Genomic DNA, 85,489 nt, shown 5'->3' on the forward strand with positions numbered 1-85,489 from the left:
AAACACTGCCGGGCGAGGCGGAGCATGCCGCTGAAGGGGTGCGCCGGGGCGGCTATGTGGTCTCGGAAGCGGCCGGCGGCCGACCGGAAGGGATTCTGATCGCGACCGGGTCGGAGGTGGCGCTGGCTGCCGAGGCGCAGGCGCTTCTGGAGCGGGCCGGCCATCCGGTGCGGGTGGTCAGCCTGCCGTCGTGGGAGCTGTTCCGGCAGCAGCCGCAGGCGTACCGGGACCGGGTGCTGCCGCCGGACGTCCGGGCGCGGGTCGGCATCGAGATGGCGTCGCCGCTCGGCTGGCGCGAGTTTGTCGGGACGGACGGGGCGCTGGTGACGATCGGCCGCTTCGGCGCGTCGGCGCCGGGCAGCCGTGTGACGGCGGAGTACGGCTTCACGCCGGAACATGTCGCCGAAGTTTTCCGATCATTAATCCGATCGGCTAGTGTTTGATAATTGTTCTTTCCAATGGCTTATATTAGAAATCAGAGATAAATCAGAGACACCTTGCGCGCGACTGTTCAGCCGCGCGGTATTTTTTTGAAAGAGGAACAAAAGAATTAAAAATAAATATATCCTGATTAAGAAGGATGGCAATCTTCCACTAACGAAGAAGGAAACAAATGGTTCCCCGATTCCTCTCTCCGCGTTCCGGCATCCGGCATATGGTAAAATGGGAAATTATAGAAAATATCAATTCCCGATTGACTAGCGCCCATGTTTTATATGTAGATCATTTCATAGGCAACGCGTTAGGATCTTTAACTCAATCTCAATTTAGCTCTATAACAGCAGTAATATGAGACATACCTGAATCATTTTCATGTACACATTTTATATAAAAAATGATATGGATAAACGTGTCTGTTCCCGAGAGAGAAACAAAATCGGATTTCCTGCATAGGTTAATCTATTAACAATGAGAGTAAAGGAGGATGGATGTTCCATGTCAGGTGCAAATATCGGCCTGCTTCTAAAATCCTTGCTTGAGAAACGCGGGCTGTCGATGCGCAAGTTAAGCAGACTGTCGGGAATCGACCCGGCGACGATTTCCCGAATTATCAATGGGAAACAGCAGGCAAAGCTGAGCCACCTAAAACAGTTTTCCCGGCATCTGCACGTTCCGTTGGAAGAACTGGTGAACGCCAGTGTCGGCGATGTTCCGAAAGCGGTTCGGCATTCCAGCGATATGTATCATTCACTTGATTCCATTCAGGATATCCTTGAATCGTCCGACCTGTTTGATCAACAATTTACGGCCGACCGCGTTCGCCGGGAGCTGGAAAAATATGAAAAATATGCGCTGACGGCTGAAGGAAATCGGATCATTCATGACGGTTTTCGCTCGAAAGTGGAGCAGGTCAATGGCACCGGTCCCTTTATAGAACAACTGAAACAGATGTTTGATAAATTTTGCGATGAAAATACTTCTTTGGATGAGCATGCCATACTTGGAAGTGTCCTCTTATACTTTATTTTATCGGCAGACATCATACCCGATTATGCGTTTCCAATCGGTTATTTGGACGATGCAATCGCTGTGAAAATTGTGCTGGACCGTCTTTCTTCAGCCGACCGGCCCGCGGATGCCGGTCTTTAGCGAACGGTTTTATGGCTGAGAAGATGTTGAAAACTGTTTCTTTTTTCTCAACATCTATTGACGATTATTCACATTCTTCAACACCCCGGAATAGACTGTTCAAAAGCTTATAAAGTCCTGGGGATGTGAAATTAATGAATAAAGTCAAAGCGGCGGCCGCCTTACCGGATGCCGGCCGGCCTAAATTTCATGAAATGGTTTCCGGCCGCAAGAAGGGATGGAGACGATCTCTATGGCTGCTCTGGGCGCTTATGGGCCCGGGTTTAATTTCCGCCATGGCAGATAACGATGCAGGCGGAGTGATTTCCTACACGGTTACCGGAGCAGTCTTCGGAGTCGGGCTGTTTGTCCCTCTTGTACTCTGCCTCGCTCCCCTGACCTTTACGATTCAAGAGATGAGCATGCGTCTCGGAGCTGTCACGCGAGTGGGATTTTCAAGACTGGTTCTGCAGCATTACGGCCGGTTCTGGGGCTACTATCTCATTTCAACCCTCGCCTTTGAAAATCTGCTGATATTGATTACGGAATTTATCGGAATGACTGCAGGACTGGTATTATTGGGTCTGCCTCTGTGGCTGGGCTCCGCCCTGTGTTTGCTGCTTGTCGTCGTTTTTGTACTTTTTACCGGATATTGGACGAAAGAACGAGTGGTTCTGTTTGTGGCCGCGCTTAATGTTGTTTTCTTAGTGGTTGCGGTTATGACGCATCCGGACCCGGCTGCCATAGGCCACGCCTTTGCTGCTTGGGATATCCCGGCATCGCTGCATGCCGCAGTAGTTTGGTATATGATCGCAACCGTCGGAAACGCAGTTGCTCCCTGGATGATTTTTTTCCAGGGGAGCGGAACGATTGATAAAGGGGTTACATCGGAGGAACTGCATCTTGGAAGGCTGGATTCCGCTTTAGGGACGGTTCTTCAGGCTGTCGTTGCGGCCGGTGCTATTATTGCGGGTGCAGCGCTCTTCGGCCACATTCAGAATATCGGCGCTGCCGGTCCGGCAGATCTGATCAGAGCGTTCGATGATCGTATAGGGCGCTGGCCGGCTGTTCTGTTCGGCATAGGGCTTTTTAACGCCGGTTTTCTTGCCTCAATAACGGTTTCCCTCTCATCTTCCTGGAGTATTGCGGAATTATTCGGCTGGTCTAAAAGTCTTAATGACAAAATCTCGGAAGCGCCGAAATTTTACGCGGTTTATATCGGCAGTCTTGTTTTTGCCGCCTTCGCCATTTTAGTTCCTCATTTGCCTTTGAATTATTTTTCGATCGTCGCACAGGTTATCGGCGGTATTCTGATGCTGCCCCTGCTCATATTCATGGTCTTAATGACGAATGATCAAACGCTCATGGGGGAGTACAAAACCGGAACATTCGGCAGAATCTGGGGCTGGTCCATGGTCGCTTTATTGATTGCCCTGACTTTGGCCGGCCTTGTGCAGATGCTTTTTCATTAATCTAAAAAAGGCTTCTGGCAGCCGTTCCAGTGCTTGACGGCAGGCTTCTGCTTTAAAACCGATTTTCATCGGGATGTTTTGAGAGGCGTCAGTAAAAAAAGTTGTGTCTAAGGATACAGTGATTTTTCATGGCTGAACGGACCGGAAGACTGGACGGCCGGTTCTTTTTTGATTTCTTCGGGAAGATGGGATGAAGCATCGGGAATTTTTCGCGGCTCGGTATTAATCACGTCGGAAGAGTAGAGGGCGACGGCTATACTCCCCCCGTATTGTTTTGCGCGGATCAGGATCGGCTGATTATATTTATTTTGAAAACGCAGATCCGGCCCGTACCAGCTGACTGTTGCATCACGTCCGGGGGGGACATAAGGCACACTCCTGCTGTGGGAATATCGTTCCACAATGCTGAGACCCGCGTTGTCGGCGGCATTAAACAAGGTTGATGAGACCTGGCAGATGCCTCCCCCGATATCTTCGGAAAACTCGCCTTTGACAATGATCGGAGCGCTCATGTATCCTTTGCCGGCAGTTCTTTTTCCGACCACTTTATTGAATGAAAAGGTTTCACCCGGGAAAATAACGTGATTGTCAATGGCTTTTGCCGCGAGTGAAATATTGTGCGTTCGATTTTCATTACCTGCATTAAAATAGGTCGCATACCGGCCGATTTTTTTTACCCGGATGTTAGCCAGCAGTTCGCCGTCTACTTTCGGATAAGTATCCAGCAGGGGCGTTTCTATTGTAGAAGGCCCGTACCCGTAAAAATAAGCATTAAACTGATCTTCAAACGTCTGTCTGTATAATTTGTGACCGGTCTTTCCCTGGATAATATCTCCTTGCTCGCTGAGTGTTGCGTTCACAGGATTCTGGCGGACTTGCTGATCAATTTTACTGATAAATTGGTTGAACTTTCGGCTGTCAATGATCGGCGTGCCGGGAATGGACGACGCAAAATCAGTACGATTGACAAAAGCAACGGTTTTTCCCTGTCTGGTGATGGTTAAGCCGTCTTGAGGCTGGGCGGTTTGAGCAGAGAACAAGAGGAAAAGAACGGACATCCATAGATTCATCATGAATTCGGCACACCTCCAGACGTTAGTATGAGCAGGATTTCTTCCTTTAATCTTGATTTCTGCACGTTTCCCCGATTCGGTAAATGGAGGCGGGCCGGCCGGAAGGGCGCCCGAATCGGCCGGAAGAGCACTGAATTCGGCCGGAAGAGCACTGAATTCGGCCGGAAGAGCACTGAATTCGGCCGGAAGAGCACTGAATTCGGCCGGAAGAGCACTGAATTCGGCCGGAAGAGCACTGAATTCGGCGGGAAGAGCACTGAATACGGCCGGAAGCGCACTGAATTCGGCCGGGAGAGCACTGAATTCGGCGGGAAGAGCACTGAATACGGCCGGAAGCGCACTGAATTCGGCCGGAAGAGCACTGAATTCGGCCGGAAGAGCACTGAATTCGGCCGGAAGAGCACTGAATTCGGCCGGAAGAGCACTGAATTCGGCCGGAAGAGCACTGAATTCGGCCGGAAGAGCACTGAATTTGGCCGGAAGAAGGCCCGAATCGGCCGATAGCTCGCTCAGCCCGAATCGGCCGGCCAACGTGCAGCAGCAGAAAAATGACAAGTATTTGCAATATTGACTGATCCGGTCAATAACTATATACTTTAGTTGACCAAGATGGTCAATAACCTGGCAATGAGAAGGTGATCGGTTGATTCAAAAATTTCTGAGCCTGGAGCCTGAGAAACAGACGCGCATTATTAATGCTGCGCTGGCGGAGTTCTCGGAAAGGGGGTATAAGAACGCTTCGACAAACGAGATCGTGAAAAGAGCGAACATCTCCAAGGGACTGCTCTTCCATTATTTCGGCAGTAAGAAAAAGCTGTTTCTGTTCCTTTATGATTATTCGATGAATCTTTTCTTGAATGATTTTTACAGCAAAATCGATTTCAGTGAGACCGATCTGATCAAAAAGCTTAGACAGGCCGCACTGCTGAAAATCGAGCTGATTCAGAAACATCCGGATTTGTACAATTTTATCCTTACTTCGATGGTAGACGACAGCTTTGAGATCAAGCCGGAGCTTGAAGATAAGTTCAAAGCTATTGCTCGGGAGGGCTACAGCAGGCTGTTTGCCAATATTGACGTCTCAAAATTGAAAGAAGGACTGGATGTACGCCATGTGACGGAAATCATCATGTGGGTCGGCCAGGGCTTTGGCAACCGTGTACTCGAACAGATGAAGCGGGATCCGGATTATAAACGTAACCTTGATATTCAGAAGTTCATAACTGAGTACGATACGTATATCGCTATTCTGAAAAATGCTTTCTATAAATGATTGTCCGGGAGGAAGGAACATGAGCGCTATCGAGTTCAAAAACCTGACCAAGAACTACGGCAAGTCGAGAGGGATTATTGATGTTAACTTTAAAGTTGAGGAAGGGGACATTTTCGGATTTATCGGGCCGAACGGAGCGGGTAAATCGACATCGATCCGGACGCTGCTCGGGCTGATTCATCCGACAAGCGGCAGTGCGGCGATTTTCGGAAAGAGCTGTATCGAGCATCCCGAAGTGAAAAAGGACGTCGGTTATCTGCCGTCCGAAGTGTTTTACTACGATCATATGCGGGTTATCGATCTGCTCAACTATTCAGCAAGCTTTTATAAGAAGGATTGTAAAAAAAGGATCCGCGAGCTTGCCGAAATCATGGATCTTGATTTGAAAAAAAAGATCGACGACCTTTCGTTCGGCAACAGAAAGAAGGTCGGTATTGTACAGGGATTGCTTCACGATCCCAAACTGATTATACTCGATGAACCGACAAGCGGGCTCGATCCGCTGATGCAGCAGAAATTCTTTGAACTGATCAGGGACGAAAATAAAAAAGGCGCGACGATATTCTTTTCCTCGCATATTCTCGGAGAGGTGCAGCGCCTGTGCAATCGCGTTGCGCTCATTAAAGAGGGCAGGATTATCCGGCTTGAAAAAATGAGCAATCTGAGGAAGAACAACTACAAAAAGATCCGGATTGAAACGCCTGAGGCCGTTGACCGATCGTTTTTTGAGATCCCGGGCGTCAGCAAACTGGAATTTAAAGATCATGCAGTGAATTTTTTATTCAAGGGCGATGTCAACACAATCGTCAGAAAGCTTTCGCAGACCGACATTACCGACCTGTCGATCGAAGAGCCCGATCTGGAGGAGATCTTCCTTCATTATTATGAAAAGGAGGGCGGAACGGTATGAATATGTATCTGCATGAGCTGAAATCAATGAGAAGATCAACGCTGATCTGGACATGCGCCATGATCGCGCTGGCCGCACTCTATTTTTCAGTATACCGCGGCATTGTGAGCGATGCAGCGGGATTTAAAAGGCTGCTGGGCGGCTATCCCGAGCCGGTGCGGGCGGCGCTCGGGATCTCGATTGACAACATTACCTCGCTTCTCGGCTTTTATTCGATGATTTTTTCATTTGTCACACTGTGCGGGGCCATTCAAGCGATGAATCTAGGCGCTTCCGTCCTCTCAAAAGAAGTGCGGGAACGGACGGCAGACTTTCTTCTGGTTAAACCCGTCTCGCGCGCGGCCATCGTCAACGCCAAACTGCTGGCTGCACTGACGATGGTTGCGGCGACCGATCTCGTCTACTATCTTGCCGTGTCTCTGATGGCGTCGATTGTGAAAACGGCGGATTACAGCGGCCAGGTCTTTTTCCTGATCAATCTGACCCTGTTTTTCATTCAGCTTATATTCCTGGCAATCGGAGTCGCTGTCTCGGTTTTTTTTGCCAAGCTGAAATCTGTACTTCCGCTTTCGCTCGGCGTCGTTTTCGGACTTTATATGATCGGTGCGATTATAGCTGTCGGCAAGGATAATACGGCGGCCCGTTTTATTTCTCCTTTTAAATATTTTGATATGACCTACATTATCAAGCACGCCGGCTATGAGCCGTCTTATCTGATTACCGGTGCGGCTATCGTTGCTGCGGCGATAGCGATCAGCTATTTCATTTACGTGAAGAAAGATGTTCACGCCGTGAGCTGAACGGTTCGCGGGGCATAAGAGGAGGTCTGATGATGAATATTTTTTTGAGAGAACTGAAGGCGAACAGAAAAGCCTTGATTATATGGAGCATCTGCATGGTTTTAGGTGTTTTAAGCGGCATGAGCAAATATACCGCCTATTCTTCAAACGGACAGAATAATGCACTCTTCAATAGTATGCCGTATTCACTTAAGGCACTGATCGGGATCGGTTCATTTGATGTGACGAAAATGAGCGGATACTTTGCGATGCTGTTCCTTTATATTGAGCTCACGGTCGCCATCCACGCCATTCTGCTCGGTGCCGGCATCATCGCCAAAGAAGAGCGTGACAAGACGACCGAGTTTTTGATTGTCAAGCCGCTGTCACGAACAAGTATCGTCACCGCCAAACTGTTTGCCGCCCTGGTCAACATATTCGTATTGAATATCGTTACATTGGTCTCATCCGTTTTCATGGTCGCCGCTTATAATAAGGGGGCGGACATTTCCGGCGAAATTGTCCGCTTCATGGTCAGCATGTTTATCGTCCAGCTGATTTTTCTGTCACTCGGCGCAGCGCTGGCGGCATTCATCAGGAATCCGAAGGCATCAGGTTCGCTTTCCGCCGCCGTACTGCTGGTATCGTTCGTGGTTTCGAAAATAACCGATCTGACCGACAGGCTGAACTTTCTCAACCTGCTGTCGCCCTTTAAATATTTCAGCTATAAAGATCTGGCGGCGGGCAGCGGTCTCGGCATCGGCATCATCATTCCGTCGCTTTTGCTTGTGGCCGTCTTTTCCGCATTGACCTATTTCTTTTACCGAAAGCGGGACCTCAGCGTTTAATCCGGCAGCCGGATTTCGGCATTTTTTCAGAAAATATATATGTTTGTGAAGACCCGGCGCCATGATCGCCGGCTTTTTTTATAACTTGGAAAAGAATCTGTCTTTTTCCCGGGCTCAGATCGTTTGCCGGGACCGGCCGATGCATATAGAATATAGATATCATTTGATTGCGGCGAATGGATCGTTGATCGAGCCGCCGCTTCCGGCTCGCGGTCCGTCACGAAACCGCGCAAACTGCAGAGGATAAGGTGTCGGTACGGCATGGGCATTGATTCAGACAGGCATGTCAGCAAAGGCCGGCATTTTATCGACAGATTTAAATAAAAAAAGGAAGCTGATTGCGGAAAATGGAGCGTCCTGTGCAAACGACAGAGCAAACGATCTTTTCGCTGGCGCCGATCATCGATCCGGATTCGCGGGTACTGATTCTCGGATCGATTCCGGGCCGGATTTCATTAATGAAGCAACAATACTATGCTAATCAGAGAAATCATTTCTGGGCGATACTCTTCGTGCTTTTTGGAGAGGCGCAAAAAAATAATTACGTGGATAAACTGGCATTTCTGAAAAAGCATCGGATCGCTCTCTGGGATTCGATCAGACAGTGCATGCGAAAGGGAAGCCTGGATTCAGCGATAAAGGCAGAAGAGCCCAACGATATAGCCGGTTTATTAAAAATGCATCCGGGCATCAGGCTTATCGCATTTAACGGCGGCAAGTCCCGTTCGGTATTTAAAAAATATATCGGTTTTACTTCGATTCAGGATGTCGATTATATTCAGCTCCCTTCGTCAAGTCCCGTACCCGGGCGCTACACGAAATCGTTTGAAGAAAAGGTCGAAACCTGGAGAGTGATCAGGGATTACCTGAAATAGAAAACGGCCGCAGCGCACTTTTGCGACGAAATACCTATTCAGGATAAAAAAAGCTGAAATGGTAATGAATGCCTATATACTGAAATTTGCGAAAAACAGCTTGATTCACTTTTTGCGTTCAACTAATATAAAAAGGAGAAAGGCCTGCGTCATTTTAGCGGAAACTGACGTGTGATGATTGATGATTGATGATTGTGCGCACAAATGATCAATTAATGACGGAAATGTCCGGACTGCCCGAAAGCGTTCCGCAAAGATGGCTGTGCCTAGTTTTTTGCTGCAATCTCAGCCTTTGACGGGGGAAAAGGTTTTACCATGCAAGGTTGGGAAGTAGAGAGAGATTGCCTGTTATCTTAATGCTATGATCACGAAGAGGAGCCATTATGGAAAATTCAACAAACAGTATGCTGAAAGTCGATTTGGGGAATACGGACATTGAATCGGGAGTCACATTCGATCTGCAGGTAGCGCCTGAGAATCTGATCCGCAAGCTGAGACGCCATCGCAATATCAACATTCAATTGTATCAGGAACCGAACGGTGTCCCTCTGGCCGTTCAGTCCGGTCCGGAGAGCAGTACGTATAAGAACGTAGACGGAGAATTTGATTATTCTTTTTCGGTGCGCCATGACCGGATGCAGGTCTCCATTCCTTATGCCGTTTTGCCGCTCTTTCACTACGGCGATTTGGTTTCGGCAAGGATCAGCCTGGAAAATTCCGTTACGGGTGAGGTTCTCAGCCATGAAACACTGTCGCTGTTCGTGACGAAAGAAGAATTGCTGACGCTGCTGACACCCGGTGCGCTAGAAGCGTATATCAGAAGCGGAATTTCTCTGGAAGAACAGTGGGAAAAAACGTCTTACTGGCTGGAGATATTTTCCGAAGACGACGAAGTGCTGAGTGCCGGAATCGATTTGTTGAAGGAGCTGGCTGTCGGCGGTTTGCCGGAAGCAGAAAAGAAATTGTATGAATTGTACAGCGATAAAACTCTTTCCGTCTATGATGAAGGCGAAGCCAAGAAATGGCAGGAACGGGTCGAGCAGAAGGATCAGGACGCTTCTGCAGCAGCCGGAGAAGGAAAATCCGCGGATTCAAAAGACCTGCCGGAAAAAATTACAGATGAGGCAGCTCTCAGGACAAGTGAACAGCTTGCTGAGGAAGGCAATCTTGAGGCGATGTGGATGATTTTTTCATTCAGCCTTTCGCCTCAGGGAGCTGCCTTCAGCAAGGAACAAGCATTTTCATACTTGAAAACGGCTGCCGCCGGCGGTTACGAACAGGCGGTAAGTGTGCTGGCGGATGCCTTTGAAAAAAATTATGTATTTATTTCCAAAGAAAATGCCGAGGATTATCTGACTGTTCTTGAATCCGCAGCGGAGAAAAAGCTGTCTCTTGCCGAATATCTTCTTTTTCAGGTCTATTACGATGGCGTTTGCCTCGGTCAGCCTGTATCCGGGGATAAGAAGAAGGCGTATACGATGCTGCATGCGGCTGCTGAAGACGGCAGCATTGAGGCGGCTTACAGATTGTGGGATTTCTATGAAAATGGAAATGAATTTCTCATGGAGCAGGCCGATGCGCTTAAATGGCTGAGTGCGGCTGCAGAACAAGGGTACGCGGCTGCTGAGGCGCGTCTGGGGGATCTTTACATAGACGGAGAATGTCTGAAGAAAGACAATGAGAAGGGGCTTTATTATCTTGGAGAAGCGGCCGAGAAGAATAACTGGGACGCACAGATGAAACAGTTCCAAAGTTATTATGAAGGACGCTATAAAGATATTCTGCTTCAGAAGGATACTAAAAAGGCTTTTGCCTTGCTCAGAAAATTTGCGGATGCCGGCAATCCGAAAGCACGGATGCTCATTATGGAGAAATATGAGAACGGCAATGAAATGATGATGGAGCACAGAGAAGCGGCCGGTTATCTGAAGGAGGCCGCAGACGCCGGATTTGTTCCTGCCATGTACAAGATGGCCAATGTTCTGCTTGACGGCCTTTATTTCCGGCAGGATACGGGGGCTGCGAAAAAATTATTAAATAAAGCGGCTGCGGCCGGCTATCCGGACGCTCAGTTTGCCCTTTATCAATACTACTTCTCCGGATATAAAACGCTCAAAAACGGGCAGGTCAATAAGGAGCGTGCTTACAGATGGCTTCTGAAAGCCGCCCGGACTTTGCCGCGGGCTCAGTACGAGATATGGCTGCTGGCCGGCGATAAGAAAAATTCCGATCTCGATATAACCATGCAGAGCGCGATCGAATACCTGTTCCGCAGTGCTGCTCAAAAGTACAGCCCGGCGCTCTATCACGTAGGTATGGCCTTTGGAGAAGGCGGTCAGGTAAAGAAAAACACAAAGCGGGGCATCACCCTGATTGAGGAGGCAGTCTCTCTGCGCAATCCGGAAGCAATGTATACCCTCTCAGAAATACGGACGAAAGGCGAATTCGGAGGCGAATCCGTAAAGCAGGACACGGAAGACGGTCTGCGTCTGCTGCTGCTGTCCGCCGAATTGGGTTATCCGCCCGCATGCAATCGCGTCTGGCAGCTGTATTCGGAAGGAAATCTGGCAAAGGAATCGGAAAACTGGATCCAGGCTATCCGCAATACCGCGGTAGAGGCGGGGTATGAAATCAAGGAGAAAAATCTGGACGGAGCCAAACAGGAAATTGCCGGCTCTAAAGAATCCGAATAAGGGCATGCGCCCGGAATCGGATTGATTGGCTGATGATACAGATGCTTCAGGCACAACTGCGATCCGCGCGAATCGATCGCGGTTTACAACGATACGGTCTCTGCCTGGCATTATTTATTATTTAACGGAGCCATGGTCGAATCGAATACAGGGAACGGCACAAGTGAAATCTATCGGATCATTTTCACTTTTTGGGAGGCAGATCACATCGCGTGGGCTGCTTTCTTTTTATTTTCGGACAACATAAATTTTTTCGGAGACATAAATTGAAAATCCGGATGAGGTTGGACATATCGAAAGGGCCAGGAAAGGGACTTATGAACGGCGGCAAACATCATGACCGCATATACTCATCTAGTCAAATCGGCCTGTTCATTACAGCTGATGTTCACAAATTAAGGCGTACACTTGGCATGGCATGGATCAGCAGTTTTTTATTAAAATAAGCGGCCATTCAAAGAGGTTGTTCACTCAGATAGCTGTTCGCACCGAATCGAGGGAAAGCCGCACCGAATCTGGGGAGTCGCACCGAAACAGGCCAAAGTCGCACCGAATCTGGGGAAAGTCGCACCGAATTATGAGGAGTCGCACCGAATCGAAGGAAAGTCGCACCGAATCAGGAGAAAGCCGCACCGAATTGTCAGGAGGTCGCACCAAATTTGGGGAGTCGCACCGAATCTGGGGAAAGTCGCACCGAATCGATCGGAACTCGCACCGAAACTCCAGAATATCGCACCGAATCGAGGGGAAGCCGCACCGAATTGTCAGGAGGTCGCACCAAATTTGGGGAGTCGCATCGAAACAGGCCAAAGTCGCACCGAATCTGGGGAAAGTCGCACCGAATTGTCAGGAGGTCGCACCGAATTTGAGGAGTCGCACCGAATCGGGGGAAAGTCGCACCGAATTGTCAGGAGGTCGCACCGAATTTGAGGAGTCGCACCGAATCGGGGGAAAGTCGCACCGAATCGATCGGAACTCGCACCGAAACGCCAGAATATCGCACCAAATCAGGCCGAAGCCGCACCAAAATTGAATTTAAAATTGGACCCGGCTGAATCAACACGGCTGAAAAATTTTTCTATCCAGATCTTTCTCCATTGCATAGCTTTATTTTATTTCTGTCGATTTTACTTACAATCCGGTGCTGCTGCATGGCATCATTCGTTCTCAATAAAGGATTTTCTTGTAAATAAAGAGCGGCGCTCGTTTTGATTGTTTCCACTGTTGCGCCGCTGATTTTATGATAACATAAGAGAATGATTAAAAAATGTCCTAGTGAGGTATTCAATGAATCCGATCGATCTGCACTTCAGAATGCCGGCTGAATGGGAGACTCATGAACGCACATTCATCTCGTGGCCGGTTCGGGAATCCATGTGTTTTCCGGAAAATTACGAATCTGTCTGCCGGGGCTACGCGGCGTTTATTCAGGCAATTTCCGAATTCGAACCGGTGACGGTGATCGTCAATCCGGCGGAATGGAATCGGGTAAAAGTTTTTTTGAACGGATTGAAGGCCGAAATATTGGCGATTGATCATAATGACTCATGGATTCGCGACAACGGACCGACTTTTCTCATTAACGGGAAGGGGCAGCGGGCCGGTGTCAACTGGGTGTTCAATGCATGGGGAGAAAAGTACGCATCATGGGAGCTGGATGACCGGGTCGCTCCGGCTGTACTGGATCATTTCCGTGTCCGGCGTTTTGATGCGCCGCTGGTGCTTGAAGGAGGATCGATTCATGTGGACGGGGAAGGAACGCTGCTGACGACGGAAGAGTGTCTGCTCCACCCTAACCGGAATCCGGACCGGACCCGCAGCGGAATTGAGGCGGCACTCGGGCAGTTTCTCAATATCAGGAAGGTGATCTGGCTGAAACGGGGACTGAGCGGCGACGAGACCGACGGACACGTTGATAATGTTGCCTGTTTCGCCGCGCCGGGCAGGATATTGATGCAGGTTTGCGACGATCCGCAGGACGAAAATTACGGAATCGTCCGGGAGAATCTCGACATATTGGGCCGTGCTACGGATGCAAAGGGAAGAAAGCTTGAAGTTGTTGCTGTTCGTCAGCCTCCAAAAAGAGAGTATAAAGGGGCACGGCTGACATTGAGCTATCTGAATTTTTACTTCGTGAACCATGGGATCATCCTGCCGGTTTTCGGCAGTGATGCCGAAGAAACGGACCGGATGGCGGAAAAAGTTCTGAAAGATCAGTTTCCCGACCGTGTAATACGGAAAGTAGACGGCACGGCGATCATCAAAGAAGGCGGCAACGTGCACTGTGCAACCCAGCAGATGCCCCTGCCGTGACAAAAGAGAGGCGAAAAATTCTTGAGAAAGGTCAAAGTGGCAGCAACGCAGATGAGCTGTTCATGGGCAATCGAAGAAAATCTGGCGAAAGCGGAGGCACTGGTCAGAAAAGCTGCGAAAAAAGGCGCACAGATTATTCTACTGCAGGAATTGTTTGAAACGCCGTACTTCTGCCAGAAGGAAAAAGCGGATTATTATGCACTGGCAGAGGAACTGAACCGGAACCGCGCTGTGAACCGCTTCAGAAAAGTGGCCGGTGAATTGCAGGTGGTGCTGCCGATCAGTTTCTATGAAAAGAAAAACAATGCCCTTTATAATTCGCTGGCTGTGATCGATGCGGACGGATCGGTTCTCGGAACGTATCGGAAAAGCCACATCCCGGACGGACCGGGCTATGAAGAAAAGTTTTATTTCAATCCGGGAGACACGGGATTCAAAGTGTGGAAAACCCGCTATGGGACGATCGGCGCCGGCGTCTGCTGGGACCAATGGTTTCCGGAGGCGGCCCGCTGCATGGCGCTGCTGGGCGCCGAGCTGCTTTTTTATCCGACGGCAATCGGTTCCGAACCCTATGATTCATCCGTTGATTCAAAAGAACACTGGCAGGCCTGCATGCTTGGGCATGCGGCGGCGAACCTGATTCCGGTGATTGCATCGAACCGAATCGGAACTGAGAAAGACGGGGACTCGCAAATTACGTTTTACGGATCTTCGTTCATCGCCGGACCCCGCGGGAATAAAGTTGCTGAGGCCGACAGGGAAACAGAGGCGGTGCTGGTCGCCGAGTTCGATCTTGATCGGCTCCAGGCTCAGCGCCTCGACTGGGGCCTGTTCCGGGACCGGCGACCGGATCTGTACGGGGCGATCACTACCTATGACGGGGAACAACAGACCCGCCGCTGATTTTCCGATAGGATGCTGCAGACTGTTATAACCTGAAGAAGGATATTGTTCCGGGAAAATGAAAAGGGCACCTGTGCGTCGGGGTGCCCATAAGGAATGAAATGAACGGCTGCCGATAATCAAGGAGCTCAGGAAGCAGATTAGTAAACGAAGGCAGCACCGACAATGATCAGCAGAATAAACAGAACGACAATTAAGGCAAAATTGTTTCCGTACCCGTAGCCGCCGCTATAGCTCGGATAACAGCCGCAGCCATAACCGTAACCCATATGCCTCAACACCTCCCCCGGACTTGATACTGCATTCTATGTAGGCTGCGGCGTTTGAGGAAGGGACAAATGGATAAGGTGAAAAGCCTGTTTCGTTCTAACTGCGCTCGGATAAACGGATTCTTGGGGGAAATATTTTTGGAGATCCCCGGGGATGATAGCGATTGTTCACAGATTCTGGACCGGGTTCTTTCCAAAAGTCAGACATTGAGCAGCCCTTTCTTAATCCCGTTGACGACGGCGCCCACCCTGGAATCGGCGTCCAGCTTACGCATAATAGAAGCAATGTGATATTCGACCGTCCGCTTGCTGATCGACAGTTCTTCGCTGATTTCGGCGTTGGTCTTGTCGGCGGCAATCTGCCCCAGGATTTCCCGTTCCTTGGCGGTCAGTGCCTCCCCTGCCTGCTCCCGATGCTGATAAGGGAAAGTCCGCTGTCCGCGGCAGGCCTGTCTGATCGCGGTGATCAGTTCCGTATTTGATTTCTCTTTAGTGACATAGGCATCTGCTCCCGCCTGTTTGGCGGCGTCAATATATTCATCGTAATTGTAGCCCGACAGGATGACGATTTTTAAAGCGGGAAATTCTTTCCTGACAATTTTGGCCAGTTCAATCCCGTTTTCTGTTTTCATCCGGACATCGAGCACGATCACGTCGGGATTCCGCAGCCTGATTGCGCTTTCAAGAGCCGACGGATCGGACAGCGTAGCGACGACGTGCAGGTCGGGTTCCTTCTCCAGAATTTCTTTCAGTCCCATCAGCATTAATACGTGGTCATCGACCAGCAGTACGTTGATACTCAAATTCATCACTCCGTTCCAGCGGAAGAGTAATGGTAACTGAAGTGCCCTTGCCCTCCTCTGATGCAATGTCAAACCGGCCGCCCAGCTGATCCACCCTTTTTTGCACAGTGATTAACCCAATGTGGTTCTCCTGGGTCAGGCTGGACAGGCCCGCCGGTAATTTAAATCCCTTCCCCTTATCTTTAACGTTTACAATTAAAGTGTGATCCAGACTCTTCAGCGACAGAGAAACAAAAGGGGAGGATGAATGCTTGATCGCATTATATAAGAGTTCTTTAATCATCCGATAAACCTGGACGGCCAGTCGTTTCGATATAACCTTTAGGCTGAGATCATATGCCGTCTGAATGACGACATTATAGTTATTCTGCAGTTTGCGCTTCAATGCCTGCAAGCTCTGCTCCAATCCCAGATCTTCAACCATGAACGGATGCAGTTCACGGGACATCTCCCTGATCTCGTAAATGCCGTTCATAAAAATTTCTTTCATTTCAAAGTACGCCTTATCTTCGATCATCTGCTCATCATGCATGGCTTCGACCTTATTGGCCATCAGGATCACATTCTGAAGCACTTCATCATGCAAATAAATCGATAGTTTCCGTTTTTCTTCTTCGCTGTTGATCAGCAGCGCACGATTAAACTGTTCCTGCGACAGAGAACGGTTTTGCGTCTCTCTTAATTCCCTGTCTAATCCGGAAAGGGCTTCCGTACTCGTCAGCAATTCTATCGCATCGGACTGTATTTTCTCAAGCAGCAGGCGCTCGTTTCGATCCAGCCGCGTCGCATTAGTCTTTTGTCCGATGATCATCCATCCCTTATTGCCCTGATCGCCGTCCAGAGGAAAAACATGGCAGTTCATCGTTTCGGAGCGATGCTCATTTCTTTTATGATCCAGATACTGCATGCATTCATCGGCGAGAGAGCCGTCCGCAAAGATCCCGCTTTTATAAATGATCCGCGGTGTTTGATTGTTCTTCCAGATCAGGCAGGCGCCGTTGATATCAACCGTCTGATGAATCAGGCGGATAATCAGCCGCCCGCAGGAAGTCAGATGCTGGCCGTTCAGAATCTGCTGCAGGATGATCTTTTTTTCTCTCTCGATATCGTGCTCTTTGCTGGTCCATTCCTTTTTGACCAACGGCTTGATGATTTTCTTGATGAGATTATAGACCGCAAGAACGGCCAGCATTAATCCGTTTAACCGATAAAAGGATCCGGGAGTCCGGGGATAGATCAGGAAGAATATACCATTAACGGAAATCAAAGAAAACAGCACAGCCAGTATTTCGAAAACAATCGGTTTCAGGCTCATCTTTATGTCGATGATTTCCTGCTTGGTTAACAGGTAAGCCAGGGTTATCGGAAACAGGACGATGCTCAGCAGGCTGAAGAAAAAAGGAACGCTTGCAAGATGGAGAATTTCTGGAATCAGGCTTAAAAAGATAAGCGGTAAAAAAGATATGATCAGACTGGCAATCAAAATAGACAGCTGATTTTTTATTTTGGAAGAGTTTTTCTTCAGATGCAGATAGGTCAGGCAGATGCAGGCGATCAAAGAAATACAGACATTGGCAATGACGACGGTTCGGATGAATTGGAGCAGCTCGGGACTCCTACTTAAACGGTCGGGATAAGTGTCAAAAAATACGATATTGATCATCGTTGCCAGCAGCCAGGCGACCTTCCGGATATATTGAAAGAACCGCGGCTTCGTAGACGATGGAAAAAATTCAAAGAAGCGCATCAGAAAATAAGGCGCAAAGCTCGAGGCGATCACTTCAATTTCTTTAGCGGGCGATACATCGATGCTCGAAGCAATTGAAACAGAAATAGCAAGTCCTGAAGTGTACATAAGGTAAAAAAAATGGCGGGTAACGACTGAATCCGGTTTGATTAAGAAGCAGACGAGGCCAGTGCCGACAAACACAAGTCCGAGAAACAGCAGCGAATAGTAGTAGCCAATTGAAGAAACTTGTGATAAGAGACGGAGCAGCGTGTAATCGGTTAACACGCGGCCCAGACAGTAGAGATTGACGATGACGAAGATAAATAAAAGAAGAATCGGGACCGTTTTTTTCATCATTCACGGTCACCCCTCCAGGTAGTCTATTAATTGCTGGATCCGTGTCTTATCGCGCTGTGTTTCGCCACAATTCTTAATCAATTGAACGGCCCTGTTCAGATAGACCTTCGAAAGGATCAGACAATAATCAATGGCGCCTGTTTTTTTTATATAGTCTCTGATATCCTGCCGCAGCCGGCTGCCGTCCCGGGAGGTGCCGAGAAGCTTCAGCTGATCGAATAGCCATCCATTATCCTTTTGCTTGCTGAATTCGACGGCCTTGATCAGCGGCAGCGTCGCCTTGCGGTTGGTCAAATCGCTTTTCGCATCGCGCAGAATATCGGCGGCATCGTTTCTTAACTGGCCGGAGAATCCGATGTACCTCGCGATGTTCTCCCAGGCCGGCACGTTCTCAATCGCATTCACTTCGAAAACAAGCCGTAATAAGGAGACCGATTTTTGTTCAATCAAGGAAAAATAATCGCGTTCCGAAGGTACGTTTTCGGTGATTCTGAAAGACAGATCTCTCCATTGGCCGATGGAAGCCGTCCTCAGATTCCGGATCACACAGCTTAACTTTCCGAGCCGATCCGCTGCCGAGTATTTTAAGATCAAGTAAAGGGACTCCATTAAAAGCATGCTTGATAAAGTCAGCGTTCGCTGCGGCGTCAGCTTGGACAGCACCGGACTTTCCATGTCGCCATCCGCCAGTTCATCAATGATATCTGTGGCAAGGATCAGCAGCTCAACGGTAGCCGCACAGGCGGCCTGTTCGTCATGAACCGCGGCGTCCTCGCAAAAAACGGAGGAGATATAGAAAGAGAATTCACCCCAGGTAAAAAGCGCCGGCTCATGAAAAATCTTCCCTTCACCGTGCAAAAGGGAAGAAATCAGATTGCATGTTTCACTGTCCCATTCACTGTTTTTCAAATAATCGAGAAGAAACCGTCGTATTTCTTTTTTGATATCCATTTTACATACTCATATCCAAGTAAGAGTCTTCGTAATGATTCCCTTCTCAACCTGTTCCTTAAAGACTTGAAATACATCGGCATCCAGACTTTGTCTCGCAAGGGCCATTTCGTTCGCTCCGATGACTTCCTTTCCCGAAAACAGTTGAATCATGTCCCAAAGCTTCTGATTCATACAACATTACCTCCAATTTGTAATATTAAGTACATTTCAAAATTCAACATCATTTGCTGTTTTTCCTTTTTTTCTACCAAAAAAAATAATATTTTTGACGATTTTAAAATCAAAGGCATCCGGGCTCTGCAATGAGAAGAACCCAGGATGCCGTTTTGGCAGCTATTTTGATTAAGCCTTAAGACGGATTGCCTGAATCAGAGAAACTATTGGGTTAGATGGATACTGGAATCCGCGAGCTGGTTCGGATGGATAATTTTTGCGAGTATTTCTTCGACGTATCTGCCAAATTTCGGATTGAATCTTTTCCGCGGACGGATCAGATCAATAGGAATATCAAGACTGATTCGGCCTTTTTCCAGTAAAATTACACGGTCCGCCAGTCTGACCGCTTCCTCAACGTCATGAGTGACGAGTATCGCCGTCAGGCGCTGCGCTTCCCATATGGATTCGACAAGGTCCTGCATATCCAGTCTGGTCAGTGCATCCAGAGCACTCAGCGGTTCATCGAGAAGCAAAAGATCCGGCTGATGAACCAGGGCCCTGACGAGGGCCACTCGCTGCTTCTGCCCTCCCGACAGTTTGGCCGGATATTGGTCCGACCATTCTTCAAGGCCGACGTGACGCAACATTTTCCGGGCTGCGTCCTTCCATTCTCCTTTTAATCCGACGCCGACATTATCAATGACCTTTTTCCATGGGAGCAGCCGGCCGTTTTGAAACATGACGCGAGCGGATCGATTGATCCCCTGTAGAGGGACATCGTCCTGAATGATCGATCCTCCTGTGGCAGTTTCCAGACCGGCGATCAGTCTGAGAAGGGTGGTTTTCCCACATCCGCTTTTCCCGATAATAGCAATGAATTCCCCCCTTTTTACCCGGAGTGTCACGTCTTCCAGAACTTTCAGATCCTGATATGATTTTGCGATATGATTTAATTGTAAAAAGTTTTCGCTTTTTTTCATGTTTGCTCTCCTCAATTTTCCTGCATCATACTTTTTTCTATACGATTGGAGCAATCAGGACTTTTAGGACCGGTTCCAGCGCAGCCATCTATTTTCAAAAAATTTGGCAATAAGATCGGATGCCTTGCCTAAAAGAGCATAGATCAGAATGCACAAAACGATGACGTCCAGCTGCATAAATTCTCTGGCATTCATCGAAAGATAGCCGATGCCTGAATTCGAGGCAATCGTTTCGGCAACAATCAATGTCGTCCACATAACACCGAGCGCATAGCGTACCCCCACGAGGATGGAGGACAGGGCGCCCGGGAAGACCACGTTAAAGAAAAGGGAGGCGCCGCTTAATCCGTAACTTTTTCCCATTTCGATCAGATCTTTGTCCACAGATCGAATGCCATGGTACGTGTTGATATAAATGGGAAATAACGCACCCAGCGCAACGAGAAACACCTTGGAAGTCTCACCGATGCCGAACCAAAGAATCACAAGCGGAATCAGTGCCAGGTGAGGAATGTTTCTTAACATCTGGACGGATGTATCGAGAAAAAGATCGGACAGCTTGAAAAATCCGTTCAGAACGCCCAACAGGAAACCGATGGAGCCGCCGATTAGAAATCCGGCAACGGCGCGGTACAGACTGATTAGAAGACTGCCGGTCAGTTCGCCTGTTCCGATCATTACGATGCCTGTTTTCACCACATCCGTCGGTGCGGGTAATGTCGTCGGCGAGATGATCCCTCCGATGCTCAGAAATTCCCATAAAAGGAGTACAAATACCGGCAGGACGCCGGGCAGGAGACGCCTGATCCATTTTTTCTCAATGAACTCCATATTTGTCACCCCCTTTATTTCAGAATCGCCTGATGCACATCTATTTTTTTCGGAATCAGTTTTAACTGGTAAAATTGGTCGGCAATCGACTGCTGCTCGTCAAGAATCTGATTCGTTATTTTGCCGACACCGTAAACGCGTCTGTTGACAGCGAGAGTGATTGAAGCACGATCCATTTTCAAAGTGCTTGCCAGTTTTGAAATCAGTGCATCGTGGTGTTTGTTTGCCCACACCATGGACTGTTCCACTTCATTCAGAATGAGCGCCGTCACTGCCTGATGGCTTTTTGCAAAACTGCGCTTAGCGATAAAGAAATCACGGTCCGTCGTGAGTCCCTGTCCGTCTACCAGCAGTTTTGCGTTTTCATTGGTCTGTGCTGAAGCCGTGAACGGATCCCACACAACCCAGGCATCGACATTTCCTTTTCCAAAAGCGACACTTGCATCAGCCGGCTGCATATACACCGGAGTGACGTCTTTCATCGACAGCCCAACTTTTTCGAGGCCTTTAACCAGCAAATACTGTGAACTGGATCCCTTTGAAAAGGCAATCTTTTTGCCCTTTAAATCGCTTAAAGATTTTATTGAAGAATTCTTTTTGACTAAGATGCCGCTTCCCTCATATTTTGACGCCCCTGCTCCGACATAAACGATATTTGCCCCCGAAGCCTGTTCAACAACCGGTGGGGTGTTTCCTGTTCTTCCATAGTCAATGCTTCCGGCATTAAGAGCTTCCAGCAGCGACGTCCCGTCCTGAAACTCGGTCCATTGAACTGTATATCCTTTTTGTTTCAGAGCTTTTGCCAATGATCCGTTAATTTTGGCAATGTTAAACTCGTCGCCTTTCTGGTAACCGATCCGGATGACCCCCTGATTTGTCTTCTGCTGAGCCGAGCTGCATCCGGCCAGCAGCAAAGCAACCGACAGAAGAAGAACAAACATGCGTTTGAATTTTGCGTGCTTTATCATCAATAATCATCTCCGTAGTTAAGGTAGCTGAATTTTAGAGACTTTTTTCTTGAATGATTTCTCTGCCTGCGATTATTTGTTTCTTAAGCAGGCTTCTCTGGATCTTTCCTGTCGGACCGGTCGGAATCCGATCGACGATTTCAACGCCGGCCGGGCATTTGTAATCGGACAATGTCTGCCGGCAATGATCGAGTATCTTCTCAGCGAGATGCTCCGTCGCACGTCCCGGACCGGGGACTGCATAAGCGACCACTTTTTCTCCGTACAGCGGGTCCTGAAGGCCGATCACCGCCACTTGCTTCACTTCAGGCAGCTGCCGGATAGCTTCTTCCACTTCGTAAGGGCTGATCTTCTCACCGCCGCGATTGATTAATTCTTTTTTCCGGCCGATGATAAAAACATAACCTTCTTCATTTACATAACCGATATCGCCCGTATGGAACCAGCCATTTCGAAAGTCGTCCTGATTATCCGCCTCGACGTAATGCGTGATAACATTTTTCCCGCGGATCACGATTTCTCCCGTTTCCCGGGACGGCAGGACGTGATCTTGTTCGTCGACAATTTGCAAAGAGAGTCCGACCGGCAGGCCGACCGAACCGAGTACCCTTTTTTCAGGAGGAAGGGGGTTGACACAGATCTGACTGGCGGCTTCAGTCATCCCGTAGGACTCGATCACCGGCACGCCGAATTTCTTTTCAAACTGTTGAGCGTGGAGCAGCGGCAATGGTGCCGATGCCGAGCGCACGAATCTTAAACCGGAGGAGATGTGATCGGGTGCGCCGGTGTGCAGCAGTATCGAAAGGACCGCCGGAACTGCCGATACCCACGTGACATGCTGCCCGTTGACAACGTTCCAGAATCTGGAGGCGCTGAATTTAGGAGCGATAATCAGTTTTCCGCCTGAAAGGCAAGGGGAAATCAGTCCGACAACCTGTGCGTTAATGTGAAAAAGCGGCAGAAAACTATAAACAATATCCTTGCTGGTCAGTCGGTGCGCCCAAATGATATTTTGGGCTGCTGCATAGATCTGGCCGTGCGATAATCCCACGGCTTTTGGACGTCCCGTTGTTCCTGAAGTATAAAGAAGAACGGCCGGATCATTTTCCAGCGGTTCCGGGCTTTCAGTCAAAAGTCTCTGTTCAGTCCGATCTCTATGTTTCCATTTCAAATAGTTCAGTTTTGATTCTTTTAATATCAGTCGTGCAGTTAAAACCTTCTGAGATGTGTACGGTTCAATCAATCCGGCCGACTGTTTCTCAGTCAGGAATCCGCCGGCCGGACAGCAGCGTCTCAGAAATGTCTGCAATTCGGAAACAGGCATCCGCGGATTGATCGGGACAGCAACTGCTCCGGCCGACAGGATTGCAAAATAAATCGCTATAAAGCGATAAGAATTCGGCAGTCCCAGCAGCACCCTATCGCCCTTTCGGATGCCGGCCTGCTGCAGAATCAGTCTGACATGCTCTATGTCGGATTGCAGATCCTCCGTCGAGTTCCAGCATTCGTTTTCCTGGATCAGAGGCCGGTCCAGTGACTGAAGAACCTGTTTTAAGTGATCGATTAGTTCGGACAAAAAATCAACTCCCTGAAAGTTAAGATTGCGGATTTTCCGTGGCTTCTATCTTTTTGAGCTTTTTAAACCGTTGGAATAATTTTGAACGCACCCCGATGCAATAGGAAAGAACCGGGGTTTTTAGGAAACAGACGGCGAGCAGCATGGACGAAAAATAAACGAACAAAACAGCCATCGGCAACGACAGGTAAAACAGCCACGGATGCCCTGTCAGACGGGGCACAATAAGCTGACTGACGACATAAATCGGGATTGGTTGAATAAGAAATGTGCCGAATGACGCCTTCGAAGCGATTTGGATGAAGCGATTAAACAATCCCTCGCCCCTTTTCTTTCGATGCCTGTCCCATATGCGTCCCAGAAACATGACCAGCCCGATATACAGCATCGCATAAGGAAGATAAATGGGCTGCTGAACGGAAATTGCCATTGAATAGCTGTATTGAAGAAACGTGCGCACCAGGATATAGTGGCCGGACATGATGAAAAAACCGGCCGCGAACAAAATGACCATTAATCGGATATGCCTGTCTATAAATTCACCGATCGCCTGATAGTGGCAGGCCGCAACGCCCCCCGCAGCAAAATAGCATACATAGGGCAGCATCAGTGATCCGCTGTGAACGAGAAGATAAGGCCAATCGGCTGTGTCCAGCTTCGGGACTGCAAAAGTAATCAGCGACATGATAAGCAGCTGCAGGAGGGCGCTCCAAACAAAAATCTGAGGATGACGTTTCTCAAATTTACGGAGAACGAAAAGCATAATCGGGAAGACCAAGTAAAATTGAAGCGTCACTAATACATAATAGATATAAAATAAATTACCGCGGCTCAGCGATTCCCAGAGGAGAGTCATAAACGTTTTGAAAGAAGAAAAGAGTCCGGGCGAATAAACATCTTTAATGAAAAAAAGGTAAAAGAGATTCCAAAATAAATACGGAATACCAACCAATGTGAAACGTTTCTTCCAGAAATTAAGAACATGAAAATCACGTCTGTAGTACACAAAGAACAGAACGAATCCGGTAATGAACATGAAGGCCATCCGCGTGACCTCAATGGATGCGTGAAAGGCGGAGAACAGCACGGATCCCATACGTCCATCTGACAAATAGCCGTTATATGTCGAAACGGTATGTACCGAAATGACTCCAAACATGATAAACGTCCGCATAAAGTCAATTTCATATAAATGCTTTTTCTTCAAGAAGAGAGAAGGCCTCCTTAAATTCCCAGTGTTTCTGACATTTGTAATCCGTTTACAATCTCCATACTATGTGATGAATCTTAATTTTAAATTAAAGAATGCAGCGGAAGGATGTTCCGATTCCGGTGCCCGCTCCAAAAATGAATAATTTTTTGCCTTTTTTGCGGTAAATACGGATTTAATCTAAGTAAAATTCTAGTATATTGATATTTAACAAAGAGGGGAATTTTAGAGGGCGGATTCGGTGAACGCTGCTTGAGCATTTTAAAAACATGCCGTCCGGAAATCCTGTGCCGATGCTGTAAAAGGAAAAAACTTCATAAATAGAGGTGAAAGTTCATGACGTTGTCGTCTTATGACAGTTTTTCAGTCAAATATCTCACGGCCTTATATTTTTTTATAAAAACAAATATCGAAAAAGGGCTCTTGTCTCGTGCGATGTGTCAGGAACTGGTGCTGATCAGAGAAGCAGCGAAAAGGCAGGGAGTCCTCATCATGTGCAAAAGCGGCGCCTGGACGTCTCAGCCCAGACATTTCAGAGGCGAGATTTAATCCGGAGCCGCTAAAGACCGATCTCCCTGTCGTCTCAATGATGCTTCACTTGACCGTATCCTCGCCAGCCGGCAGGTGAAGCCTGTTCCTATCCGCCTTGAACTCAAAGATTAGCGCTTTAAATGCGAAAAATCACCCCTGACTCGAGGAATATCTCCCCAACATCCTTCAATTTATCGTGTTTGAAAACTCATATCCGGATGAACCAAAGAGATCGTCATTGAAAATAAAAGAATGAAAAGGCGGTGTTTTGTGCTGCCGCTTTTTTGTATTATAGACAAACATAAAACATGAAGGTATCACGGGCTTGAAAACGTGATACCTTTTCTTTATGGGAAAAAAGCAAAGGAAATAATTACCGCGACGAAAGTATCTTTTACCAATCTGCTGTGACTATTGGCTTAAGCAGATTGAAAATGGATCTGTGTACAGGACTTGAGGGCTTTCCGGATGGACCGGGTGCTCCTATTGGCAGAAATTGCGAGTATATCGTCATAAATAAGTATTTTATTCGCGTAAATTGATGCTTTTACGGATAAATCGGCTGTTTGCGCTTTCTTCCGGCAGTCAGTAGCGAAAATGGAAATAAACCTGTCTTTCTTCTAACATTTCTCGTATAATAGAATAGAAATTTTCGCTTTTTCATGCATTTTTTGTGAGCAAAAAGTCCCGCTTTACGGTGATGACAACACATGTTTCTTTCACCTGGTAAAATAACAGAAAACGATAAACGCACCACAGGAAATCTGTCCGGAAGCGATTGCAGCCGGACGTCAGTACATAGCCTTGTAAATCGTTGCGGTGGATATCAAGTTTTATGGAATGTGCCGGCAGTTGCGGAAGGGGAGAGGATGAGGGATGACAAAAATATTGATTGTTGATGATTCCAGATTTTCACAAAGAATAACGTCATCTTTAATTAAACAATTTCTCGATGATGCGGAGTTTGAATTTGCCGGCAACGGCGAAGAAGGTTTGGAAAAATTCAGAGAGGGATCCCCGGATTATACCATTGTCGATTTGCTGATGCCGAAACTTCGCGGTGGAGATTTAATTGAAAAAATCAAACAGCTGGATATTGATGCCAGGATTTTCGTCATCTCGGCGGACGTACAGAAACGCGTACGGGATGTTGTTGAAAAAATGGGTGTCCTGTCTTTTATCAACAAACCTTTGGATGAAGAGAAGGCGAAAAAGATATGCGACATCATAAGGAATGATGCCCGGTGAGCGATCAAGTGAGCAAGGAAGACATTCTGAAAGAATTGTTCAATGTCGGCGTCGGGCATGCAGCGGCAACGCTGTCCGATATTATTGACAAGAAAATTGTCTTGAATGTTCCTGATGTCAAGATCCTCGATATTGAGCAGGGGAAAAGTGAGCTGGACCGGTTTCTTCACAATGTCGCCGAAGGAGCGGTCATGGTTTCTTCCATTACTTTCGACGACCAGCTCGAAGGAAAAATCAGTCTGATTTTTCCTGCCGATAAAATGCATTGTTTCATCAGCCTGTGCCTTCATGAGGAGTACGAAGAAGCCGGGGATATGGAATTTACGGATATAGATTTTGACACGATTAAAGAAATCGGAAATATTGTTCTGAATGCGATCATTGGCGAGCTGAGCAATACGGTTAATATTCCTGTGCGGTACTCGCTGCCCGAAGTAAAAGTCCTTAATGGAGCGAGTGCGGAACTTTTTGTCGGCGGATGCGATTATCATCTCGTTTTAATGCTGTACATAACTTTTAATATTGAAGGTACGGAGATCGAGGGTGCCATTGTGATCAATATGACATTAAAATCTCTGGAGGACATCGTACAAACCATTGATAGACTGTTTAACGGAAGATGATTGAAATGGATTCTTTTTTGCCGAGCATATTGAGCTGTATAAACGAGGGCATCGTGATCATGACCACGGATCGGACCATTGCCTATTGGAACCCGTTCATGGAGGAACTGACCGGCAGGAAACAGGAGGATGCCCTCGGGTTGAATGTGGATAACGTGCTTCCCAATCTGGATAAACCCTTCTTTCATCAGGCTGTGGACAGGGTCCTCGGGGGCGGCAGTCCGGCGTTCTTCTCGGCCGCGATGCATCGACGGATGATCAGTGACACGCATAAGGTGAATATGAAAATGAATCGGGTCATCGACGGAGAGCAGACTGCCCTTTTACTTGAATTCATTGATGTAACGAATCAGTTTCACCGGATCAGCCAGCTGCGGGATTTTGTCAGGCAGCTCTCACGGCTGAACAGTGAGCTGAAACAAAAAGAGAAGGTCATTGAAAAACTGGCCTATTATGATACATTGACCGGGGTGGCAAACCGTGCCCTTTTTGAAAAATTTGCCGACAAGTACCTGAACCTGGCAAAGAGAACGAAAAGCATGCTGGGTCTGATGTTTGTGGATGTCAATGAATTCAAGCTCATCAATGATACGTACGGCCACCACATGGGCGATAAAATCATGATGCGGGTCGCGGCTTTCCTGACGGAATCGACGAGAAAGAGCGATATCGTCTGCCGATACGGAGGCGACGAATTCCTGATTCTTCTCCCCGATCTTCAGAGTTTTGAAGATTATCGGCAGATTGCCGGGCGGATCGACGCACTTAAAAAAAAGAAAATTATTCAGGACGGACATACAATCGGCCTGTCTCTGAGTATCGGAGCAAGTTTTTATCCGAACGACGGAACTACGATCGAGGAACTGGTTGCAAAAGCCGATGGGCTCATGTACATACAGAAACACAGATCGAGAATGGAAATGAAGAAACATCTGTAAGGCCGGAAAAAAATGCACGGCCGGATAATCTTTGTCCGCCCAATCAATGACAGCTTTGACTGATTTAAAATTGAATTTCTAAAAAAGATCGGCCCGTTATAAAAGATGCCGATCTTTTTTTATGGAATCCGGTGGTTTTAAGGGCTTCGCCAAGTTGACAGAAAGACGCTGTCATGGCATTAATAATAAATGCGGATACCGCTTTGAGTGAAAAGATTAAGTACGTGATTGAAAGAAGTGTCGGATTGATGACAGAGGATTTGAAATGAATAAAATGAAGGTATATCAGGATCTTATGCGAATCGTTCAGGATGGAGGCCGTGTGAAACATGATGATATGCTCAGTGCATATACGTTTACGAAGACGGGCGGGGAAGCCGATGTCCTTGTTCTTCCGGAAAGCTACGCAGAAGTTCAGAGAATAGTCAGATACACGGCCGCTGAAGGAATCCCCATGACTGTTCTCGGAAACGGATCGAATGTCATTGTTCGTGACGGCGGCATACGGGGGGTAGTGATTAATCTGACCCGATTGAACGCGATCCGTCTCGACGGGCATCATATTATCGCTCAAAGCGGTGCGGCGATCATCGATGTTTCACGCTTTGCGCTGAAGCACGGCCTGACCGGGATGGAATTCGCCTGCGGCATACCTGGGTCGGTCGGAGGCGCTCTTTATATGAACGCCGGTGCATACGGAGGAGAAACGGCCGACGTGCTCGATCATGCCGTGGCGGTCGACAGCTCAGGGCAGCTGCTTCAGCTGAATCACAGCGATCTGCGGCTCGGCTATCGCAACAGCGCCATTTCAAGGAACGGCTATATTGCTCTGGAAGGGACCTTTGCCCTCACCCCGGGGCACATGCCTGAAATTAAAGCGGAAATGGATCGTCTGACCCGCCTCCGCCGGATGAAGCAGCCGCTTGAATTTCCTTCCTGCGGCAGCGTATTCAAACGTCCGCCCGGATATTTTGCCGGGAAGCTGATACAGGACTGCGGCCTTCAGGGGACACGGATCGGCGGCGTGGAAGTTTCGAGAAAGCATGCAGGGTTCATGGTCAATGTCGATCACGGGACAGCGACGGACTATATCAACTTGATACGCCATGTGCAGAAAACGGTAAAAGCAAAATTCAATGTAGACCTTGAGACTGAAGTCAAAATCATCGGCGAAAGCGGAGAAGTGCAGGACCGGTGAAATACGGACCAGGAAAAGATCCGTAAATTGAAAAGGGCGGCTCAAAACCGAAAAGCCGGTTTTGAGTGCGCCCTTTTTGACCCTTGTCGTCAAACCTGTCCGTATGCCTTTTTTCATTTGAACCCTACTTCCCGTGCCGGATAACGGAGCGGTTATTTCAACAAATTCGTTATGGATGCCGTTTAAGGCGACTCCGGCATGGCTTTTCGAACGGGTTATTCGGCCACCCTTCTGCCCAGAATCAACAGGTCTCTTTCCATACCGTCCAGCTCGGCCACTTTCGGGAGGCGGCCCCATTTCTCAAATTCAAAATGCCGGAATAAACGGAGACTTGGCGTATTCTGTTCAAAGATAAAAGCGAGCAGCGTCCTGACCCCCCAATTTTTACACTGGCCGATGACTTGATGCATCAGGAATGAACCGATTCCTTTGCCGCGGCATTCCGAATCAAGATAAACGCTGATTTCCGCCGTCGCCTGATATGCCGGGCGGCCGTAGAAAGTTTCGAGACTCAGCCATCCGCAGACTTTTCCGTTAAATTCCGCGACCCAAAGAGGGCGGTTTTTGTCTGCAAGATGTGTTTCAAGCCACGGCTTTCTGTCGTCGACACTGATTTCCGTTGTATCGGCGGTGACCATCCTCCCCGCGATCGTCGAGTTATAAATGGCCACGATAGCCGGTAAATCTCCTTCAGAGGCATCACGTATTGTAATATTCTCCAGCATAGAACTCACCTGTACTTTCCTGTAGTATGAATGAACGGATCCGATATAATTGTTCCGATACCGTGTATGAAGTAACCGGGAGCCGAATGTGTCCCCGTTTGTCCGCCGCCATGATCGTCATTCTGTACCCTGACTGCAGTCAAAGCCTTTTTTGCATTTTTGTGCCAAGCTTTCAGAAAGATCCCTGATAGGGATTTCCTGAACCGGGGTGATCTGTATCATTATATCAATAAAGAGATTCGTTAAGCGGAAAAATCTTCAACGATACTGATTTTCAGTCATTCTGCGGTAAATCCCCGGAATTTTAAATTCACTCGGATAAGAGATTGATGACGGCATGTGCATCTGCCGAGAGTGTATGTGGTGCATTCTGTGCTCTCGCCCCGCCGAGCGCATTGAGCTGCCGGACATAGTCTTGGAGGCAGTAGACGGCCGTCGAAATTTTATCTTGCCTGTAAGCAGTCTGCGCCTGATTCAGCGTATAGGACAGCGCAGCGGTATCCGGTTCCGACAGATTTTTTGCTTCAAATTCGGAAATCAGCTGCCGGCGCATCGTGTCAAAGCTGCTGCCGATGTCCGAATAGCCGAGCAGCTGATATTCACTGATGGCAAGCGGTAATTGACTGCTCTTTTCTGTAATCTCCAGCTTATAAAATCGATAGGCCTTCGCGTTTTTTATTGAAAAGGAGCGGGTCATTGAACGTGAGCCGAATGTTTCATTGGTGCGGCTGTCAAGCATCGTCCAATTGCTTCCGTCGTCGGAACCGAACATGATCCAGCTCTTCGGATCGCTTGTTGCCAGACTGCTCGCGGAAGAAGTCAGCGTGTACATCTTCACCTTAGGGTCCTCCTCCTTGAAGCGGGTCATAACCGATGGCTGACTGCCTGAGAAGACAACCGCCGTGTCGGACTGATTATCAAGCAGCGGGTCAAGAGAACTGTTGTCGCTTGAGGTTGTTTCAGCCCGGCTGTCGGATGCCGATTTTCCGGTCAGATCGGTCAAGGGCATCGGATAGATAGATGATCCGTCGGTCGACAGCGGCGTCAAGGATTTCGGCAGTTCGCTTTCGGAGCTCCCCCAATTCGAAGGCTTCGGCCCCATGCGAAAGGACAGCGTGCCTCCGCCAGCAAGCAGCTGATGGGAGATGGAAGTCGCAGATAAAGGCCGGCCGTTGAATGTGACACTCTGGACAAAGCGATTCGTGTTGCTGACATTAGGCGCGCTGATGACAAGATCATGTCCATTGTCGAGGTGAATCGTCATTTGTTTGAAATAGGGCGCGCCAAGCACATAATCCGGAGTACCCTTCTCAAGCGGGTAAAAACCCGCCGCACTGAAGAAATAGAAACCGGACAGCATGGCGCCAGTGTCGTCTCCGAGATAACCCTGGCCGATGCTCGCGCCCGAATAGAAATGGTTCATGATATTTCGGACCGTCTCCTGAGTTTTCCACGGCGCTCCCGCAAATGTATACATATAGGGAATGGAAGGCGATGAAGGGCTGTCCAGGGTAAACATGCCGCTGTGGCCGGCAGCGGCTTCCCGGGCCGCAGAATATTTTTCGGCTGAAGCAGAGCCGGGGACGGCCGAAAAATATTTGTCAAGCTGATTCAATAGCCCGCTCCGGCCGCCGTAGAGATTGGCCAGCCCCTGACCGTCCTGAGGCACGTTAAAATCAAGATTCAGGATATTCGGGACGGCCTGATCATTGCTCCAGGATTGCGGATCGGATGCGTTCCCGCTTTTTTGCCACTGTCCGTCCGCAGTCTTTCCGTTAAAGGAACCGGTACTGCGGTCGAAGAGGTTCAGGTAGTTCTGCGCCCGGCTCAGGTAATAAGCGCTATCGTCCGCATAGGACCCGCCTGCGGACTGCTGCGCTAGATAGGAAGCCAGACTGCCGAGTGCGAAATCGTTGATGCTGTCGGATAATGTCCAATTGATGCTTTGCTTCTGATCCGTGTTCGTGTATCCGGTAAAGGGCGCGCTGCTTTGCTGCGGACGGTTCTGAATGCCTGACACGCCGGCAGCGGCTTCCGTCAGCAGGGTCCGGTAGAGCTGATCCGGATTGACACCCGGAACGCCTTTGACGTATGCGTCACTGAAAGCACTATCGGCAAAGGAAGCGGAGGACGATTGGGAAATTGTGCCGCCGTTGTTCTCATACTGCAGAAATCCGTTGATCAGCCGGCCGGCCAGCTGCGGATCAAGCAGTACGTAAGCCGGCCAGACGGTCTGGGCACTGTATGCAAAATTGCTGTTCACATAGATTTGGCCCTCCTTGATCGGGGCTCCGGTTTTATTTGCCGTATTTTTGCCTGCGAGGCTCGCAGACAGATCCGCATAGCGATAGTCGGGATCCTGGTTCGTCCCCGTATTTTCGAAGCCCGCGTTCGGATAGAGGAAAAGGCGGTACAGGCTGGAGTATAAGGTCGTCTTTTGTTCGCTGTCCGCGCCCTGAACGGAAACTTTTCCAAGCAGGCTGTTCCAGGCGTTCTTCGCGTTTTGCCTGACCTGGTCGAACGACATGCTGCCGATCTCCAGATTCAGATTCGTTTTTGCCTGGTCGACACTGATCAGTGAATACCCCGTGCGCATGGTGACCGTTTTAGTGCCCGACGTATTAAATTTATAGAAAGCCGTAACATGATCCCGCCCCTGCCCGGACAACTGATTGGAATCAATCACCGGTTGGTCGAAGGACGCGTAGAAGAAGAGGCGGTCCGTATTTCCGGTTGTACTGTCCTTGACATCGGAATAGCCTTCTATCGATTTCCGGTCGGCACTGAGCGTCAGTCCGCCCTGATTATCGAGATTATCGAAAATCAGATTTCCCGTCTTTCCTTTGAAAGTAAAACGCAAAACGGCGGAGTGGCTGGCGGGTGCTATCTCCGCCTTGATACCGTTCAGGAAAGTGACGCTATAATCATAAGGCTTTGCCGTCTCCTGAGAACGCTGGAACGCGAGTCCGCGGTTCAGCCTGCTCGCACTCGGCGTTCCCGAAAAATCAGAGGGCATGACCTGGAGAGACTGTCTGTCGCCGCTTTGGAGATTGGGAGAATGGCTGAGCGAAAAGGACTGAATCTCAGGGAGATTCTGCAGGTCGTTATTCTCGCTGTACGGATAGGGCCGGTCTGAAGAACTGCTGTCGGTAGCGGGAGACCAAAAGGCGAAGCTGTTCGGCACGGCAACGGCCGGGACCGTATTTCCTCTGGAAAAATCAGAGTTTGAGGCCGTCCCTCTTAGAATATTTACCTCGTCCGCCGGGGACGAAGAAGCGGTATTTTTAGGTGCACTTCCGATCCGGATATCGTCGACGGCTCCCTGAAAAGAGATGCCTGATTTTGGGGCGGAGTAGGCGATCAATACACGGGTAATCGTTTTTCCTGCGGCCACTTTTCCAATGTAGGCAATTTTTTGATTCCATTGATTAGCGATCAGCGTTCCGGACTGCCCCTGGGCCGACGGTGTCATTCTGACGCCGTCCTGGTCCGCAGCCCGACTGATCTGGTGGAGATAAGTGCCGTCGGAAAAGGCCAGATCAATGGAAACATAACTGGATGCCGCGGAAGCGGGATTGTTTTTGGGCGCGACAGGCGCGATAAAATAGGAAAGCTGCGTATCTGCCTTAACCGGAATATTGAGCATGTACAATTTATTAATAGCCAGACTGCCTTTTTTCCCGACGACTTTACCGGAATAAGTGAGTGTATGGGTGCCTGTCCATCCGCCGTTGTCAGAAGAGGCGTAAAGACCGGCAGGTCCGTTTCCGACAGAGGTACGCATTGTTTTCACGGTTTTTCCGTTGACCGAAGCAACGATGCCTGAAGAGAGCACCTTTCCGTTTTTCCCCGTTTCTGCCGTATTTGTCCAGGAGGGCACAGGATCACCCTTTTCGAAGGATGTGAAAAAGGGGGACGAAGCCGTCTGTGCTCTAGCTATCCGGCTGAAAGGTGCCGGAAGTGGCGGAACGGTCAGGCCGAGGCAAAGCAGGCTTGCAACCGTTATCGTGAAAATTTTTGTTCTCATAGAACGGGACACCTCTCCATTACATTAAATGACACTTATCCGTCAGCTGTCCTGAAGACAAACAGCAGCCCGGCCGTCAGATCTTTAAACGGATCATTTACCGATGTTTTTCTATAATCATTATAGTGAAAACACAGCGGCCTGAAAACAGCCGGCCGTCAGTCAGCCTGATCGTCTTCATTGAAATCGTTCAAAAGGCGCCGAAAAAGCAAAAAAAATATGCGGTGGAAATGCTTGCCGGCATTCCATCGCAAACGAGTAAATGATGGTTTCCTAAATTAAGATCGGACATCTTAACTTAAGGGTTAACTGCAACAGAAGGTGTGTTAAAGCTTACTCATTTATCATAGACGCCCCGATGCAAGCATTCAACATTCATGTCATAAAATCTAACACAATTTCTTTTCAATCAGGAAAAATAATAAAAATGTCTCTGCTGTCACATCTTCCGACAGCTGTTACTTGGAAAAAGGCCTGCTCATCTCGCCGGCACGGGCAATGGCCTGATGCACGCATTCGATGATCGCTTCCCGGGTCTGATATCTATTCAGAGTGTCGATACCTGCCTGCGTCGTTCCCCCCGGTGTAGCCACGGCCTTGAGCAGATCGCCCGCCGTTTTTCCGGAACGGTTCAGCAGGGCAACGGCACCGTTCAAAGTCTGCAGAACGAGCTGAGCGGAGGCTTCGGCGGAAATTCCCTCACGGATACCGGCCTCTTTCATCGCTTCGGCAAGATAATAAAGATAAGCGGGTCCGCTTCCCGATAAGCCCGCGATTACATCAATATCCGATTCTCTGACGACGGTTGCCGTACCGACCGTTTCAAACAATTTTACCGCAAGATCCATCTGTTCGCGGGAAACGAATTCACCGGCAGCCATACCGGTAGCCGAGAGCCCTATCGAAGCGGATGTATTCGGCATGACACGGACGATCGGCAGATTCTTTCCAGCAACGGAAACGATATAAGCAGAAGGAACCCCGACCATCAGCGAAAGGACCAGCTGATCCGTCTGAAGGAAATCCTTCATTGAGATCAGAGCTTCCTTTGTATCGCCCGGGCGGAATGCAAGAATAACCACTTCGGCCTGCTCCAGTGCAGCAGGCTTGTCCTGAGTCACGTGCACGTGATACACGCGTTCGAGATAGTTAAGACGATCTATGCTGGAATGGTTATTGATCCAGACACGATCGGCACGGATAAGATTCTTGTTCAGAAAGCCCTTTAACAGGGATTCCGCCAATTCACCTGCGCCGATAAATGTAATTTTGTTAAGCATCGGTCGATCCCCCAATAAGGTCAATTACATCTATTATAGCTTGGAAATACCCGGTTGATAAGAGCGATCATCGTTATTTATAACTTTTATGTGAAAACCGGCTCTGAAACCGGGGAAGCGCAACCGTTTCTTATGGGCGGTCGGTCAGTGAATGAATCAGATCGGCTTCTCTTTTCTGCTGCTGTTGATCGATCTGCACTCCGGAATAATGTATAGAGGCCACCTTTCGATCGGCGCTGCGAAAATTTGTGAACGCACGCATCTGCGACGTGTAGCGGCTCCAGCCGGCGACCAGTGCCAGCACAATAAGCATAACCTGCGGCGATGAAAGTGTAAAATCCATAATTCCGTAAGCGATAATCGTCGGAAGTGAAAAGAGAAACAGATTGACCGCATATCGATTTTTTTTATCGCTTCTCAGACATTGAAACAACAGGTATCCGCTGAATAACATAATGGCAGTAAAGAACAGGCCGACAAACACGCCTGAAGAGTCAAAAATGGAGAGAAAAAGATCGTGCGCGTGCGATACCATGCGTCCCGTCAGATTGAAATATTGAATGGGAAATCCCAGGGGTGTTGTGCCGAAAAGCGGCTGTTCAAAAAAAATATGAAGACTGTTCTTCCAGATAGTCAGGCGATCGCCGAGTGACGAGCTCGTGTTCTCCGAACGGGGCATAAACCTGAAAATGAGCGGAGACAGTAGGACGATGCCCCCTGATGCGGCAAAAAACAGGCGCTTATCCAGCTTGGCCAGAAAAAGCAGCAGCAGCAGCAGCATAATGATAAAGCCGGCCCGCGATCCCGTGTCATAAACTGCCAGGCCGAGTATTGGGAGCAGAACCAGGCAGAGTGCCCCCGTCCTGTAATTGTTCCGCCCGATGGCACGTAGCAGTTCAACGAGAAGGAACGCCAGCGCGAGAATGAGCAAATAACACGCATAATTAGGATTATAAGCCGATCCGTAAAGCCGGTTTTCTCTGGTGAAACCTAACAGCAGATGTCCGGTCATCAGGGCGACTCCCTGTCCAACCAGCGAATGGTCGGAGAAAAGGTGGAAAAATTTATCAGATAGGTAAAGATAAACCCCGCCGAAAATCGTAATCCAGACATACTGCCTTATCTGCAGAAATTCGTGATGATGCAAGTAATAAAGATAGACGCCCATGTAGCCCAGGATCATCAGTGTCGACAGCAGATAGAAAATCCGGAGAGTGCTGAGAGCGGCGCCGACGGAAGCCAATGCTATCAGCATAAACAAAATGCTGATGGCATCCTTCGGCAGAGGGCGCCTTTTTCTGACCCTATCCGTCCACTCCACGGCGCCGAGAGCGGCGAGCCAGGCTATTCCCAGAGGCGGAAGAATATATAGCAATATAAAGCCGATCATAAGAGGCTGATTTCTGATGATTTTAATCCCGTTCATCTTGTAAATTCCCCCGAAAATGGCATGATACACTCAAGTCCATTCCTTATATTCTATACAGTAATCTGCGGATAAAGGAGATTTGTGTGTAAATTTATACATCTGTAAATTATTTGTAAAGACGGATGCGGTTGCCGAGAAGCTGCTTCAAGCTAATAAAGGATATCATGGAAAGCCCGGATTGCCAAACCCTTGGCACAGCCTGCGGAGGTCGGGACGGCCTCGTGGCGGACAGCGGCTGCTTATCCGATAAAATTTTGTACTTCCCTATATAATATAAAAAGAACGGTCAAGAATCATCAATCGGAATTTTTTATGAGAACGGCATGCAGCGAAAAAACTGCCGGCATCACAAATAACGGCTATAATAAAAAGGACAAGGTTTGCACTATGTTGGAGGCGATCATGATGAAACTGGCAACGATCGGAACGAGCAAAATTACCGATTCATTTCTCAATGCCGTTGAGAAAAGCGGAAGGCTGACCTTTGAGGGCGCCTATTCGCGGACAGAGGAAAAAGCACAGACATTTACTGAAACACATCATGGGAAAAAATGGTTTACATCAATTGAAAAACTGGCGGAAAGCAGCGATATCGATGTCGTTTATGTGGCTTCGCCGAACAGTCTGCATTTTGAACAGGTGAAAGTGCTGCTCGGCGCAGGCAAGCACGTGATCTGTGAAAAACCGATCTTTGCGACTGGGAAAGAGTTTGCCGAGGCATTTGAATTGGCGGAAAAAAATCATGTTTTCCTGTTTGAAGCAATCCGCAACATTCAGACACCGGTGTTTGCCCGGCTGAAGGAGGAGCTGCCGAGAGCGGGCAAAATCCGTTCTGCGGTCCTGCAGCTGATCCAGTATTCTTCCCGATACGATCAGTTTCTCGAGGGAAAAATCACAAATGTTTTCTCTCCTCAATTTGCCGGCGGCGCGCTGGAGGATCTGGGCGTTTATCCGCTGTATGTTGCTGTTGCGCTATTTGGCGCTCCGGAAGACGCGGCTTATTACCCGGTCAAGCTGTCAAGCGGCATCGACGGCAGCGGCACACTCGTTTTGCGGTATGAGGGGTTTGTCTGCACGATTCTTTGCTCAAAGATCGCCCACTCGGGTGTGCCTTCGCAGATTCACGGCGAAAAAGGGACATTCAGCATCAACAGTTCGTCCGACATTTCCCGGCTGGAATGGCAGGATGCGCATACGAAAGAAACGGAAACCGTCGCTTCAAATCCGTCGGACAACGACAAATTTTATGAAATCAACCGTTTTGCCGATATCATCGAAAACGGACGCACATCGGATTATCTGCATTTGAAAAACCTGAGCCGTGAAGTGCTTCGCGTGATGGAAACCGTCCGCAAGCAAAACGGAATCATTTTCCCAAACGACCGGTGAGCCGATTCAGTTATGGAGCGCCGGGGTGTCAAAGGCTGAAGAAAAAATTATGCTCATATTACAAAAAAGGCATCAATTACGATGCCTTTTTTGTATTGCTTCAGACTGAAACAGCCGATCAGGCAAAAATAAAAACGCTCGGCGGCTGCATTGGAAACGGGAGAAAATGAGCGGTCCCTCCTGTTCCCTTTTTTAATACATGGAGGGGCGCTCCCTTTTCAAAACAATGGTTCAAATTAAAATGGCATTTTTGTTTGCGTTATATATAACATTGTCTTAATATAATTATATTGTTATATAAACAATGATGAATATATGAATAAGGAGACCGGGATTGAAGAAATTTCTTCACCATTGGAGGTTATTGGCGACAGGAGACGGCTTACGATACTCGCCTGTTCAGTCGGGAGAGATATGTATCTGCGAATTTTTCGATTTATCACAGTCGGCCATTAACCGCACCTGAAAAAATGAGTTGGACCGGCGTCATCCAGAGAATGTGGGTCTACTTTCGCTTGAAGGAGGATCCGCCCGCCTGCTTGACGGCGATCATTCGGGTACCTCCCCGGCAGATTTCGGAAAACGGCGACCTGTCGGAAAGATCGAAATCAGGTTGCCATAAAAGGGCAATACGAAAAAGGGCACAGGCAGTTTTTCAAAATTCGGCATTGCGCGGTTTATCAGCCTGTCGCAAGTCAAATTAAAAATTTTGGTAAAGGGGTTTGCATGTATGAACACTGTTTCAAATGATCAAATCAGACAAAACGTCCGAAACCGATACAGACAGATCGCTCTCCAGGATATCTCGGCCGCAGCTGGCTGCTGTTCACAGGGCGCCGGCTGCGGCAGCACTCCGGCCGATCATGACGGCGTGTCGGAAAAACTGGCTATTCGGCTGCTGAACTGTCTTCGGTTCCGGCGGGCGCCAATTTAGGATTGGGCTGCGGAAACCCGCAGGCGATTGCTTCGCTGAAGCCGGGGGAACATGTACTCGATCTTGGGAGCGGTGCCGGGTTCGATTGCTTTCTGGCGGCACGTCAGGTCGGCGCAAAGGGCCGTGTGATCGGCGTCGATATGACCCCGGAAATGATCAGCAAGGCGCGCCGGAACGCTTCTGCAGGCGATTTTCCCCATGTGGAATTCCGGCTCGGGGAAATTGAATATCTGCCGGTTGCAGACCGCTCCATTGATGTCATTCTTTCCAATTGCGTGATTAACCTGTCTCCGGACAAGCAGCAGGTGTTCCGTGAAGCTTTCCGCGTACTGAAGAAGGGCGGCCGCCTGGCCGTCTCCGACATTGTCCTGACTGCGGAATTACCGCCGGATATTAAAAACGATCTGGATGTTTCTTATTCAGGATGTATTTCCGGTGCCTCTTCAATCAAAGATCTGCAGTCCATGCTGGAACAAAGCGGGTTTTCGCAGATCGAGATTAAACCGAAAGACGAATCTAAATCATTTATTAAAGAATGGATGCCGGGAGCGGGCATTGAAAAGTATATTGTCTCTTCGACGATTCAGGCGCTGAAACAATAAATGTCATTATCAGCAGATATTTTAAAAACAGCAAATCGGGCAGAAGATCATTTCCGTTCATCATAGCAGTTATTTCCGGCTGCCTGCGAGTCCCGCATACCCTTCGCTGAATTGGAGAAAATGAAAAAAAATCAATCATAGCGAAGGACTGAACATCATGGATCAAAAAAAGGTTTCTTTTTCTGAAGAAACTCGTTCGGTATGGCGGGACTCGGTACATTTTCCCACATTCAAGCCTCTGGAAGAGGACATTCAGACCGAGACGGCGATCGTCGGCGGCGGAATTTCCGGAATTGCAGCGGCCTATTTACTGGCGAAAGAGGGGATGAAAGTCGCCCTGATCGAAGCAGCGCAGCTCTGCAGCGGAACAACCGGATATACGACGGCGAAGGTGACGGCTCAGCATGGTTTGATTTACAATGAACTGATCGGGCATTTTGGCGTGGAAAAAGCGAAACTTTATTATCAGGCTAACCGGGAGGCGCTCGATTGGATCGGCCGGATCGTCCGGGAACAGGATGTTCGCTGCGGCTTTCAAAAACGGCCGGCCCTCGTTTATGCAACGTCCGCCCGGAAAGCTGAAGAGATTGAAAAAGAGGCTGAAGCCTATCGGAAACTGGGCATTCCGGGAAGCCTTTCCGATTCGATCGGGCTGCCGCTCCAAGTTAAAAGAGCCCTGACCATGCCGGAGCAGGCGCAGTTCCATCCGCTGATGTTTCTTCATTTTTTGATCTCGGAACTCGTTAAAATGGATGTCCCGATCTATGAACAGACACTGGCGGTGAATATTGAGGAAGAGCCGTCCTGTGTCGTCCATACCGAAAAAGGGCCGCGGATTCATTGCCGGGAAGTATTAATCTGTTCCCATTTTCCCTTTTATGATAAGGCCTTCTACTTTTCGAGAATGTATCCTGAGCGTTCTTATCTGATGGCTGTCGAGACAGATCAGTCACCTGAAGGCATGTACCTCAGCGCAGAAGAGCCGAAACGTTCGATCAGGAGCCTGACTCTGGACGGGCGTTCGCTCGTGCTCGTCGGCGGCGAGAATCACCGAACCGGCCGCGGTGAGAACACGGCCGCTCACTTTCAGAATCTGGCCGCGTTTGCCGAACAGGTTTTCGGGACGGACTCAATCGTTTGCCGCTGGTCGGCTCAGGACTACACGACTCTTGACAAGGTACCGTATATCGGAAGACTGTCGGCTGGAAAGCCTCATATTTATGTAGCGGCAGGTTTCAGAAAATGGGGGATGACGACGGGAATACTTGCCGCGAGGCTGCTTGCAGATCAGCTTCTGGAGCGCACCAATCCATACGGCGCAGTTTTCAGCCCGTCGCGCTTTGCCGCCGATCCGATGATCAAGCGCTTTTTCATTGAAAATAGTCAAGTAGCTGGCCACCTGATCAGCGGAAAGCTGGCCAAAGCATCGACGTCGATTGAAGATCTGGACGCTGACGAAGGCGCCGTCATCTCTTTAAACGGGAAACGTGCCGGTGCCTATAAAGATAAGAACGGTCGGCTGACGGTCGTTGATACGACTTGCCCGCACATGGGGTGTGAGGTAAACTGGAACCAAGGTGAGCGGACATGGGACTGCCCATGCCACGGATCGCGCTTCAAGGCAACCGGGGAACTGATTGACGGTCCGGCGAAGAAGCCCCTGAAGCAGCTTTACGCGGAGAAGCGGACCGACGGCGACACGAGACAGGTGTAAAAGAGGTGTTGTTCACTTGAGTATTATTGATATTCTGGCGGAAGAGAAGATTCAGGAAGGGCTGAAGTCGGGAGCTTTCGACAACCTGGAGGGGCAGGGCCGGCCGCTTAAGTACGAAGATTTATCGGCGGTTCCGGAAGATTTGCGTGTCGGCTATAAAATGTTGAAAAATGCCGGTTATCTGCCTGAGGAACTGCAGTTGAGAAAAGAGATCGTTACGTTGAACGAACTGATCCGCTGCTGCGGGGACGAACCGGAACGGCGGCGCCTCAGCGGCGAGCTGCGGATCAAGAGACTGAAATTCAATCAGCTGATGGAAAAGAGATCCGTCCGCACATCGCAAACGTTCCGCAATTATCGGAATAGAATGTTCAGCCGGCTGCATATGTAAAGAAAACGTGCCGATTGGTAGCCTTTAGGTTCAGCCGGCTCCTAGCGCGGCGTGAAAGTGACGTGAACTCTTCTTCTTCTGAAAAGCGATCACTTGGCACGGACGCCGGTCTGTTTCTCTGAATGTTCATACGAATGGCGATTTTGTTTCTCTGAAAAAGATCGGTATCATGCGCGGACAGGCGTTGCATGGCGAAAACAGCCGATCTTTTTCGGCCGGCTGCCTGCGTATTTCGGTAAATTGTGGTGGAAATCGCCGGGAAATGCGGTATAAAAGCAGAATAGCGACAGCAACGTGCGGAAAATCAACAGTAACGGCCAAAGAATCGGCAATAAACGGACCGTAAGCAATAAGTGCGGATAATCAGAACAGAAAATCGTCTCTGATGGATGGATCAGCCCGCGGCCGGAATTTTATCGGTCGACGGAGTGGGTTTAACGACGGCGCCCAGGCTTTCGGTCAATGTCGGGAGTTTATCGGTCTGCGTGTCCGATTTATCGGTCAATGCCGCGATTTTATCGGTCGCCGAATCCGTTTTATCGGTCAGCGCCGTGGATTTAACGATCGGCGCTTGGGCTTTCGGTCATGGTCAGGAGTTTATCGGTCAGTGTGCCCGATTTATCGGTCAATACCGCGATTTTATCGGTCGCCGAATCCGGTTTATCGGTCGACGGAGTGGATTTAACGATCGACGCCCGGGCTTTCGGTCAATGCCGTGAGTTTATCGGTCGGCGTGTCCGATTTATCGGTCAATACCGCGATTTTATCGGTCGCCGAATCCGGTTTATCGGTCAATACCGCGATTTTATCGGTCGTCGAATCCGGTTTATCGGTCAGCGCCGTGGATTTAACGATCGGCACAGGGCTTTCGGTCATTGCACCCGGTTTATCAGTCGCCGCGGAATTTTATGGATTGCGGAAACGTTTTTCGTCTTTCGAGAGATTGACGGTCTCAGGAAAAATCGATCATTATTGGACGGCTCAGCAGGAAAATGAGTTAAGGTGATACTCATATTATTTTATAATACCAAAAAAGAGCGGATGAACCCCGCTCTTTTTAATCCGCATTCGGTTTCGCTCGATATAAGAACAATAAGCATTGGAACAAGCGTGAATCGCCGCAACGGGATCGCTTCCGCACGGAACCTTTTGACGGCCGCACATGCTTTAATCCGGCAGAACGGAAAACAGGCAGGGACGGCATCCGCGTTTCCTGCCTGTTTTCCGTTTATTTAAGTCCCGTATAAATGAGAACCGCGTCGCGCAGCATTTTTGCCCCGCCCTTGCCGAGCCGGCTGTCATAGTGTTCTGTAAAGCGCGGATCATCGACGTACATCCGGACAAGTCCCGCGTGAGCTTCTTTGGTATAGGAAGTCCAGAAGTAGCCGAGCCATTGCTTGTGCAGAGCCGCTGCGCGCTGGGCCGCTGCGCCGTGCGGATCAGCGGCTTTCATGGCTGCCTCCAGTTCGGTAAACATCTCCTCCTGAATCCTGACGGTCCGATCATAGTCCTCTTTGCTCAGACTGCCGAACTTTTTGTAGGATTCCTCGACCGTCTCAGCCCCATATTTTTCCCGGATTTCTCTTCCAAATTGTTCTTCGTTCCGATCGATCAGATCTTTCTTAAATCCTTCAAATTTCTCCCGGTCGGTCATTGTGATCTCTCCTTTTTTAGCGGACAACGTTTTTTCGACTGTCGCGATCAGCCTATTCAAACGTTCTCTTTCTTTCAATAATTTGTGATACTGTTCCGCCAGAGCAGAATCGATATCAAAATCGGGTGCGGAAAGAATATGACGGATATCTTTCAGGCTGAAACCAAGCTCACGATAGAAAAGTATCTGCTGGAGAAGGTCGACCTGTTCGCGGCTGTAGATACGGTATCCCGAATCGTTGATTTTTCCCGGTTTCAACAGATCGATCTGATCATAGAAACGCAGTGTCCGTGCACTGACACCGGCCAGATCGCCAAGCTGTTTGACAGTGTAGTTCATGCAATCGCCCCCGACGTTTTTTATGCTACACCATGACGTTGCGTCAAGCTCAAGACTTTTTCATTAAATAAATTTCTGCCGTTTAAGCCGGCAATGCGGATCGTGCATTTTCCCGCTGCGAGTGCATGTCCAAACGTGCGGCAATCCTTTTGTCTTCCGATTTTTTCCGGCACGGACAAAAGCTGTCTGCGCCACGTCCGGTTTAAGGCGGGATGTTTGCTATTTTTCGGCTCGTTCCATAAAATAAAGATGGAGTCAGAAAGGCAAATTCGCTTCATTGGGCGGGAGGACCTGCCTGCGGTAGCCGGCGGAACATATTGGCCGGCAACGGGCGAGTCCGCATTCCAGCTACAATTAAGGAGGATTTCTCTATGGCAAAAAAAGTTGCTGCAGTACTTGCAAATGACTTTGAAGATGTGGAATTCACCGCTCCGGCCGATGCTTATAAGAAAGCCGGACATACTGTCACGGTCATCGGAACGGAAAAAGGTGCGACGATCATCGGAAAACATGGGACGAAGGTGACGGCGGATGCGTCGATCGACGACGTCAGGCCGGAAGATTTCGACGCATTGCTGATCGCCGGCGGCTACTCGCCGGACAATCTGAGAGGCGACAGCCGTTTTGTTGCTTTTGCGAAGGCGTTTATGGATGCCGACAAGAGCGTCTTTGCAATCTGCCACGGGCCGCAGCTGCTGATCACCGCGGAAACGCTGAAGGACCGCAATGTGACCGGCTACAAATCGATTGCCGTGGATCTGAAAAACGCCGGTGCCAAGTATCATGACGAAGAAGTCGTTGTTTGTCACAATCTGGTGACAAGCCGTACACCTGATGATATTCCGGCCTTTAATCGTGAAAGTCTGAAAGCTCTCGCCTGAAGATCCGGATCGATAGCAGGCCGAAGCCGCTGTTCGCGAAGAACGGCGGTTTTTTTTAGAAAAAATCCGGTCTGAAACTTTTGCAGCTGTATCGATATCGAAACTGTGCCCGTCCGCCGAAGAGACGTCCTTTCCGCAGTCTGTCGTTTCCCGGCTTCAGCCATCGGAATGGGTACGCAATGCCTCTGTCCGATTTTGCGGATGGCTGTTCAATGACTGAAGAAAAATCCGGGCTATGTCCAGATTGCATTGTTCATTTATCTGCAGCCGCCGCAGGGTTGTCCGATTGAGATGCTCATGCGGTTTTATCGGCCATTCACCGCAGACGTCGATCTCTTCGACTTCTTTTATTGATAAGAGCTCTTTAATAGATTGACAAAGTTGGCCAATGGAAAGCTTTCCCTGGTCCCAGTTTGTTTTTACAAAGCGGGGAGAAAGAATATCTTTGTCGATGCTGATCTGAATGGCTTTCGTCGGAATAACGGAAGCGATCCGCTCTCCCGGCGGAATCCGATTTTCGGGGAAAACAATCACTTTCCGCCTGATCATTGAAGAAGCGGATCGGACGGAAAGCGGATCGGGGCCGATTATAATGACTTTTTTCAGGCGGGGAACAGCGGCCAGAGCATGATAAACCCATGAACTGCAGGAAAGAAGCGGCCCGATCTGTCCCTTGCTGAGATCGGTATGGTGATCAAAGAGCACCAGAGTAAACGGATGGACGATTTCCCGCATCAGAGCCAGTGCGGCATAATGATAGTTGCCGCTGCCGAGAAACGCGAGCCCCTTATCAGGGATGAGTGCGAGCCTGTCGCAGATGATCCGGAAGGCGCGCGGGGAACAATAAAGGCTTGTTTCGCGCAGATTGCTGAAATCGATCCACTGATGATGAATAGATGCTGTCAGTTCTTTCTGATGCTCGTAAGATCCGTCAAAGTTGAGAAATACGACTTGATCGTGCAGCATGACCATCCTGTTCACCTCCTGCCCGGTTCAGTCCCGCAGGTTTCTGTCATGGGGAATGAATTCGTTTACACTGAATATTTTAACGCTTTTCAAAATAAAGAAAAAGCGGATTCAGCAATCTCTCCTGCCGGCGCTCTGCACAGACAGGCCAGGGAAAGAATCCGCGGCAAAAAAATAGATCATTTTATCAGCATAGATTATGATGAAAACGTTAACAAAAAAAGGAGGGGTAAGATGTATCCTTACGGCAAACAATTTCCGAAAATTGCTCCCGATGTCTTTATAGCGCCCGGAGCGCAGGTTATCGGGCAGGTTGAGCTGGCGGCCGGTTCATCGGTCTGGTTCAATGCGGTCCTGCGGGGCGACGTGGCGGGGATCTTCATCGGCGAAGGATCAAACATCCAGGACGGTACGATTGTCCATACTGACACACACCACCCGGTGAAAGTAGGCCGGAATGTGACAATCGGCCACAATGTCACGCTGCACGGCTGCACGGTTGAGGACGGGGCGCTGATCGGCATGGGCTCGACCATCCTTAACGGCGCTGTCATCAAAAAAGGGGCCCTGGTCGCCGCCGGATCTCTTGTTCTGCAAAACCAGGTTGTTGAAGCCGGCGTGCTGGTCACCGGGGTTCCCGCTCAAAAGCGGCGCAAACTGACGGATGCCAATGTCGCCTATCTGAAGTATGATGCGGCCCATTATATAGAGCAGGCGAAACGTTATATGGACCTGGGGATCAATCAGAACCGCACCGGCGAATAAAAAAGATTTCCCGGCGTCCCATAGGTCGGCACGTGATCCGGCCTCCGCTCACTGCGGATGACGGTTACTTTGCATCCGGCACTTGATTTCTTTCACAATGGCGTCAATATAATCCTTGATCGGCACGTCCGCAGTACACGGGATGCTGATGTTCGGATGATGCAGAGGGAGCAGAAATTTTTTGCACGTAAGATTTGAAAAAGAACGCACCATATTTCCTGTAATTTCCCCCTGGATAGAGCCCGGCTGAATGATTCCGATCGGAGCGATAATGCAATCAATCGATTCGCGCCTGCAAAAGGAGCAGAAGCCTCTTTCGCCGCTGATGCCGATATCGGAACCGGCCCGGACCATTTTCGTTGTGGCGAAAGTATTTGTTCCCAATGCGACAATGTACAGACCATGGGGGAAGGCCTGACGCAATTTTTTTACGACGGTTTGTCCGAGCCCTGCGCCCTGACCGTCGAATACAGCTATTTTCATGTCTCGATGCTCGCCTACCTGTGCAAAAAAGCGTCATAATTTTTTAAGCTGCCGACAGCTAATTATTATATAATTAGATTATATAATAGGAAACAATTTATTTCCTAAAGGAAGTATTCTTAATAAAAAATCCATTAAGGAGTACCGGGGGTATGGAAAAATGAACACGATCAAAGTGGTTAAGCAATTGTTGGAATGGAATGAAGACTGCAGCAATGAGGTCAAAGATATCCTGAGCGGGAAAAAGATATTTGCGATTAATATCATGTCGGCTCCCGGTGCCGGAAAAACGAGCCTGATCATTAAGCTGATTGAAAAATTGCAGCCCAATTACCATGTGGCCGTGATCGAAGGCGATATTGCCGGTCAGATCGATGCCGAGAAACTGGATAGTTTGGGCGTTCCCGTTGTTCAGCTGAATACCAACGGCGCTTGCCACATCGAGGCGATGTCGATGAAGAAAATGCTCGGCTATTTTGATCTTGACGACATCGATGTGCTTTTTATTGAAAACGTCGGCAATCTGGTGTGCCCGGCTGAGTTTGAGGTCGGCGAGGACGCCAAACTGGCAATGGTCAGTATTCCTGAAGGGGATGATAAAGTCGTAAAATATCCCCTGCTTTTCTCTAAAGCCGATATCGTCGTCTTGAATAAGTTCGATATGAAGCGCTTTTTCGATTTTAATGATCGGGAGCTGGAAGGGGATGTCCGCGCTCTGAACGGCGAAGCGAAAGTTTACCGGACGTCCTGCGAAGCAAATGAAGGTATCGATGCCCTCTACAAGGACATTGAAAAAAGAATTGTCGGAAAACTGGGTGAAAAAAACGCTCAGGCACGATAATCTGCTCCTAATAACAAAGCCGCGAAGACGGTTTTTATCTTTGATAAAAATCGGTTTTCGCGGCTTTGTACGTTTCCACGGCAGCCTCATTCATAATGAAATCATTTTGCCGATCGGCAGGCAGCGTGCATCTTCACCGTGGCCAAGCTGTTCCGTTTTGGCTACCGGCAGCCCGTATTTTTCCGTGATGCCGAGAACAAGCCGCTCGATAGCCGGCGTTTGTTTCCCGGCTTCCATAGCGGTAAATGTTCCGAGCAGAACTCCGGCGCATGAACGAAAGACGGAAAGCTGATCTAACTGAGCGAGCAGCGAAGCAATGCGCGCGGGTCCGCCGCCCAGCGCCTCGAGAAAAATGATCTTGCCCGCGGGATCGGGAAAATAGTCCGTACCGGCCAGTTTCAGAAAGCAACGGATATTGCCGCCAATTGTTACGCCGGCCATTCCACTGCCGCGCAGCCAGTGATAATCAAAAGCGGGTGAAGGAGCGGATGCTAAGAATGTTTCGCGGAAAATCCGTTTTTGCTGCTCGGCAAAAGGCCCGGCCAGATTCTTGATCCGGTAATGCCAGGCGGCCGCTCCGCTGCATGCGAAAACAGCGTTATTAATAACGGACAGGTCGCTGATGCCGACAAACGGCGTATCCGCCCGGCGGATTCTGGCAAAATCGAGATAGGGCAGAATCTGATTGGCACTGTCGCCGCCGGAGACGTCGAAGATCGCTCGAATTGCATTATCGGAAAAAAGACGCATAAGTTCCGAAGCACGTTCTTCGGGTGTGCCGCTGAAGGGCGTTCCTGTCCTTCGGAAAAGGGTATGCGCTCTTCTTGTCTGCAGCCCGGCAGCGCCGAGCACCCGTTCAATCTTTTCAATCTTCGCCCTCTCTTCAGGAAAAAGCCCGTCCGAGCAGGAGATCAGACCGACCGAATCTCCTTTCTGCAACAACGTCATCAATGGTCGCTCCTTATCTGTTTTCATGATTCAGCGCTCTCTGCCGCAATCCTTTCGGATAATAATTTTTTAGCAGCCCGCCTGCGGCTTTGACCCAGCCCAACGGAAAGCCGTCGATCAGTACGGCCGCCCAGCCTTTGAACCCGGCCGGGGCAGGCAATGTTTCTCCGCGCAGGTAGGCTTCCCAATCTCCATTTTTCGAAGTCATGGCAATTGTCGATCGAAAAGCCTGAGCCGGCAGAGCCAGCGCGAGCGCGTGGTTCGGTTCAAACCGCTTCTTCTTCTGCTCGCCGAGATGCAATCCCGCGCGGATTACGTTCAGCCCGTCCAAATCCGGGCAGCCGCCGGGCAGCAGGAAAAGCTGTTTTCCCGCAAAGAAAAAAATGCCATTCAGCTTTTCGGCAAGCGCTTCGCTCTCGAACAGCCGGTAATCTTTCAGCAACGTTTCTTTGGCGGATTTCGCCGTCCGGCCTTTCTGTACCGTTTGTACGGTTTCATATTTCTGCAGTTTGGCCGCAAAATGGCCTTCTCCGGCCAGGCGATGCGGCCAAAGGCGGGCCGTCCGGCCGATCAGCGAATTCTGAGATTCCGTCCATTCCGGCCTTCCGTTCTCAATCCCGTTCTTTTTCTCGACAGGCAGGAGTTCCAGATCGGGATATTTGGCCAGCAGGCCGTCGATCATTTGTTCATTTTCTTCAGGCGAAAAAGTACAGGTTGAATAAACGAGTATACCGCCTGCTGCCAGCATCCGATACGCATAATCAAGAATCTTTGACTGCAGCGCCGCGCATTTCCGAACATGGGCGGTACTCCAGTAGTGCACAGCCTGCGGGTCTTTCCGGAACATGCCTTCCCCCGAGCAGGGCGCATCAACAAGAATTCTATTGAAATAGCCCGGGAAATAATCGGCCAGCCGTTCAGGTGTTTCGTTTGTGACGAGTGTATTCGTTATCCCCATGCGCTCGATATTTTCCGATAATGCCCGGGCCCTTTTCGGATAAACCTCATTGGCTACAAGCAATCCTTCATTATTCATGGCTGCCGCAATCTGCGCCGACTTGCCCCCCGGAGCAGCGCACAGATCGAGCACCTTTTCTCCGGGTCGCGCGCCGATCTGTTCCGCAACAAACATCGCGCTCGGTTCCTGAATGTAATAGAGACCAGCCTGATGGTACGGATGTTTTCCCGGCTTGTCTGTTTCTTCGTAGTAAAAGCCGGACGGGCAGAAGGGGATGGATTTCAAATGAAAACCGGATTGCTTCGCCAAAGTTTCCGGAGTGATTTTCAGAGAATTGACCCGCAGGCCGAATGCCCGCTGCTGCCTGTAACTCAGGAAAAAGTCGGCGGATTCGCTGCTCCCCATCAGATCGGTCATTTTTTGAATAAAAGCTTCGGGCAATGACAAAAAAGCCCACCTCCTTATCCGTTGCGCCGGTTAATCAGCCGATACGGAAATATGTCTGAACGCACGCACATCAAACAGCCCTGTGTCGGTCAGTTTCAAATCCGGAATGACAGGGAGGCTGAGAAACGATAGGGTCAGAAAAGGATTGAACGAATCCGCTGCGCCCAGCGCCGCCGCTGCCTCGCGCAGTTCTTTCTGCTTCTCTGCGACCTCTGCAGCCGGAGCGTCGGTCATCAGCCCGGCAATCGGCAGGGCCAGCTCTGCGCTCACTTTTCCGCCGTTCACGACGACCATGCCGCCCTGAATGTCCTTGAGCCGCTGCACGGCGGCGATCATGTCCTCGTCGCTGCAGCCGGCAACGACGAGATTATGTGAATCGTGCGCAATCGTCGTGGCGATGGCCCCTGTTTTTAATCCGAATCCGCTGACGATTGCAAGACCGACCGTTCCGAGCCCCTTATGACGCTCAATGACCGCGAGTTTAAGAAAATCCTTCTTTTCCGAGAAGCTGAATGCACCGTTTCGGACCGGAACCTCCTCGACACGGTCTTCAGTGACGAGACTGTTCGGGATGATGCCGATCACATGTGCCTTGCGGGACGGACCGATTTTCAAAGCGAGCCGTTCAGGCGTCAGCTCCGGTAAAATCAGCGGATGCGGCTCAGGCTGCGTCCGGGTGCCACTTTCTTCGGAGAAAATTCGTCCGCCCTCGGCAACGAGTTCTCCGCGAATATAAACCTGATTGATTGAGAACTGTTCGAGGTCGTCAAGCAGCAGAAAATCGGCTTCATAACCCGGTGCAATCGCGCCTTTCGTCGTCATTCCGTAACATTCCGCCGGATTGAGCGACGCCATTTTGATACAGGTGACCGGATCCAGACCGCTGCGGATCGCCATGCGGACATTGTGATCGACGCTGCCTTCCTTGATCAGATCGTCGCAGTATTTATCATCGGTGCAGAACAGGAAGCGCCGGCTGTTGGTCTCATTGACTAGACCGATCAGCTGAGGAAGATCCTTGGCCACGGTGCCTTGACGGATCATGATGTACATGCCGCGCGACAGGCGTTCCTTTGCTTCATCGATCGTGACACATTCATGATCGGTGCGGATTCCTGCCGTCCTGTATACATTGATTCCTCTTGCGTCGAGTCCGGCGCCGTGTCCATCGATCCGCCATGTATGCTTCCGGGTCATCAGCAGTTTGTCGATCATGACCGGATCGGCATTGAGCACAGCCGGGAAGTCCATTACTTCCGCGAGCCCGAATACACGTTCATTTTTAAAAAGCGGCTCGAGGTCCGATGCATGAAGCGTCGCACCATTATGTTCAAACGAGGCGGCCGGTACGGACGAAGGCAGCATGACATAGATGTCGATTTGGCTGTCCGCTGCCCGCTGAAGCATGAAGCGGATGCCGTTCGTGCCGAGAACGTTGGCGATTTCATGCGGATCGATAATTGCCGAAGTGACTCCGTGCGCCGCCAGTACAGCGGCAAACGCGCCCGGCGTTAAAAGCGACGATTCGATGTGCACGTGCGCATCGATCAGCGACGGGCTGATGATTTTTCCCGCCGCATCCAGTGTCTTTTTCCCCTCATATGTCCCGAGGCCGACGATCATGCCTCCGCTGACGGCGACATCCGCTTCGATCAGTCCGCCGCTGAAGACGTCAACGATTTTTCCGTTTTTGATCACGAGATCCGCCGGCTCTTTTCCGGAAGCCGTGCGGATACGTCCGATCAGATTCTTTCTTTCTGTTTCCATAACTATACCCCTCTCGGAATCCGATAACATCTATTTTTCCATTATAGATCATTATGATTATTATAGCTGAAAATCGACAATCGGGAAAAAGGGCGTCCGCTGCGGGGGACAGAGAGTTTTCCTCACAACAGACGCCTGTCTGATTCATTCAGATTTATGCCTGATTCATTATGCCGGCCGTCCGGTAAAATATTCAATGTGAGTATCTCTCTAGCTCATTTTCCTGCCGGACCGGCAGATGATAATCGACTTTCCTTGGGACCGTCAATCTCTCGATAAACGGAGAACGTGTCCGCAATTGCTAAACTTTCGCAACGGTCGCTAAACTAGGTGCGACGGCCGATAAAACCCGTGCCGACCGATAAATTGCCTGCGATGACCGAAAAGCAGCGTATGCCGACCGAAAACCTGTCTACGTCGGCCGATAAAACCCGTGCCGGCCGATAAATTGCCTGCGATGACCGAAAAGCAGCGTGCGATGACCGAAAACTTCCCCGTAGCGACCGAAAAGCAACGTGCGCCGACCGAAAACCTGTCTACGTCGACCGATAAAACCCGTGCTGACCGATAAATTGCCTGCGATGACCGAAAAGCAGCGTGCGATGACCGAAAACTTCCCCGTAGCGACCGAAAAGCAACGTATGCCGACCGAAAACCTGTCTACGTCGACCGATAAAACCCGTGCNGCCGATAAAACCCGTGCTGACCGATAAATTGCCTGCGATGACCGAAAAGCAGCGTGCGATGACCGAAAACTTCCCCGTAGCGACCGAAAAGCAACGTATGCCGACCGAAAACCTGTCTACGTCGACCGATAAAACCCGTGCTGACCGATAAATTGCCTGTGATGACCGAAAAGCAGCGTGCGCCGACCGATAAACTGCACCTGCCGGTCGATAAACTAGGCGTGCCGACCGAAAACAGTTGCTAACTGGCCGAAAATCTTCTTATTCATCGATTCATACGGCGGGTCGCGTGTTTGTTGAAAATTAAAATTCCGGAAAAAAAACGCGGTTTCCGTGGGGAAACCGCGCGTGACTTTCAATTGATTCCGATTTACGCATGAAAGAACTGGCCGACCGTGTAAGTAACCACCATCGTCAGTGCGCCGACGAGGACATTCCGGGCGATCGCCGGCCAGCGCGGAGCGCCGCCCAGCTTTGCGCTGATCAATCCGGTCAGCGCCAGTGCGATCAATACGGCGATTACCGTGAACGGCACACGGAACGAGCCGGGGATCAATGCGATACAGAGAAAAGGCAGAATGGCTCCGATGGTGAATGAGATCATCGAAGAGAAGGCCGCGTGCCACGGATTGACATAATCGGCCGGATTGACGCCCAGTTCTGCATCGGCATGGGCTTTAAGGGCGTCCTTGCTCATCAGTTCGACGGCGACTTTTTTAGCCAGCTCTTCAGACAGGCCGTTATTTTCGTATATTTTCGCAAGTTCGCTGATTTCGCCTTCATAATCATCCTTGAGCTCGGCCTGCTCCCTGGCGATTACCGCCTTTTCCGAATCTTTCTGCGTGCTGACAGAAACATATTCGCCGCCGCCCATCGACAGGGCCCCGGAAACGAGACCGGCCAGGCCGGAAATAACCAGTGTCAGCGTGTTTGTCGTCGCCCCTGCGACGCCGATCACGATCCCGGCGGTCGAGACGATCCCGTCGTTCGCTCCCAGAACGCCCGCCCGAAGCACATTCAGTTTCTGATTCATTCCGCTCGTTACTTGTTCTTCCAAAATTGACAACCTCTTTTCATTTAAGTGAACAGTCTGAGAAAACGAAAATAATAAGCGCTAATTGAAAATAGTAATCATCGTCATGACCCCTAATACGCGACATGCTGCCATCCGTTGGGATGACAGCATGTTGGATAAGTTAAAATTATTATTGACTACTACTTCATTATTCTATAATCAATCGTGGCTTTTGTCCATTAACTTTGTTCAGAGCAGCATTTATTCGGTCAGTTCCAGAAATTCCCGAACATCGCGGACGCAGTAATCGAGGGCGGACCGCCAGAAATCCGGAGCAGTCAGATCGACGTTCAGATGTTTCTCCGCAAGCTGTTCGGTGGTCATCCTTCCGGTGTCACGAAGCAGAGCATCATATTTCTCGGCAAATGCCGTTCCTTCCTTCAGTGCCCGGACATAGATACCGGTGCTGAACAGGAATCCGAACGTATAAGGAAAATTGTAAAAAGGCCAGTCTGTGATATAAAAGTGAAGTTTGGATGCCCAGAATGTCGGGTGATACACATCCAGCGAATCCAGATAGGCTTCTTTCTGGGCTTCGACCATCAGCTGATTCAGCCGGCCGACACTGACGGTACCCGCTTTTCGTTCTTGATAAAAGCGTGTTTCGAACAGGAAACGGGCATGGATATTCATCAGCAGAGCCACGCAGCGTTCCAGTTTGCCGGAAAGGCGCTCAATTTTTTCCTGACGGGTTCCGGCGGCGGATTCGGCGGCGTCGCTGACGATCATTTCTGAAAAAGTCGAGGCGGTCTCCGCGACGTTCATGGCATATTGCTGTGACAGAAAAGGCAGGCCGTTCATGACCGATTGATGGTAGGCATGTCCGAGTTCATGAGCGATCGTCGATGTATTGGTCGCTGTTCCGCTGAATGTCATGAAGATGCGGGATTGTCCGCTGATCGGAAAACTGGTACAGAATCCGCCGGGCCGCTTGCCCGGACGATCTTCTGCTTCGATCCAGCGGTTCTTCAGCGCCTGATCCGCGAAATCGGCCATTCTTGGATTGAAGGCTCTGAAATGGCTGACGACGAAATCGCCGGCTTCTTCATAGGAGACTCTTCCGCTTTCTTTTGAGAGCGGGGCGTCCACATCGAACCAGGCCAGTTTTTTCAATCCGAGCATCTCCGCCTTGCGATTCAAAAATTTCACAAGAGCCGGTTTGTATTCATCGATCGTTTTCCACATGGTGTCCAGTGTTTTCCGGGACATCCGGTTATAATCGAGCGGTTCTTCGAGAAAATCAAACCAGCCGCGCGTTTCATAGGCGGAGAGGCGGAAACCTGCGATCCGGTTCAGTGTTTCCGCAAACAGTCCGGCGTTTTCAGACCATGCTGCCTCCAGAGCCGTAAATGCGGTTTTTCGCACGGCGCGGTTCGGATCATCGAGAAGATTATTGGCCTGCCCGACCGATAACCGTTCCGATCCCTTTTCAGGATGGCTGAACGGAATGTTTATTTTTCCGACAAGGGTGTAATAAAAGCTGCCCCAGGCGTGGTAACCGTCAACCGCCAGGCTGCTGATCAGCTGTTCCTGTTCGGGCGCGAGTTTTTTCCTGGAAAGATCTCTTTTTTCCTGAAGGGCGAAACGCACCCCGTCCATCGCCTTTCCGGCCATCAAAACCGTCCAATCTTTATCCGTGATCCGGCGCAGCTGTGCCTCAAACAGGGCATCGCAGGCTGCAAATTTTGCGGCAATGGCCTTCAGCCGATTGCTCCGTATGAGCGCCGTTTCATCCTTTATGTTCTGCGCTGTGATGCATTCTACGAAAGCGGAGGCCTCGTCAAGCCGCTTCAGCAGTTCCTCATATGTATGCACGATTTTTTGAAAAAGTATCGTATCGGCCGAGGCAAATGTCCCGGATCCAACATTGATAGCGGTTTCAAAAAAGGAAATATCACTTTCAAGCTGCTCGAGAAAAGCCGTGAATTCGGGCGATCCGCTTCCGCCTGGGAAAATCGGATCCAGATCCCACTTCTGATTCAGTTTTTGCATTATGTTTCCCCCTTTTCTTATTCTTTCACCAATTGTAGCATAATCCGTTTCGTTTGCCGCTTTTCAGGTTTGTCCGCTTTCTTCTTTAAAGAAATAGCGGTTATTGTTATCATAATAGAGGATATTCGTATGTACCGGAAAGAGGCCGAGCGGCGGCCCGTTTTCATCGGGCCCGTGACGGCTGTAATGGTTCATCCGGAGAAGAGGGGTTATCGTGATTCGTATACTGTTCGTCTGTCTCGGCAATATCTGCCGTTCGCCGATGGCGGAGGCCGTGCTGCGCGACAAAATAATAAAGGCAGGTGCCGGCGATCGGATTGTGGTCGATTCGGCGGGAACGGGAAACTGGCACATGGGCAGCATTCCGCATCCCGGAACAAGAAAAATTTTATCGAGGGAGGGCATATCTTTTGCAAAAATTAGAGCCAGGCAAGTCATCCCGGAGGATTTTCAGCGCTTTGACCGGATCATTGCCATGGACAGATCCAATGAGCGGGATCTTTACAGGCTGGCGGCGCCGAGTGAGCGGGACGGGCAAAAGATATTCCGCTTTATGCGGCTTTTGGATGACCGCCCGTCCGCCGATGTTCCGGATCCTTATTATACCGGCCGGTTTGATGAAGTCTTCCGCCTGGTCGATCGGGGGACGGATGTACTGCTAAGGCAGCTGCTCCGTTGATTTTTTTGAAGCACGTTTCTCATTTTTCACCACTATTTAGCAGACGTCCGCCGGCTTTTCCCCTCATATTAATCAGAGACGCTGTACAGACTAATAAAGTAATCCTCAAGGATTATACACACCGCAAGGAGGCCGAGTCCGATGAGTGTTTATGGCAGAAGCAAAATGGGGAGGTTCATGCTGATCGGGGGCATGGTCGGCTGCGCTCTGTCGCTGCTTAGCCGCGAGACACGTACAGTCTGGGGACATAATCTGTCAACAGCAGCCTCCGGCAGCGGCAAGCTGATTCAAACGATTTACAGGCATCCGGATCAGGTGGGGCGTTATTTTCAGACGACGGGGACCCGTCTGAAGTCGACCGCCCGGGAATTATCGGAAGATTTTCAGCAAATGATCGACCATGCTGAAAAGGCGAGAACGAGTACGACCGACACGTATCAGTATGTCATGGAGGCCGGAGCCGAGATCACGGAAATGGCGGGGAAAATTAGACGCGCCGGACAAAGCATCACTCGTTTTCAGGAACCCGTGCTGGTGGATACGGAGCAAGATGCTTTGCAGCGGCTTGAAAATGAAACATCCGTCCCGAATCCGGGAACCATGCCACGGCGATCGTTTGAAAAGAGCAAGAAACCTGCGCAGTCGAAGCCAAAGAATGACTTTAATTTAAAAAGCGACAGTCATTCGAAATAAAAGTGCTCTACGAGAGAAATTTGCGGAGATGGGGAAAGTGGGGAAAAAAAAGAAGTTTAGAGAAATGGTCCTGTTCATTAAACTTCTCGGTAAAAGATTCGTGGAAGACAATACAGCGGATTTAGCGGCAACACTGGCCTATTACTTTCTGTTGTCGCTATTTCCGCTTGTTATTTTTTTATTTGCGGTTCTTCCCTATATGGGACTGACCCAGCAGGAATTGCTGCCCTTTCTCAGCCGTTATCTTCCGGGTGAAGTCATGTCCCTTATCCGGGAAAATCTCGGTGATGTGTTTACAAGAAGCGGCGGCCTGCTTTCGATCGGCATTATCGCGACATTCTGGGCAGCGTCAAACGCCATCAATGCACTGATACGGACGCTGAACCACGCCTACCACGTAAAAGAAACCCGTTCTTTTATCGTTATCCGGATGCTGGCAATGCTCCTGACGCTGGCGATGGTTTTTGCCATTGTCCTGACGCTGGCGGTTAACGTGTTTTCTGTAGCTTTCGCCCAGAAATTTTTTCAGAAAGTCGGGATAGCGGATAATTTTGCCGATATGTGGTCGGCCGTCAGTCCGCTCTTAACCTTTGTTGTTGTTGTATTTATTCTGGCTTATCTTTACGCCCTTGGTCCCAATATGAGATTGAAACTGAAAGAAGTGAGGGTCGGTGCGCTTCTTGCCGGAAGCGGATGGCAGGCGGCGTCCTACGGATTCTCATTTTATGTCCGCTATTTCGGCCACTATTCGGCGACTTACGGTACGCTCGGCGGAATTATTATTCTGATGCTCTGGTTCTATATTACGGCCATGACGATTATTGTCGGCGGGCAGATCAATGCCATCCTTCATCATCTTCAGATCGGCAGGGGAATGTAAAAAGCGGTTTCTTCTTGTTTTGAACGAGCGAACGGATGTATGAAAGAAAACCGGCCTGTTCACAAAAGGGACTGCCGATTCTTGGGCGAAGCCGCGGTGCCGGGACGGTCCGATGATGCCGCGCTCCGCGGCGCTTATGCGGCAATCCGCTGAATTTTATATCTTCTCTGTAAATATAAATAAAAGAGGGGGGCTGGTACATGGCTGACGGGAAGCGCAGAAGAAAATTGCTTGTTATGCTGCTGTTCATCGGTTATCTGTCCCTGCTGCTGTCTGTCACTTTGTTCACGCATAATTACTATACTTACGGGCAGTCGAGCAATCTGCTGATTTTCAGCAGTGTCCGTTTAATGCTGATGAGCGGGAACAGCGGCCTGATCCTGAAGAATGTGATTGGAAATATCGTTCTTTTTATGCCGCTCGGCATTCTGCTTCCGCTGCTGATCGAGAAAAAGCAGGCCTTCCGCTGGCAGCTGCTGTTCGCCGTCCTGATCAGTCTAGTGATTGAGATTTGTCAGTTTTGGTTTGCCGCCCGTATTTTCGATATAGACGATATCATGCTGAATGTGGCCGGTGCCCTGGCCGGACGTCTTATCCTCAGTGTTTTCCGCCTCTTCGTGCGCAGGATTGTCATTTTTTACTCGGGATTCCGCTGAAACAGATAATCGATCGTTCGACTCATTCTGAGTGCGCCGAATTCGCCGAAGCGGGCCTTCAGAAGCCGCCCTTCTTTATCAAACAGATAGTATGCAGGAACGTAGCGGTTATCGAATGAGTCGGCCAGACGATGGGTATTGTCGATCAGCACGGGATGGGATATCCGATAAAGCGTACAGGCTTCGGCAACCTCCGCAACGTTCAGTTCCTCTTCAGAAAGAGGCATATGGACGGCGACGACATGAAGCAGGCCGACATATCGATCGCGGATCGTGTTGAGCAGCGGCATCGACTGTTTGCAGTAATGGCAGCCGATCGACCAGAAATGGATCAGCGATGGTTTCCCGAGCAGATCATTCCTTACAGCTTTTTGATTAATCCAATGCGTCGCCGTGTCCAGTTCCGGAAGTATCAGATTTTTAATCACCGGTCAGTCCTCCCGAATTCAGCGCCTCATTTCTGGGCGCCTCTTTTTCTGCCATTGTATGCCGGCCGGGCGCCATACGTTAATTAACCGGGTGACCGTGCCGCGCTAATCGCTTTCGGTTTGCACGCAGCGATTGATGAATGGCCGAACTGAGCGTGACAAGGATCAGCGCCAGGGAGATCCCGTAAAACAGACCGCCCTGCGGGACAAGGCCGATCAGCGTATTTCCGGCTATCGGCCCGGCCATACTCCCAAAACTATAGCACACGCTCATCAGGATGTTCCCGAGCGGAATCAGCGATGTGTCGAGCATGTCGCTGACGTAGCCCATGCTCATTGAGTACAGCGATCCGGTCAGCATGCCCGCAGCCGACAAAGTCAACAGGAGGCCGTAGAAAGAAGAAGAGAACAGTCCGGAGAGAATGAAGACCATGGCGCCAAGCAGCGATAAAGAGGGGAGCAGCCTGGCGCGGCCGAACCGATCGCCGATGACGCCGATCGGCAGCTGCGTCAACAGTCCGCCAGCGACGAACATCGGAAGCAGTGAAGAAATGTCCTCCAGCCGGAACCCGTTCCTTAAAGCGAAGATAGGAAAACTGTTGTTTAAGGATGCCTCGAGAAAGCCGAATCCGAATGTAGCGATCAGTCCGGACCAGGCAGCAAAGACCACCTGCCCGCAGCGGTTCAGCCAGCGGTTCTGTGCACGGTCCTCGTGAGACGGAGTTTCCGGGTATTCATTTTTGAGCAATATAAGCGGTATCAGAAAGACAAGACAGGCGGCCGTACCCGCGATAAAGGGGACGGCCAGACCGAAAGCGAGCAGCCGGACAAGCAGGGGACCGGCTGCAAAACCGAGGCCGAAAGACAGGCCGTAAAGAGCAATATTCCGGCCCTTTTTCCTGTGCGGACTGCCGATTGTAATCCATGTCTGCGCAGCAAAGTGAAGCATGCTGTCTCCGATTCCGACCGCGAGGCGCAGGATGAACCAGAACCAAAGATTAATGTAAAGCGGAAAAAGAGCAAGCGATAGCGTGATCAGCATTAGCCCAATGAACAGAAAAGGCTTATATCCAAGACGCTGCATCGGCTTCTCCATAAAAGGAGCGGGAGCAAGCATACCGATGTAAAGCGCGGTTGTTCCGATTCCGTTAACGATCGGCGATACGCCCCGTTCATCGAGCAGTGCGGAGATCAGGGGGAGCAGCATTCCTTCGGCGACGCCGCAGACAAATACCGATCCGATTAATAATGAGAAACGAAATAAATGATACGAGCGAAAAGGCATGATCCAATCCTTTCCCGGCGGAAAAAGATGATTCGACGATGATCCGGAAGCGTCGAATCAGTTCTTAAAAAGGCCGGCAGAGTATAAAGCAGCGTTGTCTCAATCAATTCCGGCTTTTTTTTTCGGAATATTGACTTTGTCAAACCGGATCTGAGCGCGGACGCGGGCGGCAATATCCATGCAGATCCGTCATTCTCCGTTCAATAAAGTTCCGGACGGCGGTCTTCGAACACGGGAATACGTGAGCGGACGGCGGCGATGGCGGAAAGATCGAGATCGGCGGTCAGCAGGCATTCTTCTTCTCCCGCTTCCGCGAGAATTTCACCCCACGGGCCGATGATCATCGAATGTCCGGCGAACATATTGTCCGGATCGCTTCCGGCCCGGTTGCAGGCAATGACAAATGCCTGATTTTCAATGGCCCGGCATGCGAGCAGGGTCCTCCAATGATCAAGCCGGGGTTTCGGCCATTCGGCGGGAATAAACAGAAGCCGTGCTCCGGAGAGAACGTGCCTTCTGATCCATTCGGGGAAACGGATATCGTAGCAAATGAAACCTGCGGACGGAATGCCGTCAAGGTCAAAGAGGCCGTCGCTGTCTCCCGCGTGCAAAAATTTGTCCTCATTCATCAGACGAAAGAGATGAATCTTGCTGTATTCCTTGACGCATTCACCTGCACGATTGATGACAAGCATGGTATTGGTCACCCGGGACGCAGAGCGTTTGGCAACGGATCCGGCAATGATCGCGACATGATTTGCTTTTGCCAGACGTCCGGCAAACCGTTTGGTCCGCTCAGCCTCGCTGTCGGCAGTCTCGGAAAGCCGTCCGAGGTCATAACCCGTTGTCCACAATTCGGGCAGCATGATCGCATCGGGTTTTTCTTTTAAGGCGCGCTGAATAAAATTTTCCGCGCGCAGATAATTTTTTTCCGGATCGCCGAAGGCAATGTTCAGCTGAATCAACGTGATCTTCATAATATAATGTCCCCCTTTATTATTCGGGAAAGCCCGCCGCCCCTCCCGAGGCTCCGGCCCGTTTCCCCCCGGCCTGATATTTAAAGAGCATTTTTTTAATACACGGTATCCTGATAAGGATACTCTTTACAAATCGATTTATTTCTCCGACAATAAAGGAAGCTATCTTCATTCATTATAAAGGTTCTTGCATGTGATTGAACAGGGCCAATTTCTAAGAAGCGGAAGTGAAAATTGATGGTTTACTATCCGAAATCCGATGCGCTTGATCGGCTGCCGAAACAATTCTTTGCCGATCTTGTCGTCAAGACAAATGCTGAAATAGCCAAGGGATTCGATGTGATTAATCTTGGACAGGGCAACCCGGATCAGCCGACGCCGCCGCACATTGTTAAGGCGCTGCAGGAGGCTGCTGGGAATCCTCTTTATCACAAATATTCGCCCTTTCGCGGCTATGATTTTCTGAAAGAAGCGATCGCCGCTTTTTACAAGCGCGAGTACAGTGTCGATCTTGATCCGAAGACGGAAGTCGCCATCTTGTTCGGTTCGAAGACCGGGCTGGTGGAAATCGGCGAATGTTTGCTGAACAGCGGAGACACGGTACTGATGCCGGATCCGGGCTATCCCGATTATTTGTCCGGTTTCGCGCTTGCCAACCTGCACATGGAAAAGATGCCGCTCCGCGAAGAAAACGCCTTTCTTCCGGATTATGGATCCCTGCCTGAAGCCGTGCTGGACCGAGCCAAGCTGATGTTCCTCAATTATCCGAACAATCCGACGGCCGTGACGGCACCTGCCGATTTCTTCGAACAGACGGTTGAAACGGCAGCGAAATACAATATCTGCGTTGTGCACGACTTCGCATACGGAGCGCTCGGCTTCGACGGTGAAAAGCCGCTCAGTTTCCTGCAGACGCCGGGGGCAAAAGACGTCGGTATTGAGATGTACACCCTTTCGAAGACCTATAACATGGCCGGATGGCGTGTCGGCTTTGCGCTCGGGAACCGAAGCGTAATCGAAGCGATTGAGCTGATTCAGGATCACTATTATGTCAGCCTGTTCGGCGCCATTCAGGAGGCAAGTGCCAAGGCGCTGCTCGGAGCGCAGGATTGTGTCCGGGATCTGGTCCGGCGTTATGAATCGCGCCGGGATGCATTCTTCAGCGCTGCCCGCAGTATAGGCTGGGATGCAGTTCCTTCCAAAGGTTCCTTCTTCGGCTGGCTGCCCGTTCCGAAAGGATTCACTTCCCAATCATTCTTTGATCATGCCCTAAAGGAAGCTCACGTCGTTGTCGCTCCGGGAATCGGCTTCGGCGGTGAGGGCGAAGATTACATCCGCGTGGGGCTGCTGACCGAACCGGAACGGCTGACCGAAGCCGTGAGGCGGATCGGGGAGCTTCGCCTGTTCTGAGGATAAACCGATTAGCCGCCGGGCGGGACGCAAGTTCTTTTGCGTTCCGCTTTTCTTTTTAAGGATGGCAGAAGAGCGGGGCGGATAATTTTTCTTCGGAGAGAAAAGAATAGGAGAAAAAGGAGCTGTCCGCCCATGAAAAAATTTCTGTCAATTCTCTGCTGCGCGGCTGCCGTTTTCTGCTTCTCAACGGCCTCTGCTGCAAAAGAGCCGCTTCCGGCAAAAGTGCCCGATTATGTTGCCGATATTTCAAAAGAAAATACTTACCCCAATCCGTCGCATGATCAATCGGAGCTTGTACCGAGCGGATATACAAAATCGCTGCTGCAGTCATCGAAAGTCGCAATCGACAATCCGGCGCTGATCAAATTGCTCAACGAATCGTCTCTTCATCCGTCGAAGTGGTCGATCGCTTATTCTGCACGGATTTATTTGGGCGAATGGCCGCTCAGTTATACATCAAAAGAAACGACGGTAAACTGGGAGTATAAGAAAATCAGCGATAATGCTGCGGATGCAAGAGGAAGCACAGGGGGACAGAAACTCAGTTACACTCAGGAGAATGAGGCCAAAGTAACCGGCGGACTGACGGCGAATGTGCCGAAAAAGGAGGAAGTCAGTCAGTTGATTATGGCTAAGGCAATGAAAAAGACGCGGCTTCCGATTTCCTTTTCCACAGTTGTCGGCCGCGGGACGAAGGCAGACCGCCCCTATCAGGTGGATGCGAAGCATATCGGCCATTTATACGGCTATGTTCCGGCAGTTAATGAAAAAGGGAAGATCACCTACGGAGAAGTCTTTCTTGTCCTTAAAGGAGGAAAAGCCTTTCTTGAAGTCAAAAATGTTATGGAACAGGGAATCGGGGCGTGGATGCCGATCCAGGACCACGTATCGCTTCGTTATCTTGCTAAATAGGCGGAGATACGTCGTCTGAAAACGCAGCTGCTTCTCTTCCTGAGAAAAACCGCTGCCGCCGAAAAATTTCAGCGGGCTGGCGGCCAACTTTTTGTCCCCGTATGTGCTAAAGTAGAACCGGTACGAAAAAGTGCAGAAAGCGGGGATGAAGAATGGGCAGAGCGGCCATATCAAAGTCTGAACAGGTCGGCTATTTAAAAAAGCGGATCAAACTGCTGTCTTACGTGATCAATGCTCTGGACGATGAAACGGCGGGTCCCGAAGATCTGAACCACATCTTAGGAATGATCGGGGATCTTGAAATCAAAATCCGCCGTTTCCGCGATGATTGGACGGAGGGGCAAATACCGAACCGCACATAAAAAGAATGAATACGGTCACCCTATATAGAAACGGAGGGTGATTTTATTTGAAAAAGATGATTATAGCGATGCTTGTTGCGCTCATTGGACTGGCCGGGCATCCTCTAGCAGGCGAGGCGAAGGATTGGTATTTTAAGCCGGCGAAAAACAATCAGCCGGCAACGACGGAGCCGGAGTATGAAATGCTTCTGAAAAAATACGACGGCATTTATATCGGAGACACGTTGAAAAAAGATATCTATTTTACATTTGACAACGGTTATGAAGCGGGGTATACGGCCAGTATTCTCGATACGCTGAAAAAAGAAAAGGTTCCCGCCGCCTTTTTCATTACCGGCCATTATATCACCGATCAGCCTGGGCTTGTGAAAAGAATGGCCAGAGAAGGTCATATCATCGGGAATCATTCCTGGGGCCATCCTGACCTGTCCGCGATCGGCGATGAAAAATATAAGCAGGAGCTGCAAAAACTGAAAACGGCCTATACAAAACTGACGGGACAGACCCGGATGCTTTATCTGCGTCCGCCGCGCGGAACATTCAGCGAACGCTCTCTGAAGCTGGCCAGAGATCAGGGGTACATCAGCGTTTTCTGGTCTGCCGCCTACAAAGACTGGGTGCGGGATCAGCAGAACGGTGCGGATTATGCCTACCAGCACATTATGAAGCGGATTCATCCCGGTGCCATTTTGCTGCTGCACACCGTTTCCAGAGATAACACCGAAGCATTGCCGCGTGTTATTCATGATCTGAAGAAACAGGGATACCATTTCCGCAGCCTTGATCAACTGGTGGCGAAAAAGCATCTGCCCACCCATGATCGATAAATTTATCCGTTTATTTCTCTTCGGCGAGCCGGGTCCCGCATGAACGAAGAGATTTTTTTTTCAGGCGGCCCGGTCCGGCCGCTTATCTTATATTGTAAATTGTAAAGAAATAAAGCGATTTTAGTCAATTTTTGTTGAAAAAAGTTAGTAACACAATCCACAGAGTTATCCACACCCTTGACAAATATGCGGGTGCATTTCAGCGGATTTATACAAGGTTATTCACATTATCCACAGCGATTGGGAAAGTTATCTACAAAAACAGTCACAATTCGACTGTAAGCACAGCAAGGGATGAACAGAGTTATCCACTTATCCACAAAGTTATTGACATTTTCGGATGTGTTGACCTTGCAAATTCAGAAAAATAGATTTTATCCACTTTCTTTCCGTCTATTTTCCGATACTGTTTTTTAACAAAATTCATAAACGATTAACTTTTCGGGGACAGAATGAGACGGCCTGGCTTTGCCGGGCTTTTTGGCGCAGACGGACGGCTGCATGCTGAAAGGCTGCGAGGCCCGCTGTTTCCGTTCGCTATAATCTCCCTCTTATTTTGCTAAAAAAAAGGAAGCTCCCGGCCTGATAGAATATCCTTGTGAGGCCGGCCCGGCATGGGAAGATACGTTTTTTTATGACTTTCGGACATCCCTTTTTAAGAGCGGTATGATAAAATAATGAATAAAAGGGGAGGGATGAGATCGATGCCCGTAATAGCCCGAATCAGTACAGACGGCAAAAATGACGGCTTTTTTGAAATTGATATTCAATTGGATGACGGCAGGACTGAGACGCTTCATGTACATGAAGACATCCTTGTGCAGGATGAATTGCGCAAGGGGCTTCACCTTACAGAGCATCGTCTTGCCGTTCTTCATTTTGAAGCTGAGGGCATCAAAGCCTATCTTGCCGGCATCCGCTATCTTTCTTACCGGATGCGCAGTTCTCATGAAATGAAAGCTTATCTGGAGAAAAAGGGGTACAGTAAAAGCCAGATTGAATATGCGCTCGGACGTCTGCAGAAGGAACAAAAACTGGATGACCGGGCTTTTGCTGTAGCGTTCACACGCACGAGAATCGAACTGTCGACGAAGGGGCCCCAGTTGATCTATCGGGAACTGCTGCAGGCAGGCATTGCTCAGTCTATCGCAGCGGGAGCGGAATCCCTTTATCCTATGGAGGAGCAGCTGGCCCACGCCCGAAAATATTTGGCGAAGAAAACGGCGTCGGTCAAGAATACGAAGTCTTCTGCCGAAGCGAAACAAATTCTTTCCCGGCTGCTGATGCAAAGAGGCTATTCGCGGGAAATTACGGATCAGGTCATCGGCGAGATCGGCGGTTTTCTGGCGGACAATGAGAAAAACGCACTGGCCTGCCAGGCGGAAAAGGCGATGCAGAAGTATAAAAAATACAGCGGGAATGAGTTTTTGCAGAAGGTTAAAGCTTTTTTGTATCGAAAAGGTTTTCCCGCCGACGACATTACTTCGTTTTTACAGAAACGGATAAACATTAATAATTAAAAAAACGTCGCCTGTGTCGAAAATTGTGAAGGCGGCGGAAATGAAAGGGAGATGGATCATATGGAGCAGCGGTTCAGCGAAATGACGCCCTATGAGCTTACGCAGAAAATTGGCGAGTTTACGGACAAGGCGAGAAAAGCGGAGCAGATGGGCATGATCAATGAGCTTGCGGTTTACGAACGAAAGATCGACATGGCCAGGGCTTATTTGATGGATCCGGAAAGTTTCCGGCCGGGCCAACTATATTATGTCGACGACCGGGCTTTCAGGATTGATTATATGAAAGGAAACTTCGCCTGGGGGAGATTTGAAGACAGTGAAAAAATGCACGGTGTTCCCATTTCTCTTTTGAAAAAGGCGAAACGGCAAAGAGTGGAATAAAGACGGCCCCTGAATATCTCCTGCAGGACGTTGTTATCGGCATCAGGTCAAGTGTCAGGGGATTGTTGATATAGAGCGGCAGGGCGTCTCATCATCGAAAATCGACGAATAAGACGCCCTGCCGCTTTTTAAAATCGTTTGGAAATGATCTGCATGCCGTCTCTGAAACCGACGGCTAAGCCGTTCTTATTTATTTTGACTGTGCAAGCACGAGTTTTTTACGCAGTTTCTTTTCACTGTAAACCCACCCGGTATAGGAACTTTCCACAACAAGATTTTTGTTAACCCAGACCGTAGCCGTGAAAGGATACATGCCCTTTGCAAAGTAGCGCAAATCGACAAACTGCATGACGAAGCGGCCGTTCTGTTCGCGGATTTCCCAGCGGTATATAGGCGAAAACGAGAGAAATGCGCGGACGTTTTTATCGCACATCGCCGACTGAATAATTTCATTGTCCGCGTCGATCGGCCGCCGTTCGAAGGTATCGATCAGCTTCAGCTTCCGGCCGTCGGTTTTTCCGACATAGAACCGGTCGGCGCTTTCGGCCGCCACATGATAATGCGACCAGCGCAAGGTCGGCGACAGATAGATGTTTTTCAGGCCGGGCAGCCGGTGCCTGATAAAGCGGACGGTTCTTCGATGCTGCAAGGTGCGCAGGATATAATAGCCGGCCAGCACCGCATAGATGGTAGCGAATGTCTCGCCGGGATAGCCGGTCGCCTGCCAGATCGCGAATCCCATCAGATGAAGGCTGAAAATAAAAGGGTCGAAAATATTAATGATTCCGAGCGCGATCCATTTTTCTTTGATGGGCCGGGCAGCCTGTGTTCCGTATGCGTTGAATATATCGACAAACACATGCAGCGAAACAGCGAGGAGCGTCCAGAACAGAAACGCATCGACATCCGCCCCCGGGAACAGCGGCAAAAGACATGCAGCGATAATAAACGGCCAAAGTACGACCGCCGGCAGGGAATGAGTCCTTCCCCGGTGATTGCGGATGTAGGCGGCGTTGTTTTTTAATTTCAGGACCGTGTCAATATCCGGTATAACGGAACCGGCCACGGCACCAAGCATGACAGCGTGAAAAGTCAGGGGATCTGCGGCAACAGCCGGGTCAAGAGTTGCGAGACCTGCCAAACCAAACCCCATCACAACATGAGTGGCTGTATCCATCTAATTTGAATGCCCTCCTTGTGGCAAATCACTCACGATAAGTAAGATAAAGGAAACAAATTTACGCGCTTCCATTGTCACACAAAATGAACTATATTGAAAGGGGTAATTATGTCAATTTTAAATAAATATTGATCAGAGAAAAATGCTGGAGTGAAATATGTGAATGCAAAGCAAATCAGACAATTCGACGACGATCTCCTGACCTGGTTCCGCGAGAACGGCCGCCGCCTTCCCTGGCGCGGAACCGACAATCCATATTATACCTGGGTTTCCGAAGTCATGCTGCAGCAGACTCAGGTGGATACGGTCATTCCTTATTATAACAGATTTATCAGCCGTTTTCCGACGATAGAAGCTCTGGCGGAAGCGCCGGATCAGACGGTACTGAAATACTGGGAAGGTCTCGGTTATTATTCGCGTGCGCGCAACCTGCACCGGGGGGTGCGCGAGGTGGCCGAGAAATACGGCGGAAAAGTGCCCGAAGATAAGGCCGACCTGCTTTCGATCCAAGGAATCGGTCCCTATACCGCAGGAGCGCTGCTCAGCATTGCATTCAGCGAACCGGAACCCGCTGTCGACGGCAATGTGATGCGGGTGATGTCCCGAGTATTCCTGATCGACGACGATATTGCAAAAGCGAAAACGAAGAAAAAATTTGAAAATATTGTCGGCGCCCTGATCGCCGAAGCAGACCCTTCCGCTTTCAATCAGAGTCTGATGGATCTCGGCGCGCTGGTCTGCCGCCCCCAAAATCCGAAATGCGATGAATGCCCTCTGAAGGCGCACTGCCTCGCCCGCGAAGAAGGGGTGCAGCTTGAATATCCGGTCAAAAGCGGCAAGGCAAAACCGCGATCGATTGATTATGCTGTCCTGCTGCTCAGCAATGCGAAACGGCAATATCTGATTGAGCAGAGGCCGGACGTCGGGCTGCTTGCCGGTATGTGGCAGTTCCCGATGGTGGCGCACGATCCCGCCGGGAGTGATGAAAAAGCGCTGGAGGCCGCCTGCAGGAAATACGGCCGGAAAGCCCGGCTTGTCCGGACAGCTTTCTCCTATACTCATCGTTTTTCCCATCTGATCTGGAATCTGTCGCTTTACGAGGGAACGGCCGAAGAAACAGCCGATCCCGGGGCAAGAACGGCCTGGGAATCTCTGGATGAGCTGCTGCGCCGCCCTTTTCCGGTACCCCATCAGAAAATCATCGAATGGATCAAAAAAAATCGACAGAATCATACATAAAATGAAAGGAAGTTGGCTAAGTTATAAGTCGTGGAGGTGATACTCAATGGCTAAGAAGACAAATGTGGGCACGGATGTAGAACAGGTTAAGAAACAGAATGCCCAGGTCGGCAGCAGCGGACAGTACGGCAGCGAATTCGCCAGCGAAACGAATGCTCAGGAAGTTCGCCAGCAGAACAAAAAGTCGCAAGCAAATAAACAGTAATCACCTACATGACGGGAAGCTCCCTGCCTGGAAACGGGCAGGGAGCTTTTTCAGATGCGCTTTATTTCCTGCGCTTTTCAGAAATAAATGTGCCGCCTCCTGCGCCTTCCGTATTCTGTTCCGGTCCGGCTCTGCTGGAGCGAGAAACGGTCCGGCCGCGATCCGATCGCTTTAACCATAATTTAATGTATTGACATCCCTTGATTTTAATTGTAAAGTTTGTTCAGTCTTTAAATGTTATAATAAGTGACATGAGGAGGTGAAGAGGTTGAATCAGCCGATTCTTGAAGTTAAAGGGTTAAAGACCTCTTTTTTTACTGACGACGGCGAACTGCCGGCAGTTGACGGGATTGATTTTTCCGTCGGCGAGGGAGAAATTCTGGGGATCGTCGGCGAATCGGGCTGCGGGAAAAGCGTTACTTCGCTGTCGATCATGGGTCTTCTGCCTTCTCCTCCGGGGAAAATCGTTGGAGGAGGTATTTATTTTAAAGGCGAAGACATCAGCCATGCGAAAGAATCCAAGATGAGGAAACTGCGCGGGAATGAAATCGCCATGATTTTCCAGGAACCGATGACATCGCTCAATCCGGTTTTTACAATAGGCGATCAGTTAATGGAAGCCATTCGCCTGCATAATCGTCTTTCAAAAAAAGAGCTGATCGAACGGGCCGTCGAATTATTAAAAATGGTCGGCCTTCCGAGAGCCAAAGAACTGCTGAAGGAATATCCTCATGAATTGTCCGGGGGAATGCGGCAGCGGGTGATGATTGCCATGGCCATGTCGTGCAATCCGAAAGTTCTGATTGCGGACGAACCGACGACCGCCCTCGATGTCACGATTCAAGCTCAGATTCTCGATCTGATGATCAAACTCAATCGTGAGACGCACACGGCTATTATCCTGATCACGCATGATCTCGGGGTCGTCGCCCAGGTATGCAAACGTGTTGTCGTGATGTACGCCGGGAAAGTCGTTGAAGAAGGAAACGTCAAAGACATTTTTAATCACCCGAAGCATCCTTATACCGAAGGGCTTATTCGCTCCATTCCCGGTCTGCACTCAAAAAAGGATACGCTCTATACGATCAAGGGCAGCGTTCCCAGGCCCGGATCAATCAAGAAGGGCTGTCTTTTCGCACCGCGCTGCGAGTATGTCATGGACAAATGCCGGACGGATTCTCCCGAACTCGTCGGCGACAGCCATAAATCACGTTGCTTTCTTCATCAGGCGCAAGCGTAGAAAGGAGTTCCATCCATGAGTGAGCCGCTCTTGAAAGTTGAAAATCTAAAAAAATATTATCCTATTAAAAACGGCATTTTCGGCCGCGTTTCGGAAACGGTACGGGCTGTGGATGGTGTCAGCTTTTCTGTAAACGAAGGGGAGACGCTCGGTATTGTCGGTGAATCGGGCTGCGGTAAGTCGACAACGGGACGCATGATCATGCGCCTGATCGAACCGACTGAGGGGAAGGTTGTTTTTCAGGGAAAAGATATCCTCAATCTGTCAGGAAGCGGTCTTCGGCGGATCAGAAAAGATATCCAGATGATCTTTCAGGATCCTTTTGCCTCGCTGAACCCCCGCCATACCGTCGGGAAGATCATCGAAGAACCGATGATTGTTCACGGAATGGGCAATCGCAAGGAACGGAAACAACGCGTCGAAGAGTTGCTTGAACTGGTCGGGCTCAGCGCGTACCATGCTAAGCGCTACCCGCATCAGTTCAGCGGAGGCCAGAGGCAGAGAATCGGCATTGCCAGGGCTCTGGCGGTCCGCCCCAAGCTGATTATCGCCGACGAACCGGTATCGGCCCTCGATGTTTCCGTGCAGTCGCAGGTGCTGAATCTGCTCCTGGACCTTCAGAAGAAGTTTCATCTGACCTATATTTTCATTGCACACGACCTCAGTGTCGTCCGCCATATCAGCGACCGGGTCGGCGTGATGTATCTCGGCAAAATCGTTGAATTATCGGACAGCGAAAAACTGTACGATCATCCGAAGCATCCTTACACAAAAGCGCTGCTTTCGGCTGTCCCGATTCCCGATCCGGACAGCCGGACGGATCGGATTATTTTGTCCGGCGACGTGCCGAGTCCCGCTCATCCGCCCTCCGGCTGTACTTTCCATGACCGCTGCCCTGCGGCTATGGACATATGCGCCAGAGAAAAACCCGTCATGAAAAAGATGGAAGACGGAAGGCTCGTTTCCTGCCATCTGTACGACTGATTGAATCTGTTCTGAAAGAGGTGAACTTTGGTGCTTTCGTACTGCATAAAACGTGTGCTGATGCTGATTCCGGTGCTTCTCGGAATGACTCTGATCGTTTTTGCGATTATCCACGCCATACCCGGCAATCCGGCATTAACGATATTAGGAACAAAAGCAACGCCCGAAGCCATACACAGTTTGAACCGATCGCTTGGGCTGGATCAACCTTGGTATATTCAATATTTTACATATCTAAAGAATATTCTGAGCGGAAATCTCGGAACGTCTATTCAGACCAATACGCCGATTGCCAGTCAGATCTGGCCGCATCTGGCAGCGACGATCGAACTGTCTTTTGTGGCCATGATCATCGCGGTCCTGGTGGGAATAAATGCAGGTATCATCAGCGCATGGAAGAAAAATTCTGTTTTAGACTATACGGCGATGATCGTGGCTCTGGTCGGCGTATCGATGCCGATTTTCTGGCTGGGCCTTCTGGAACAATGGGCATTTTCTGTAAAACTGAACTGGCTGCCGTCAATCGGACGTGTTGATATCATCAGCAACGTACAGCCGATCACAAATCTCTATTTAATCGATGCTTTGCTTGAAGGACACGCCGATCAGTTATGGATGGTGATCCGGCATCTGATTCTGCCGTCCATTGCCCTGGCGACTATACCGACGGCGATTATTGCACGAATGACCCGGTCAAGCATGCTTGAGGTGCTGAAATCGGATTACATCCGGACGGCAAAAGCGAAGGGGCAGCGCATGTTCTGGATCGTCTATAAATATGCGCTGAAAAACGCTTTTATTCCCATTCTGACCGTCATCGGACTGCAGACCGGCCTGCTGCTCGGCGGAGCCATTCTGACAGAAACCATCTTCGGGTGGCCCGGAATCGGCCTTTATATTTATAATGCCATTCAATATCGGGATTATCCGGTCATTCAGTCCGGCATTCTCGTCATTGCTTTCATTTTTGTCATGGTGAATTTTATTGTCGACCTTTTATACGCCCTGATCGATCCCCGTATTAAATATCGTTAAGGAAGGAAGGGTGAAAGATGTCTCAAACTGCGCAGAGTCAGACGCCGGCCGCCTTAAAGGAAAGAAGCCCGTTCATCGCGGCTCTGGCCGACTTTTGGAAAGCTTTTCGCAAAAACAAACCGGCGATCATCGGGACAGCCATCGTTGTTTTCTTTATTTTACTTGCCCTGTTTGCCAACTTCATCGCGCCGCAGGGAGTTAACAATCAGAACATCAACATTCGTCTGGAACCGCCCTCCGCTCAGCACTGGCTGGGAACGGATGACTTCGGCAGGGATATTTTCAGCCGAATTGTTTTCGGAGCCAGACTTTCGCTCAGGGTCGGATTCTTTGCCGTCGTCGGCTCGATTGTCTGCGGAACGTTTCTCGGTGTGATCGCCGGTTATTTCGGAAAAGCGATTGATGCCGTGATTTCACGTTTCTTCGATATCCTGCTCGCTTTTCCGAGCATTCTGCTTTCGATCGCGATTGTTTCCATTCTGGGACCGTCGCTGAATAATGCGCTGGTCGCTATTGCAATCGTCAATGTCCCTGTTTTCGGACGGTTGGTGCGGTCGCGTGTCCTGACGGTGAAGGAAGAAGAGTATATTATGGCTGCCCGCTCGATCGGTATGGGAAATACGCGGATTATTTTTAATCATATTCTTCCTAATAGTTTTACTCCGATCATTGTTCAAGGAACACTGAATATTGCAACGGCGATCCTCGACGCGGCCGGTCTTGGTTTCCTCGGTATGGGGGCACAGCCTCCCCAACCCGAATGGGGAACCATGCTTTCCGATTCCAGGCAGTACATCACCGATGCGCCGTGGACCGTTCTATTTCCGGGCCTTGCTATCATTCTCGTTGTGATTGGCTTTAACCTGATGGGCGACGGTCTGCGTGATGCACTCGATCCGCGGATGAAAAACTAAAGTGATTGAAAATTGCTAGTTTTTATCGAATTTTATATTATATTTAATTGTTCATTTTTTAGAATTGGGGTACAATAATTAAGAATTTCTAAGAAATCAGAAAAACAGGGGGATAGTCATGAGAAAAAAGTATTTGGTTCTGACACTTGCTTTAGTTCTTGCGCTGGCTGTGGCGCTGACCGGATGCGGTTCCGGAAGCTCTTCGTCAAACGCGGCGGGCAAAACACTGATATTCGGGCGGGGCGCCGATACAACGTCGCTGGATCCGGCGACGGTGACCGACGGTGAATCGTTCCGCGTGACACAGAATATTTTTGATACGCTTGTTTCCTATGATTATAGCAAGCAAAGCACGAACGTCATTCCCAGTCTTGCGACAAGCTGGGCGATTACGAATGGCGGAAAGACTTATACCTTTAAGCTGAGAAAAGGGGTTAAATTCCAGGACGGAACCGATTTCAATGCACAGGCCGTTGTCTATAACTTTGATCGCTGGATGAACGGCAAAGCATCGGGCAAGTTTGCCTATTTCCCGTCGATGTTCGGCGGCTATAAGGGAGATGCCGGCCTCGTTATCCAGAGCGTGACGGCTCCCGATGCCAATACGGTCGTCTTTAATCTGACAAGGCCTTCCGCACCGTTCCTGAAAAATCTGGCTATGTCGCCTTTCGCTATTTCCAGCCCTGCCGCCATTAAGAAATACGGCAAGAACTACGGTACGACTGCTGCGGTAGGCACAGGTGCCTATGTATTCAAATCCTGGAAAAGAAACGATACGATCACTCTTGCAAAGAATAAAAACTACTGGAAAAAAGGACTTCCGAAACTGGACACGATCGTCTTTAAAGTCATTCCGGATAATAGCTCTCGTCTGAATGCCTTGAAAAACGGCGAGATTGACCTGATGGACGGTGTCAATCCGAGCGATGTCAGCGGGCTTAAGGGCAACAGCCAGCTGCAGGTTTACTCCCGTCCGCCGATGAATGTGGCTTATCTCGGCTTTAATGTGACCGTTAAGCCGTTTGATAATCCGAAAGTGCGCCAGGCTCTCAATATGGCTGTCGACAAACAGGGGATCATCAAAGCCTTCTACAACGGTGAGGGACAGGCTGCCACGAATCCTATGCCTCCGAGCCTGCTCGGATACGACAAGAGCATCAAACCTTATTCATATGATTTGACGGCGGCTAAGAAGCTGCTTGCCGAAGCCGGCTATCCGAACGGTTTCTCGACAACACTCTATACAATGTCGAACCCGCGTGATTATATGCCCGAGCCTCAGAATGTTGCTCAGTCCATTCAGTCGACATTCGGCAAGATCGGTGTAAAAGTAAACATCGTCACCGTTGAATGGTCGTCCTATATCGATAAGCTGATGAAGGGCGGCATTCCGATGTACTTGATGGGCTGGATCGGCGACAACGGAGATCCGGACAACTTCCTTTATACATTGCTCGACAAAGACAGCATCGGCTCCAACAACCTTTCGTTCTATTCCAACGATCAGCTCCATAATGTTCTGATTGCCGCACAGTCGCAGACCAACGACGCGCAGCGGGTAGCACTCTACAATCAGGCTCAGGTGATCATTCACAACGATGCACCTTGGGTTCCGCTCGTCTATGCGAAACCGGTGCTCGTAGGGAAAAGCACCATTACCGGTTATAAACCCAGTCCGACGGGTTCAGAACCGCTTGAAAATGTCTCGATCAAATAAATGGAAAACAATCAATAGAATCCAAAAAGGAAGCTCCCGAAGACAGCGTGACGGGAGCTTCCTTTTCCGTGCTTTAGCGACAAAAGTTTTTCGGGATTACGGCGTAGGCAGCCGGCTATAAGCACTGCGTCCCCCGGTATGTTCGGCATGATGACGTCCCGGCCGCGGCACCGAAGGTCCGTTTTTTTAACATGAAAAGCGGAATTCGGTTTTTCATTTTGTCAGGTTGTGCTGGAAGGCATAAATAACGGCCTGGGTACGATCCTGAACTTCGAGTTTGCTGAGAATGTTGCTGACATGAACTTTCACCGTCTTCAGAGCAATAAACAGCCTGTCGGCGATTTCCTGATTGCTTTTCCCTTCGGTCATTAGCAGCAGCACTTCCATCTCGCGCTTTGTCAGCGTTTCATGCGGCGGCCGCGACTGCTTCTGCTGCATCCGTTCCATCACTTTTTCCGTCACTTCGGGTTCAAGAACGGATTGTCCATTATAAGTGCTGCGGATTGCCTCGGCAATGTCACTTGCCCGGGACGTTTTCAGGAGGTAGCTTGTCGCTCCGGCCTCGATTGCCGGATAGACTTTATCGTCGTCGAGAAAACTGGTCACGACGATGATTTTTGCCTCAGGCCATTCGGCAATAATCCGCCGCGTGGCCTCGATTCCGTCCATCTGATCCATGACCAGATCCATCAGGATGACGTCCGGCCGGAGCTTCAGCACAAGATCCACGGCTTCTCTTCCATTGCTCGCTTCGCCGACAACGCGGATGTCGGGCTGTGCGGAAAGATAGGCGGACACGCCGATACGCACCATTTCATGATCATCCACAAAGACAACGTTAATCATTGCTTTCATCCCCTTCCAGGATCGGAACTTTTATTTCAAGACTGGTTCCCTTATTCGGAAGACTGACCAGTTTCAGCTGACCGCCGATCTGCGCTGCTCTTTCTCTTATATTCAGTAGGCCGTAAGAGCCCGGTTTTGCCGTTTCCGGATTGAAGCCGACGCCGTCGTCGGTGACACGCATAATCACCAGTTTTTCACGCCTGATCAGCAGGACATCCAGGGTGCTTGCCTTCGCGTGGCGCAATGTATTGGAGACGGACTCCTGCAGAATTCTGAAAAGCTGGTCTTCAATGCCTTTATCCAGGCTGACGGGTTCCACGGTCCAGCTAATCTTCATCGGTATTTTCTGTTTTAATTCGTTAAGCAATTCCTGTACGCCGTCCTTCAGCGATTTGCCGTGCAGCTGAACAGGCCGGAGATGGAGGAATAAGGCGCGCATTTCAAGCTGCGACTGATGAATGGTCCGTTCGACGAGCCTGAGCCGCCGTGTTTCTGTATCATTCGCCTGCGGCCGTGTTTCATTAATGGTCGACAGCAGCATCGATGCGGCGAAAAGCTGCTGGCTGACGGAATCGTGCAGTTCGCGGGCCAGCCTGTTGCGCTCTTCCGAAACGATTTTCTGCATCGCCTTTTCTTCGATGTCTGCCTTTTCGTTTGCCATTTTCTGCGCAAGCTGCGTCTGCATGGCGATCTGCCGCCCGAGCCGCTCGATACGCTGCAGAACGGCCTCGCTTTCTTCAACCGAAGCGTGTACGGGAAGCGGTCCTTTCCCCTGTTCCAGGAGCTCGAGCGTATCATCAATCGTCAGCAGGACTTTTCGCCAATAGATCCCCGAGATGAAACCGGCAATGCCGCCTGCAAAAAGCGCAATGATCGGGATGATAAAAACAAACGGCAGATGCCAGATTTGCCGCTGCCAAAGAAGGGCCCAGTCGCCGACCGGAAAAGTAAGAAAGAAAAACACGGCAAAAATCACAAGGAGGAGCAGAGAAAAAAGGGCACCAGTAATGACCTGCCTCTTGATCGCTGTCATATGTGCCGTACCTCCAGGTTTCCGGCGATTGCAGAAACGATTATTTTGACCTTTTGGGCCGCCTGATCATAGCCGTCTGTCTGGAAGGCAACGGATTCATTAATAAGTCTTGGCTCCCGGTGTTCGAAAAAATCGGCCTGCCCGGCGACGACGGAATAACGCAGTGCGACTTCGACGCCGTAAGGAACGAGGACGCGCACCCGCCCGGCAAAATGGCGGATGAAGATCACCGACTCTTTTTTCGGAAGAATCGTATGGCTGAGATCGATCAGCGTATCGCCGACGCCGGTCTGTATGTCGATATCCTGCCACGCGTAGTTCTGATGGGGCGTTTCCTGATTGCCGAACCATTTATTTTTCAGCAGGACAGGAACCGCTTCGACCTTCGTGCCGTCATCGTTCATCCGGCTGCTGAAATCCGGAATGACGCGGTTCGGGCGCCTTTTTGATCGAATAAAGTAAATAATGAACAGAATAAACAGGGCAAGGACGATAAACTTAAAAACAATCAGATTCAAGACAGTAAAGCCCAGCCCGACCACACCGAGCCAGAAAAGCAGTTTTCCTTTGCCGGCCTTGCGGCGCTTTCTCCCATAGTGGACCATGGCCCCGAAAAGAATGCAGGGAAAAAGGAAGCCCCATCCGCCGAAAGAAGTCTGTATGACAATCAAAAAAAGGCCAACGATGAGTATCCAGCTGTATTTATCGGTTTTGAATGAAGCAAACATGAGGATATCAGCTGCCTTTCTCAAATTGCCGGCAATCTGTATGTAGCGGGAAAGGTGCATAAAACACACCTTTCCCATTGTAGCACCGTTTATTTGGACTTGCTATAGATTATGAATACAGGAATTTCCGCGTGGCACGGGATTCCCGGGATTATCCCTGTTTCTTTTCCAGCTCGCGTTCCAGCCGGCTGATGCGGGCATCAATCGTGCTGTGATTGTAATCTGCGTTAATCTTCTGTTCCAGTCTGCCCAGATACATTTCGCTTTCTTCAAAACTTGAGAATGATTGTCCGAAGACATTTTCAGGCCGGAGAACGCGTTCCATCCGAAGGTTGGCATTAGCGATATTTTCTCTGCTCATCAATTCCATTCTTTTCAGATACATATCTTTCAGTTTCCGCTTCATTTCGGCATATTTCTGTTCCAGCTGTTCCAGCTGTCTGAGCGTGGATTCATAGGAAGCTTTCAGACGCTCCGCTTTCCGGGCGTAGTCTTCCTGCTCCCGCAATGCAAATTCATACAGCTCGGTTTCCGAAGCCCGTTCGGCTATTTCGGCCTGATGCTTCCGTTTTTCGGCCATCTCGGCGGCGTGATGATATTCTCTGATGAACGTATCTTTAAGCACATACTGGCGGTTGAGCAATTCGCGTACCCGTTCGGTTTCTTTTTCACAGCGGCGCAGATATTGATTGAGCATGGCAATCGGATTTTTCTGTTCTTTCTGGTCAAGCAGTTCATTGAGATCGGAGGCAATGGAATCCTTGATTCTTGTAAGTAAGTGGCTCATTTTTTTCGCTCCTTTAAAATTGTTTTTCCTGTTTCGTCGTGCATGCCCCGGCTTTGGATCTGTAACGGGCTCAAACCGGTCACATCATTTCTTTCCACTGTTTTTCAAAATTGTCGAAAGGATCGTCCGGTTCGGGTTTGCTGGTTTTATTCTTTTTCCATGATTTGTACACGAAGTAAATAGCTGCAAGCGCAACGGCAGCGATGATCGCCGGTATATTGCCGATCGAGAAGAATAAAGCGATGATCCCGATCAGTGCCCAGAAAATTTTACTTCCGGCGGATCTTGCCCGGATGAATTTTCTGAAAGCGAAGTAAAGAATCGCCAGACTGATTAAAAGGGCGATCAGCGAACCGATATGCGCCATGAAAACGATAACGGCTATGACTCCAAGTACAATGAGTCCGAATTTTTTCATGACTGTTGTCCTCCCTTCCCTGATTCAATCATACAAAACGATGAAGGAACAGATAATGAGCCGAAGCTGTATTTTTATCTAGGGCTGAAGGCTTAAAGCATGGTTCCCTGCTGCGGATGGAGATCGTTCCGGGCTGAGCGCTGTCCGGCCGAATGAAAGGATTTACGGAAGAAAAAATGCCGGGGGTTCAACGGTATACCGCGATCAATCCGGAAATCCTGTTTGTCCTTTTAAGTTAAAAATGGTCTCTTGATGGAGGGAAAACAGAAGGCACTGATCCTTTGCGGACGGCGGTCTATGCGCCTGGACGCCGGCGATTCATGCGGACGGAAGTACCTTCGATGGAACCCCGGTGTTTTTCTGCGCCGATACCGTCGAAGTTCCATTTTCTTATGTTCTGCAGCTGCCCATGCAGAGTTAAACCCCCTGAGTTTGGAACAGAGTTGTCCAAACTCAGGAGGTCCGTTCAGAATCGTGCCTTTAGGAGATTTTTAAGAAGGTTTGGAAAAAGTCCGGCCAAACAAAAGTCTTTATTCGGCAAGCTTTGAAAATGCATAATCGACGGCGTCGAGTGTATCGTCAATGTCTTTCTCCGTATGCTCGGTTGTCAGAAACCAGGCTTCGTATTTCGAAGGAGCAAGATTGATTCCCTTTTCAAGCATGAGCTTGAAAAAACGGCCGAACATTTCGCTGTCCGTTGCTTTTGCTTCCTCATAGTTGGTCACTTTATGATCTGAGAAATACAGCGTCATCGCACCGACAATCCGGTTGATCGCAATCGGAAGATGATAATTTTCGTTAATCGAGAAAATGCTGTCCTCCAGCTTCTTTCCGAGGCGGTCCATTTCTTCATAGATTCCCGGGGTCTGCAGCACCTCAAGGCAGGCAATGCCGCTTGCCATCGAAAGCGGATTGCCGGCCATGGTTCCTGCCTGATAAGCCGGGCCAAGCGGAGCCACTTCGTCCATGATTTCCTTTTTGCCGCCGTATGCACCGATCGGCAGGCCGCCGCCGATGATTTTGCCCATAGCCGTCAGGTCGGGAATGACGCCGAGGTAATTCTGTGCGCCGCCGTACATGAAACGGAAGCCTGTGATCACTTCGTCAAAGATGACGACCGATCCGGCCTTGTGAGCGATTCGTTTAATTGCTTCGAGAAAACCGGGTTCCGGCATCACCATGCCGAAATTGCCGACAATCGGTTCGACAAGGACACCCGCAATATCGTCGCCCCATTTGTCAAAGGCCTGCTGAAGGGTATCGACATTATTATAAGGAACTGTTATGACTTCGAGCGCCGTGCTTTCCGTGACGCCGGCAGAATCAGGAGAACCGAGAGTGGAAGGCCCTGAACCGGCGGCAACAAGCACGAGATCAAAATGTCCATGGTAGCAGCCGGCAAACTTCAGAATCTTATTGCGGCCGGTATAGGCGCGTGCAACGCGCACGGTTGTCATCACAGATTCGGTTCCTGAGTTCGTAAAACGGACTTTATCCAAAGAAGGAATGGCTTTTTTGAGCATAACTGCAAGTTCTGTTTCCAGTTTTGTCGGCGTTCCGTAAAGGACACCGAGTTCTGCCTGCTTCTTGATCGCTTCTGTGATGTGCGGATGGGCAAAACCGGTAATGATCGGCCCGTAAGCCGCAAGATAGTCGATATAGCGATTATCGTCTTCGTCCCAGAAATAGGCGCCCTTTCCTTTTTTCATAAAAACCGGAGCGCCTCCGCCTACCGCGGCAAAAGAACGCGACGGGCTGTTAACACCTCCGACGATATTTTCCAAAGCTTCGTCGTAAAGCCTTTCAGATGTTTTGATGTTCATGAATCCTGTCGCTCCTTTGAAATGAATGACTATTTCAGCTGTGCACTTATTTCGGGGGTCTCCCTCAGAGCGCCGGCCAGAATCAGTATCTAACACCCGGAGCAATTTTACAAGCCGTTCGGATTATTTCTGCTGGAAACGGTCTCCAAAACAGCGGCTTTTACTCAAACATCCGATGATTCATTAACGACACAAAGTGTTCAAGAATGCGCGCGGTCAATCCCCAAATGGTCCGTCCTTTATAATCATAGAAAGTTTCGAGCATTTTCCGGCCCCTGAAGGAATAATGATGCCCGGCAACGATTCGTTCAAAAGGAAAATCCTGATCGATATCTGCTGAGAGGCTCAGCGTGTATTTTTCGGGCATCTGTTTCATCAGCCAAGGGAGCGGGATGGTAAAAATTTTCTCCACTTCCTCAGGATTGGGAACGGGAACGGTACCCGACTCGATCACGCCGACGAACGGATAGATGAATAATTCGGATGTTGCGATACACGTTCCCATTCTTCCGATGATTTTGATCGATTCTCTGGGGACGCCGAGCTCCTCGCAGGTTTCCCGGATTGCCGTTTCCCGCAAAGTAGCATCTCTTTTTTCACTCCGCCCGCCGGGGAAGCACACATCCCCCGGTTGTCTGCTTAGCCGTTTCGAACGGACCTCAAGCAGGATATCCCAGGTATCATCTTTCGGAATGAGAGGAATTAAGACCGATGACTTCATTGCCATGTCTTCGCCCATAATGGTGCCGTCATTTTCAATTCTTCTCTGAATGCTGTTTAAATCCATTTGATCACCCGCCGTCCAACTATTCTTTCCCATTTTAGCACATTCTCCCACAACCGATGCGGTCTATCGTTTGAGTAATTGTGTAACTTTTGAGAGAATAAAGGAAGAGGTGATTTTAATGCAGGCAGTTGTTCATCAGGGCCATGCAGGTTTCGAGGGATTAAGCTACCGCACAGATTTTCCCGATCCTTCCGTAAAAGCGGGAGAGGTCAAAGTCGCGCTTAAATCAGCCGGGCTGAATCATCGCGATCTGTTTATCGTTCAGAAACGTCACCAGGCAGATGATCCGGCGGTGATTATCGGTTCAGACGGCGCCGGTATTGTTTCCGAGATCGGGGAAAACGTTACCGCTGTCCGCGTCGGCGACGAGGTGCTGATCATACCCAGCCTTCGCTGGGAGAAGAAATCTCCCGCTCCGCCTGATGACTTTGATATTCTTGGCTTCCCGGATCACGGCACTCTTGCGGAGAGCATCGTGGTTTCTGAGAAGCAGGTCGCAGCAAAACCCGGCTATCTGACCTGGGAAGAGGCCGGAGTGCTTCCGCTTTCCGCCTTGACCGGATATCGTGCCCTTTTCACAAGAGGCGGATTGAAACCGGGCGATACGGTTTTCATCCCGGGTATCGGCAGCGGCGTCGCGACGTATATGCTGCAGATGGCCAAAGCGGTCGGTGCCAGGGCCATTGTCTCTTCAAGAAGCCCGGAAAAACTGGACCGGGCCCAAACGCTTGGCGCGGATGTTTTGCTTGATAATGATCAGAACTGGACGGAAGCAGTCGAAGAAGGCTCCGTCGATCTGGTGATTGAGAGCGTCGGTGCCGCCACGTTCAACCGTTCGCTCGAATTGCTGAAACCGGGCGGGACAATCGTTGCTTTCGGCGCATCGGCCGGTGATGAAGTTTCGATTAATCTGCGCCAGTTTTTCTATCATCAGTGGAATCTGCACGGGTCGACGATGGGCAGTATCGAAGAATTTCAAGAAATGCTGAATGTATTTAATAAATATCAGATTCATCCGGTTATTGACAGGTCTTTTGAACTGAAAGAAGCCGGAAAAGCTTTGAAAAGACTGGATAAAAGCGTCCAGTTCGGGAAAATCGCGATTCTGATCGACTGACGGACCGGGAAAAGAAACGACCCGCTCATTACGGCCCCTGCCGTCGGACTCTTGTCCGACGGCTTCGGGGACCGATCATATAGATTCGGCTGCTCGAATCGGGATACCCGTGGAGAGTCGGCCGCAAAGGTTCTATAAACTCATTCTAAGGAGATTTTGATAATGCTTAAAGCGGAGGAAACGGCACCTGATTTCACGTTGAAATCAACTGAAGGGAAGGATGTCTCTCTATCCGGTTTCAGAGGAAAAAACGTTGTGCTTTACTTTTATCCGAAAGATATGACGCCTGGCTGCACAACGGAGGCATGCGATTTTCGTGATCAGAACAGCCTTTTTGAAAATCTGAATACGAGGGTGATCGGAATCAGTCCCGATCCTGTCGAAAAACATCAGAAATTTGTAGAAAAGCACGGACTTTCTTTTACCCTGCTTTCGGATTCGGATCATCAAGTTTCGGAAGCGTACGGAAGCTGGCAAAAGAAGAAAAATTTCGGCAAGGAATACATGGGTATCGTCCGGTCAACCTTTATCATTGATAAAGAGGGAAAGATCGCCAAGGTTTGGCCTAAGGTAAAGGTCAACGGACATGTCGAGGAAGTTTTTCAATTCGTTAAAGAACATCTGAGCTGACTTCGGTAGGGTAAAAAACCGGGACTTTCCCGGCTTTTTTTATTCCATATTTATTGCCGTTTTTTAATTTCCGGCCCGCAGCCGAATAATAGTTCACAATTTTATGCCAAGCACATTTTAAATAAATAATTTTTTGCTCAACGGCCGCCTGCATCATTATACCGATGAAAGGCGGATGAAACTAAAATTCTTTATGGACGCGGCTTTTTAAACATTGCGTTATCATTTTTTCCATCCGGATTAAAAAGGCTAATGCCATGACATTTTTCGGGCATTAATGATATGTATCATTGCAGCAATGCTGTCGGCTTCTTCAGTAAAAATCCTTTAACAACACGGATTTCTGACTAATGTACTGTCGCTTACCGGGAATAACGGATAACAGCAATGTTTCATAAATAAAGCAGAAAAATGATCATTCAGACTCACTTTTTCACTGATTTGTGAACGACAAACGGATTTTTCCTGATATAATAAACTTCGGCGGCAATATTGACCGCCGATTCGCATCTGAACAAAAGCTGCAGATTTTCAATGCTTTTTAATACATAGAAGTGCCGGAAATGGATTAAGCTAATATTAGCTGTTCTTGTCCGGCGGATTGAGAAATATAAATGAATGCGCTTCAAAATGGCTGCGGTATGGCCTGAAAGGTTGTTCTAAACCGCTGCCGCCGGGGGGAAGCCTCCGTGTCTGTTTGTAAATGGTGCGCCAGCGTTGACAGAATCAGTCCGTTCAATGTAAACTGAAAATGTAATTATAACTATTTTAATTTGATAATCAATGTTCTCTGATTATGATAATTAATAATGTTTTGAAAGCGAGGTGCATGGCGATGAGCAAAGATGCTGCAGCTGTTGAGAAAGCAATTAATTTGCTAAAAGATTCCGGTGTCAGGATTACACCGCAACGTCATGCGATTCTTGAATATCTGGTTATTTCCGATGCACATCCGACGGCGGATGAGATTTATAAAGATCTTGAGCATAAGTTTCCGAATATGAGTGTCGCAACGGTGTACAATAATTTGCGTGTTTTTAAAAAGACCGGGTTAGTTAAAGAACTGACCTACGGCGATTCATCAAGCCGTTTTGATTTTTCGACAAAACAGCATTATCATATTATCTGCAGTAAATGCGGAAAAATTGTCGACTTCTTTTATCCGGGACTGGACGAGGTTGAAACGCTGGCGGCTCAGGTGACCGGATTTATTGTAGATCATCACAGGCTGGAAGTGTACGGAATCTGCCCGGAATGTCAGAGTAAAGAAAATAAAACAGATCAGGAATAGGGAATGGAATGGCTGCGCCTCACAGCTTCCGTTCATCGTAACCGGACCGGACATCATGGTCCGCTTTTTTGCGTGAAAACGGCTGTTACTCCGCCGGCCGCTTCTTCCGTATAAAACTGTGCAGGCCGGGACCAAACGGAGTCTGCTTTATATGGAATGGATCTTGACCATGTGATCTTTGAGCGGGATCCGCAGAAATTATGCGGGCTGTTCCGTGGCGCCAGCATATCGTTGAGAGGCAGACCCGACTGACATATTCGCGGGGCCTAAAAAAGTGCCGCTGCGGCCCGTTTACATTTATGTAAACGCAAAGCAGCGTGCATGCAGGACAGCCTGCGACTGGCCGCCTCACCGTTGACTGAGTCCGATGAAGCATGTACCGAAAATGGTTCATGGGCATGTTGTACAGGAGGACCGGGTGATTTGAGACCTTTTTCAAATGAGCTGATTTCAATGTCCGGGATCCTGCGTCCAGCACTCTTGATTGAGAGGACAGAAGAAAATGGGAACCCGGTTATCTGACGTGGTGCTTTTTGCCGGTAACTCCGGGATCCTGAGAAGAGCTTTCAACATGCCCGAGAGGGAGAACAGTTACTCAGACTAAAGGGAAAGCCGGTCTTTTTTTCGGATGCCGGATCCAACAACCGGAGAGTCGAACAATGATCCCGCCGAATCAGAGCCCGCCGGTCGTCTTTAGATCAGCGGGCCGCCTCATTTATTTACATTAAGGCTTTTAGTAAAATGATATTGACGTATTCGCGAATACATGGTAAATTATATGTCGTTGTTTTTAGACAGGCCGTAAATAATGGGACCGTTTCTGCTTTAGATTGCAAAATCGGTTTTAAAGATGAGGCTTGTTGACATGCATATTGATGCATGTTAAAATATTTGTTGTCTTTTTGAAATCTCTTGTTGTTGAAGCAAATGCAACGCTTTGTGAATGATTTTGATAGAAAAAGATGTTGACATAATTCGACAGAAGAGGTAAACTAATTAAGTTGCTTTTTGGAATGTTCCTTGAAAACTGAACAAAAGCCAAGCGCAATTGAGAAGGGGCCCACCCTTCAATCAATTCAAACAGCTGAGGAATCAAACACGGAAACAACGGATCTGCGGATCCGAAGCAA

At 49.5% G+C, this 85,489-nt stretch carries 77 protein-coding genes and 2 pseudogenes; 44 read left to right on the forward strand and 35 right to left on the reverse strand.

The features are described from left to right. From OYT88_RS17495 to OYT88_RS17505, 3 genes are all read left to right on the forward strand, one after another. Positions 1–443, forward strand: a 443-nt coding sequence (locus OYT88_RS17495) for a transketolase-like TK C-terminal-containing protein (RefSeq protein ID WP_274401648.1), incomplete at its 5' end; no start/stop codon positions are given. Positions 444–936: 493 nt separating this feature from the next. Beyond that, positions 937–1,590, forward strand: coding sequence for a helix-turn-helix domain-containing protein (locus OYT88_RS17500; RefSeq protein ID WP_274401649.1), 654 nt, complete (start codon positions 937–939; stop codon positions 1,588–1,590). A 134-nt stretch (positions 1,591–1,724) separates the two neighbouring features. After that, entirely contained in the window at positions 1,725–3,041 is a 1,317-nt protein-coding gene (locus tag OYT88_RS17505; RefSeq protein ID WP_274401650.1) for an NRAMP family divalent metal transporter, read from the forward strand. A 107-nt stretch (positions 3,042–3,148) separates the two neighbouring features. On the opposite strand, the gene OYT88_RS17510 is transcribed toward OYT88_RS17505, so the two are convergent. After that, positions 3,149–4,114, reverse strand: a complete 966-nt coding sequence (locus tag OYT88_RS17510) for a VanW family protein (RefSeq protein ID WP_274401724.1) — start codon at positions 4,112–4,114, stop codon at positions 3,149–3,151. 643 nt (positions 4,115–4,757) lie between these two features. Between OYT88_RS17510 and OYT88_RS17515 the strand changes: the two genes are divergently transcribed. The 8 genes from OYT88_RS17515 (at position 4,758) to aguB (ending at position 14,708) form a co-directional block, all read left to right on the forward strand. Then, positions 4,758–5,387, forward strand: a complete 630-nt coding sequence (locus tag OYT88_RS17515) for a TetR/AcrR family transcriptional regulator (protein WP_274401651.1) — start codon at positions 4,758–4,760, stop codon at positions 5,385–5,387. Between the two features lie 19 nt (positions 5,388–5,406). Next, complete coding sequence (locus OYT88_RS17520; RefSeq protein WP_274401652.1) at positions 5,407–6,297, forward strand: ABC transporter ATP-binding protein; 891 nt, start codon at positions 5,407–5,409, stop codon at positions 6,295–6,297. Then, positions 6,294–7,097: an ABC transporter permease gene (locus tag OYT88_RS17525; protein WP_274401653.1), complete on the forward strand. Its 804-nt coding sequence runs from the start codon at positions 6,294–6,296 to the stop codon at positions 7,095–7,097. The genes OYT88_RS17520 and OYT88_RS17525 overlap by 4 nt, the downstream gene beginning before the upstream one ends. Positions 7,098–7,129: 32 nt before the next feature. Next, positions 7,130–7,924, forward strand: a complete 795-nt coding sequence (locus tag OYT88_RS17530; protein WP_274401654.1) for an ABC transporter permease subunit — start codon at positions 7,130–7,132, stop codon at positions 7,922–7,924. A 347-nt stretch (positions 7,925–8,271) separates the two neighbouring features. Next, positions 8,272–8,799: a DNA-deoxyinosine glycosylase gene (locus tag OYT88_RS17535; RefSeq protein WP_274401655.1), complete on the forward strand. Its 528-nt coding sequence runs from the start codon at positions 8,272–8,274 to the stop codon at positions 8,797–8,799. A 383-nt stretch (positions 8,800–9,182) separates the two neighbouring features. Next, on the forward strand, positions 9,183–11,492 hold the full coding sequence (locus OYT88_RS17540) for a tetratricopeptide repeat protein (RefSeq protein ID WP_274401656.1): 2,310 nt from the start codon (positions 9,183–9,185) through the stop codon (positions 11,490–11,492). Positions 11,493–12,779: 1,287 nt separating this feature from the next. Then, positions 12,780–13,805 (forward strand): agmatine deiminase family protein, encoded by a 1,026-nt coding sequence (locus OYT88_RS17545; RefSeq protein WP_274401657.1) that lies wholly within the window; start codon positions 12,780–12,782, stop codon positions 13,803–13,805. A gap of 21 nt (positions 13,806–13,826) precedes the next feature. Continuing rightward, positions 13,827–14,708 carry an N-carbamoylputrescine amidase gene (gene aguB, locus OYT88_RS17550; protein ID WP_274401658.1) on the forward strand — a complete coding sequence of 294 codons (882 nt, stop codon included), beginning with the start codon at positions 13,827–13,829 and terminating at the stop codon, positions 14,706–14,708. 140 nt (positions 14,709–14,848) lie between these two features. Here the strand turns inward: aguB and OYT88_RS21025 are convergent. From OYT88_RS21025 to OYT88_RS17600, 10 genes and pseudogenes are all read right to left on the reverse strand, one after another. After that, positions 14,849–14,926: pseudogene (locus tag OYT88_RS21025) on the reverse strand (YjcZ family sporulation protein); the annotation flags it as partial. 251 nt (positions 14,927–15,177) lie between these two features. Then, positions 15,178–15,780, reverse strand: coding sequence for a response regulator transcription factor (locus tag OYT88_RS17560; protein ID WP_274401660.1), 603 nt, complete (start codon positions 15,778–15,780; stop codon positions 15,178–15,180). Further along, entirely contained in the window at positions 15,752–17,866 is a 2,115-nt protein-coding gene (locus OYT88_RS17565; RefSeq protein ID WP_274401661.1) for a sensor histidine kinase, read from the reverse strand. The genes OYT88_RS17560 and OYT88_RS17565 overlap by 29 nt, the downstream gene beginning before the upstream one ends. A 6-nt stretch (positions 17,867–17,872) precedes the next feature. Next, positions 17,873–18,817, reverse strand: a complete 945-nt coding sequence (locus tag OYT88_RS17570) for a polyprenyl synthetase family protein (protein WP_274401662.1) — start codon at positions 18,815–18,817, stop codon at positions 17,873–17,875. 9 nt (positions 18,818–18,826) lie between these two features. Further along, positions 18,827–18,991 carry a hypothetical protein gene (locus OYT88_RS17575; protein WP_274401663.1) on the reverse strand — a complete coding sequence of 55 codons (165 nt, stop codon included), beginning with the start codon at positions 18,989–18,991 and terminating at the stop codon, positions 18,827–18,829. A gap of 206 nt (positions 18,992–19,197) precedes the next feature. Further along, positions 19,198–19,956, reverse strand: coding sequence for an ABC transporter ATP-binding protein (locus tag OYT88_RS17580; protein WP_274401664.1), 759 nt, complete (start codon positions 19,954–19,956; stop codon positions 19,198–19,200). Positions 19,957–20,019: 63 nt separating this feature from the next. After that, positions 20,020–20,787 carry an ABC transporter permease subunit gene (locus OYT88_RS17585; RefSeq protein WP_274401665.1) on the reverse strand — a complete coding sequence of 256 codons (768 nt, stop codon included), beginning with the start codon at positions 20,785–20,787 and terminating at the stop codon, positions 20,020–20,022. Between the two features lie 14 nt (positions 20,788–20,801). Beyond that, positions 20,802–21,755 carry a sulfonate ABC transporter substrate-binding protein gene (locus OYT88_RS17590; protein WP_274401666.1) on the reverse strand — a complete coding sequence of 318 codons (954 nt, stop codon included), beginning with the start codon at positions 21,753–21,755 and terminating at the stop codon, positions 20,802–20,804. Between the two features lie 34 nt (positions 21,756–21,789). Beyond that, complete coding sequence (locus tag OYT88_RS17595; protein ID WP_274401667.1) at positions 21,790–23,331, reverse strand: AMP-binding protein; 1,542 nt, start codon at positions 23,329–23,331, stop codon at positions 21,790–21,792. 19 nt (positions 23,332–23,350) lie between these two features. Continuing rightward, positions 23,351–24,538, reverse strand: a complete 1,188-nt coding sequence (locus tag OYT88_RS17600; RefSeq protein WP_274401668.1) for an acyltransferase — start codon at positions 24,536–24,538, stop codon at positions 23,351–23,353. A gap of 1,410 nt (positions 24,539–25,948) precedes the next feature. On the opposite strand from OYT88_RS17600, the gene OYT88_RS17605 reads away from it, so the two are divergent. The 4 genes from OYT88_RS17605 (at position 25,949) to murB (ending at position 29,079) form a co-directional block, all read left to right on the forward strand. Further along, positions 25,949–26,320 carry a response regulator gene (locus OYT88_RS17605; protein ID WP_274401669.1) on the forward strand — a complete coding sequence of 124 codons (372 nt, stop codon included), beginning with the start codon at positions 25,949–25,951 and terminating at the stop codon, positions 26,318–26,320. Beyond that, the gene (locus OYT88_RS17610) at positions 26,317–26,943 is read left to right on the forward strand and encodes a chemotaxis protein CheC (RefSeq protein ID WP_274401670.1); all 627 of its coding nucleotides are present in this window, start codon (positions 26,317–26,319) and stop codon (positions 26,941–26,943) included. Before OYT88_RS17605 ends, OYT88_RS17610 begins: the two co-directional genes overlap by 4 nt. Positions 26,944–26,948: 5 nt before the next feature. Next, a complete protein-coding gene (locus OYT88_RS17615) occupies positions 26,949–27,881 on the forward strand; it encodes a sensor domain-containing diguanylate cyclase (protein WP_274401671.1) in 933 nt (310 codons plus the stop codon). A 265-nt stretch (positions 27,882–28,146) separates the two neighbouring features. After that, a complete protein-coding gene (murB, locus tag OYT88_RS17620) occupies positions 28,147–29,079 on the forward strand; it encodes a UDP-N-acetylmuramate dehydrogenase (protein WP_274401672.1) in 933 nt (310 codons plus the stop codon). A 215-nt stretch (positions 29,080–29,294) separates the two neighbouring features. On the opposite strand, the gene OYT88_RS17625 is transcribed toward murB, so the two are convergent. The 4 genes from OYT88_RS17625 to OYT88_RS17640 all read right to left on the reverse strand — a co-directional run bounded on the left by OYT88_RS17625 (position 29,295) and on the right by OYT88_RS17640 (position 36,537). Continuing rightward, positions 29,295–29,804: a GNAT family N-acetyltransferase gene (locus OYT88_RS17625; RefSeq protein WP_274401673.1), complete on the reverse strand. Its 510-nt coding sequence runs from the start codon at positions 29,802–29,804 to the stop codon at positions 29,295–29,297. Between the two features lie 310 nt (positions 29,805–30,114). Then, complete coding sequence (locus tag OYT88_RS17630) at positions 30,115–33,831, reverse strand: GH92 family glycosyl hydrolase (protein WP_274401674.1); 3,717 nt, start codon at positions 33,829–33,831, stop codon at positions 30,115–30,117. A 458-nt stretch (positions 33,832–34,289) separates the two neighbouring features. Beyond that, positions 34,290–35,111, reverse strand: coding sequence for a pyrroline-5-carboxylate reductase (gene proC, locus OYT88_RS17635; protein ID WP_274401675.1), 822 nt, complete (start codon positions 35,109–35,111; stop codon positions 34,290–34,292). Positions 35,112–35,241: 130 nt separating this feature from the next. Continuing rightward, positions 35,242–36,537, reverse strand: coding sequence for an O-antigen ligase family protein (locus tag OYT88_RS17640; RefSeq protein WP_274401676.1), 1,296 nt, complete (start codon positions 36,535–36,537; stop codon positions 35,242–35,244). A gap of 408 nt (positions 36,538–36,945) precedes the next feature. Here OYT88_RS17640 and OYT88_RS17645 point away from each other — a divergent pair, with 408 nt between their 5' ends. The 6 genes and pseudogenes from OYT88_RS17645 to OYT88_RS17670 all read left to right on the forward strand — a co-directional run bounded on the left by OYT88_RS17645 (position 36,946) and on the right by OYT88_RS17670 (position 42,576). Beyond that, positions 36,946–37,929 (forward strand): Gfo/Idh/MocA family protein, encoded by a 984-nt coding sequence (locus OYT88_RS17645; protein WP_274401677.1) that lies wholly within the window; start codon positions 36,946–36,948, stop codon positions 37,927–37,929. Between the two features lie 730 nt (positions 37,930–38,659). Further along, positions 38,660–39,465, forward strand: a pseudogene (locus OYT88_RS17650) (class I SAM-dependent methyltransferase). Between the two features lie 157 nt (positions 39,466–39,622). Further along, positions 39,623–41,179 carry an FAD-dependent oxidoreductase gene (locus OYT88_RS17655; RefSeq protein ID WP_274401678.1) on the forward strand — a complete coding sequence of 519 codons (1,557 nt, stop codon included), beginning with the start codon at positions 39,623–39,625 and terminating at the stop codon, positions 41,177–41,179. Between the two features lie 16 nt (positions 41,180–41,195). Further along, a complete protein-coding gene (locus OYT88_RS17660) occupies positions 41,196–41,570 on the forward strand; it encodes a DnaJ family domain-containing protein (protein ID WP_274401679.1) in 375 nt (124 codons plus the stop codon). 389 nt (positions 41,571–41,959) lie between these two features. Continuing rightward, positions 41,960–42,289, forward strand: coding sequence for a hypothetical protein (locus tag OYT88_RS17665; RefSeq protein WP_274401680.1), 330 nt, complete (start codon positions 41,960–41,962; stop codon positions 42,287–42,289). Next, entirely contained in the window at positions 42,286–42,576 is a 291-nt protein-coding gene (locus tag OYT88_RS17670) for a hypothetical protein (protein ID WP_274401681.1), read from the forward strand. Before OYT88_RS17665 ends, OYT88_RS17670 begins: the two co-directional genes overlap by 4 nt. 222 nt (positions 42,577–42,798) lie before the next feature. On the opposite strand, the gene OYT88_RS17675 is transcribed toward OYT88_RS17670, so the two are convergent. Next, entirely contained in the window at positions 42,799–43,563 is a 765-nt protein-coding gene (locus tag OYT88_RS17675) for a MerR family transcriptional regulator (protein WP_274401682.1), read from the reverse strand. Positions 43,564–43,934: 371 nt separating this feature from the next. Here OYT88_RS17675 and OYT88_RS17680 point away from each other — a divergent pair, with 371 nt between their 5' ends. Then, a complete protein-coding gene (locus tag OYT88_RS17680; protein ID WP_274401683.1) occupies positions 43,935–44,444 on the forward strand; it encodes a type 1 glutamine amidotransferase domain-containing protein in 510 nt (169 codons plus the stop codon). Between the two features lie 156 nt (positions 44,445–44,600). Here OYT88_RS17680 and OYT88_RS17685 read toward each other — a convergent pair whose 3' ends face one another. Next, positions 44,601–45,416, reverse strand: coding sequence for an arginase (locus tag OYT88_RS17685; protein WP_274401684.1), 816 nt, complete (start codon positions 45,414–45,416; stop codon positions 44,601–44,603). Positions 45,417–45,458: 42 nt separating this feature from the next. On the opposite strand from OYT88_RS17685, the gene OYT88_RS17690 reads away from it, so the two are divergent. After that, positions 45,459–46,175: a gamma carbonic anhydrase family protein gene (locus tag OYT88_RS17690; RefSeq protein ID WP_274401685.1), complete on the forward strand. Its 717-nt coding sequence runs from the start codon at positions 45,459–45,461 to the stop codon at positions 46,173–46,175. Positions 46,176–46,223: 48 nt separating this feature from the next. On the opposite strand, the gene OYT88_RS17695 is transcribed toward OYT88_RS17690, so the two are convergent. Next, on the reverse strand, positions 46,224–46,658 hold the full coding sequence (locus OYT88_RS17695) for a DUF3842 family protein (RefSeq protein WP_274401686.1): 435 nt from the start codon (positions 46,656–46,658) through the stop codon (positions 46,224–46,226). A 160-nt stretch (positions 46,659–46,818) separates the two neighbouring features. Here OYT88_RS17695 and hypB point away from each other — a divergent pair, with 160 nt between their 5' ends. Next, complete coding sequence (gene hypB / locus OYT88_RS17700; RefSeq protein WP_274401687.1) at positions 46,819–47,499, forward strand: hydrogenase nickel incorporation protein HypB; 681 nt, start codon at positions 46,819–46,821, stop codon at positions 47,497–47,499. Positions 47,500–47,589: 90 nt separating this feature from the next. Here the strand turns inward: hypB and OYT88_RS17705 are convergent, their stop codons facing one another. The 5 genes from OYT88_RS17705 to OYT88_RS17725 form a co-directional block, all read right to left on the reverse strand. Next, the gene (locus tag OYT88_RS17705) at positions 47,590–48,447 is read right to left on the reverse strand and encodes a S66 peptidase family protein (RefSeq protein WP_274401688.1); all 858 of its coding nucleotides are present in this window, start codon (positions 48,445–48,447) and stop codon (positions 47,590–47,592) included. A gap of 13 nt (positions 48,448–48,460) precedes the next feature. After that, positions 48,461–49,852, reverse strand: a complete 1,392-nt coding sequence (locus OYT88_RS17710) for an RsmB/NOP family class I SAM-dependent RNA methyltransferase (protein WP_274401689.1) — start codon at positions 49,850–49,852, stop codon at positions 48,461–48,463. A 30-nt stretch (positions 49,853–49,882) separates the two neighbouring features. Further along, complete coding sequence (gene ade, locus OYT88_RS17715; RefSeq protein ID WP_274401690.1) at positions 49,883–51,619, reverse strand: adenine deaminase; 1,737 nt, start codon at positions 51,617–51,619, stop codon at positions 49,883–49,885. Positions 51,620–52,675: 1,056 nt separating this feature from the next. Beyond that, a complete protein-coding gene (locus OYT88_RS17720; protein ID WP_274401691.1) occupies positions 52,676–53,362 on the reverse strand; it encodes a VIT1/CCC1 transporter family protein in 687 nt (228 codons plus the stop codon). Positions 53,363–53,581: 219 nt separating this feature from the next. After that, positions 53,582–55,372 carry a M3 family oligoendopeptidase gene (locus tag OYT88_RS17725; RefSeq protein WP_274401692.1) on the reverse strand — a complete coding sequence of 597 codons (1,791 nt, stop codon included), beginning with the start codon at positions 55,370–55,372 and terminating at the stop codon, positions 53,582–53,584. Between the two features lie 214 nt (positions 55,373–55,586). On the opposite strand from OYT88_RS17725, the gene OYT88_RS17730 reads away from it, so the two are divergent. The 4 genes from OYT88_RS17730 (at position 55,587) to OYT88_RS17745 (ending at position 58,280) form a co-directional block, all read left to right on the forward strand. Next, on the forward strand, positions 55,587–56,051 hold the full coding sequence (locus OYT88_RS17730) for a low molecular weight protein-tyrosine-phosphatase (protein WP_274401693.1): 465 nt from the start codon (positions 55,587–55,589) through the stop codon (positions 56,049–56,051). A 141-nt stretch (positions 56,052–56,192) separates the two neighbouring features. Next, positions 56,193–56,744, forward strand: coding sequence for a hypothetical protein (locus OYT88_RS17735; RefSeq protein ID WP_274401694.1), 552 nt, complete (start codon positions 56,193–56,195; stop codon positions 56,742–56,744). A gap of 28 nt (positions 56,745–56,772) precedes the next feature. Further along, entirely contained in the window at positions 56,773–57,624 is an 852-nt protein-coding gene (locus tag OYT88_RS17740; protein ID WP_274401695.1) for a YihY/virulence factor BrkB family protein, read from the forward strand. Positions 57,625–57,824: 200 nt separating this feature from the next. Continuing rightward, the gene (locus OYT88_RS17745) at positions 57,825–58,280 is read left to right on the forward strand and encodes a VanZ family protein (protein ID WP_274401696.1); all 456 of its coding nucleotides are present in this window, start codon (positions 57,825–57,827) and stop codon (positions 58,278–58,280) included. On the opposite strand, the gene OYT88_RS17750 is transcribed toward OYT88_RS17745, so the two are convergent. From OYT88_RS17750 to OYT88_RS17760, 3 genes are all read right to left on the reverse strand, one after another. After that, positions 58,262–58,708, reverse strand: a complete 447-nt coding sequence (locus OYT88_RS17750) for a TlpA family protein disulfide reductase (RefSeq protein ID WP_274401697.1) — start codon at positions 58,706–58,708, stop codon at positions 58,262–58,264. The genes OYT88_RS17745 and OYT88_RS17750 overlap by 19 nt on opposite strands. A 79-nt stretch (positions 58,709–58,787) precedes the next feature. Continuing rightward, positions 58,788–59,993: an MFS transporter gene (locus OYT88_RS17755; RefSeq protein ID WP_274401698.1), complete on the reverse strand. Its 1,206-nt coding sequence runs from the start codon at positions 59,991–59,993 to the stop codon at positions 58,788–58,790. A 200-nt stretch (positions 59,994–60,193) separates the two neighbouring features. Next, on the reverse strand, positions 60,194–60,970 hold the full coding sequence (locus tag OYT88_RS17760) for a carbon-nitrogen family hydrolase (protein WP_274401699.1): 777 nt from the start codon (positions 60,968–60,970) through the stop codon (positions 60,194–60,196). A gap of 237 nt (positions 60,971–61,207) precedes the next feature. On the opposite strand from OYT88_RS17760, the gene OYT88_RS17765 reads away from it, so the two are divergent. The 6 genes from OYT88_RS17765 to OYT88_RS17790 all read left to right on the forward strand — a co-directional run bounded on the left by OYT88_RS17765 (position 61,208) and on the right by OYT88_RS17790 (position 66,385). After that, positions 61,208–62,380 (forward strand): pyridoxal phosphate-dependent aminotransferase, encoded by a 1,173-nt coding sequence (locus OYT88_RS17765; protein ID WP_274401700.1) that lies wholly within the window; start codon positions 61,208–61,210, stop codon positions 62,378–62,380. Between the two features lie 135 nt (positions 62,381–62,515). Beyond that, positions 62,516–63,295, forward strand: coding sequence for a YfkD family protein (locus tag OYT88_RS17770; RefSeq protein WP_274401701.1), 780 nt, complete (start codon positions 62,516–62,518; stop codon positions 63,293–63,295). 152 nt (positions 63,296–63,447) lie between these two features. Then, positions 63,448–63,657 (forward strand): SE1561 family protein, encoded by a 210-nt coding sequence (locus OYT88_RS17775; protein WP_274401702.1) that lies wholly within the window; start codon positions 63,448–63,450, stop codon positions 63,655–63,657. Between the two features lie 68 nt (positions 63,658–63,725). Beyond that, a complete protein-coding gene (gene pdaA / locus OYT88_RS17780; RefSeq protein WP_274401725.1) occupies positions 63,726–64,484 on the forward strand; it encodes a delta-lactam-biosynthetic de-N-acetylase in 759 nt (252 codons plus the stop codon). A 704-nt stretch (positions 64,485–65,188) separates the two neighbouring features. Continuing rightward, a complete protein-coding gene (locus OYT88_RS17785; protein ID WP_274401703.1) occupies positions 65,189–66,004 on the forward strand; it encodes a RecX family transcriptional regulator in 816 nt (271 codons plus the stop codon). Positions 66,005–66,064: 60 nt separating this feature from the next. Then, positions 66,065–66,385, forward strand: a complete 321-nt coding sequence (locus OYT88_RS17790) for a YfhH family protein (RefSeq protein WP_274401704.1) — start codon at positions 66,065–66,067, stop codon at positions 66,383–66,385. A 190-nt stretch (positions 66,386–66,575) separates the two neighbouring features. Here the strand turns inward: OYT88_RS17790 and OYT88_RS17795 are convergent, their stop codons facing one another. Continuing rightward, entirely contained in the window at positions 66,576–67,562 is a 987-nt protein-coding gene (locus OYT88_RS17795; RefSeq protein ID WP_274401705.1) for a metal-dependent hydrolase, read from the reverse strand. A 162-nt stretch (positions 67,563–67,724) separates the two neighbouring features. On the opposite strand from OYT88_RS17795, the gene mutY reads away from it, so the two are divergent. The 7 genes from mutY to OYT88_RS17830 all read left to right on the forward strand — a co-directional run bounded on the left by mutY (position 67,725) and on the right by OYT88_RS17830 (position 74,899). Continuing rightward, the gene (gene mutY, locus OYT88_RS17800) at positions 67,725–68,804 is read left to right on the forward strand and encodes an A/G-specific adenine glycosylase (protein WP_274401706.1); all 1,080 of its coding nucleotides are present in this window, start codon (positions 67,725–67,727) and stop codon (positions 68,802–68,804) included. A gap of 46 nt (positions 68,805–68,850) precedes the next feature. After that, positions 68,851–69,009, forward strand: a complete 159-nt coding sequence (locus OYT88_RS17805) for a gamma-type small acid-soluble spore protein (protein WP_274401707.1) — start codon at positions 68,851–68,853, stop codon at positions 69,007–69,009. Positions 69,010–69,277: 268 nt separating this feature from the next. Further along, positions 69,278–70,249, forward strand: a complete 972-nt coding sequence (locus OYT88_RS17810) for an ABC transporter ATP-binding protein (protein ID WP_274401708.1) — start codon at positions 69,278–69,280, stop codon at positions 70,247–70,249. A 15-nt stretch (positions 70,250–70,264) separates the two neighbouring features. Continuing rightward, entirely contained in the window at positions 70,265–71,233 is a 969-nt protein-coding gene (locus OYT88_RS17815) for an ABC transporter ATP-binding protein (protein WP_274401709.1), read from the forward strand. 30 nt (positions 71,234–71,263) lie between these two features. Then, positions 71,264–72,268: an ABC transporter permease gene (locus OYT88_RS17820; protein WP_274401710.1), complete on the forward strand. Its 1,005-nt coding sequence runs from the start codon at positions 71,264–71,266 to the stop codon at positions 72,266–72,268. Between the two features lie 17 nt (positions 72,269–72,285). Next, a complete protein-coding gene (locus OYT88_RS17825) occupies positions 72,286–73,182 on the forward strand; it encodes an ABC transporter permease (protein ID WP_274401711.1) in 897 nt (298 codons plus the stop codon). Positions 73,183–73,300: 118 nt separating this feature from the next. Beyond that, positions 73,301–74,899: an ABC transporter substrate-binding protein gene (locus OYT88_RS17830; RefSeq protein ID WP_274401712.1), complete on the forward strand. Its 1,599-nt coding sequence runs from the start codon at positions 73,301–73,303 to the stop codon at positions 74,897–74,899. Between the two features lie 213 nt (positions 74,900–75,112). On the opposite strand, the gene OYT88_RS17835 is transcribed toward OYT88_RS17830, so the two are convergent. The 7 genes from OYT88_RS17835 to OYT88_RS17865 form a co-directional block, all read right to left on the reverse strand. Continuing rightward, the gene (locus OYT88_RS17835) at positions 75,113–75,745 is read right to left on the reverse strand and encodes a response regulator transcription factor (protein ID WP_274401713.1); all 633 of its coding nucleotides are present in this window, start codon (positions 75,743–75,745) and stop codon (positions 75,113–75,115) included. Continuing rightward, positions 75,738–76,778, reverse strand: coding sequence for a sensor histidine kinase (locus tag OYT88_RS17840; protein ID WP_274401714.1), 1,041 nt, complete (start codon positions 76,776–76,778; stop codon positions 75,738–75,740). Before OYT88_RS17840 ends, OYT88_RS17835 begins: the two co-directional genes overlap by 8 nt. Then, positions 76,775–77,566, reverse strand: a complete 792-nt coding sequence (gene liaF, locus OYT88_RS17845) for a cell wall-active antibiotics response protein LiaF (protein WP_274401715.1) — start codon at positions 77,564–77,566, stop codon at positions 76,775–76,777. Before liaF ends, OYT88_RS17840 begins: the two co-directional genes overlap by 4 nt. 91 nt (positions 77,567–77,657) lie before the next feature. Beyond that, complete coding sequence (locus OYT88_RS17850) at positions 77,658–78,293, reverse strand: PspA/IM30 family protein (RefSeq protein ID WP_274401716.1); 636 nt, start codon at positions 78,291–78,293, stop codon at positions 77,658–77,660. Positions 78,294–78,372: 79 nt separating this feature from the next. Next, on the reverse strand, positions 78,373–78,711 hold the full coding sequence (locus OYT88_RS17855; protein WP_274401717.1) for a lmo0954 family membrane protein: 339 nt from the start codon (positions 78,709–78,711) through the stop codon (positions 78,373–78,375). Positions 78,712–79,241: 530 nt separating this feature from the next. After that, positions 79,242–80,534, reverse strand: coding sequence for a glutamate-1-semialdehyde 2,1-aminomutase (locus OYT88_RS17860; protein WP_274401718.1), 1,293 nt, complete (start codon positions 80,532–80,534; stop codon positions 79,242–79,244). Between the two features lie 160 nt (positions 80,535–80,694). Beyond that, positions 80,695–81,354 carry an NUDIX hydrolase gene (locus OYT88_RS17865; protein WP_274401719.1) on the reverse strand — a complete coding sequence of 220 codons (660 nt, stop codon included), beginning with the start codon at positions 81,352–81,354 and terminating at the stop codon, positions 80,695–80,697. An 85-nt stretch (positions 81,355–81,439) separates the two neighbouring features. On the opposite strand from OYT88_RS17865, the gene OYT88_RS17870 reads away from it, so the two are divergent. The 3 genes from OYT88_RS17870 to perR all read left to right on the forward strand — a co-directional run bounded on the left by OYT88_RS17870 (position 81,440) and on the right by perR (position 84,359). Then, positions 81,440–82,438, forward strand: a complete 999-nt coding sequence (locus OYT88_RS17870) for a zinc-binding dehydrogenase (protein WP_274401720.1) — start codon at positions 81,440–81,442, stop codon at positions 82,436–82,438. A 162-nt stretch (positions 82,439–82,600) separates the two neighbouring features. Beyond that, positions 82,601–83,068: a thioredoxin-dependent thiol peroxidase gene (bcp, locus tag OYT88_RS17875; protein WP_274401721.1), complete on the forward strand. Its 468-nt coding sequence runs from the start codon at positions 82,601–82,603 to the stop codon at positions 83,066–83,068. An 835-nt stretch (positions 83,069–83,903) separates the two neighbouring features. Beyond that, positions 83,904–84,359, forward strand: a complete 456-nt coding sequence (gene perR / locus OYT88_RS17880) for a peroxide-responsive transcriptional repressor PerR (protein ID WP_274401722.1) — start codon at positions 83,904–83,906, stop codon at positions 84,357–84,359. 844 nt (positions 84,360–85,203) lie between these two features. Here the strand turns inward: perR and OYT88_RS17885 are convergent. Beyond that, a partial coding sequence (locus OYT88_RS17885; protein WP_274401723.1) for a hypothetical protein occupies positions 85,204–85,489 on the reverse strand: 286 nt, incomplete at its 5' end.

Origin of the sequence: Sporolactobacillus sp. CQH2019, assembly GCF_028765345.1 — a bacterium.
Classification (GTDB): Bacteria; Bacillota; Bacilli; order Bacillales; family Sporolactobacillaceae; genus Sporolactobacillus.

Bases quoted from the DNA above. Each gene is read 5' to 3' on its own strand.
- OYT88_RS17530 (WP_274401654.1), top strand. From the start codon at position 7,130: ATGAATATTTTTTTGAGAGAACTGAAGGCGAACAGAAAAGCCTTGATT.
- OYT88_RS17665 (WP_274401680.1), top strand. From the start codon at position 41,960: ATGGATCAGCCCGCGGCCGGAATTTTATCGGTCGACGGAGTGGGTTTA.
- OYT88_RS17630 (WP_274401674.1), bottom strand. From the start codon at position 33,831: ATGAGAACAAAAATTTTCACGATAACGGTTGCAAGCCTGCTTTGCCTC.
- OYT88_RS17615 (WP_274401671.1), top strand. From the start codon at position 26,949: ATGGATTCTTTTTTGCCGAGCATATTGAGCTGTATAAACGAGGGCATC.
- OYT88_RS17760 (WP_274401699.1), bottom strand. From the start codon at position 60,970: ATGAAGATCACGTTGATTCAGCTGAACATTGCCTTCGGCGATCCGGAA.
- OYT88_RS17825 (WP_274401711.1), top strand. From the start codon at position 72,286: ATGTCTCAAACTGCGCAGAGTCAGACGCCGGCCGCCTTAAAGGAAAGA.
- bcp (WP_274401721.1), top strand. From the start codon at position 82,601: ATGCTTAAAGCGGAGGAAACGGCACCTGATTTCACGTTGAAATCAACT.
- OYT88_RS17705 (WP_274401688.1), bottom strand. From the start codon at position 48,447: ATGACGTTGTTGCAGAAAGGAGATTCGGTCGGTCTGATCTCCTGCTCG.
- OYT88_RS17865 (WP_274401719.1), bottom strand. From the start codon at position 81,354: ATGGGAAAGAATAGTTGGACGGCGGGTGATCAAATGGATTTAAACAGC.
- OYT88_RS17590 (WP_274401666.1), bottom strand. From the start codon at position 21,755: ATGATAAAGCACGCAAAATTCAAACGCATGTTTGTTCTTCTTCTGTCG.
- OYT88_RS17520 (WP_274401652.1), top strand. From the start codon at position 5,407: ATGAGCGCTATCGAGTTCAAAAACCTGACCAAGAACTACGGCAAGTCG.
- OYT88_RS17785 (WP_274401703.1), top strand. From the start codon at position 65,189: ATGCCCGTAATAGCCCGAATCAGTACAGACGGCAAAAATGACGGCTTT.
- OYT88_RS17795 (WP_274401705.1), bottom strand. From the start codon at position 67,562: ATGGATACAGCCACTCATGTTGTGATGGGGTTTGGTTTGGCAGGTCTC.
- OYT88_RS17535 (WP_274401655.1), top strand. From the start codon at position 8,272: ATGGAGCGTCCTGTGCAAACGACAGAGCAAACGATCTTTTCGCTGGCG.
- OYT88_RS17695 (WP_274401686.1), bottom strand. From the start codon at position 46,658: ATGAAAATAGCTGTATTCGACGGTCAGGGCGCAGGGCTCGGACAAACC.
- OYT88_RS17545 (WP_274401657.1), top strand. From the start codon at position 12,780: ATGAATCCGATCGATCTGCACTTCAGAATGCCGGCTGAATGGGAGACT.
- OYT88_RS17510 (WP_274401724.1), bottom strand. From the start codon at position 4,114: ATGATGAATCTATGGATGTCCGTTCTTTTCCTCTTGTTCTCTGCTCAA.
- OYT88_RS17500 (WP_274401649.1), top strand. From the start codon at position 937: ATGTCAGGTGCAAATATCGGCCTGCTTCTAAAATCCTTGCTTGAGAAA.
- liaF (WP_274401715.1), bottom strand. From the start codon at position 77,566: ATGCACCTTTCCCGCTACATACAGATTGCCGGCAATTTGAGAAAGGCA.
- proC (WP_274401675.1), bottom strand. From the start codon at position 35,111: ATGCTTAACAAAATTACATTTATCGGCGCAGGTGAATTGGCGGAATCC.
- OYT88_RS17725 (WP_274401692.1), bottom strand. From the start codon at position 55,372: ATGCAAAAACTGAATCAGAAGTGGGATCTGGATCCGATTTTCCCAGGC.
- OYT88_RS17855 (WP_274401717.1), bottom strand. From the start codon at position 78,711: ATGAAAAAATTCGGACTCATTGTACTTGGAGTCATAGCCGTTATCGTT.
- OYT88_RS17770 (WP_274401701.1), top strand. From the start codon at position 62,516: ATGAAAAAATTTCTGTCAATTCTCTGCTGCGCGGCTGCCGTTTTCTGC.
- OYT88_RS17570 (WP_274401662.1), bottom strand. From the start codon at position 18,817: ATGGATATCAAAAAAGAAATACGACGGTTTCTTCTCGATTATTTGAAA.
- OYT88_RS17655 (WP_274401678.1), top strand. From the start codon at position 39,623: ATGGATCAAAAAAAGGTTTCTTTTTCTGAAGAAACTCGTTCGGTATGG.
- murB (WP_274401672.1), top strand. From the start codon at position 28,147: ATGAATAAAATGAAGGTATATCAGGATCTTATGCGAATCGTTCAGGAT.
- OYT88_RS17735 (WP_274401694.1), top strand. From the start codon at position 56,193: ATGAGTGTTTATGGCAGAAGCAAAATGGGGAGGTTCATGCTGATCGGG.
- OYT88_RS17835 (WP_274401713.1), bottom strand. From the start codon at position 75,745: ATGATTAACGTTGTCTTTGTGGATGATCATGAAATGGTGCGTATCGGC.
- OYT88_RS17505 (WP_274401650.1), top strand. From the start codon at position 1,725: ATGAATAAAGTCAAAGCGGCGGCCGCCTTACCGGATGCCGGCCGGCCT.
- OYT88_RS17640 (WP_274401676.1), bottom strand. From the start codon at position 36,537: ATGAACGGGATTAAAATCATCAGAAATCAGCCTCTTATGATCGGCTTT.
- pdaA (WP_274401725.1), top strand. From the start codon at position 63,726: ATGCTTGTTGCGCTCATTGGACTGGCCGGGCATCCTCTAGCAGGCGAG.
- hypB (WP_274401687.1), top strand. From the start codon at position 46,819: ATGAACACGATCAAAGTGGTTAAGCAATTGTTGGAATGGAATGAAGAC.
- OYT88_RS17775 (WP_274401702.1), top strand. From the start codon at position 63,448: ATGGGCAGAGCGGCCATATCAAAGTCTGAACAGGTCGGCTATTTAAAA.
- OYT88_RS17850 (WP_274401716.1), bottom strand. From the start codon at position 78,293: ATGAGCCACTTACTTACAAGAATCAAGGATTCCATTGCCTCCGATCTC.
- OYT88_RS17805 (WP_274401707.1), top strand. From the start codon at position 68,851: ATGGCTAAGAAGACAAATGTGGGCACGGATGTAGAACAGGTTAAGAAA.
- OYT88_RS17690 (WP_274401685.1), top strand. From the start codon at position 45,459: ATGGGGAATGAATTCGTTTACACTGAATATTTTAACGCTTTTCAAAAT.
- OYT88_RS17840 (WP_274401714.1), bottom strand. From the start codon at position 76,778: ATGACAGCGATCAAGAGGCAGGTCATTACTGGTGCCCTTTTTTCTCTG.
- OYT88_RS17580 (WP_274401664.1), bottom strand. From the start codon at position 19,956: ATGAAAAAAAGCGAAAACTTTTTACAATTAAATCATATCGCAAAATCA.
- OYT88_RS17790 (WP_274401704.1), top strand. From the start codon at position 66,065: ATGGAGCAGCGGTTCAGCGAAATGACGCCCTATGAGCTTACGCAGAAA.
- OYT88_RS17645 (WP_274401677.1), top strand. From the start codon at position 36,946: ATGAAACTGGCAACGATCGGAACGAGCAAAATTACCGATTCATTTCTC.
- OYT88_RS17870 (WP_274401720.1), top strand. From the start codon at position 81,440: ATGCAGGCAGTTGTTCATCAGGGCCATGCAGGTTTCGAGGGATTAAGC.
- ade (WP_274401690.1), bottom strand. From the start codon at position 51,619: ATGGAAACAGAAAGAAAGAATCTGATCGGACGTATCCGCACGGCTTCC.
- OYT88_RS17745 (WP_274401696.1), top strand. From the start codon at position 57,825: ATGGCTGACGGGAAGCGCAGAAGAAAATTGCTTGTTATGCTGCTGTTC.
- OYT88_RS17830 (WP_274401712.1), top strand. From the start codon at position 73,301: ATGAGAAAAAAGTATTTGGTTCTGACACTTGCTTTAGTTCTTGCGCTG.
- OYT88_RS17685 (WP_274401684.1), bottom strand. From the start codon at position 45,416: ATGGTCATGCTGCACGATCAAGTCGTATTTCTCAACTTTGACGGATCT.
- perR (WP_274401722.1), top strand. From the start codon at position 83,904: ATGAGCAAAGATGCTGCAGCTGTTGAGAAAGCAATTAATTTGCTAAAA.
- OYT88_RS17860 (WP_274401718.1), bottom strand. From the start codon at position 80,534: ATGAACATCAAAACATCTGAAAGGCTTTACGACGAAGCTTTGGAAAAT.
- OYT88_RS17740 (WP_274401695.1), top strand. From the start codon at position 56,773: ATGGGGAAAGTGGGGAAAAAAAAGAAGTTTAGAGAAATGGTCCTGTTC.
- OYT88_RS17525 (WP_274401653.1), top strand. From the start codon at position 6,294: ATGAATATGTATCTGCATGAGCTGAAATCAATGAGAAGATCAACGCTG.
- OYT88_RS17680 (WP_274401683.1), top strand. From the start codon at position 43,935: ATGGCAAAAAAAGTTGCTGCAGTACTTGCAAATGACTTTGAAGATGTG.
- OYT88_RS17585 (WP_274401665.1), bottom strand. From the start codon at position 20,787: ATGGAGTTCATTGAGAAAAAATGGATCAGGCGTCTCCTGCCCGGCGTC.
- OYT88_RS17565 (WP_274401661.1), bottom strand. From the start codon at position 17,866: ATGATGAAAAAAACGGTCCCGATTCTTCTTTTATTTATCTTCGTCATC.
- OYT88_RS17815 (WP_274401709.1), top strand. From the start codon at position 70,265: ATGAGTGAGCCGCTCTTGAAAGTTGAAAATCTAAAAAAATATTATCCT.
- OYT88_RS17625 (WP_274401673.1), bottom strand. From the start codon at position 29,804: ATGCTGGAGAATATTACAATACGTGATGCCTCTGAAGGAGATTTACCG.
- OYT88_RS17575 (WP_274401663.1), bottom strand. From the start codon at position 18,991: ATGAATCAGAAGCTTTGGGACATGATTCAACTGTTTTCGGGAAAGGAA.
- OYT88_RS17675 (WP_274401682.1), bottom strand. From the start codon at position 43,563: ATGAACTACACTGTCAAACAGCTTGGCGATCTGGCCGGTGTCAGTGCA.
- OYT88_RS17755 (WP_274401698.1), bottom strand. From the start codon at position 59,993: ATGCCTTTTCGCTCGTATCATTTATTTCGTTTCTCATTATTAATCGGA.
- OYT88_RS17765 (WP_274401700.1), top strand. From the start codon at position 61,208: ATGGTTTACTATCCGAAATCCGATGCGCTTGATCGGCTGCCGAAACAA.
- OYT88_RS17605 (WP_274401669.1), top strand. From the start codon at position 25,949: ATGACAAAAATATTGATTGTTGATGATTCCAGATTTTCACAAAGAATA.
- OYT88_RS17540 (WP_274401656.1), top strand. From the start codon at position 9,183: ATGGAAAATTCAACAAACAGTATGCTGAAAGTCGATTTGGGGAATACG.